We start from the raw sequence: 113,501 nt of genomic DNA on the forward strand, positions 1-113,501 counted from the left end.
ACCCGGCCACCCAGATCAAGTGGGGCCTGGACTACATGAACTCCCGCTACGGCAGCCCCGTCGGCGCCTGGGACTTCTGGCAGTCCCACCACTGGTACTGAGCCGCCAGTGGGCAGTAGACGCACACGCACGTGAACGCCCGGCCGGGATGACCCGCCGGGCGCTTTTGCGTATCCGGCCAGCTTCCCCCGGACCGGGATGCCCGCGGCGTCACAGCATGACGTGCTTGACCTGCGTGTAGTCCAGAAGGCCGGCCAGGGAGAGATCGCTGCCGTATCCCGAGTGCTTGACCCCGCCGTGGGGCATCTCGGAGACCGTCGTGCCGTGCGTGTTCACCCAGACGATGCCGGTGTGCAGGGCCCGGGTCGCGCGCATCGCACGGTCGTGGTCCGCGGTCCACACGCTGGCGGCGAGGCCGTAGCGGACGTCGTTGGCCAGGCGCAGGGCCTCCGCCTCGTCGGTGAAGGGCTGCACGGTCACCACGGGACCGAAGATCTCCTCCTGCACGATCTCGTCCTCCTGGAGCACTCCCGCGACGACGGTGGGCTCGTGGAAGAAGCCGGGCCGGGGGAGGCGGGCACCACCGGTGACGATCTCCGCGTGGTCCGGCAGCCGGTGGAGCAGGCCCTGGACCGACGCGAGCTGCGCGGCGCTGTTGAGGGGTCCGAAGTCGGCGTCCGGCTCGTCCGGGCCCCCGGTGCGGAGCTTGCCGGTCTCTGCCGCGAAGGCCGCGAGGAACGCGTCGTGGACGCGGTGGTGGACCAGGATCCGGGTGGGCGCCGTGCAGTCCTGGCCGGCGTTGTAGTAGGCGACCGCGGCGAGGGCTGCCGCGGTCGCCGCGACGTCCACGTCGTCGTGCACGAGGACCGGCGCGTTGCCGCCGAGCTCCAGGTGGACCCGCTTGAGGTCGGCCGCCGCGGCCGCCGCGATCTCGCGGCCGGCCCGGACGCTGCCGGTGACCGCGATGAGGGCGACGTCGCGGTGGGCAGTGAGCGCGCGGCCGGTGCCGCGGTCACCGCAGACCACGTTGAGCACGCCCGGCGGCAGGTGCGGGGCCGCGATGCGGGCCAGGAGCACGGCCGAGGAGGGGGTGGTGTCGGCGGGCTTGAGCACCGTCGTGTTCCCGGCGGCGATCGCCGGGGCGATCTTCCACACGGCCATCATCAGCGGGTAGTTCCACGGGGTGATCTGGGCGCAGACCCCGACCGGTTCGCGGCGCAGGAGGGAGGTGCGGCCTTCCGTGTACTCGCCGGCCGCGGCGCCCGGCAGGTTGCGGGCGGCCCCCGCGTAGAAGCGGACGCTGTCGACGATCGCGGGCAGCTCCTCGTCCCTGAACTGGCGGGGGGACTTGCCGGTGTCACCCGTCTCGGCGGCCACCAGGGCTTCCGCATGTTCCTCGATGGCGTCGGCGACGGCGAGCAGGGCCCGCTGCCGTGCGGCCGGAGTGGTGCCCGACCAGTGCGCGTACGCCGCCGCGGCCGCCTCGCAGGCGGCATCGGTGTCCGTCCGGCCGGAGCGCGGAGCCTGCCGGTGGACCCGGCCGGTGGCGGGGTCCACCAGCTCCATCGTCTCGCCCGAGGCGGCGGGCCGGTCCGTGCCCGCGACGTGGTTGTGCAGGGTGTCAGCCACGGCGCAGTACCTCCCCGGCCGCGTCGCGTCCGGTGCGCACGGCTCCTTCCATGTAGCCGGCGACCCACTGATCGGATCCGCAGACGTAGAACGGTGGTTCGTGGGTGCCGTGGAGGGGGCCGACCGCGGTGACGTCGCCGGGGGTCCACTGGGTGACGTACCCCTGGGTCCACGGGTCGGTGCCCCACATCCGCACGTAGGTGGCGAGCGGCCGGTGCGCCTCGTCGCCGTAGAGGCGGGCGACGTCGTCCAGCAGCTCGCGGGTGCGCAGGTGCGCGGGGGTGCCGAGGAGCACGGCGAACCTCTCGGGCGGCACGAGTGCGGAGAGGATGCCGTCGCTCTGCGGCCAGGTGCTGCCGAGGACCCCCTCGCATTCGGAGAGGCCGCTGCGGCCGTGGCCGCGCCAGAACGGCCGGTCGTACGCGGCGACGAACTTCGCCGCGAGGGCCTGGCGTTGGTGGTGCAGGGAGGCGAGGCGCTCCTCGGAGACGCCCGTGACGGCGACCGCGCGGAGCGGGCCGACGGGCAGGGCGCTGACGACGGCGTCCGCGGTGAGGGTCTCGCCTGCGGCCAGCCGTACGGAGCAGCCTCCGGTCCGGCGCACCGTGACGGCCTCGACGGGCGCGCCGGTGCGCACGCGTCCGCCGAGGGCGGCGGCCATGCGCAGGGCCACCGTTGCGGACCCCTCGGCCACCCGCAGACCTTCCCACGCCTCGTAGTCGTACTGCCCGGAGCCGGGTACGCGGGCGTGCTTGCGCAGGGCCGCGAGCAAGGAGGTGCGTTCGAAGGAGCCGTCGGCGAGGGCGAGTTGGCCGATCTCCCAGAGCCGCACGACGGCAGGGCTCGCGCCCTCGGCGCGCAGCCAGGCGCCGACGGAGAGCCGGTCGAGGGCCGTGGCGTCGGGGTGGGACCAGGGCGCGTCCGGATCGACCGTCGCGGCGAGGGCGCAGAAGGCGGCGGTGACCTTCCGGTGGCAGGCGTCGTCGCCGGGGCCGAACCAGTGGGGCGGGTCCGCGGCCGAGACGCCTTCGGGGGTGGCGCGGGTGAGGGCGCCGGGCTCGGCGACGTAGCTGGGGGTCAGGGTGAGGCCGAGTTCCGCGACGAGCGCCGTGTAGGCGGTGTGGGCGCGGCCGACGACCTCTCCGCCGAGCTGGACCAGCCGCCCGTCGGGGAGCGAGGCCTGCTCGACGCGGCCGCCGACCCGGTCCCGGGCCTCGACGACGAGGACGTCGGCTCCGCCCGCGGCGAGGTCGCGTGCGGCGGCGAGACCGGCCAGGCCCGCGCCGAGCACGATGACGTCGTGGTTCATGGGGTGTTCCTCCGGTCGGGCGTCTGTCGGGCTTCTTCAGTCCAGGACCAGGCAGTGCTCGGGCTTCCACCCGATCTCGACGCGTTCGCCACCGCTCCAGCGGTCCTCCCTGCGGGAGCGGACGGTGTTCTGTTCCAGGACCGACACCGTGACGCCGGGCGCCAGTTCGATGAGGTACGTGGTGGTGGGACCGCTGTAGACGGTCTCCTGCACGACCCCGCTGACACGGGCCATGTCCGGCTCCAGGTCGGACAGCCAGATCTTCTCGGGGCGGATCGACAGGTTGACGCGGCTGCCGTCCGCCACGGCCGGCCGGTGGCCGACGGGCAGCTCCGGGCCGTCGTCGAGAGCGACCCTGCCGCCCCGGTAGGTGCCCGGCACCAGGTTGGAAGTGCCCATGAAGGCAGCGGTGAAGCTGCTGGTGGGGCGCTCGTAGACGTCCTCCGGCGTGCCGCACTGCTCGACGCGGCCCTCGTTCATGACGGCGAGGCGGTCCGACATCGTCAGGGCCTCGTCCTGGTCGTGCGTGACGAAGACGAAGGTGATGCCGACCTCGCGCTGGATCTGCTTGAGCTCGACCTGCATGTGGCGTCGGAGTTTGAGGTCGAGGGCGGCCAGCGGCTCGTCCAGCAGCAGTACCTCGGGCCGGTTGACCAGGGCGCGGGCGAGGGCGACGCGCTGCTTCTGGCCGCCGGACAGGGTGGCCGGCCTGCGGCCCGCGAGGTGCCCGAGCTGGACGAGGTCGAGCATGTCGGCGACCCGTCGGCGGGTCTCGGCGCGGCCGACGCCCTTGCGCTTGAGGCCGAAGGCCACGTTGTCCGCGAGCGAGAGGTGGTCGAAGAGCGCGTAGCTCTGGAAGACCGTGTTCACGTTGCGCTTGTGGGGCGGCAGGCCGGTCACGTCCACGCCGTCGAGCAGGACGCTGCCCGCGGTGGGGTCGGCGAAGCCGCCGATCATCCGCAGCAGGGTGGTCTTGCCGCAGCCGGAGGGGCCCAGGAGGGAGAAGAACTCGCCCTCGGTGATGTCGAGTGCGACGTCGTGCACGGCGTAGGTGTCGTCGGAGCCGGGGTACTGCTTGCTCACGTGGTCGAGCCGGACGGCGGGGTTCGGGTGCACGGGGGCCGGGGGCAGGGGAGTCGGGGGCATGCGGTCACTTCCCGGAGAGCAGATCGAGGCCGCCGCGGCGCCCGAACAGGCGGGGGATGGCGAGGGCGAGGAGGACGAGGCCGACGGATCCGGCCAGCATCAGGGTGCCGACGGCGTTGATGGTGGGCTGCACGCCGAACCTGATCGCCGAGTAGATGCGTACGGACAGCGGCTGCGGGTCGACGCCGGTGGTGAAGTAGGCGAGGACGAAGTCGTCGAAGACGAGAGCGAAGATCAGCACCGCCGAGGCGAGGATGCTGGGGAGCAGCGCGGGCAGGGTGACCAGGCGCAACGCCTGCCGACGGGTGGCGCCGAGGTCCATCGCCGCTTCCTCGACCTCCGGGTTCAGGGCGGCGATGCGCGAGCGCAGGATGACCGTCACGTAGGAGATGGAGAAGGTGATCTCGGCGAGCATCACGGTGGCGGTGGACAGCGTGATGCCCAGACCCTTGAAGAGCAGCATCGCCGCGACGCCCGTGACGATCTCCGGGGTGATCAGCGGGACGAGCATGACCAGGCCGGCGAAGGAACCGAGGCGGCTGCGGCTGCGTACGAGGCCCAGGGCCAGGGCGACGCCCAGGAGCAGCGAACCGGCCATGGCGACCAGGGAGACCCGCAGGCTCATGCCGAGCGAGTCGAGGAGCACGTCGTCGCGCAGGAACGCCTCGTACCAGCGGAGGCTGAAGCCCTTGAAGACGGTGAGGGACTTCTGCGCGTTGAAGGAGAACAGGACGACGACGCCGACGGGGAGGTAGAGGAGGGCGAAGAAGGCGGCGGTGACCGCGATGGCGAAGCGGGGACGGCGCTCGGCTCCGCGCCTGCGCCGCTGCCGGGCGCTCATCGGACGGCCTCCGCCTCGTCCTTGCGGGTGCGTCGCAGGTAGCCGAGCATCCCGAGGAAGAGGACCGCCATCAGCAGCATGGTGAGGGCGGAGCCGAGCGGCCAGTTCTGGCCCTGGAAGAACTTGTCCTGGATCAGGTTGCCGATCATGATCTGGTCGGGCCCTCCCATGAGCTGGGCGCTGACGAAGTCGCCCATGGCGGGCAGGAAGACGAGGACGCAGCCCGCGGCTGCCCCTTGCCGGGTCGCGGGGACGGTGACGAAGAAGAAGGTGCGAAGAGGACCTCCGTAGAGGTCGCGGCCGGCCTCGATGAGCGAGGTGTCCATGCGCTCCATCGCCGCGTAGAGCGGGATGATCATGAAGACGACGAAGCCGTAGACCAGTCCGGCGATGACGCCCGCACCGGTCTGGAGGATCTTGGTGTCGCCGTCGGCGAGGCCGATCGCGCGCAGGCCCTTCAGCAGCGGTCCGTCGTCGGAGAGGACGACGGACCAGCCGTACATCCGCACCAGGTAGTTGGCGAAGAAGGGCACGACGATCGCGGCGATCAGCAGGTTCTTGAAGCGCCCGCCGCGCAGGGCGATGGCGTAGGCGACCGGATAGGCCACGGCCAGGCAGATCAGACAGGTGATCAGCGCGTAGCCGAGGGAGCGGAGCAGGACGGTGCTGTAGGCGGAGTCGGCCAGGGCCGTGAAGTTGCCGAAGTTGAGCCCGAAGCGCGGGTTGCCGAGCGGGTCGGTGGTGCCGAGCGCGAGGGCGGCCACGAGGAGGAGGGAGGCGAGGAGGAAGCCGGTCATCCAGAGGGTGCCGGGGAGCAGGAGCCAGGTCCACAGACGTGGCCTGGTCCGGGCGCGGGGCCCGGGGCGGGTCCGGACCCGGGTCCGGTCGTTGCCCTGTGGCATGTCAGCCGGCCTTCACATCGGTCCACGCCGCGTCACGGGCCTGTTCGGCCCGGGCGTCGCCGTTGCGGAAGAAGAGGTCGGCCTTGAGGTCGTCGGCCGTCACCAGGCACTGGGGGAAGGGCTCGACGAGCGAGGCGTAGGTGTCCTCGGTACCGAGCACCGGCATCGGGTAGCCGATGTACTCGATGTTCTTCTTCACGTTCTCCGGACGGAGCATGTAGTCGATGAAGAGCATGGCCGTGCCGGGGTGCTGGGCGTCGGTGGGGATGGCGTAGCAGTCGGAGTTGACGGGGGCGCCCTCGCGGGCGACTTCGAAGCCGAAGACGGACGGGTCCTCGGCCTGGGCGAGCATGGCGGCCATGTCGCCGCTCCAGGCCTGTGTCATGTCGGCGTTGCCGTTGAGCAGGTTGTTGTAGCTGTCGCTGGAGAAACCGCGTAGCCGGGGGCGGAGCGAGCGCAGGGCCTCGGTGACGCGGTCCAGGTCACTGCGGTCGCCCGTGGTGAGGCCGAGACCGAGCTTGAGCGCGCCCATGCCGAGGACTTCGTCGCGGTCGTCCAGGACGAAGACCTTGCCCCTGGCTCGCTCGTTCCACAGGTCGTCCCAGGAGCCGGTGAGGTCGCCGAGCCGGTCCCGGCGCCAGCCTATGCCGGTCTTGTACATGGTGAAGGGAACGGTGTGCGCGGAACGGGGGTCGTACCAGGGGTCGGCGAAGTAGCCGTAACCACCGAACACGGCTTCCGCGTTGCGCAGCTTGGAGTGGTCGATGGCGCGGAGCCGGCCGGCGGAGGCGAGGCGCTGCGCCCACTTCGCGGTGGGGAAGACGATGTCGTAGTGGTTCCCGGCGTTCAGCTTGGCGGCCATGCCCTCCATGGAGTCGTAGTTCGACTGGATGACCTTGACGCCGTACTCCTTCTCGAAGCCTTCGAAGACGGCGGGGTCGACGAAGTCGGCCCAGTTGAAGTAGACGAGGTTGCCGTCGACCTTGACGTCGACGGGAGCCTCCGCGCCGGTCTTGCCGTCCGGGGCGCTGTCGGAGGCGAAGCCGCAGCCGGCCGAGGTCAGGGCGAGGGCGGCGGCGGTACCGGCGCGGAGGAAGGAACGTCTGGTCGGGGGGAGTGCCTCGGGGGACATGGGGTCCTCTCCGTAGGGCCGCAGGGGGACGGCGGGAACGAGCGGTAGGTGGGGGGCTCGGTCGTGCGCGGGGGGTGCGGTGGTGAGGGTGGCCCGGGTGGCCCGGGTGGCGCGGGTCGTGAGGTGGTGCGGACGGGTGCGGCAGCGGCCTACGTTCCGGCGCGGTCGAGATCGGCGCGGATGCGGCCCGCGAACCACCCCACGGCCGACTCGCGCCGGGACAGCGGGCCGGGCTCGAAACCCGGGGTGGAGAGCCCCTTCTGCACGCGGGCGACGAGCTGGGCGTCCTCGTCGTTGGTGATCCAGCCGATGTGGATGTTCAGGCGCCGGGCGAGGCGGGTGCGCAGGCCGGTGCCGCGGCGGGTGTAGAACGCGCCGGGCACGGCGACCCGGTCCACGGCCGTGGGGATCGCGGTCCAGGCCAGTACGTGGTCGGGATAGAAGTCGATGAGGGTGTTCGGATAGATGACCGCGTAGCGCCACACCCGGCGGTCGGCTTCGCCGAGGCCGGGCATGGGGGCGGCGATGCGCTGGTAGAGGCGCTCTGCCCAGTTGGAGGAGGGCTTGTCGCGCAGCGGGGAGGCGAACAGCGCGTAGGACTCCTCGGTCTCGCAGGTGTAGCCCTGGTAGTCGAGCAGCCGCATCAGCCCGGGGTGGGCCACCGGGACGTGGTAGCCCTCCAGGTAGTTGTCGACCGCCACCTTCCAGTTGGCTTCCTGCACTTCGGCGCCGGCCACGTCGTGGATCCGGGCACGGCCCACGGGCACCAGGTCGGCGTCCGCATAGTGGCCGACCGCCTTCGCGAGGCCCGCGCAACTCTCCGCCAGCGGTACGGCGTCGAGGTCGAGGTTGACGAAGACGAAGCCGAGGAAGGACTCGACACGGGCCGGGAACAGTCCGAGGCTCGGCTTGTCGAGGCAGGGGATCTGCCGTGCCTCCGGTGCGCCGACCAGGGTTCCGTCGAGGCGGTACGTCCAGCCGTGGTAGGGGCAGCGGATCGCCTTGCCGACCGGTTCGGGAGCGGTGACCAGGCGGGTGCCGCGGTGCCGGCAGACATTGAGGTGAGCGGCGAGGCCGCCGTCCTCGGTGCGGACGACCAGGACCTCCCGGTCCGCGACGGTGGCGGCGAGGCGGGCTCCCGGACCGGGCAGGTCCGATTCGTGGCAGACGAGCTGCCACGACCTGCCGAAGACGTGGCGGGCTTCGGCGGAGGCGGTGGCGGGATCGGTGTAGTAGCGCGCCGGGAGCGCGGGGCCCGGAGCGTCGGGGGGAAGGGCGCCGGGCCCGGGGGAGCGGTCCGGCGGGTCCGGGCGGCCGGGGTGTCCGGGCGTGCCGGGGTGTTCGGTCCGGCCCGTACGGGAGGGCGGTGTTTCGGGGGCTCTGGACTGCATCGGTGACTCCTCCGTGCCGCCCTGCGGCGATCGGTGTCGGCGTTCGATGACGAGGCGACCCAGCTTCGGGCAGGCGGTCGGGGCGGGAGGCCGGGACTGGCTGACCGATTGGACAGCCAGATTGCTGGCTCATTTCCGCCGGGTCAAGACTTGTTCACTGACCGATCGGTCAGCTAGCGTGATTCTTGCCTGACCGATCGGTCAGCAAACGTGCTTTCGTGTCGCTTCCCGGCACTGCTCCCGTGTTCGTCCAGCTCACGACACGTATGCAGCCCGGGCGGCCCGCCCGGCCCGTCCGGGCCCCGCACCCCGATCCCCGCCACCACCGTGCGACGACAGCGCGACGACCGCGTGAGCCACCGGACCGCCCTGCGCGCCCGCAGCTCCCGCCCCGCCGCCGGTCCCACGGGGGCATCCCCACCTCCCGGAGGCACGCATGAGCGGTCATCGGCGTCTGGACTGGCTCGGACTCACCCCGGAGCCCGAGCGTGAACTCCCCGAGGCCGTGGCCGCCCTGCGCGCCTCGACGAAGGGCGCCACCGCGCCCGGACCGCAGGACCCGACAGAAGCAGAAGCAGAAGCAGAACCGGCTGCGGACGCCGACGCGGACGCCGACGCAGAGCGCCGCCGCCTGGAGCGCCTGGTCCTGCGCGGCAGCAGGCGCAGCTGGCTCCGCTACCTCTCGGAAGTCACCGACCTGGTGACCGCAGTGGCCGCCGGGACGCAGCCCGGCGACCCCGACGCGGCCCTGCTCGCCGCAGAGGTGGTCCTCGACCACCACCACATGCTCATCGGCCTCCCGGGACCGGACTACGGCCGCACCGCAGCCGACCGCGTCGCACTGGAAAGCGCCGTACGCACCCTGCGCGCCCTGCACGCCCCCACCCCGACAGGAAGCAGCCGATGACCACGATCCGACTCCCCACGGCGGCCAGGCCGTTCACCGTCCTCGGGATCGACCCCGGCGTCACGGAGAGCGCCGACGCGTACCGCGCCACCGGCGGCTACGCCGCGGCCACCGCCCCGGACGAACTGCTCGCCCACCTGGCCGCCTCGGGGCTGCGCGGCCGCGGCGGGGCCGGATTCCCGGCCGCCGTCAAACTGCGCTCCGTGCGCGACCGGGGCGGGGCCCCCGTCGTCGTCGCCAACGGAGAGGAGGGCGAACCGGGCTCGGCCAAGGACCGCTGGCTGCTCCGCGCCCGGCCCCACCTGGTCCTCGACGGCCTCGCCCGCGCCGCCGCGGTCACCGGCGCCGTACGCGGCTACGTCTACCTCTCCGACCCGGCCGCGGGCGACAGCGTGCGCCGGGCCCTCGCCGAACACCCGCAGGCGCTGCCCGTGGAGGTCGTCGAGACCGCCCGCACCTACGTCGCCGGCGAGGAGACGGCGGTGGTCCGCAGGATCGACGGCGGCCCCGCCCTGCCCGCGGCCAAGCCTCCCCGCCCGTACGAGAAGGGCGTCGGAGGTGCACCCACCCTGGTGGCCAACGTCGAGACGCTCGCCCGGATCGCCCTCACCGCGGCCCGCCCCGACCTGAGGCGCAGCATCGCCCACGACACCCTGGTGACCCTGTCGGGCGGCCCGGCCGCCGAACCGGTGCTCACCGAGGTCCCGTACGGCGTCCCGCTGCGCTCCCTGGCGGCCCGGCACGGTGTCCCCGACGCCACCGGAGCGCTGATGGGCGGCCTGTTCGGCGGACTCGTCGACGCGGACGCCCTCGACCTCCCCCTCGAACCCGGAGCCCTCGCCGCCGCGGGAACCGCCCTGGGCTGCGGAGCGATCCGCTTCCTCGCCCCCGGCGACTGCCCGGTGGCCGCCGCCGCCGACGCGGTGGGCCACCTCGCGGCCGAGAGCGCCCAACAGTGCGGGGTCTGCGTCTCCGGTACCGCAGCAGTCGGCAACGCCCTGTACGCGCTCGCCACCGGGACGGCCGGCCCGGACACCACCGACCGGCTCCACCGCTGGTCGCAGACCCTGCCCGGGCGCGGTGCCTGCGGGCTGCTCGACGCCGCCGCGGGCCTCGGCGGCAGCCTGCTCCGCGCCTTCCCCCGGCTCGTCCGCTCCCATCTCGCCGCGCCGTGCCCCGTGTGCGCGGCCACCCGGCCCGGGGACGGCCGCCACCGGCTCACCGTGGCCGTACCGGAGGTCGCCGCACCCTCCGTCCCGTCCTCGTCCTTCTCCCCGTCCCCGGCGCCCACACCCGTCCCGTCCCGGGCGTCCATGCCCGCCCCGTCCCCTTCCCCCGCGGAGCCCGAGCTGAAAGGAACGCCGTGAAACTCCTGCTGGACTCCACCCGCTGCCAGGGCTACGGCCTGTGCCAGGAACACGCCCCCGACCTGGTCGAACTCGACGAATGGGGCTACGCCGAGGTCATCGCCGCCGTCGTCCCCGAGGGAACCGAAGGCGCCGCCCGCGCGCGTGCCTGCGCCGAAGCGTGCCCCAACTCCGCACTCCGCGTGGAGGGATGACATGCGACGAGACCTCAGCACCCTCTTCGACCCCGCCTCCGTCGCCGTGGTCGGCGCCAGCGACGACCCGGCCAAGTACGGCCACGCGGTGGCCTCCCAGGCCCTGCGCGCCCCGGACCGGCGGCCCGTCCACCTCGTCAACCGGCGAGGCGGCACCGTCCTCGGCCGGGTGGCCGCGACCTCCCTCTCCGCGATCGGCGAACCCGTCGACCTGGTCGTGGTCTCCGTACCCGGCGCCGGATTCGAAGCCGCCGTCGACGACGCCCTGGCCTGCGGGGCGAAGGCGATCGTCGGCATCACCGCCGGCTTCGCCGAGGCAGGCCCTGCCGGTCTGGCCCGCCAGCGGGCCGTCGCCGCACGGGTACGGGCCGCCGGAGCCGCCCTCGTCGGACCCAACTGCCTGGGCATCGCCGACAACACCACCGAGCTCTACCTCGCCTCGGACCGCTTCGCCCCCGGCGGCGTGGCCCTCCTCAGCCAGAGCGGCAACCTCGCACTCGAACTCCAGCTCCGCTTCGCACCGCACGGCCTCGGCTTCTCCCGCTTCGTCTCCCTCGGCAACCAGGCCGACGTCACCCTCGTCGACCTCGTCGAAGACTGCGCCCGCCACGAGAGCACCTCCGCCATCGCCGTCTACGCCGAGGACTTCGGCGACGGCCGCGCCTTCGCCGAGGCCGCCGCCGCGGCGGGCAAGCCGGTCGTGCTGCTCACCGCGGGCCGGGGCGCCGCCTCCGCGCGCAGCGCCCAGTCGCACACCGGGGCCCTCACCACCTCGGCCGACGTGGTCGCCGCCGCCTGCCGCGACGCGGGCGTCCACCTCGTGCGCACCCCGCGGGAGATGACCGTCGTGCTGGCCGCGCTGAGCGCGGGTCCGCGTACGGCCGGCCGGCGCACCGCCGTCTTCACCGACGGCGGCGGTCACGGCGCGGTCGCCGCCGATGCCGCCGAGGACTCCGGTCTCGACGTCCCCGAACTGGGCGAGGAGACCCGGCACAGACTGCGGAGCGTGCTGTGGGAGCAGTCCTCCGTCGGCAACCCCGTCGACCTGGCGGGCATGGGCGAGCAGCGCCCCCTCTCGTACGCCGACACGATCGGGGAACTCCTCGCGGACGACAGCGTCGACTCCGTCCTGATGACCGGGTACTTCGGCGGCTACGCGGCCTCCGAGGGAGGCCTCGGCGGCGGCCCGGCCGGCGGCTCCGTGCTCGCGGCAGGGGAGACCCGGGCCGCGGAGGAGATCGTCGCGCACCTCGCGTCCGTCCCGAAACCGCTGGTCGTGCAGTCGATGTACCCGCAGTCACCGAGCTGCCGCGCGCTCGCCGGAGCCGGGATACCGGTGTTCGCCGCCACCGAGGACGCGGCCCGGGCCCTGGCGGCGATGACCGTCCGGACGCCGGCCGACGGCCTCGCCGTACCCCCGCTGCCTCCCACCGCCGCACCCCTGCGGGATCCGGGCTACCACGGGGTCCGGGCGCTGCTCGCAGGTGCCGGCGTACCCTTCCCGGCGGCACGCGAGATCACCGACGAGGACGAACTCCATGCCGCAGCCGGTGAGTTCGAGGGCCCCTACGTACTCAAGGCCCTGCACGTCCTGCACAAGTCCGACGCAGGCGGCGTGGCGCTGCGCCTCGCCGACCGGGCGGCGCTCCTCGCGGCGTACCGGGAGATGCGGGCCCGGCTCGGCGCGCCCGCCTACTCGGTCGAGGCGATGGCCGACCTCACGGACGGGATCGAGCTGATCGTGGGCGTGCACCGCGACCGGCGGTTCGGCCCGGTCGCCATGGTCGGCCTCGGCGGGACCCTCACCGAGACCCTCCGCGACGTCGCCTTCTCGCTCGCACCCCTGCCCGCCCGCCGGGCCGAGACGCTGCTGCGGGGCCTGCGCACCGCCGCACTGCTCGACGGCGTACGGGGCCGCCCGCCCGTCGACGTGGCCGCCGCGGCCGCCGCCATCGAACGCATCACCACCCTCGCCGCCGCGCACCCGGAGATCGCCGAACTGGAGGTCAACCCCCTGCTGGTGCGCCCGGACGGAGCCCTCGCCCTGGACGCCCGGGCGGTCCTGGACCAGCCCGGTCCCGCCGGCACACCCGCTGAACTGCACCGACCTGGGCTGCCCTGCACTGATCTGGGCTGACTGCCCAGCCCCCGTACCCGTCCGCACCACCCGTGCCCCGGAGGACAGATGGACTTCCGCTACACACCCGAGCAGGCCGCCCTCAAGACCCGCGCCGCCGCCTACACACGACTCCTGATGAGCTACGAGGACCAGTCCGAGGAAGCCGACGGCCCGCTGCCCGCCGACACGGTCCGCGAACTGACCCGCGCCGCGATCGACGCCGGCGTCTACGCGATCAACATGCCCGCCGAATGGGGCGGGGCCGGCCTGTCCCTCCTCGACCAGGTCATCGTCGAGGAGGAGTTCGGCAAGGTCACCAACTGCCTCTGGGACATTCCCTGGCGGCCCGCGAACGTCCTCGCCCACGGCACCGGGGCACAGCGCGAGAAGTACCTGCTCCCGGTCATCCGGGGCGAGCGGTTCGACGCGTTCGCGGTGACCGAGCCCGGTGCCGGATCCGACCCCGGCTCGGGCACCAGCACCGCGGCCCGGACGGACGGCGGCTGGCTGCTGAACGGCGAGAAATGGTTCGTGACCTGCGGAGACATCGCCGACTTCCTACTCGTGCAGGCCGACGCGGGACCCGACAGGCAAGCGACCTTGTTCTTCGTGGACAAGCAGGCGCCCGGCGTCGAGATGACAAGGGTCCCGCGGTTCATGCACTCCGCGGTCAACGGCCACCCCGAGTTCACGTTCACCGACGTCTTCGTCCCCGACGAGGACGTGCTCGGCGGCGTCGGCAACGGCTACGAGCTGACCAAGGAGTGGTTCACCGACGAGCGGCTGATGATCGCCGCCCGCACCGTCGGCGCCGCGGAGCGGGCCCTGGAGCTGGCCCGGGACTGGGCGGTCGGCCGCCGCCAGTTCGGCTCGCCCATCGCCGACTTCCAGCTGGTCCAGGGCATGCTCGCCGACTGCGCCGTCGACATCGCCGTGACCCGCGCCTACACCCACCAGGTCGCCTGGGAGGCCGACCGGCCGGAAACCGACCGCAAGACGCTCCACGCGAAGGCATCGACCGCGAAGCTCGCGGCGAGCGAGGCAGCGGGCCGCGTCATCGACCGGTGCGTGCAGATATTCGGCGGCCGCGGCTACGACCGCTCGTACCCGGTCGAGCGCATGTACCGCGAACTGCGCGTCGACCGGATCTGGGAAGGCACCTCCGAGATCCAGCGCCTGATCATCGCCAACGAACTGATCAAACGCGGCACCCGGGCCCTGGCCCTGCCCGGCGCCTGACGACCCAGGCCCACCCCGCCCCCACCACGACCAGAGGACAGAGGACACACAGACATGGACTTCCGCCTCACCCCGCGCCAGGAAGAGCTCCGCAGCGCGGCGCGCGAACTCACCGCGTTCATCACGAAGTACGAGCTCGACTGCGAGGAGAACAACGGACTGCCGCCGCAGGCACACACCGAGATCCGCGACGCCGTCCTCGACAGCGGTCTCCAGGCCGTCAACATGCCGCAGGAGTGGGGCGGCGCAGGCCTCACCATCCTGGAACAGGTCACCGTCCAGGCAGAGCTGGGACGGCTCACCGGCGCGCTGTGGGACATGGTGTGGCGTCCGGCCAACGCCTTGTCCCACTGCACGCCCGAGCAGCGCGAACGCTACCTCGTCCCCGTGATCCGGGGGCAGCGCCGGGACTGCTACGCGGTCTCCGAGCCCGAGGCCGGATCCGACCCGCAGAGCCTGCGCACCACGGCGACACGCACTGCGGACGGCTGGATCCTCAACGGCGAGAAGTGGTTCGTCACCGTCGGAGACCACGCCGACTTCATGATCGTGCTCGCAGCTGCCGGGGACGACCGCGCGCCGACCCTCTTCCTCGTCGACAAGGACACGCCGGGCATCGAGATGACCCGAGTGCCCCGCTGGATGCACACCTTCGTCTACGAGCACCCCGAGTTCACCTTCACCGAGGTGTTCGTCCCCGACACCGCCGTGCTCGGCGAGATCGGCCAGGGCTACGACATCACCCGCTCGTGGTTCACCGAAGAACGCCTCATGATCGCCGCCCGGACCATCGGCGCCGCGGAGCGGGCCCTGGAGCTGGCCCGGGACTGGGCGGTCGGCCGCCGCCAGTTCGGCTCGCCCATCGCCGACTTCCAGCTGATCCAGGGCATGCTCGCCGACTGCGCCGTCGACATCGCAGTCAACCGCGCCTACACCCACCAGGTCGCCTGGGAGGTCGACGAGGGCCTGACCGACCGCAAGACACTGCACGCCAAGGCGGCGATCGCCAAGCTGTCCGCGAGCGAGGCCTCCGGCCGGGTCATCGACCGCTGCCTGCAGATATTCGGCGGCCGCGGCTACGACCGCTCGTACCCCGTCGAACGCCTCTACCGCGAACTGCGCGTCGACCGGATCTGGGAGGGCACCTCCGAGATCCAGCGCGTGATCATCGCCAACGAGCTGATCAAACGCGGTACGGACGTCCTGCGGATGCCCTCCGCGCAGTGAGCCGCCCCGGTGGTCCGGGCGGCCCGCGGGACGCCCGGACCACCGCAGACCCGACGCACACCCGAGGAAGGGAGGAAGAGCCGATGACCGAAGCAGAACGGATCGGGATCGTGGGCTGCGGACTGATGGGATCCGGCATCGCCGAGGTCTGCGCCCGCGCCGGACGCGACGTCGTGGTGGTGGAGACGACCCGCACCGCCGCGGCCGCCGGCCTGGAGCGGATCACCCGCTCCCTGGTCCGAGCGGAGGCGGCCGGGAAACTGACCGCCACGGCACGGGACGACGCCCTCGGCCGGATCACCGTGACCGCGGACACGGACCGGCTGGCCGACCGGGACTTCGTCGTCGAGGCGGTGGCCGAGGACGAACGCGCGAAGCTGGAGGTCTTCGCCATGCTCGACCGGGTCGTGGAGCGGAGCGACGCCGTCCTGGCCACGAACACCTCCTCCCTCCCCGTCATCCGCCTGGCCGCCGCCACCTCCCGCCCCCAGCAGGTCGTCGGCCTCCACTTCTTCAACCCCGTGCCCGTCCTGCCCCTGATCGAGCTGGTGCCGTCGCTGCTCACGGCCGACGAGACGGTCCGACGGGCCCACGCCTTCGCCTCCGTGACACTGGGCAAGCAGGTCGTCCGCGCCCAGGACCGGGCGGGGTTCATCGTGAACGCCCTCCTCGTGCCCTACCTGCTCGCCGCCGTACGCATGGCCGAGTGCGCAACCGCGTCGGCCGAGGACATCGACCGCGGCATGACCCTCGGCTGCGCCCACCCGCTGGGGCCGCTGGCCCTGGCCGACCTCATCGGCCTGGACACGGTGCAGGCCATCGCACGGTCGATGTACGCGGAGTACCGGGAGCCCCTGTACGCACCGCCCCCGCTGCTGGCCCGGATGGTCGACGCCGGCCTCCTGGGCCGCAAGACGGGCAGGGGCTTCCACGCCTACGAGCGAACCGGGCACCCCATGAGCGAGGATGGTGGTGTGGTGGCCGCGGCAACCGGGCCCATCCGCCCGTCCGACGGGCGCCGACACGGGGAGCAGCCAACGTGACCAAGGCCGATCGCGCACTCGAGACGCGTGAGCGCATCCTCACGGCCGCCTGCGAGGTCATCGCCGACATCGGGTTCGAGAACGTCAGCATGCGCAAGGTCGCCGAGCACGCCGGCGTGTCGAAGGCACTGCTGCACTACCACTTCGACACCCGGGAGAAGCTCTTCGCCGAAGCCATGACCCACTCCTTCGCCCAGACCGGCACGGACACGGACACGGACCCCGACAGCGACGGCGCCCCGGCCCCGGCCGCCGTCGTACTGGCCCGGATCCTGCGGAGCATGCTGCCGACGGACGCGGAACTGCGCCAGGACTGGAAGCTGTGGCAGGAACTGTGGGTGCGCGCCCAACGGGACACGGCGGCCCGTCACCTCGCCGTCGACCTGTACGACCAACTGCACGCCTGGGTCGGCGGAGCCCTGGAACGGGGCATCGCCGACGGGGAGTTCACCGACTGCGACGTCGCCGCGCTCAGCACCCTGATCCTGGCCCTGTGCGACGGCCTCGGCATCCGCCTCATGCTCGACGACCCCCGGGTCGACCTGGCGACGGCCCGTTCGACGATCTGGCGCACCATCGCCCCGACCCTCGGCATCGACCCGGCGTTCCCGGAGCACTGACGGCGGACGGCGGCCGCGTGCAGACGACCACCGGGCCGCTCCTAGAGTGACCCACATGTCTTTGCCCGTACACGCCCTCACCCACCGGCCGTTGCGGGCCGCCGCCGTCTCAGAGCTCCGGGCACTCCCGACCGCGCCGCACGTCCCGGAGGAGTTCGACGCCCTCGACACGGAGGTGCGCCGGCGCGGCTGGAACTGGGAGCACGAGCTGATCGCCAACTCCTTCCGCACCGCGCACGGACACGTGGTGTGCACCGACGGCCCGAGCCCGTTCGGACGCCCGGATGCCCGGACCTTCCTCGTCTTCGGAGAGCTGTACCCCGTCGACCCCGACGACGGGGGCATGGACAACGCATCCTGGCTGTACGGCCTCATCGACGACTGGCAGGCGCAGCCGGGCTGGAGCGGTCGCAGGCCGTGCACGGACCAGCACTGCGAGGCCGTACTCGCGCGGGCCGCACTGGCGGTGACCGCTCACCTCGGGGCACCCCCTGAGCGCACGGTGCGCTCCTGCGCAGCCGTCGTCACCGGACCGGCGCTGACGCACCGCATCTGGCGCACCCCCACCCACGCCCTGGTCCTCGGACCGGCGGCGGACAACGGCCCCTACGGTCTGCTCACACACCTCCAGTTGTCCTGCACCCCGCTCACCTGTGGCCCCGACCTGCCTCCGGCAGGGGACGAGGACGCCCTGGCGCGATGGATCACCGCACACGTCGACTGGTGAGCGTGCCCCCCCAGCAGCGGGAATGTGTTTGCGACGGATCGAGCTCCCCGGTCATACTCCCGTGGCCCCACCCGCTTCGATCACTCCTCCCTTGGGGGCTCCAACCGTGGAATTCGCACGAGCCGTCGTCATCGGCCTCGCCATAGCCGTGGCGTTCTTCTACTACCGCCGCACCACCGGCGACGTCACGGGCGGGGGTTCCTCCGGCGCCGCCGAGAAGTCGGGGCTCCTTCCCCAGTCCAGGCAGAACACCGGCCGGGCGGCGCCCGACCCCGAGCTGGAGTCGGCGGCGGCCGCTGCCGCACGCGGCAACTGGGAGCCGGCCGCGCGGATGATGGCCGAGACCAGGGAGCGCCGCGACTGGGCCCGCCGCTCCTCCTGCGCCGCCACCTTCGGCTCGCACAAGGCCGCCCTCCCCGACAGTTGGCTGCACGCGTGGGAGGCCGCGGCCGGCCCCGACGACCCCGACGTCGCGCTGGTACGGGCGAAGGCGATGGTCAACCTGGCCTGGCACCAGCGCGGCGGCGGCTGGGCGAAGCACACCAGCTCCGAGCAGTTCGCCGGATTCCACGCCACCTTGGTCCGCGTACCGCAGGAGAACGCACGCGCGGCCGAGCTGAACCCGGACGACCCCACCCCCTACATCAACGAGATATGGGCGGCACTGGGTCTCGGTTATTCCGAAGAGTCCATGCACCGGATCTGGAAGGAGATCACCGCACGCGACCCGCACCACTACGGCGCGCACTTCGCGGCCCTCCAGTACTGGTGCGCGAAGTGGCGCGGCTCGGAAGAGCGCGCCACGGCCTTCGCCCGGGAGGCGGCGGCCGGAGCCCCGCTCGGCAGCCTGCTGACCGCCCTGCCCCTGATCGCCTGGTACGAGCACCGCGACAGCGACGCGAGCTCCGCCGACTTCCGCTCACCCCACCTGGTTTCCCTGGTCGACGCCGCCCTGGCCGACGTCGCTGCGGCCCCTGCGAGCAACCGGAACTCGGCCGAGGTGCGCCATCTCCTGGCCTACTTCCTCACCCGCCAGAAGCGGTACGACGAGGCGCTGGCGCAGTTCCGCCTGGTCGACGGCTATGTGGACGCCCTCCCGTGGAGGTACCGGACCGACTCTGCGGCGTTCTACTGCCGCTGGCGCGAACGCGCGGCCCGCGGAGCCCGCCGCTGAACCCGCCGCAGCAACCGCGCCCCGGCCCACGGACGGTGATGCGGACGGGGGAGGGGCCTCCGGTCACCTCTCCCCGTCCACCTGGACGGCAGGGTCGCCGGACTCCGCGAGGAGCAGGGCTTCGACGGCGTCGGCCACGTGGCTGACGCGGTCGTGCGTGTGCAGGCCGCGCGTGACGTAGGCGAGTGAGTAGCCGTGTACGGGGGAGTGCCAGGCGGAGCTTCCGCCGAGGCCTCCCATGCCGATCTCGCCGTTCTCCTCCAGCTGGAACCCGAGGGACCAGCGGACGTGATCGCGCAGGAAGCCGTCGGTGCCGGCCGCGGCGGTGTCGAACAGTTCGGACCAGAGTTCCCGGCCCAGGAGGCCTGCGACGTGCCCATCGGGCCGGGCGAGGTCGTCGTAGAGGCGCGCGAGCGATGCGGCGTCGGTGAAGAGACCGACCGCTCCGAAAGGAGCCACCTGCCACGAAGGACTGTGCAGCGTCCCGGTGTCGAGGAGGCCACCGGGGCGCAGCATGGAGGCGCGGCCGAGTTCGTGTCCCAGGTACGGGTCGGTCCACTCGGTGCCCATGGGTTCGAGCTCGGCGACCAGGGGCAGTTCGTGGGGGTCGACGCCGAACCTGAGGCGCACGCCGAGCATGCGGGACAGGTCCTCGGTGCTTTCGCGCACGGAGGGGGCACCGGCTGCGGTGAGGACGCCGTCGACGAGGTGGCCGTAGGTGGAAGCGTGTTCGGCGATGAACCGGCCCGGTACGGTCAGCGGTTCCATGGCTTCGAGGTCGCGCACGAGGGCTTCGTGATCGCGGGGATCGAGTCCGGCCGCGGCGGGGGAGAAGACGTGCTTGCCCGAACAGTGGCTGAGGATCATCCGTAGCGTCGTCGGATTCCCCGGTGCGTCACGGTAGGCGCCCCAGGGCGCGGTGACGGGCTCGTCGAGACCGACGTAGCCGTCAGCGACGGCCCGCAGCGCGGCAAGGGCGACCAGCGGCTTCCCCGTGGAGAAGACCTGCACGAGCGTGTCCTCGCTCCAGGCCGCCTTCCGTGCGACATCGGTGCTGCCGCCGTGCACGACGACGACGGGGGTCCCGTGCCGCCAGATCGCCAATGAGCCTCCGGGCTCGCGTTGTGTGTCGAGGAGTTCCCGGAAGGATGCGACGACCGGCTCCCAGCCGCGACTGCAGTGTTCGATACGGACGGCTGTGGGCATGGCGTGTACTTCCCAAGCGGAGGGGCGCAGCACGGGGCGAGACACCTGCGCGGCGGCCGCGGACGAACCCGGTGCACCCGGGGGATCGTCCTGCACGTTACCTGGCTCGCCCCCGCCGGCTCATGCGCTTTTCCGATCGGCGGGACGCCGCTCCTGCGGTGGACCGGCCGCCGGTCCTGGCGGGACGAGCAAGCCGGGCAACCAGGTTCAGCGCTGTCCCGCCCACCGAGGTACGCCTATCCTCCTTGTGGCTCTGTGCACGGCGACACGAAGGACGCGGGGATGAATCGAAGCGGGGGCGGCGGGGGCGGCAGCGAGGCGCCGTGGAATCCGTACGGAGCGGGGCGACCGCCCGTACCGCAGGCGGGCCCGGCGCGCCGGCTCACGTTCGGGCGTCTCTTCAACCCGATCGCCGTGGGACGTGCGGTGTTCACGCCGTCCCGGCCCGACCGTGTCCACGACCCGCTGGTGAAGCGGGCCCAGGTCGCCCGGACGGTCATCGGTCTGGTCGCCATCACGTGGGTGCTGATGTCCTACGGACTGGCGGCGGACGCCGATGCCGTGGTGGACGACCGCTTCGGCCAGATCCGCACCACCCTCATCGTGCTGGCGGTCACCTTCCCGGTCGCAGTCGCCGTCTTCATCGCGGCAGCCCGCCCGCCCAACCGGCGCCTGTTCCTGCGCCGCGTGGGCAAACCCGCCGGGGCGCTCCTCGCGCTGGTCGTCGCCCTGGCCGTACCGCGGCTGATCACCGGGCTCGGCTATGTGGACGAGGAGACGGACTGGACGGCTTCCGCGGGGCGGGTGGTCCTGCTGTTCGCCCTGGGCGCCTTCCTGCTGTGGCTCGCCCCCTTCGCCCTGTACGGCATCGCGCAGTCGCTCGTCCACGTCTTCCGCACCGCAGACCTCCACGAGACGGTCCCGCCCCTCCTCGCGACGCTCCTCGTGTGGGAAGTCGCCCTCTTCGACCTCTTCACGGACGCCTATGACAGCGTGCCGCTCGGTGTCCGGTTGCTTTTCCTGCTCGGGGCGCCGCTCTCCGTCACCGCCGTCGCGATCTGGGAACTACGGCGGCTGCGCACGCGACACGGCGTGACCCTGCGCGGAGCGCTGCTGCGCTGATCCCCCGCGCGGAAGTGCAAGTGCTGCGCCCGTCAGGGCCGCAAGCCGGCCCGCGCCAGCGCCACCGCGGACAGGTCGGCGATGACCTGCGCATCCCCGCGCCGCCACGCGTCGGCGAGACCGCCCGCAGGAGTGGGGACCGCGGTGAGGTCGCGCAGCGGTCCGGTCAGGGCGCGCAGGGCGAGCAGGTCGGCGCCACCGGGTGCGTCGAGAAGCTGCCGGAGGGTGATGCAGCGTCGGATCCAGCGCAGGCGTGCGGGAAGCCACAGCACCAGGACCAGGGCCACCGGGATGACGATCAGAGCCACCGTGGTCAGGTTGGCGAACTCGCCCACGGTGCGCTGGAGGGACTGTCCGGCGTCGGCGAATCCGGTACTGGCGTCGGCCGCGGACTGGAGCGGCTTCTTCAGGAGGCCGCCGATGAGCGGCACGTCCGAGGCGGCGTCGCCGGCGTTGCCGAGTTCGGAGGCGAGACCGTCGCCCGAACTCTCCATCTTCCGCCCCGGCTCGGCCAGCAGCATGATCGCATCGCGGACGGTGAGGGCGAACGCCACCGCGGCGGCGATCAGAACCACGGCGATCAGGTCCCCGAGCACCTGACGGTTCCGCCTTGCTGGGGTCTGGGCGTAGAGGCGCATCGGCAGGCTCCCGTTCGAGTCGTGGCGTCGAGAAGGGCCGGTTCCGCCCGATGAGGCTCGGCCGACCGGTCGACCGTACGTCGAACTCGACTCTTCCACCGGTGCCCGCGGGCAAACGTCCCTGACACGACGCCTGGACGGCGCACCGGGGCGTCACGGATCGCCGGACAAGCCGAAGGGTGGAGCTGCTCAGGAGGCTTTCGGCCAGTCGCCAGGAACGACGCCCCAGGTCCTCGTGCGGGCCGCGCCGTATCCGGCCGGGGGCGGGGAGGCTGATTTCCGCCGTCTGGGCGGTGGACTCGCCGGGGCTCGGGCCCGGGCTCGCGCCGGCGCCGGTGGTGGACCGGCCTGCCTCGGCGGACGCCGGGGCGGAAGGGGACCACCGCACCCGATACCGCATGAGCGGCGGCCGGTCCGGGCCACCGTCGGCCGACAGGCCTACTGGTCGACGTCGTCCCGTGCGGTGCCCATCTTGAGGCCGTTGACCCAGTGGACCGACTCGACGGCTGAAATGGTCGAGCCGTACGTCCCCCAGCGGGGCACGTTGCCCTTGAGGTCCCAGGTCCGTACGTCGTGCTTGTCGGCGACCAGCTGGCCGTTGACGTAGAGGGCGAAGGAACCACCCGTGGACGCCTGGGCGTTGATGCCCAGCTCGATCTTGTTCCAGGTGCCGGGGGTCCAGGGAACGCTCCCGGCGGAGACCCATTCCTCGCCCGGTGCGACGTACCAGATCTTCAGCCGGCTGTCCTCGACCTTCATGAGGACGGGGTAGTTCTGGTCCTGCTCCGCGTCGGTGCCCCACGACTTCCACTGGAAGACGGTCTGGGCGTTCCCCGTCTTCGTCATGGACTCCCAGCCGAACCAGTACGTCCTGCCGTCCGTGAGGTTCCGGCCGGCGATGCCGAGGCCTTCGCAACGCTCCGAGCCCACGGCTTTGGTGAACCCGAAGATCTTTCCGCGGCCGTCGTTCCAGTCCGGCTGGTGGACGTACGACGGGTCGTCGCAGACGACCGAGGCGAAGACGGCGGTGCCGCCGTTGTCCGCGTCGCCGTCCCACTCGACCGCGGCGTGCGCGGGTGATGCCGTCATCAGGACGAGGGCGGCCACGAGGGTGGTGGGGGTGAGGAGTCGGACGTCGCTTCGTTGCATGCTGTCCTCCTGGTGGGGTGGGGGATCGGATCGCTGCCTGGCTGCCTGGCTGCCTGGCTGCCTGTCTGCCCGGCCTGGCAACGTTGTCAGGGTGGTGACGGTGGCGCGGGGGGCCCGCCGGTGGCGGTGGCCCCCCGCTGCGCGGTTCAGCCGAGCCGGACGGTGATGCGCTGCGGCGCTCCGGCCTGAGCCGTCAGGTCGCCGAAGGTGAGGGTCAGCGCGTGGCCGCCGGTGGTGGCTGCGGTGACGGTGGACGGCTTGGAGAGCACCTTGGTGACGCGCCGGTTCCACCTGACTTCCAGCGAGGTGGCCTGGCGCGCGGGGTCCGACACGATGACGGTCGCCGTGCCGTTGCGGTGTTCCCGGATCAGGACGGAGGCGGGGGCACTGGCGGTGATCTTTTCCACGGTGCCCGGTGCCCAGAAGTTGACGGCGGTGAAGCCGAGCCTCGGGACGCGGATGCCCTGCTGGGCACCGGTGTTGGCGAGGATCTTCAACCACCCCTTGTCGCAGGCGCGATGGGACGTGGACCGGGCGCTGGCGCCCGGCATCAGGACGTACGCGTACTCCGCGCCGGCCGGGTCGGTGCCGTGGTCGGTGTACAGGGTCAGGTAGCGGCGGGTGACCGGGTCGGCGGAGCCGCCGGCATTGATGTCCTTCCAGGCGCCGGTGCGTTCCTCGCGTACGGCGCTGATCGTGGCCCCGGTGGGGAAGACGTAGCCGGCCTGCCCCGCGACGTGTGCCCAGCCGGCGTCTTCGAACGTGTCCGTCCAGCCCTGCACGGTCGGCTGCTCCTGTGCGTCGACGGTCAGGACCGGGGCTCCGGCGGTTCCGAGGTGGCGGTTGTCGACGGTCGTCTCGACGGCGTGTCCGTCGGTGGAGGTGATGCCTGCGCCGAGGCAGACGACGCAGTCGTCCAGCCAGAACCAGGACTTCTTGGCGTCCATCGTGCTGGACAGGCCCTTGAGGTGCTGGCCGGTGGCGCCGAACTCGCCGTCGGTGGTGCCGCCGACCCAGGCGGCGTCGGGCCGCGGTCCGCCCCAGTTGCCGCCTTCGCCGTCGGCGAGGGGTTTGCGCGATGCGGTGATGCCGGGCAGGCGGTAGGGGTCGACGGTGGGCCAGTACGCGTCGGAGTACTGTTCCAGGCCGAAGTCGCTGCCCCACCAGGAGAGCCAGCCGGCTCCAGTGTGGTAGCCGCGGGCGTGCTCGCCGTTGCCGAACTCGTAGTGGGCTATGCGCTTGGACGCCATGCTGACGGAGGCCGCCCAGTGGCGGCGCCGGTGGGTGACGCGGTCCATGTTGTGGAACAGCCGGTGCCCGACCGGCTCAGGGGCCGCCTCGACCGAGGTGTCGTCCTGGAGGCCTTGCAGCAGGGACGCGCGGATCAGGCTCAGGCCGGGGTTCTTGAGGGCGGGGTAGTGGTAGTCGCGCTGGAGCCAGCCCTTGACCATGGCGCGCCAGCGGATGTTCTCCTGCGGTGAGGCGCCCTGGCCGAGGAGCAGGAGGGTGGCGAGGAGGCCGTGGGCGCGCAGGTGGTCGTCGGTGCCCTGGCGGCTGATGCCGCGGGAGGAGACGTTGTCCATCATCACGCCGTTGTAGATGAACGGAGCGACGGCCTTTTCGACGGTGTCGAGGAAGAGCTGGGTGTTGGGGTCGTCGAGTTCCCAGGCGGATCCGCGCAGCAGGGCGAGGAGCCGGCCGACGCCGTCGTGCAGCACCGAGCCGTAGCCGCCGATGTACGGGACGCTGGTGTGCTGGATGAACGAGCCGTCGGCGTAGAAGCCGTCTCCGCCGGTGACGTAAGGGAAGACGGGGGTGAGGGCCCGCGCGGCGAGGGCGATCTTGTCCGGGTTCTCCCCGACGATGCCGCGCAGGATGATGCCGCGGCACAGGTCGACACGGTTGGCGCCGGTACTGGTGCCGGTGTAGGAGGCGACCGCCGAGTCCGGCAGGAAGTGGTCCACGGCCGCGCAGAACTTCGCCGTCTGGGCCTCCGTCAGGTGGTCGTGGAGCAGGACGCAGGTGTCCATGAGGGCCTGCGGAGCGCCGATCTGCCAGTTCCACCAGTTCCCGTACCGGGTGGTCGCCGGGTTGTACACCTCGGTGTGGACGTGTTCGAGTCCGGCGATGACCGCTTCGAGCAGCGCGGTGTCGCCGGTGAGCCCGGTACCCGGCTGGCAGAAGGCCTGAGCCATGACACTCAGCCTGCTGTAGCTGTCGTTCATGCGGGAGGAGAAGGTGTACGACTCCGCGTCGAGATCGGGATCAGGGTCGGTCCAGATCATTCCGGGCCACAGGGAACCACTGGCGGGAGCCATCGTGGACAGGTATCCGCGGGCGGTGGTGCCCAGGTTGGCGAGGAGGGTCTTGAACGGTTCGGCCGTCGGGCTGAAGCCGGTGCCCAGGAGGAGGCCCCGCCACTTCGCGCGCAGGGCGGCGAACTCCTCGTCCGTGGAGGCCGTTTCGGCCGACATGGCCGGGAGGGGCGTCCACCCCGTGAACCCCAGTGCGAGGGCGGTGCCTCCTGCCGTGTGCAGGAAGGCGCGACGGGGCCAGGGGGAAGCAGTCATGGAGGACCCAATCTTGTGCGGCGGAGTCTCGTGCGGTGGTTGGTCCCGCTGACTGGCCAGACTTGGATTCCGATGACCGGAAGTCAACGCTCCGATCTCATTCGGTCAAGAAACGGTCACCGGTGCTCGGCGGCTTCCGTGGCGGGAACGAGGACCCTTCTTCAGGAAGTGGTGATGTCGAGGCCGGTGAGGGCCGCTCTTCCGGTCACGCGGCAGCCGAGGGCGGAGCCGAGCACGCCTGCGCCCCGCGGAGGAAGGTTCCTGCCCGGCGTGCTGCGCCGAACAGCGCAACGTGTCGGGCCGGGCGGGCCGGCGGTCCGTAGCGTGACTGCGTGGCTGTATCCGAGAAACCTTCGCCCGCCGCCTACCGCAATCTGTTCGTGGCCACGGTCGGGTTCGTGCTCACCTTCTGGGCCTGGGACCTGATCGCGCCACTGGGCAGCGACTACCGGGACCGGCTCGGGCTGAGCTCGGTCCAGCAGTCCCTGCTGGTCGCGGTGCCCGTGATCGTCGGCTCCGTCGGCCGCGTCCCGGTGGGCGCGCTCACCGACCGCTACGGGGCGCGCCTGATGTTCCCGCTGGTCTCCGCGCTCACCATCGTGCCGGTGCTGCTGCTGATCCCGGCGCGCGATTCCTACGTCGCGACGCTGGCCGTCGGCTTCGTGCTGGGCCTGGCCGGGACGACCTTCGCGATCGGCGTCCCGCTGGTCAACTCCTGGTTCCCGCCCGCCCGGCGCGGCTTCGGCCTGGGGGTCTTCGGCATGGGCATGGGCGGTGTCGCGCTCTCGGGATACTTCACCCCACGGATGGCCCGGCACGCAGAGTCCCTGCCCTTCCTCGTGGTGGCGGCCGCACTCGCCGTGTACGCCGTGCTCGCGGCCCTCCTGATCAGGGACCGGCCCGACCGTCCGGTGCCGAGCGACTCGCTGACCGCCCGACTCGGCCGGGCCGGGCGGCTACGGGTGACCTGGGAACTGTCCGCCCTGTACGCGATCGGCTTCGGCGGGATCGTCGCCTTCGGGGTGTACCTGCCGACGTACCTGAAGACCTGGTACGGGCTGTCGCCGACCGACGCGGGTACCAAGGCGGCCGGATTCGCCCTCCTGACCGTGATCGCCCGCCCCTTCGGCGGCTGGCTGGCCGACCGCGTCCACCCGGCGCTGGTCACGTCAGCGGCCCTCGGCTTCGTCGCGCTCCTCGCCATCGTCCAGGCCTTCGATCCCGCACTGGACCCCGTCGGCACCATCTGCTTCCTGTGCATCGCCGTGGGACTCGGCACGGCGAGCGGCAGCGTTTTCGCCCTGGTGGCGCAGGTGACCCCGCAGGCCCAGGTGGGCAGCGTCACCGGCATCGTCGGCGCGGTGGGAGGCCTGGGCGGGTTCGTACCACCCCTGGTCATGGGCGCCGTGTACAGCGCCAAGGACTCCTACTCGATCGGCTTCATGCTGCTGTCGGATCTGGCTCTGGCGGGCTGTGTCTACGCGTACGGGCGGATGCGCACCGCACGACCGGACGCGGCCGGGGCGAGCGCCGGGTAGCGGCCCGGGTGGCGAAAACCTGCTGGGGGTCTGCCGTTCTCGCGTGAAACGATGCAGCCATGCGTTCAGATGTCACGCTCCAAGCCCTTGACCAGCCACTTCTTCAGCAACTGCTCCGTGCTGCTGTCGAGGACGCCGACCCGGAAGAGGTCATGCCGCCCGTAACGGGGCCTGCCGGGTGGACATCGGAGCGCAAGGCCGCCTTCCTGCGGTTCCACCGGTCACGAGCACTGGCCGCCAGGCCGGTGGAGACCACGTTCGCCGTCGTCGTGGGGGCAAGGGTCGTCGGGGCGGCTCGCCTGTGCCCCGTGAAGGACGCGGATCGGGCCGTCGAGGCCGGAGTGTGGATCGGACGCTCGCACCGAGGTGCCGGTGTGGGCGGCGCCGTGCTCGGCCACCTGCTGGACCGGGCCCGCGCGGACGGATCCGCGAAGTTGTTCATCAGCACGACGCCGGACAACGAGCCCGTGCTCTGATCGCGCGTCTGGGCGCCGACCTGGTCCACGACGGTGGCACGGTCACCGCTCGGGTGGACCTGGAGGCGCCGAGGTCAGCGGAATGAGCCGATGTTGTCGCACACCCAGTCGTCGTAGGTGCGCAATGGACGGCCCGTGATGTCCTGCACGGACGGCTGCTGGTCGGCTGTCCACTGAGCGAGTTCGGCGAAGCGGGCGCCGTACTCTTCAAGGGCGTACAGCGTCACGTCGATCGCACCGGCCGGCCAGCCGAGATGCTGCCAGATCCTCCGGCTCTCGTCCGGCGTCAGCTCGACGGTATCGATGTCGCGGCCGAGCGCGGCGCTGATGCTCCGTACGCGTGAACGCGTGCTCAGCGGCGGGCCCACCGCCTCGATGACCGTCCCGGCGTAGTCGTCGCCGATCAGGGCCGCAGCCGCCACGGCCGCGAGGTCCTCCTCGTGGATGAAGGGGTAGTGGCCCTGGTTGAGGAAGGCCTCACGGACCACCCCGTCGGCGCGGACGGTATCGGGCCAGTCCGACCCGGTTGCCGGATAGGTCCCCTCGATGACGGCGGCCATCACGGCCGACGGCCGGATGTGCGTCCAGGCGATGTCCGAGCGTTCCACCGCCTTCTCGATCGCCAGCCAGAACCAGGTCTCCGGCGGATTCGCCGCCTCGTACTCCGGTCCATGGGACGACAACAGGACGATCTTCCTCGCGGCGGCGTTCCGCGCCAGGGCCAGGGCGTCCTGGACCGTGGACGGATGGGCGCCGGCAAGGAACACGGCCTCGATGCCGTCGAAGGCCCGGGCGCACTCCAGCGGCCGGGTGACGGAGCCTTCGACCACTTCGACGGTGTCGGGCCAGCCGCCGCACTGGTCCGGCTCGGCGATCACCCGCACCTGTCGGCCCGAGGCGAGCAACTGTCGTGCCAGGCACCGGCCGACGATCCCGGTCGGACTGTTGCCTTCGTCCTTGCGCGGGCCGACGGCGGTCAGCAGGTAGAGGCCTTCGGCTTTCGGCACCGTCTCGTTCTGCCCGATCTCTTTCACAGCAAGACCTTTCGACGCGTGAGCGTGGATCTTGCACCTGGCCCGGGCGCGGACGGTCTCTGCCGTGCCGCATGGACGCAGAACCAAGGCTGCGGATCGAGATCAGCCAGCCTACCAGGAGCAGTGACAGGCCCGTAGGGGCCGGCTGCCCGCCCTGTGTGCGCAACCAGGGGTGTCCGAGGGCCCGTTCGACAGCCGTGCTCCGGCAGCCGGGTGCCGCAGATAAAGATCATCTAACGATGCAGGAACCGTGTCCGCTTTGGGGTGGAAGGGCGAAGAGCCCGCACAGGACACACATATTTTCGTCTCATCCACTCACAGAAGGATGAACGCTTTGATATCCCAAAGCAGTTATCTCTCGCCCCAGGGGGCGAGAGGCAACCGACCACGTGGCGCCACACGACTGCGCGTCACAGCGGCCGCCCTCGCCGTGCTGATGACCGGCTCCGCCATGGAAGCCGTCGCCGCGACACCCAAACCCTCCGAGGCGGCGAAGCCCGCGGTCACCGAGGCCGCCGACCTGCCCTCCGCGCAGGTCGCCGCCAAACTCGCCGGACGACGCGTCGAGGCGCTGTCGGAACGCGACGAGTCCACGACCACCTGGGCGAACCCCGACGGCACCGTCACGACCGAAGCCGCGGCCGGCCCGGTGCGCTTCCGCGACGCCGCGGGCAGCTGGAAGCCGATCGACATCGGCCTGACACGGCACGGCGACGGATCGGTCGGGGCGAAGGCCCATCCGCTCGGCCTCAAGCTGGCCGGCCGTACCGAGAGCAAGGCCCGCGCCGGCGCGGCGCCGGCGGACGGCCGTACCGCCGCCGCGGCGCCCGCCGCGGGCGCCCCGGACCCGGCCGCCACGGCCGTACCCCTGGTGTCGCTCGACGACCAGCAGGGCAAGACGATGGCCCTGTCCTGGCGCGGCGCGCTGCCGCAGCCGGTCCTCAAGGACACCGTCGCCCGCTATCCCGACGTCCTCGCCTCGACCGACCTGCTCATCGAGTCCACGCGTACCGGCTTCGAGCAGTACCTGGAGCTGAAGGACCGACAGGCGGTCGCCGCCACCGGGGCGGTCACCCTCACCCTGCAGGCCAAGGGCCTGGAGGTCCGGGCGAACAAGGACCGCTCGCTCACCTTCGTCGATCCCAAGACGGGCCGCGAGGCGGGCGGACTGCCCGCACCGGTCATGTGGGACGCCTCGGTCGACGAGCGTTCCGGGGAGCACACCCGGCGGGCGGACGTCGGCATCTCCGTCCTCCAGCGCGGCGACCAGGTCGACCTGACACTGACTCCGGACGCCGCCTTCCTCAAGGACCCGAAGACGAAGTTCCCGGTCACCGTCGACCCGGCCGTGAACCTCGGCGCGAGCTTCGACACCTTCGTCCAGCAGGGCTACGCGACCGACCAGTCGGCGGCCACCGAGCTCAAGCTCGGCAACAACGGCTCCGGCCAGGTGGCCCGTTCGTTCCTGAGCTTCCCCATGGCGAAGATCAGCGGCAAGCAGATCCTCTCCGCCAATCTGAGCCTGTGGAACTTCCACTCCTGGTCGTGCACGGCGAAGGGCTGGGAGGTCTGGGACACCGGTACGCCATCCACGGCCAGCCGCTGGACCGCCCAGCCGGGCTGGCACAAGAAGTGGGCCTCCCCGACCGCGACCAAGGGGCACTCCGCGGGCTGCGCCGACGGCTGGGTCAGCGCGGACATCAAGACCCTCGCCCAGGCGTGGGCGGGCAACGGCAACTCCGTCAACAGCCTCGGCATCCGCGCGGCCGATGAGGGCGACCCGTTCGGCTGGAAGAAGTTCAACTCCGGCAACGCGGCGACCAACACCCCGTACATGTCGGTGACGTACAACACCAAGCCGGGTCAGGCCGTCCCCATGTCACCGCTCACCGGCGCTGCCACCAACGACACCACCCCCACCCTGACCGGCAAGGCCACCGACGCCGACGGCAACACCGTCCAGCTCTCCTACGAGATATGGACCTCCGCCGGCACCGCCGCCCTACAGACCGGCAAGTCGGCCTTCACGGCCTCCGGCGCGGGCGCGCCGTGGACCCCGGCCACGGCCCTCGCACAGGGCGCGTACAAGTGGCGGGCCGCGGTGTACGACGGCACGACCTGGAACGGCACCTGGTCGGCGTGGCAGAACTTCACCGTGGACACCACCGCGCCCACCGCCCCCGGGATCAACTCGACCGACTTCCCGGCCGGCGTCTGGTCCGGAACCCCCGACGCGACGGGCAAGTTCTCCGGCACCTTCACCCTGACCCCGCCCGCCACCGGTGCCACCGGCGTCCAGTACCGCCTCGACAACGGCGGCTGGACCACCCTGGCCACCACCGGCTCGCCGGTCACCGCGAAGCTCACCTTCCCCGCGGGCGAGCACGCCCTCGCCGTCCGCTCCAGGGACGCTGCGGGCAACACCTCGGCCGAGGCCAAGTACGTCTTCAGCGCGGGCAGCGGCGGTTCGGCCCTGCTCGCCCCGGGCGACGGCGACCGGCCCGCACGCAGGCTGACCCTCTCCGCCGAGGGGCGCAGCACTTTCACCGGGGTGACCTACCAGTACCGGCGGGGTGAGACCGACACCTGGAAAAACGTTCCCGCAGGGGATGTCCGCACCTCGCTCGGCGCCACGCTGACGGCCTGGCCGGCCGCTGCACCGCAGGGCAAGCCGTCCCCGCTGACCTGGAACGTCGTCGACACCCTCGCCGAGGACGGCCCGATCGAGATCCGTGCCGGATTCACGTCGGGGCTGACCGCCTCCTACTCGCCCGGACGCACCGTCACGGTCGACCGCAACGCGGGCACCGCGCCGACCCAGCAGCTCGGCCCCGGCGTCCTCAACACGCTCACCGGCGACTACATCCTCTCCGCCACCGACGCCTCGGCCTTCGGCATGAGCGTCGCCCGCACCTCCACCTCGCGCGGCCGCAACGACGCGCCCTCCGGGACCGTCGCGATCTTCGGCCCCGGCTGGCGCTCGGACACCGTCCTCGACGAGAAGGACTCCTGGTCGCTGCTGAAGAAGACCTCCGACACCTCCGTCGCGCTGGTCGGCACCAACGGCCTGGAACTCGGCTTCACCGCCACCTCGGGCGGCGGCTGGCGGCCCGAGCCCGGCGCCGAGGAACTGAGGCTGACCGGTTCCACGACCGGATCCTTCACGCTCAAGGACACCGCGGGCAAGGTCACGACCTTCACGAAGGCCGACCCCGGCCTGCCCGCCTGGCAGGCGAGCAGAGTCCACCAGGAGGGCCTGACGGGCTCCACCCAGGTGGTCTCCGAGGCCGTGACCGTGGACGGGAAGAAGCTCGTCCGCCCGCAGCGCATCGTCGCCCCGACCTCGGCGGCCACCGCCGAGACCTGCGTGGCCGCCCCTGCCACCAAGGGCTGCCGGTCCCTGGAGTTCGTGTACGCCACGGCGACCACGGCCACCGGGCACAGCACCGCGGCCGAGTTCGGCGACTTCACCGGGCAGGTGAAGGAGATCCGCCAGTGGTCCACCGAGCCCGGCGCCGCGAACGCCACGTCCCGGCCCGTCGCCTCGTACCGCTACGACGCCGCCGGACGGCTGCGCCAGGTCTGGAACCCCAACCTGTCGCAGGGCAGCCAGAACCAGTACTCGTACGACAGCGCGGGCCGGGTCTTCTGGCTGCACGCGCAGAACGAGCCGGCCTGGACCTTCACCTACGGCAAGGCGGGCAACAGCTCCGCCGCGGGCGAGGGCATGCTCCTGAAGCTCTCCCGGCCCGGGCTGAAGCAGGGCACCAAGGACGTCGAGGAGGGCGCGTCCACCCAGTACGTGGTCTACGACGTGCCGCTGACCGGCGCGAAGGCCCCGTACGCCATGAGCGCGGCCGACGTCGCCGCCTGGGGACAGGCTGACGCCCCCACCGACGCCACGGCCGTGCTTCCGCCGGACACCCCGGTGCCCGCGCACGACGGAGCCGCCCTCACCAGCGCCTCCTACGGCCGCGCGTCCGTGGTCTACACCGACGCCTCCGGCCGCGAGGTCAACACCGCCGCGCCCGGCGGTCACCTCAACACCACCGAGTACGACGTCCGGGGCAACATCGTCCGCTCGCTGTCCGCGGCGAACCGGTCCCTCGCCCTGGGCCTCACCCCGGCGGACGTCACCGCGCAGAACGAGCTGGGCATCGCCAAGCTCGGGACCGCCGAGCGGGCCGAGGCGCTGTCCGCCCGGACCGTCTATGACGACGAGGGCCTCCTCGCCGTCGAGACGCTCGGTCCGCTGCGGCGCATCGCGCTGGCCGACGACCTGAAGTCGGGCAGCACGGTCCTCGTCGCGGCAGGCACCCTGGTCACGGCCCGCAACTGGACGAAGTCGGCCTACGACGAGGGCCGCCCCACCGACGGGACCGCCGTGGTGGAGAACCAGATCACCGGCACCGTGGAGGGCGCCCAACTGCCCGAGCACCCGACGCTGATGGCCGACGCGCGCAGCGCCAAGCAGGCGTACGACTGGAAGAAGGGCCTCCAGACCAAGGTCACCGAGGACGCCGACGGCGAGGCACTGACCTCGCTGATCGAGTACGACGACCAGGGGCGCGCCGTCAAGGAGACCCTGCCCGGGGCCACCGGGACCGACGCGACGACCCAGCTCACCCAGTACTGGTCCGCGGGCGGCACCGGACCGTGCTCGGGCCGCCCCGAGTGGGCCGACCTGCCCTGCTCGACCGGTCCGGCGGGTGACATCACCGGCGGCGGCTCCAACCCCTCGAAGCGGCCGACGGTCACCTCCGAGTACAACTGGTGGGGTCACGAGACCAAGGTCACCGAAGCCGTCGGAGCCCAGTCCCGGACCACCACCAGCAGCTACGACAATGCCGGGCGCGTCGAGTCCGTCAAGGTCACCGGGGGACTCGGCGAGGCCACCCCGGAGACCCGTACCGAGTACGACCCGGACACCGGCAACCCCGTCAAGACCGTGTCCTCCACCGCGGGCACCATCACCATGGAATACGACAAGCTCGGCCGCCTCATCGCGTACACGGACGCCGACGGCGGCGTGACGCGGACGGAGTACGACCTCCTCGACCGGCCCACCCGGATCAGCGACTCGGTGCCGTCCGCGGTGACGTACGCCTACGACCACGCCGCCGAGCCGCGGGGCATGGCCACGTCCGCCACCGACTCGGTCGCGGGCACCTTCGGCGTCACGTACGACGCCGACGGCCAGGTGGCCTCCGAGAAGCTGCCCGGCGGCTACACGCTCACCCAGCGGGACGACGCCGCGGGAGCGGTCGTCGCCAAGAGCTACACCCGGGACAGCGACGGCCTGTCCGTCATGACCGACACGGTCACCCGGTCCGTGCACGGCGAGATCACCCAGCACTCCGGCTGGTCGAGCCAGTCCTACGACTACGACGGCCTCGGCCGTCTGACGTCCGTCCGGGACCAGGCGGGCGACGTCTGCACGACGCGCACCTACACGCACGACAAGCGGGCCAACCGGACCTCGTCCACCGCCGCCGCCGGCGCCGTCGGCGCGGCCTGCCCGGCCACGGGCGGCACCGTCCGGACCCACACCTACGACAGCGCCGACCGGCTGACGGACGCGGGCACCGCGTACGACGCCTTCGGCCGGACCACCGCGCTGCCCGGCAGCACGCTCGAGTACTACACCAACGACCTGGTACGCCGTCAGAGCACGGCGGAACAGCGTCAGACCTGGGCGCTCGACCCCAACCACCGCATCCGGTCCTGGACGGTGGAGTCGAACAGCGAAGGAACCTGGAACCAGGTCGAGTCCAAGCTCAACCACTACGACGGTGAGGGGGACAGCCCGCGCTGGATCGTGGAGGACACCGCCACCGGCGAGCTCACCCGCGTCGTCGACTCCGTGACGGGCGAGTTCTCGGCCACCACCTCCGCGGCCGGGGACACGGTGCTCCAGCTGTCGAACATCCACGGTGACGTCGCCCTCCAGCTCCCCCTGGACCCGGAGCAGGCACCGCTGGTGCTCGACACCGACGAGTACGGCAACCCCCGCAGCGGCCAGCCCGCCGTCCGGTACGGCTGGCTCGGCGGCAAGCAGCGCTCGGGCGAGACCCTCTCGGGTCTGACCCTGCTCGGCGTGCGCCTCTACAACCCGGACACCGGCCGCTTCACGAGCACGGACCCGGACCCGACGGGCGGAGCCAACGCCTACGCCTACTGCTCGGCCGACCCGGTCAACTGCCGTGACACCACGGGAATGCTGGACTACACCTTCAAGTTCCAGCTGGGGATGGGCCGGGCCTACCTGTCGGACTTCTTCAACCACTTCATGAAGAACTTCGGCAAGATCTTCCCCTTGAAGGGCCGCGCCAAGTCCGTCACCCGGGTCGGCCAGACGATGGACCTCCGGGACTCCATCGCGGGCTTCGGCTCGATCAACTTCAACGTGCGGGTGGGCTTCATCGGCTCCACCAGCCTGCGGCTCGACGCGCGCAAGGGAAGCATCGTCTACGGCAAGAACTCGTACATCTCGTTCGAGCTCAACAAGCCGAAGTCGGACAGCAAGCGCTTCGGCCAGTTCTACCTGACCGTCCACGGCCACACGAACGGCAAGACGTGGGCCGACCGGTGGATCCCCGGATTCATGTACAAGAAGGGCGCCAACAACACCTGGAGCAAGCTGGCGAGCAACCTGCGCCGCCACGTCTGGTGACCACCTCGTAGAAGGCAAGGGGCGGCACGCGCGGTCACGCGCATGCCGCCCCTTGCACGTGTCGGGCCGCGCCGGCGGACAACCGTGATCTAGTCGGGCCGACAGCTCCTGGTAGCGATCGAGAAGGGTGGTGGTCCGGGCCGTGCCCACCAACGGCGCCTGGCGGATCCGACGCGCCGAACCGGACGAGGCCGGCGGGCTCGAAGGGCTCCAGCAGCGCTCGTCCGCGCACTGGGGCTATCCACCGGGCTACTTCGACTGGGCGGGTGACGCCCTGGCGATCCCGGACGCCTACGTCCGGAACAACCCGGTCTTCGTCCTGGAGGAGGACGGCAAGAGCCTTGGCTTCTACGCTTTCACCGAGTTCACCGAGCAGGAAGGCGACCTGCTCCTGGACAAGCTCTTCGTCGACGCCGATGAGATCGGCAAGGGCTACGGCAGGCATCTCTGGCAGCATGCGATCCGGACGGCGCACGAGCTCGGGCGGTCCGAGTTCATCATTGCCTCGGACCCGAACGCCGCTCCGTTCTACGCAGCCATGGGCGCCGTGCAGTATGCGACGAAACCGACCGCCGAGCCGACCTGGACCCTGCACCTGTTCCGGTACACCCTCGCGAACTAGCGTTCGCCTGATGGAGTGCGCAGACCAGATGGTGATCCCGTGGAGTCGGAGGTAGCCGACGGGGTCGATGTCGGTGCCGTAGCCAGGGCCAGTGCGGATCTCGAAGTGGAGATGCGGGCTGCGGATCTGGCCGCCCACCTCGCCACCCGTCACAACCGCGACCACACACAGGCCCGAGCCGAGTACGAACTCCACCTGATGGCCGCGCGGCGCCCCGCGCTGCGCCCCGCCGCGATCGACGGAATGCTGCTGTCATGGACCAGACCCTCCAGATCCCCACGAAGCCCTGATCACCCTTACGGACCCCGTTTGGGAGAAGGCCGACCGGTCATACGCGATCTCGAAAGACGTTTCCGTCGAACGAGGAGTGATCAGCTGTGTCTGGTGAGCAGAAGACCGAGGCAAAGGGCGAGCAGGCCAAGGGCAAGCTCAAGGAGACCGTCGGCCGCCTCACGGGCAACGAGCAGATGACCTCGGAGGGCCGCGCGGAGCAGGCCAAGGGCGATGTCCGCGAGGCCAAGGAGAAGGTCAAGGACGCCTTCAAGCACTGACTCGTTCCTCCGCTCTCGGCAACCGCGACCACACACAGGCCCGAGCCGAGTACGAACTCCACCTGATGGCCGCGCGGCGCCCCGCGCTGCGCCCCGCCGCGATCGACGGAATGCTGCTAGCCCGCGAGCCAGTCCGGCCCACCAAGCCGGCTCGTTCCGATTTCAAGCGCCGCAGCACAAACCGCGCGCCGCTTCACCGCGGTGCGGGACAGCGACCCACCCAAGGAAGTGAACCTCGTGCGCATCGCCTTTCTCACCGCCCCTGAAGGAGTCGAGCAGGTCGAACTCACGGAACCCTGGAAGGCGGCCGAGCAAGCCGGATGGAACCCCCGACTGGTTTCGACGGAGCCCGGACGGATCCGTGCCTACAACCACCTCGACAAGGCGGACACCTTCCCGGTCGACCACGTCCTGGGAGGCGACACGTCCGACGGCTTCGATGCCCTGGTGCTGCCCGGTGGCGTCGCCAATCCCGACGCGCTCCGCATGGACGACCGGGCCGTGGCCTTCACCCGTCACTTCTTCGAGACGGGCAAGCCCGTAGCTGCGATCTGCCATGCGCCCTGGATCCTGGTGGAGGCCGATGTCGTCCGAGGCAGGACGCTGACCTCGTGGCCGAGCCTGGCCACCGACATCCGGAATGCGGGCGGCAACTGGGTCGACGAAGAGGTACGCATCTGCCGCTCGGAGCCCTCCACCCTGATCACCAGCAGGAAGCCCGACGACCTCGAGGCGTTCTGCGCCGCCTTCGTCAAGGAATTCGCAGCCGCGCAGAGCTGATTCCCCCTGCCCGGCGGGCGTCAGTGCGGGATGCGGCGCGCCGGGCGCGTGACGACCTCGTCGCGGAACTCCGCGATCCGGGACTGGACCTGGCGCAACAGGTGGGTGTCCTCGATGTGTTCCAGGTAGAGGCAGCGCGCCGCCAGGCCCGGTAGGTCGAAGGCGAAGCACAGCGACATCAGCGGGTTGACGAACAACTCGCTGTCGCGGGTGCGGGTGGTGAACCGGACGTCCCCGAAGTCGCCCCGGACGGCCGCGGCTATCGAGCCGTTCACGATGCTCGGACGGCCGGGGGTGTGGTCCTGGGCGTGCTGGACGGCGTCGAGGTAGAGCGCCCCCTCACGGGTGGCCCGTGGCACGGAGAACGCCCCGAGGTACGCCCCCTCGCGTTCCAGTGCCGCGATGTTCTCGAGCACGAGGGCATGGCTGACCCCGTGGTACGCGTCCACGCCGAAGCCGACGGACACCACGAGCCGCTCGGGTACGTCGTCCAGCCCGGCCAGGGCGGCGACGCTGGTCAGATCCTCCTCAGGGGTCCCGAGCCCGGCTTCGTCACCCCGCATGAGGATGTCGGTGCCGCCGTCGACGAGGACCACCGCATCGATGTCGTGGAGGTCGACCAGCGCCCGGTAGGCGGCGCGCAGCGGCTGAACTCCGGTCTGCGGGAAGGCGTAGACCGTGGAGGGATAGCGGTGCAGCCGCAGCCACTGCGCCAGCGTCCGCTCCGGGAAGTAGGCCTGATGCGGTGCGGAGTCGGGCGTGACGACGGCGAGGTCGGGGGCCGCCCAGTCTTCGGGCGGCAGCCCGGCCAGGGAGCTGAACGAGAGGTTGGCCAGGTGGACCTGCTTGCCCTGGTGCATCAGGGACAGGGCGATGGGGAGGCCGGAATAGATGTCGAAGCCCCCGCCCGCGCCGGCGACCAGGATGCGTTCGGCGTCGGCGAGGCGGGTGAACAGGGGGTTGGTGTGCAGGGCCGTCATGCTGATCATTGTGCGGTGCGAAGTGGCCGTGCGATCCCTATTTTCGGAGCGGGAACGGCCCCGTGACCTCGGGGCACCGATGTCACGGGGCGTCCATGGGCCGGAAGTTGTCCGGTGGCCGTCCGGATGGCTTGCGACTACCGGATGAGCGACCTGAGCGCCGCCGCGTCGTACGGCTTCAGCTCGTCGAAGCGGTTGCCGAGGACCTTCGCCGCCCACTGCGGGTCCTGGAGCAGCGCCCGGCCGACGGCGACCATGTCGAACTCGTCGCGTTCCATGCGGTCCAGGAGGTTGTCGATGTCGCCGAGCGCCGCTCCCTCGCCGATGAAGGCGCGGAGGAAGTCGCCGTCGAGGCCGACCGAGCCGACGGTGATGGTGGGCCGGCCGGTGAGCTTCTTGGTCCAGCCCGCCAGGTTCAGGTCCGAGCCCTCGAACTCCGGGAGCCAGTAGCGCCGGGTGGAGGCGTGGAACACGTCGACGCCCGCCGCCGCCAGCGGGGCCAGGATCGTCTCCAGCTCCTCCGGCGTCTGCGCGAGACTGGCGTCGTACGCCTCCTGCTTCCACTGGGAGTAGCGGAAGATCACCGGGAAGTCGGCCGGTACGCGTTCGCGGACCGCGGCCACGATCTCCGCGGCGAACTTCGTGCGGGCCACCGCGTCGCCGCCGTAGGCGTCGGTGCGGCGGTTGGTCCGCTCCCACAGGAACTGGTCGAGCAGGTACCCGTGAGCGCCGTGCAGTTCGACGCCGTCGAAGCCGATCCGCTCGGCCTGTGCGGCGGCCTCGGCGAACGCGCCGATGACGTCGTCGAGGTCGGCGAGGGTCATCGCCTTGCCGGTCCCCTCGGTGCCGTCGACGCGGATGCCGGAGGGGCCGACGGCGGGCGCCTCGGCGTACGGTGCCTCGCCCTGCTTGCGCACCATGCCTATGTGCCACAGCTGGGGCACGATCGTGCCGCCCGCCTCGTGCACGGCCGCGGCGACCTTCGCCCACCCCGCCAGCTGGTCCTCGCCGTGGAAGCGCGGCACCCGGTCGCTCTGCCCGGCGGAATCGTGACCGACGTAGGTGCCCTCGGTGACGATCAGGCCCACACCCGCGGCGGCCCGGCTGGCGTAGTACGCCTGCACGTCCTCGCCGGGCACGCCGCCGGGGGAGAACATCCGCGTCATCGGCGCCATCGCGATGCGGTTGGGGACGGTCAAGCCGTTCAGCTTGACAGGCCGGGACAGGATCTCGGCCGCGCGGGAGGCGGTGGACGTGGTGACGGACATGCGGGTCCTCCGGATTGAGGCTGTGGCTCGTCGGGTGACAACGAGGAGTGCATACTACACACGATATGTATCATGCATATTGCGGGGGGCAGGGGGTCTCCGGACCCCGGGTTCACGGGTCCGCGATAATGGAACGCCGGTAGGAGCGGGAGGCGAAGTGCTGGAGAAACTGGAGCGGGAGCTGATGCTGCTCTCGCGGCACCAGGTGCTGGCCCGGCGCGAGCGCGACCCCGAACGCCTGGAGCGGTCGGCGTACCTGCTGCTCAGCCGGATCGACACCCAAGGCCCCATGTCCATCGGGCAGTTGGCGGAGGCCTTCGGGCTCGACACCTCGACCGTGAACCGTCAGACGGCCGCGCTGCTGCGCTGCGGACTGGCCGAGCGCGTCGCGGACCCGGACGGAGGCATGGCCCGCAAGCTGTGCATCACCGTCGAAGGCGGGCGCCGGCTCGCCGAAGACCGTGAGGTCAACCAGTCCTGCCTGGCCCGGGTCGTCGCAGGCTGGTCGCCTGAGGAGGTCCGGGAGCTGGAGGACGTCCTGGTCCGGCTCAACCGCAGCGCCGAGGCGCTCGAAGGACGCTACTGGCCGCGCACGGAGGAATACGACACCGGCGCCGCATGTCACCCGCCGGTCCCGGTTCCTGCTCCGCAGGCACCCGCCACTCCGGCACCGTAAGAACGCCCGCGGCCCGCCTCGTATCGCTTTCGGCGGATCACCGGACACACAGGGCCGGGTGCGGGCAGGCTGGCAGGAGCGGGCCGGCAACTGCACGGCCGGCCGAGGCTGGAGGGGGTGTCCGCAGTGGACGCGGTGCTGAAGGAGCTCGGGTCGGCGCACGAGGGAACCATCGGGGTGCTGCTGGCCGATGGCAGCGAGCCGGGCCCCGTGTACTTCGACGTGGGCAGCGGGCCCGACATCCCCTCCTCGACGGCCTGGCACGCCTACGACGGCCGACGCGGCCGGCCGAGGGCGGCTGCGCTGCGGGGAGCGTGCTCGTGCGGCTGGCGGGGCATGGCCACGTACACGCTGGACTGGACGCGCCTCAAGGACCGCCCGCTGTGGGAGGCCGGCATCGACCTCTCCGGACCGCTCGCAGACATAGGCGCCCACCTGAGCGTGGTCCGGGACAAGGCAGTGCCCCTGCCCGCACCGCTCACCGCCGTTCTGACCGACCTGGCGGCACAACTCTCCCAGGCCGCGGTACAGAGTCCGCTCGTGGCGCTGAAGGCCTTGGCGGACCTGAGGCACGTGATCGCCGGCGTCGGCCAGGACGCGGCCCGCGCCGTGGCCTTCGGACAGCTCTCCTGGGAGGAGGTGGCGGCGGCACTCGGCACGACCGAGAAGGCCGCCCGCCAGTACGTGACGAGCTACCTGCGGTCCTGAACCCGCCCTGACGGAGCCCGCTGAGGAGGCCGGCGCCCAGCCGACCGGGCCGGTCGCCGCCACCCTGACCCGCAGAACGACGCCGGTCAGGAGCGCGCCGCCAGGCGAAAGCCGGGCATACGGGCCCTTGCGGCCGGGTGCCCCCGCGCTATGCGGGGTGAAGGACGCAATCGATACGGGCCAGGCTTTCCCGCAGTTCGCGAGCCCCCCGGGCGAGGCCCGTGTCAGGATCCCGCGCCAGCTCCTCGCAGAGCCGCATCGCATCGTCGCGGTCGCCGGCGTAGATGGCGAATGCATCAAGGACCGCGGTGTGGATCCAATCCCCATGGTTCGCGTCGGCGACTGCCAGCGCGGACGCGACCACCATCAGTCCGGCCCTGTCCTGCCGTCGCAGCAAGGCTTCTGCGGTCACCCGTGTGATGAAGGTGTCTCCGCGGTCGAGCACCAGCTCCAGCAGCGGCCCGACAGCCTCCTCCATCTCGGCGAAGCAGGCCAGCCCGCGACCGGCGTCCGCCCGGTCCCCGGAATCGGTGCTCCGCCCGAGCTCGGCCAGCGCCACGACAGCCGCACGCCTCAGGGCACTGTTCACCGGCTTCCCCACCCCTCCCGCGTGAATTTCGGCCAAGGTAGCACCACGGGCCCCGGGGCCGACCTGGGCCTCCACGGAGACTGCCCACCACCCGGTCGGAGACGGCAACCCGGCTCACGGGAACGGTCTCCAACCGGCGCCGTACGGGCCTGACCGGATGCGGGTACGCGTAGCGCCCGCGGGTACGCGAAGCGCCCGCCTCCGGTATCGGGGCGGGCGCTCGGGTGTGGGCGGGACGTCCGGGGAGGAGTCCGGTCGCCCCGCTCACGCGTATCGCGTGGCGGGAAGGCCGTGAGGCTGCGCCGGGTGCGTCAGGGTCAGGCGTTGACGCAGGTGTTGCCGAAGGCCGGGTTGAGCAGGCCGATGACGTTGACGGTGTTGCCGCAGACGTTGACCGGGATGTGGACCGGAACCTGGATCAGGTTGCCCGAGAGGACACCCGGGGAGCCCGCGGCCACGCCGTGGGCTCCGGCGTCGGCGGCGGCGACGCCGGCGGCGCCGTGGGTTCTGCCCGGGGGGCAGAACGCGGGCCCTGTCCCCGGGCGGAGGTGCACGCCTCGCCGGGGGACATTGCCGTGTCCTGTGCAACGCGCGCCCCATCCCCGGGACACGGTTTCTCCCCCGGGTGGTGGAATCACCGCGACCGAAAGCGCACCGCGGGGCCTGGCGGTCGTGCCCGGCAGCCGCCGTCAGGTCCGCCGCCGCACCGGGCGCCGGTCACAGGAACCGGCGGATGGGGGCGACGGCGAGCTCGCGCAGCCGTTGCGCCGCGGAGCGCCGTTTCCACCGAGCCGGCTCCATCAGCTCGCTGAGCTGGACGTCCTCGTCGAAGTGACGGTCCAGGGTCGCGGTGAACTCCTCGTCCAGGACCGCGAGCATGATCTCTTCGTCGTGGTCCAGGGAGCGGCGGTTGAAATTGGTGGAGCCGATGAGTGCCGCGATCCCGTCGACGGTGATGACCTTGGCGTGCATCATCGTCGGCTGGTACTCGAATATCTTCACTCCGCAGGCCTGGAGGTCCGCGTAGTAGTTCTGGCCGGCCAGTTGGCAGACCCGCTTGTCGGTGTAGGGGCCGGGCAGGAGGATCTCGACTTCGACGTCCCGGCGAGCTGCTGCGCACAGCAGCTCGATGAAATGGGCGTCCGGGGCGAAGTAGGCGGTGGACAAACGGAACCGCTGCTGGGCGGATTCGATGGCAACCCGGATCAGAGTCTGCATGTCCTGCCAGCCGATGCTGGCCGATCCCCGGACCACCTGCACCACTGCCTGGCCCTGCGGAGTGTGGCTGGTGAAGCGGTCCCGGTCGTCGAAGAGGGTGTCGTGGCACTCGGCCCAATTCTGTGCGAAGGCGGCGGCAACGCCGTCCACGGCGGGGCCGCGCAGCCGGACGTGGGTGTCGCGCCACTCGCTCTCGTTGCGGGCGTTGCCGCACCACTCCTCGGCGATGCCGACTCCGCCGGTGAACGCCGTCTGTTCGTCGACGACGAGCACCTTGCGGTGGCAGCGGTGGTTCTGCTTCAGCGGGGAGAGGTAGAGGGGTTTGCGGAACCACGCCACCTCGGCCCCGGCGTCCTTCATGAGGTCCAGCAGGTCCTGCTCGATGAGGCGGCTGCCGAAGCCGTCCAGCAACAGCCGTACCCGGAGGCCCGCGCGGGCCCGGTCTGCCAGTGCCTGCGCGAACTGGCGGGCTATCTCGCCGCGCCAGTACACGAACGTCATCATGTCGACGGTGTGTTCGGCGCTGCGGATGCTGTCCAGCATCGCCGCGAAGATCTCGTCCCCGTTGCGCAGGGGGAGCAGCGCGTTCCCTTCGGTGGCGGCGATGCCGATCAGCCGCTCGAGGCGCCGTCGCATCCTCTCCTTGCGCTCGGCCACCGGCAGCATCGGGGCTACGCCGGCCGTCCCGCCGAGCAGGCTCGACCCACTGGTCTCCATCGTCATGACTCCACCTGACCGGTCGGGGAAGGTGCCCCCGCACGTCCGGCAACCGTCGGGGCGAGCCGACTGTACACAGCCGCGGACCGGGAATGTGCATGGGCCTCACTTCCTCCCGCCGGCGCCGGGCATTGCTCGCGGGCTGTCGAATATCTGTCACCGCGATGCAAGGATTTGGCGGCCCATGCGGAGAGGGTTTTTGGTGCGGCGGTCAGGGCAAATTGTTCTGCGTATGAATCGCTACGGCGTGCTATTGTTGATCTCCGTTGCAGTCGTGGTTCCCGGAACTTCGAGGGTCTCCAGCAGCCCTGTTGGGGTGGCAGTGAATTCGGACGGAATGTGGTCCGAATATTCACCTCATGTGGGTCAGGTTCTCTTTCGAATCCCATGTGGTCCGTTGTTCTGATTCCCTGCCGCACTTTTCCGATGCGGAAGTTTCCTGGCGCGTTCGGTGTCGAGGAAGGCCCGGCTGGCGCTTCAAGTCAATGACAGGATGACGGATGGATATCCTCCGCAGGAACAACGTGAAGGTCAGCGGAGCAGCCGGCAGCCCCGTGCTGATGCTGGCGCACGGGTTCGGCTGTGACCAGAACATGTGGGCCCTGGTGGCCCCGGCGCTGGCCGAGGAATTCCAGGTCGTGCTGTTCGACTACGTCGGATCGGGCGGCTCCGACGCGACTGCCTGGAGCGCCGATCGATACGCGTCGCTGGACGGATATGCCCGCGACGTGGTCGAGGTGTGCGAAGCCATGGACCTGAGGGACGTGGCTTTCGTCGGGCATTCCGTCAGCGCGATGATCGGGGTCCACGCGGCGGCCATGGCCCCTGAACGGTTCGCCTCCCTGGTCATGGTCGGTCCTTCCCCCTGCTACATCGACGACGGCGCCTACCGCGGCGGCTTCAGCGCCGAGGACATCGACGAACTGCTGGAGGCGCTCGAATCGAACTACCTCGGGTGGTCGGCCGCCATGGCGCCGGTGATCATGGCCAATCCTGAGCGTCCGGAACTGGGGGAGGAGCTGGCCAACAGCTTCTGCGCCACCGATCCCGCCATCGCCCGCGTCTTCGCCCGCACCACGTTCCTCTCCGACAGCCGCGACGACCTGGAGTCCGTGAGCGTGCCGACGCTGGTACTGGAATGCTCCCAGGACGTGATCGCGCCGCGCGGGGTCGGCAGCTACGTCCACGCGGCCGTTCCCGGGAGTCGCCTGGTCACCTTGGACGCAACGGGCCACTGCCCCCAGCTGAGTGCTCCCGAGGCCACCACGTCAGCCATCCGCGCGTTCCTGCGGGGGCTGCGGTGACGGGCCGCAGTGCCCGGAACTCCGAGCGGCCCGAAGACGAAGGGCCGGCCACCGACGCGGTGTTCTCCGCCATGCTGGAGGACACCGCCGAGGAACTCTACGAGTCGGCGCCCTGCGGCTACTTGTCCACCCTGATGGACGGCACGGTCGCCAGGATCAACGGAACGCTCCTGGGCTGGCTCGGCCTCACGCGCGAGGAAGTCGTGGGCCGCAAACGCTTCACCGAACTCCTCACGATCGGCGGCAAGCTCTACCACGAGACGCACTTCGCGCCGCTCCTGCGTATGCAGGGAAAGATCAGCGAGATAGCGCTGGAACTCAAGGCCGCGGACGGGGAGCGCCTCCCGGTCCTCGTCACCTCCAGGGTGAAGACGAGCGGCGACGGCGAGCCGATGCTGATCCGCACCACCGTCTTCGACGCCCGCCAGCGGCGCGCCTACGAAGGCGAACTGCTCCGCGAGCGCCAGGTGGCCGAGGAAGCCCGCCGGCAGGCCGACGGCGACCGCGAGCGGCTGCGCGAAGCACTCGCGGTGCTCCAGCAGAGCCTGCTGCCCGCCGCCCTGCCCGCGGTACCCGGAATGGAGGCGGCCTCCTCCTACCACACCGCCTCCGTCGACCGGCTCGGCGGAGACTTCTACGACCTGTTCCCCCTGGACGGCAAGCGGTGGGCGTTCTTCCTCGGTGACGTCTGCGGCAAAGGGCCCCAAGCCGCCGCCGTCACCTCCCTGACCCGCTACACCCTGCGCGCCGCCGCCCTCCACGACTGCGACCCCGTGGCGGCGCTCACCACCTTGAACACCGTGCTGCACGAGCGGTTCACCGGCGTGGACCCGCGCTACTGCACCGCGATCTTCGGTGTCCTGGAACCCGACACCACCGCCGGAACGGTCGCCGTGCACCTGGCGTCCGGCGGCCATCCCGCGGCACTCGTCGTACGTGCCGACGGCCGGGCCGACTATCTCCCCACGCCCGGCGGCTTCCTCGTCGGGATCCTGCCCGATCCCCACTTCACCTCGGCCGAGACCACGCTCGGCCCCGGCGACTGCCTCCTCCTCTACACCGACGGCCTCACCGAGGCACGCGTCGGCGCGAACCGCGAGCTCTACGGCGAAGACGCCCTGCGCACCTTCGTCGCAGGTCTCACCCGTGCCGGGGCGCCTGAGCTGATCACCGCTCTCACCGGTCTCCTGGAAGGCTTCGGCGCGGGCCTGGACGACGACACGGCGCTGCTCGCCCTCGGAGTGCCGAACCCACCCCCGTCCTCATCACCGCCCGCAACCACGCCGTAGTCGCACCGGCCCGTACGTACAGGGCGCAATCCGGGGTAGGCGCCACAGGGACACATCGGGCGCCGACGCGGCTCCACGGTGCCGAGCCGGCACCCCCACGTACGGAAAGTGACTTCTGATCATGAACTCCTTGCAGACCGTACGTCCCCCGCCCGGACCGGCGGAGCCGGGCAGCGACTTCGCCCGGCTCTCGAAGAAGGTCCAGGCCGCAGGCCTCATGCGGAGGCGCCCCGGCTACTACACCTTCCGCATCGCTGCCGTCACGGCCCTCTACGTCGTCGGCTGGACGGCCTTCGTGCTGATCGGCGACACCTGGTGGACGCTCCTGGCCGCCGGATTCCTCGCCGTCGTGTTCGGGCAGGTGGCCCTCCTCGCGCACGACATCGCGCACCGTCAGGTTTTCCGCCTCCGCAGGTCCAGCGAACTGGCCGGGCGCATCGCCGGGAATCTCGGCATCGGCATGGGATACGGCTGGTGGCAGGACAAGCACAGCCGGCACCACGCCAACCCCAACCACGAGGACCTCGACCCCGACCTCGATCCGGACATCCTCGTCTGGACCCAGGACCAGGCCCGGGTCGCCACGGGACTGCCGCGGCTCCTGGGCCGGCGCCAAGCGCTCCTGTTCTTCCCCCTGCTCACGCTCGAAGGCTTCAACCTGCACGTGTCAGGAGTGCGGTCGCTGGCCGACCGTTCCCTCAAGAACCGGGCGTGGGAAGGCATCCTCCTCCTCACGCATTTCTCGGCCTACCTCGGTGCCCTGCTCCTCGTGCTGTCGCCTGGCAGGGCGATCGCGTTCCTCGTCGTCCACCAATGCCTCTTCGGCGTCTACCTCGGCTCGATCTTCGCCCCCAACCACAAAGGCATGCCGGTCCTGAGGGGCACCGACCGCCCGGACTTCCTGCGCCGCCAGGTGCTGACCTCCCGGGACGTGCGGGGCGGCCGCATCACCGACGTCGTGCTCGGCGGCCTGAACTACCAGATCGAGCACCACCTCTTCCCGAGCATGCCGAGCCCGCACCTGCGCCTGGCCCGGACCATCGTTCGCAGCCACTGCCGGGAGCTGGGCGTCAGCTACCTGGAGACCAGCCTGATCGGCTCGTACCGGCAGACCCTCGCCAGCCTCCACGAAGCAGGCGCCCCGATCCGGCTGAGTCGGCGCCGGGCCGAAGGCGCGTAGGCGAGCGCGGTGTTCGCCCGCGCCGGAGTGCCGACGCGCGGCTGACCAGCGTCGGTCCGGCCTCATGGGTGAGGCCGGGCGTGAGCGGGGCGCCCCATAGGCTGCTCCCATGTCTGACACGCTGAGTTCCAGAAGGACCGCCTCCGCGCTGCGGGCGGCCGCGCGGGTTTCCGCTGAGTTGCTGCTGGTCCTTGTGATGGCCGCCGTGGCGTTGTGGCTCCTGGGCCGGATGTGGCCGATTCTCTGGCCGCTGATAGTGGCTCTGTTCCTCACCACCCTGACGTGGCCCCTGGCCGCCTTTCTACGCCGGTGCGGGTGGCCCCCCGCCCTGGCCGCGGCATCGGTGACCGTGCTGTTCCTCGCCGTCGCCTCGGGCATCGTGGCACTGATCGCCGTCCCGGTGGCGTCACAGTCCGGCGAACTGGGCGACGGCGTGGTCAAAGGCATCCAGCAACTGCGCGGGTGGGCTGCCGGTCCGCCGCTGAACATCGGCGACGCTCAGATCACCGAGGCGTTCGACGCCGCAGTCGCCCGGGCCCAGAAGAGCGTCGGCAGTGCCGTATCCACCGTCGTCACCGGCGTGAGCACCGTCTTCAGCGGCCTGGTCACCGCCGTCCTGGCGCTCTTCCTGATGTTCTTCTTCCTCAAGGACGGTCCGCGGTTCCTGCCGTGGCTCACTCGGCAGCTCCCGGGCCGGTTCGCCACCGACGTCCCGGTGGTCGCCGGGCGCGCCTGGGACACGCTCGGTTCCTTCGTGCGCTCCCAGGCCTTCGTCGGTCTCCTGGACGCCGTCTTCATCGGCCTGGGCCTGTGGATCGTCGGTGTTCCCCTGGTGCTGCCGCTGGCGGTGCTGACCTTCGTCTCCGCGTTCGTGCCGATCGTGGGTGCGCTGTTCGCGGGCTTTGTCGCGGTGCTCATCGCGCTGGTCTCCAACGGTCTGACGGATGCGCTGATCGTGCTGGCGATCATCATCGTGGTGCAGCAGTTGGAGGGGAACGTGTTCCAGCCGATGATCCAAAGCCGCGGCCTCGGCCTCCATGCGGCGGTGATCCTGCTGGCGGTGACGCTGGGCGGCAGCCTGGCCGGAGTGGTCGGCAGCCTGCTGGCCGTACCGGTGGCCGCGCTGATTGCGGTGGTCTGGAACTATCTGCGCGAGCAGCTCATCGAGCCCTCGTCCGGCACGGAGACCGGCCAGTTGCCCACCGACGCCACCCCCGCATAGCGATCAGGACAGCCGGGGAGCCTGCGGCTGCGCCGCAGGCCCGGACGCCGGCGCAGGCGGCGCCGGCGTCCATGAGTGGCTGGTGTGTGCCTAGTCGAAGGAGCTGTTGTTCTTCTTCCCGTCTGCACGGGTGTTGGCGTTCCTGACCTCGCTGGTGGTCGGGTCGCTGTTGAGGTTCGAGTTCAGGGCCGAGATGTGGTCGAGGACGTCGAGGTTGTTGCCGGTGCCGTCCGTGATTCCGGCGTGTGCCGGTCCCGTGACGGCCAGGGCCGCGCCGACGAGAGCGAGGGCAGCGAGTGCGCGCTTGGTGTTGTGCATGATCCGTGAACGATCTCTGACCAGCCAGGTCACGAATGCCCCGGGAGCCGGACGGGAGTTGCGGGCGGCGACGGGCCCCGTGCCCGGCTTCGGCCCGGGCCGAGAACATCGCGGCGTCGGTCGACGCCGACCGGGCGAAGAATGAATTGAACGCGTTCAGCCGGGCTGGCAGACTGGACCCACGCCGCCGACCGGGCGGACGCGTTCGTTCTGCCGTGCCACGAGGGGGGCGGCCGTGCATCAGAAACGGTCGTACGGTCGGATTCTGCTGGTCTCGGCGCTGGTGGGCTGCCTGGAGGTCGCGCTCACCATCGTGGTGATCTTCCTGTACGTCCGGACACAGCCGCCGCCTGACACCCCGGTCGACCATGCCGCCCTGGCAGCAGGCCTGTTGAACTTCGGCATGCTCGTCAGCGTGATCGCCCTCCTGCTGTCCCTGGTCTTCGTGCTGCCGGCGGTGGCATTGGCCGACCTGCTCGGCCGCCGGATCGGTGGCCGCGAGGCGTGGTGGTGGGTGCCGTTGGTGGTTGCGGCCCTGGTGGCACCACCGATCGCGGCCTACGCGGCGTACAACGACAGCGTGGAGACACGGTCCGTGCTCGTCGTCTGGGCGGTGGCAACGGCCGCGCTCTCGGTCGGAGGGCTGGTGGCCAGGCCCCGGTACACGGGACTGGGCCGGCGAGTGGCGCTGTGGGGCACGGCCGTGGTGGCGGGGACGGGCCTGTTCGGCGCACTCGGGCTCACCGTCGGCCTCCTGCCCGCGTACGAGCCGCCGGAGATCGGTCCGGCGACCATGACCGGCACCTGGGTCGACCGCACGAGCGGGAGTCTGGTCTTCCTGCCGGACGGCCGGGTCACGGCCCTCGGAGTCGGCGAGCATGCCCCGGAGGACCACCCCAGCAGCCCGTCACGGCGGTGTTCTGGCTCCGGCACCTGGTCGTACGCATCCGGGCGGGATGCCCGGACCCAGCAAGTCCGCATCCGGGTCCCGGGGTGTCACTGGTCGGCATGGAGCGTCAGCGGCACCGACCGGGAGCCCTGGATCTACCAGCACGTCGGCCCTCCGGATGCCGGGAAGCGGTACCGGCTGCGGAAGGCCGCCGACGGTCCATGAAGCCGGAACGCCGCTTGCAAAACCGGGGGCGTCCAGCGGCGTCCGAAGCCTACGATCGACCGCTGGGGGTGGTGCACGATGTGGCCGTGGCACAGGAGGAGGGACCGGGCAACTGCCGAGACGGAGCCCGACGCCGTACGGTCACGCCCGCAGGCGCAGGCGCAGGAAGTCGACCCGTGGCAGGACTGGCTGAGCCGTTCGCCCGAGGCGCTCGCGGTCCGGCAGTGGTGGGCGGACGCGGCCGAGCAGAGCGTGCAGCTCGGCGAGGACGGATACCGCGAACGCTTGGGCGAACTGCTCTCGCGGCTGTCGCCCCGCGACTTCGCCGCGCTGGGCTTCGGCTGCACCCGCCGGATCGACCGCTCCTGCCGGGAGCCGCAGACCTGCTCACAGGACCCCGCCCCGCAGCCCGCAACTGACGGGCGGACGCGGCGCGAAGGCCCGGTGGCCGGTGCCTGCAACGGCTTCTGGGACTGTTCCAGCCGGTACGGGATCCGGGCCGCCTTCACCGCCGACGACCGCCACCTGGCGGTGACCGTCCACGGCAGCTGGTCCCAGGTGATGCTGTGGGTGGACGGGATCCGGGTGGAGACGCCGAACCCCCTCGAAGAAATCGGCTACTGGGTCGGCGACCGCTTCTACGTCACGGAGACGGCCGCCCCGGACGACCATCCCCTCCAGGGGCACGTCGGCATGGGGGCGATCGCGATCCTCTCGGTGGTGATCCGCGACGTCACCACCGCCACGACCCACATCATGGACCCCGAACCGCACGAGGACTGGTCCTGCCCGGTCGCGGTGCTCCGCGACGGACGGTGGCGCCTCTACCCGACCCTGGAGGCCCGCGACACCGACCGCCCCGACCGCACGCTCACCCTCCCGTCGTAGCCCGGTACGGGAGGGGGCGGCACGGGCACGCCCGCAGCGGTACCCGAGGGCTCGGCGAACTGGCCTGCAGGGGGAGGCGTGCGTAAGGTCGGCACGGGCCGCGGGCACCATGCTCCTGGTGGTGACCTGTTGGAGGGACACGTGGAAAAGGCTGAGCCCCTGGGGCGGTCGCACTCCGATGCCGGAGATCCGGGTCGGGTCGTGGACGCTCTGCGCGAGCGCGGGTTCGCCCGCTACGGTGCCGAGCAACTCGGCATCACCCCGGCCGACTCCGCCGCGCAGGACCTGGCCAGGATCCGGGAGGTCTCCGCGGACCTTCCGCCCGACCCGTACGCCCCGGGGACGAACCGGTTCCGCCGGTACTCCCATGCCGTGTACCTGCCGTGGAAGGACGAACTGTCCTGGATTCCCGGAACCCCTGACCCCCTGCACGGTACGGTCACCGACTTCTCCCAGGGCGAGGACGCGTACCCGCGCCCGCGGCGCGCGCTCCCCGACATCCCCGAGGCGCTGCGCGGCAACGCTCTGCTGCTGCGACTCCTGCGCTGGGACATCGAGCAGGTCCTGTCCCTGAAGGACCTGGGGCGACGGCCGCTGTGGGCCGGTGTCCACCTGATCAGGCTCGGCGTCGACCGTCCCGGCCAGGACGCCGTTTCTTCCCCCGACTGCCTGCACCAGGACGGGGGCTCGGCCCACACGTTCACCTTCGCCCACCTGATCAGCCGTACCAACGTCACCGGCGGGCGGAACGTCATCGCCACTCCGGCCAGCGCGGGCCTCCAGCCCGAGGACCTGTGGGCGGACATCCACGCCGACTTCACCCTCACCGAGCCACTGGACGGCTACGCCGTCCACGACCACAGGGTCAGCCATTACGTCGGCCCTGTCCGCGCGGGCTCCGAGCCAGGGCCGGGCGAACGGTCCATCCTCATCGTCGGCGTCGCCCCGTACGTCCCCCAGCTGTGACACGTACCGGCACCCGGGGCCGTGGCATGCGGAGCCCCGGTTCGGATGCTGCAATGAGCTGAGCAGGAGTGTGGCCGGCCGACCTGCGCCGTAGTGGGCAGTTCCCGGAGCGCAGCCGGGCCCGGCCGCGACCCGGGGGAATTCCTGCCCGCAGCGGACGTGCAGTACCGAGACGGACGGAAATCAGCCCATGACGGCTTCGGATCCGCATCCTTCGGGCCCCGGCGGGGGGACGCAGCCCGAGGAGGCAGACCGGCTGGGTGAACTGCTCCGCAGCCCCGGCTATCTCAAAGCGCTCGTGTTCTGCGCCCTCATCGGTGTGCCGGTGTCCCTCGTGGCCTTCTGGTTCCTGGTCGCACTCCACGAGTTCGAACACGTGATGTGGGACACCCTGCCCCAGGCACTGGGCTGGGATCTCCCGCCATGGTGGTGGCCACTGCCGCTGCTCCTGGTGGCCGGTACGGCCGTGGGGTTCCTCGTCCCCCGCGTGCCCGGCGGCGGCGGTCACGTCCCCGCCGGGGGTCTGCACATGGGCGGGGTCTCGCCCAGGGCCCTGCCGGGCGTGATCCTCGCCGCCGTACTCAGCCTGCCCCTCGGCGCCACCCTCGGCCCGGAGGCCCCGCTGATTGCCCTCGGCACAGGCCTGGCCCTGCTCTTCAGGAATCTGGCCCGAGCACCGGCCACAGCCCAGAGCACGGCGCTCCTGGGCGCGGCGGGTGCGGCCGCCGCCGTCGCGGTCATCTTCGGGAATCCGCTGATCGCGGCGGTGATGCTCATCGAAGTGGCTGGTGTGGGCGGCCCGCAGCTGTTCGCGGTCATGCTTCCGGCGCTCCTGTCGAGCGGGGTCGGTGCCCTGGTGTTCACCGGCTTCGGCCGCTGGACCGGGTTCACTGCCAACAGCCTTTCGGTGAGGATCGGCGTGAGCTCGCCGCGGCTCGACGCCGGCGACGTCCTCTGGTCGGTCCTCATCGCGGTGGCCCTCGGCCTCCTCATGCACGCGATCTTGCGCGGCGGCCGGGTGGCCGCCCGCTTCGTGGCCCAGCGGCCGGTCGTCCACACGGCTCTGTGCGCCGTGGCCGCCGGTGTCTGCGCCTGTGTGTACGCGCTCGTCACCGGCCGGTCGCCCGCGGACGTGGCGTCCTCCGGCCAGCAGACACTGAGCCGCCTGGCTGCGGATCCCCACGCCTGGGGAGTCGGAGCGCTGATCGCCGTCGTGCTCTGCCTGAGCGTCGCCTACACCCTGTGTCTGGGCAGTCTGCGCGGCGGCCCTGTGTTCCCGGCCCTCTTCCTCGGCGCTGCGGTGGGTGTGCTGCTCGCGCCCCTGCCCGGCCTGGGCGTCGTACCGGGCATGGCTGCGGGGATGGCGGCTTCGACGACCAGCGCCCTGCGCCTGCCGGTCAGCAGCATCGTGCTGGTCGTGCTGGTCCTCGGCAGCGTTTCCATGGTCCCCGTGGTGATCCTGGCGGCCGTCGTCGCCTTCGTGACGACGCAGCTCCTGCCGCCCGGGAAGCCCGTCCCGCCCATGGGCAGGCCGCTGGAACCGGCGGCCGGGCCCCCTGCGGCCCCCGGCTCGTCCGGGACGGCATGAGGCCGCTGCGGCACCCCTCGCGCGGCGCCGAAGTGCACGGTGCGCCGCGCGCGCCAACAGTGGAAGGACCGGACGCTGATCGGGCGGGCCGGACCAGCGGCGCGAAGGAGGCCGTACCGTGGGCCACCACACCGGGGGAGCCATGCGGGGGGAGCCGGACGCAACCCCGCCGGGCCGGGAGGATCCGGCAGCCCTCCGCCCGACGGAGCCCGTGACCGTGCTGATCGTGACGGGCGTGGCGGGATCGGGGAAGTCCACCGTGGCCGCGCTGCTCGCCGACCGGCTCGGCTGGGCGTACCAGGACGCCGACGACTTCCACACCGCGGCGAACCGCGCCAGGATGGCAGCAGGCCATCCCCTGACCGACGAGGACAGGAACCCCTGGCTGGCCGAGGTCGCCGCATGGATCGACCGGCGGATCGCAGCACCGGACCCCGCCGTCGTCGCATGCTCCGCACTCAAACGCTCCTACCGCGACCGACTGGCCGCCTCACGCCCCGGCGTACGGCTCGTGTACCTGCACGGCTCACCGGAACTCATCCGCTCCCGGCTGCTCGCGCGACACGATCACTTCTTTCCCGCGCTGCTGCTCGACAGCCAGTTCGCCGACCTCCAGGAACCCGGACCTGACGAGCACGCCTGGGTGGTGGACGCCGGCCGGCCCCCGGGGGCCGTGGTCTCGGCCGTCATCGCCCGCCTCGCCGCAGAAGCACCCGCACCCACCGGTAAGCAGTACATCCCCTCCGGCGAGCAGTGGCTGCTGCGCCACGGCGCCCAGACAGCGGTCGTCGTCGAACTCGGCGGCGCACTGCGCCTCTACGAGCTGGACGGACGGCCGCTGCTCGACGGATTCGCCCCCGACGAGCCGATCACCGGCGGACGGGGCCAGCTCCTGGTTCCCTGGCCGAACCGGGTGGCAGACGGCCGCTACCGCTTCCACGGCGAGGAACGGCAACTCCCGCTGACCGAGCCGGAGAACAACAACGCCATCCACGGACTGCTGCGCTGGGTGCCGTGGCGGCTGCTCGCCCGCAGGGAGGACGCCCTCACGGTGGGCACCACCCTCTTCCCGCAGCCCGGATACCCCCACCGGCTGGATGTCACCGCCGTCTACCGGCTCGGCGAGGACGGCCTCGAAACCACCGTCACCGCCACCAACACGGGGGACACGGCAGCCCCTTACGGCGTGGGCCAGCATCCCTACCTGACCGTCGGAACCGACCGGGTGGACACCGCTGTGCTGACCGTGCCGGCCCGCTCCTGCCTGCGTACCGACGAACGCGGCCTGCCGGCCGGGCAGGAGCCGGTCGCGGGAACGGCCCACGACTTCCGCACCGCCAGACCCATCGGCGGCCGGCGCCTGGACACCGCGTACACCGACCTCGACCGGGACGACGCCGGCTGCAGCGTGGTCCGGTTGGCTCACCCGTCGGGACGGCACGGCCTCGACGTGCGCCTCGCCGAAGGCGTCCGGTACGTGCAGATCTACACCGGGGACACCCTGGGGGAGCCCGGCCGACGCCGCCGCGGGGTCGCCGTCGAGCCGATGTCCTGCCCGGCCGACGCCTTCCGCAGCGGCACCGCGCTCACCGTCCTGGAACCGGGCGCACGGCACGTCCTGCGGTGGGGCCTGGCGCCCTGGGGCACCTGGTGAGCGCGGACAGCACGCCTGCGGCGCCAGGGCCCATGACCGCCGCCGCCTTCCGCGCGCTGTACGAGGAACTGCGCGAACTCAGCCCGCGATCCCCCGACGACCGGCGAGGCACACTCGGCCACCTGACACCCGAACGCGTGGTCGCCGCCGCCGCCGAGGTCCGCTCCGGAGTCACCGTCTCGCTCGCCGCACCCATCGAGACGGTGCCCGGCCCGGACAACCCCGACCCGGCCCACCACCGGATGACCGGCCCCGCAGCCGGCGAGAACACCGCCGAGGGCCTGCATTTCGCGCGGGACCGCTACGCCATGAACATCCACGGCGACGCCGACAGCCACCTCGACGCCCTGTGCCACGTACTCTTCGACGGCGAGCTCTACAACGGCGTACCGGCGAGCAGCGTGACACCCGACGGCGCCCGCGCCCTGTCCGTCGAAGCCGTCCACGACGGCATCGTCGGCCGCGGTGTACTCCTGGATGTGCCACGCCTGAAGGGCCTGCCGTGGCTGGAGCCCGGCACCCACGTCAGCGCCGCCGACCTCGTTGCCGCAGAGACGGCCCAAGGAGTCCGGGTCAGGCCGGGGGACATGCTCCTCGTACGGGTGGGGCACCGCCCACGGCGCGAGCGGCTCGGGCCGTGGGACGCGGCTCGGGCCCGCGCCGGCCTGCACCCCACAGCCGTACGGTTCCTGGCCGAGCGGCAGGTGGCCCTGCTGGGCGGGGACGGCAACAACGACACCGCCCCCAGCGCAGTGGCCGGCATCGGCTTCCCCGTCCACGTGCTGACGATGCACGCCATGGGGCTGCCCCTCATGGACTATCTGCAGTTCGAGGAGCTGACCCGGGCCTGCGCCCGCGCAGGTCGGTGGTCCTTCCTGTGCACGGTGGCACCGCTCCGGCTCCCGTCCGCCACCGGCTCACCGGTGAACCCCATCGCCGTCCTGTGACGGCCGTCAACCGGGGCCGCCCCGGTCGCCGCCCTGAGGAAGGAGGGATACGTTCGAAGAGGCGGGACGGCTGCCGCGACCCGGGGGCGCGCAGCAAGAGCGAGAGCCCGGCCGCAAGGGCGCGGCCCACGAGCGCAAGGACGGTGGTCGCCGTGGGCGACTTTCCGCACTACGACGTCGTCATCATCGGTTCCGGAGCGGGCGGCGGCACACTCGCCCACCGGCTCGCCCCGTCCGGCAAGCGGGTCCTCATCCTCGAACGCGGCGGCTACCTCCCCCGCGAGCGGGACAACTGGGACTCCACCGCCGTGTTCGTGAAGGGCAAGTACCGGGCCCCGGAGTTCTGGCTGGACCGGCACGGCAACGCATTCCCTCCCGAGGTCAACTACTACGTCGGCGGGAACACCAAGTTCTACGGCGCGGCCCTGTTCCGGCTGCGGCCCGAGGACTTCGGCGAACTCCGCCACCACGACGGCCTCTCCCCGGCCTGGCCCATCCGTTACGAGGACCTGGAGCCCTACTACACCCAGGCCGAACACCTCTACAAGGTGCACGGCCACCACGGTGAAGACCCGTGGGAGGGGGCGTACAGCGCGCAGTACGCCCACCCGCCGGTCGCACACGAGCCCCGGATCCAACAGCTCAGCGACGACTTGGCCAAGCGGGGCCTGCACCCCTTCCACCTGCCCATCGGCGTCGACCTGATCCAGGACGAGCACGGGAGGGCGACCAGCTCCAGCGTCTGCATCCGCTGCGACCGCGTGGACGGCTTCCCCTGCCTGGTGCGCGGCAAATCGGATGCCCAGGTGATCTGCGTGGAACCGGCCCTGCAGTACCCGAACGTCGAAATGATCACCGACGCCCATGTGGTCAGGCTGGAGACCGACCCCACCGGACGCAGCGTCAGCAAGATCCTGACCCGCAGCGAGGACGGGACCCTGACCGCCTACAGCGCCGACATCGTGGTCGTGGCCTGCGGAGCGGTCAATTCTGCGGCCCTCCTCCTGACCTCGGCCAACGACCGCCACCCCCGCGGCCTGGCGAACAGCTCCGATGTGGTCGGACGCCATTACATGCGCCACAACAACCTCGCGTTGATGGCCGTCTCGAAGGAACCCAACGACACCAGGTTCCAGAAGACCCTGGCCCTGCACGACTGGTACCTCGGAGCCGACGACTGGGACTACCCCCTGGGCGGCATCCAGATGCTCGGCAAGTCCGACGCCGAGCAGATCCACGGTGAAGCGCCGCGCTGGGCGGGCGCGGTGACCCCCGACATGCCCTTCGCCGTCCTCGCCCACCACGCGGTCGACTTCTGGCTCTGCGGCGAAGACCTTCCCCTGCCCGACAACCGTGTCACCGTCGACAGCGAGGGCACCATCCACCTCGCACTCGACGAGAACAACAACACCGGCGGGCTCAAGCGGCTGCGGCACAAGCTCCAGGGCATGCTCGGCCACCTGGGCATGCACGAGCACCAGCTCCTGTCGCACAGCATCTACCTGCACAAGGGCATGCCCATCGGAGCCACGGCACACCAGGCCGGCACGGTCCGGTTCGGCGACGACCCGGCAACCTCCGCCCTGGACGTGAACTGCAAGGCACACGACCTGGACAACCTGTACGTGGTGGACACGAGCTTCTTCCCGAGCATCGGCGCGGTCAACCCGTCCCTCACCGCGATGGCCAACGCCCTCCGGGTGGGCGACCACCTCGTGGAGCGGCTCGGCTGACCCGCGTGCTGCTCCGTCCGGGCGTTGCTGTTCCGCCGTGTGGCCCAAGGGCGCCGCGGGCGGGCCGCCGATCGCCGCCGAGAGTGCTTCCGTGACGTCCGGACCCTGTCGGGCCGCGGTCCGGCGGACCGGATCGGGCAGTCGAGGAGGCAGTCGACCGTGATTTCCACCGAGGGCGCACCGCAGGGAGTGATCCCCGCCAGCCTGCTCAAGGGCCAGAAGGCACTGGTCACCGGTGCCAACAGCGGAATCGGCAAGGCCACGGCCATCGGCCTCGGCCGGGCCGGCGCCGATGTGGTCGTGAACTATGTGAGCGGCGCGGACGCCGCGCAGGAGGTGGTCGAGGAGATCGCCTCGTTCGGCGTGCGCGCCGCCGCGTACGAGGCGGACGTGTCCCAGGAGGACCAGGTCGTGGCGATGATGGACCGGATGGTCCAGGAGTTCGGCACGATCGACATCCTCGTGGCCAACGCCGGTCTCCAGCGCGACGCGGCGTTCGAGGACATGACGCTCGCCCAGTGGCAGAAGGTACTGGACGTCAACCTCACGGGTCAGTTCCTCTGCGCGCGCGAGGCAACGAAGGAGTTCCTGCGGCGCGGCGTCGTCCCGGAGGTGTCCCGCGCGGCCGGAAAGATCATTTGCATGAGTTCCGTCCACCAGATCATTCCCTGGGCGGGGCACGCGAACTACGCCTCCTCCAAGGGAGGCGTGCAGATGCTGATGGCGACCCTGGCCCAGGAACTCGCACCCAAGAAGATCCGCGTGAACGCGATCGCTCCGGGAGCCATCAAGACACCGATCAACCAGAGCGCCTGGGAGACCCCGGAAGCGCGGAAGGACCTGCTCAGGCTCATCCCCTACGAGCGCATCGGCGAGCCCGAGGACATTGCCCACGCAGCCGTCGCGCTGGCCTCCGACCTCATGGACTACGTCGTGGGCACGACGCTCTACGTGGACGGCGGAATGACCCTCTTCCCCGGGTTCGCCACCGGCGGCTGAGCCCTGTCCGACGTCATCTCGAGCGACAAAGGAACGTATGGACACCGCGGTCCATCTGCTGGCAGCAGACGCACCCTCCCAACTGCTCCCGGCCAGGGAACTCATGGCGTTCACCCTCGCCTCCCACATCATCCTGGTGCCGATGGGAGTGGCGCTGCCGCTCATCACCCTCGTGATGCACTACCTCGGCCTGCGCCGCAACGATGCCACGGCCCTGCTGCTCGCACGGCGCTGGTCGGCCGTGATGGCCGTGCAGTTCGCCATCGGGGTCGTCACCGGCACCGTGCTCTCGTTCGAATTCGGCCTGCTGTGGCCGGGGCTGATGGGCCGATGGGGCGACGTCTTCGGCATCGGCTTCGGCATCGAGGCATGGGCGTTCTTCCTCGAAGCGGTACTCATCGCCATCTACCTCTACGGCTGGCGCCGACTCAAGCCGCGCACCCACTTCCTCCTCGGCTTGCCCCTGCCGGCCGTCGCACTGCTCGGGACGTTCGGCATCCTGGCCGCCAACTCGTGGATGAACACCCCCCGCGGGTTCACGCTCGACGCGCAGGGCAACCCGGTCGACGTGAACGTCTGGAAGGCCCTCTTCACCCCGATGCTCGGGCCCCAGTACTGGCACTTCGTGGTGGCGATGCTGATGACCGCGGGCTTCGTCGTGGCCGGCGTCTACGCCGTCGGATGGCTGCGCGGCCGCCGGGACCGCTACCACCGGCTCGGCTTCACGGTCCCCTTCACCCTCGCCGCCGTGGCCACCCCCGTGCAGCTCGTGCTCGGCGACTCGATCGCCCGGTCGGTCTTCCAGAAGCAGCCGGTGAAGTTCGCGGCCATCGAGATCGTCTGGGAGACCGACAGCCACGTCCCGGAGTACCTGTTCGGCCGGCTCCACCCGGACGGATCGGTGTCCGGCGGCATCAAGATCCCCCAGCTCGACTCCATCCTGGCCGGGTTCAGCCCGGACACCGTGGTGACGGGACTGTCCTCCGTGCCCGCGAGCGACCGGCCCAACGCCACGCAGGCCACGATCGCCCACTGGGCCTTCGACATCATGGTCGGCATCGGGAGCGTACTGATCCTGCTCGTCCTGTGGTACGGCGTCGTCTGGCTGCGCCACCGGCGGCTGCCCCGCTCCCCATGGTTCTACCGCAGCGCCGCATGCGCCGGCGTCGGCTCCGTCATCGCCGTGGAGTGCGGCTGGATCACCACCGAGGTGAGCCGCCAGCCGTGGATCGTCTACCAGAACATGCGCGTCGCCGAGGCCGTGACGTCGACGCGCTCCAGCACGCTGTGGATCATGTTCGCCCTGGTGATCGTCGTGTACGTCTGCGTCTTCGGGGCGTTCCTCATGGTCCTGCTGAGGATGCGTGACCGCTGGCGCGAGACCGACGGCTCGGCGGCCGAAGGGCCGGGCGAGGCACCGGAGGCCGTCACGCCTTACGGCCCGCGCCCGCCCGTACCGGCCGGCGACCCCCGCCCCCCGCACGACGGCGGGCCCTCCTCGACCGGGACCGGTGGCACCTGATGGCCGGCCTCATCGCCTTCGTACTGCTCCTGGCCGTGGCCGCCTACGCCTGCGCCGGCGGAACCGACTACGGGGCGGGCTTCTGGGACCTGACCGCCGGCGGAGCCGAGCGCGGCAGACGCCCCAGATGGCTGATCGACCACGCCATGGCCCCCGTCTGGGAGGTCAACAACGTCTGGCTGATCTTCGTCCTCATCCTGATGTGGACCGGATTCCCCGTGCTGTTCCAGACGGTGTTCACCGCGCTGTGGCTCCCGCTCGCCCTGGCCACCCTCGGCATGGTCCTGCGCGGTGCGGGCTTCGCCCTGCGCAAACCCAGCCGCCGGCTGGCCCGACGCCGCCTGTACGGCGCCGTGTTCGCCATCGCCTCCCTGCTCACCCCGTTCTTCCTCGGGGCGGCCGTCGGAGCGATCGCCTCGGGCAGGATCGCACCCGGCACCCAGGCGTCGGCCGACGCCTGGGCCGGTGCCGCCCCGCTCACGTTCGGGCTCCTCACCGTCGCCACGACCGCACTGCTGGGCGCCGTGTTCCTGACCGCCGACGCCGTCCGCTTCGATGCACCCGACCTCGTCGGATACTTCCGGCTCCGATCCCTCGCCGCTCTCCTCGCCGTGGCCCTGACGGCAGCAGGCGTACTCCTCGTCGCCCGCGGAGAAGCACCCCATGTCTGGCACGGACTCACCCACGGCGCGGGCCTCGCCCTCGCCGTCGTCTGCGGGGTGCTCTTCGCCGCCACAGCACTGCTCGTCCTGCGGGGAAGAGCACACTGGGCCCGCTTCACGTGTGCGGGCACGGTCGGCGCGGCGGTCCTTGCCTGGGGACTCGCCCAGCGCCCGTACCTCATCCCCACGTCCCTGACCCTCGAACAAGCCGCAGGAGACCCCCAGACCCTGGTGTGGCTGGCGGTGGTCAGCCTCGTCGCCCTGCTCCTCGTCGCACCGGCCGTCTTCCTCCTCTACTGGCTGGACACCCACGGCGAGCTGGAACCCCTCACCGACTCCGACCTGCGGCACACCGGTCCCACGCCCCCCGACCCGGCTGACACCCCCTAGGCCGACCTAGCGGGCCGCCCGCCGCCCCGGCGCCGGCCCCACGGCCCCGCCCGTCACCCCGACGAGCCACCCACCGCGCCCACCGGGCGAGGAAGGACACGGAACAGTTGTGAGCGAGGACGACATCCTCCTGGGCATCGCCCTGATCGTTGCCCTGGCAACCATCTGTCAGATCCTCGCCGGCAAGCTCCGCGTCCCCGCGCTGATCCTCCTCCTGCCGGTCGGCTTCGCGGCGGGGGCCCTCACCGACATCATCCATCCCGACCAGCTGATCGGGGAGGAATTCTCCGCCCTGGTCTCCCTGTCCGTGGCGGTGATCCTCTACGACGCCGGACTCGGCCTGGACCTGCGCAACCTCACCGGCGACACCCGAGCCATCGTGGGCAGACTGCTGCTCTTCGGCGTGGCCTTCACCTTCCTGGCCGTCTGCGCCATCGGCCCGGCCCTGTTCAGCATGTCGCTCAGGGTCGCCGCGATGGTGGGCATGATCCTCGTCGTCTCCGGGCCCACGGTCGTGGGGCCCCTGCTCCAGTACGTACGGCCCACGGACAAGGTCAGGCGCCTGCTGATCTGGGAAGGAACGCTGACCGACCCGATCGGCGCCATCCTCGGTGCACTCGTCTTCCACGCCATCGCCACCACCCACCAGATCGACATCGGCCGCGGCTACCAGCTGGGCCAGTTCATCATCAGCCTGGCGGTCGGCCTCGCCGGCGGAGCCGTCGGAGTCGCTCTCCTGTGGCTGACCCTGCACGTGCTGCGGCTCGGCGAGGCACTCGGAACGCTCGCCCAACTCGCCACGGTCATCGCCGTCTCCGCCGTGTGCGACATCGTCCGCGACGACACCGGACTCATCGCAGCCATCGTCACCGGTATGGCTGCCGCCAACATCCGGGGCTTCGACATGCCCGCGCGCAGGCCCTTCTTCGAGACGCTGGTCCAACTGATCATCGGACTGCTGTTCATCTCCATCTCCTCCAGCGTCGCACCGGCCTCACTGACTCCCGTCCTCCTCCCCACCCTCGTCCTCGTCGCCGTCCTCGTCCTCGTCGTACGGCCCCTCGTGGCCTTCGTCGCCACCATCGGCAAGGACATGACCAGGGGGGAACGCGCCTTCGCGGGATGGATGGCCCCCCGCGGCATCGTCGCCGCCTCGACCGCGGCAGCCTTCGCCGCACCCCTCGTCCAGCTGGGACTCCCCGGAGCGTCCAAGATCCTCCCCATCACCTTCCTGGTGATCGTCTCCACGGTCGTGCTCTACGCCCTGACCGCCGGCCCCGTCGCGCGCCTGCTCCGCGTCGCCCGGCCCAACCGCACCCAGCCCCTCCTGGTGGGCGGCGCACCCTGGACCATCGCACTCGGCAGGGCCCTGCGGTCGGCGGGACTAGAGGTACAGATGTGGGCAGGGCAGAAAGAAGAACGCGCACACATCGAGGAGGCCGGCATCAAGCTGGCCAGAGGAGACCTGCTGGCGACGGCCACCAACCCCCGAGCGCGGATCGAAGGGGTCAACGCCGTCTTCCTCCTCACCGACGACGACGACTTCAATGCACTCGCCTCGGTCCTCGTCGAGGACAACGTCGAAGGGCCCGTCTACCGGGTGGGACCGCCGCACGAGAGCCACGGCGCCGTAGCCCCCTACACCGGAGGCGCCGTGCTGTTCGGCGGCGCACTCCTGCGCCACGTTCTGGCGGACCGCTACGCACAGGGCGCCCGCTTCGTGGTCCAGCCCGCCTCCGACCCCCTGCCGGCGGGACACGAAACACTGTTCGTGGTCCGCGTCGACGGCCGCCTCGAACCCGTCGACGCGACTCAGCCCGTCATCCCGCAGCCGGGCGACCTCGTCGTACTGCTGTCCTCCGCCCCCGGCTAGATGGCCCCCTGCTGGATCCGGTTCAAGGTGTCGTCCAGGGTGATGGCCGCATCGATGAGCGCCAGATGGGTGAACGCCTGCGGGAAGTTGCCCAGCTGGCGCCCGGTCAGAGCGATCTCCTCGGAGAACAGGCCGAGGTGATTGGCGTACGTCATCATCTTCTCCAGCACGAGCCTGGCCTGATCGGCCCGCCCGGCCCGCGCCAACGCGTCGACGTACATGAAGGTGCACAAGGAGAACGTTCCCTCCGAACCCCGCAGCCCGTCCGGGGAAGCCTCCGGGTTGTAGCGGTAGACCAGGCTGTCCGTGACCAGCTCGCGGTCCATCGCGTCCAGGGTCGACCTCCACATGGGGTCGTCCGGCGTGATGAACCCGACCGTCGGCATCCGCAGCAGCGACGAGTCGAGCACACCGCTCCCGTAGTGCTGGACGAACGCCCCACGTTCCGGTTCCCACCCCTTGGCCAGGATCTGCTCGTAGATCCGGTCACGCTCGGCGGTCCAGCGCCCGCTCTGCGCCGGCCGGCCGTGGGCGACCGCCAGCCGCAGCGCGCGGTCGAACGCGACCCACGACATCACGCGGCCGTAGGTGAAGTCCTGACGCCCCCCACGGGTCTCCCACAGGCCCTCGTCCGGCTGGTCCCAGTGGTCCACGAGCCAGTCGAGCTGTGTGCACAGCGACGACCAGCCCTGCACACCCAGGTGGATGCCGTGCTGATGGGCGAACGAGACGCTGTCCAGCGCCTCTCCGTAGATGTCCAACTGCAGCTGCGTAGCGGCCCCGTTGCCGATCCGAACCGGCGCGGACCCCTGGTACCCCTCCCAGTGCTCCAGTACCTCCTCGTACAGGTCGGAGGAACCGTCCACCCGGTACATGATGTTCAGCGGACCCGTGTCGGTGTTCTCCCCGGCCTTCTCCGTCACCCGGTCGCCCAGCCAGTTGATGAACGCCCTCGCCTCCTCCTTGAACCCGAGCCCCAGCAAGGCGTACACGGAGAAGGACGCGTCACGGATCCAGGTGAAGCGGTAGTCCCAGTTCCGCTCCCCGCCCACCTGCTCCGGCAGGCCGGCCGTGGGCGCCGCCACCAGGGCACCGGTGGGTGCGTACGTCATCAACTTCAGCGTGATGGCGGACCGCTCGACCATCTCCCGCCACCGACCCGTGTACCGGGACTGCCGCAGCCACGACCGCCAGTAGTCCCGGGTCTGGTCGAACAGCTGCTGAAATTCCGCCACGCGGATCTCGCGCGGCGGCTCCCCGGCGGCCGACGTGAGCACCAGACCCCGCTGCTGCCCCGCCTTGAGAGCGACCTCCACCCGCAGGTCGTGGTCACCGGTCAGCGTGTGCACCAGCCGTTCGTCCTCAGGCTCGCGCACCACGCTCAACGCCAGTTCCAGGCCGTCCGAGGAGAACACGGCGCCGTGCTCCGTGGTCCGCAAAGTGTGGGGCTTGCGCCCGTAGTCGAATCGCGGGGCGATCCCGATCTGGAACGTCATGCTGCCGCGGACACAACGAAGCATGCGGACCAGGCTGTGCCGGTCCGTGGCCGTCCCCCCGGTGACCGGCATGAAGTCCACGACCTCACCGGCACCGGACTCCGTCATGAAACGCGTCACCAGAACTGCCGTGTCAGGCAGGTACAACTGCTTCGTGGTGTACGTGTCCGCCGAAGGCCGGACCGAGAAGTGCCCACCCTTCTCCCAGTCGAGGAGAGCGCCGAACACGCTCGGGGAATCGAAACGAGGACAGCAGAACCAGTCGATCGTCCCATCCGTGGTCACCAGTGCCGCAGTCTGCAGATCACCGATCAGACCGTGGTTCTCGATCAGCGGATATTCAGCCATGGAAGACCCCTTCCGACCCCACCCGATCAGCGTAAGCGCGGGACTCCCAGCGGGCCTGCCGAGCAGTGCGGCGCTGCGGGCACCGGCAAGCGGATCTAGCATGAAAAGGCAACGAACTGGACGGCCAGGCCGCTGCCCACGCACCGCCGAATCCGGGGAGCCGATGATGATGTCCTGGTCGGCGCGCTTTCGGCTGCGGCAGTACGCCAAAGCAAGCCTGTGGATCGTTCCCCTGGTCGGACTGCTGCTGGGCGCTGCGTGCGCCGAATGGGCCGCCGCCGTGGACGGAGCAGGCTTCCTGCCGGGGGACTGGCGCTACTCCGCGACCACGGCCAGCAACGTGCTCAGCTCCGTCGTCGGCGCCATGGTCGCGCTTCTGGGCTTCGTCGTGACCATCGGGGTACTCGTCATCCAGCAGGCCACGGGCACGCTGTCGCCCCGCTACATGCGCCTGTGGTACCGCGACCGGCTGCAGAAGGCCGTCCTGGCCACCTTCACGGGCACCTTCGCCTACGCCTTCTCCCTGCTGCGCAGGATCGAGGCGGACTCCGTCCCCGATCTGGGGGTGACCCTGTCCGGCGTGGCCGTGGCGGTCAGCCTCCTGCTCCTGCTCATCTACCTCAACCGATTCACCCACAACCTGCGCCCCGTGGCCATCGCCGACATCGTGGGACGCCTGGGCGAAAAGGTGATGCTCCACGGAACGGAACACATCCGCCGCGCCGCGGCCCCCGACGGGGCCCCGGTGCCGCCCGCCGGACCGGCGGACGGCATCCGCACCGAACGGGGCGGAGTCCTCCAAGCCTTCGACGCGGCAGGACTGGTCAAGGCCGCCGTCCGCCACGACTGTGTCCTCGTCCTGGCTCACCACGTCGGGGACTTCGTACCCCCCGGCACCACGCTCGTGGAGGTGCACGGCGCCCAACAGGGCCCAGACCCCCGCCGAACGGGGGGACTCATTGCCCTGGGAGCCGAGCGCACCATCGAACAGGACCCGGCCTTCGCCCTGCGCATCCTCGTCGACATCGCCATCCGGGCCCTCTCACCGGCCGTCAACGACCCCACCACCGCCGTACAGGTGCTCAACCACATCGACACCTTCCTGCACGCGATCGGCCGGGTCCCGCTCCGCAGCCGGTACGTGCTCGCCGACCGCCACGGCCGCCCCCGCCTGGTGGTGCCCGGCCGCGGCTGGGACGACTACCTCCAGCTCGCGGTCACCGAGATCCGCGAGTACGGAGCGACCTCCCTCCAGGTGTGCAGACGGCTGCGCGCCCTGCTGGAGGACCTGCTCCGAACCCAGTCCGCCGAGCGGCTGCCGGCCATCCGCGCAGAGCTCACCCTCCTCGACGAAGCCGTCCGGCGAACCTTCACGGATCCTCTGCGCCGTGCCGACGCCCTGACGCCCGACCGCCAGGGCATCGGCAGCGGGCGCCGCCCCCAGGCTTGACCTCCGAGGGTCGTGTCAGCCGGGCTCACCTGGGGTTTTGTGGTGGGGAGATGCGGGTGGGTGCGAGGGGACGGACAATCGGCGGGGGTGGGGATCCGGCGGCGGCGCGTCCGCCGCTTCTGCTCGAAGAGGAAGGTGATTCCATGGCTTCCCGATCAGCCCGAATACGGCGTGGGTGCACCGTGGCGTGCGCTTCGTCTCTGCTGGTGTTCACGGGCGCCGTCGGCGCCGCAACGGCCGGTGCCGCCCCCGCGACGGCGGGCACGCGCGCGGTGCTTCCGCTCCAGACCGACCCTGGCAACGTCCTCCAACTCGTCAACGAGGCCCGTACGGCGGCCGGCTGCCAGCCGCTGACGGTCGACCCGAAGCTGACTGCGGCGGCCCAGGAGTACGCCAACGACACGACCACCTCCCACACGGGCAGCGACGGGTCGAGCGTCGAGGACCGGCTGAAGAAGGCCGGGGCGACGTTCAGCGCGTCCGCCGAGAACATCGCCTGGGGCTCCGGCGACGCGAAGGTGCACGTCGACGGCTGGCTGGAAAGCACCGGCCACGCCGGCAACATCAAGAACTGCAACTTCACCAAGACCGGCGTTGCCGTGGCCGGTGACCGCATCGTCCAGGTCTTCACCAACTGACGTCCGCACCCCAACCCGGACCGGCCCCGGCACTCGGGGCCGGTCCGGGTCGTGCCAGGACGCTGCCCGGCCCGGAGTCAGGGCGCGGGCAGCGCTGTCGACGGTCCGGACGACCGAGCTGCGGTGGGTAGGCCCTCGCGGGTTTGCAGACTGCCAGACATGTCGATGTCGATAGTTGCGAAAAATTGCAACTCTTGGACGTGAAAGAAGGGGCTGTCGTCAGACTTCGAGATCGGCTTCGATACGGCGGAGCTGGTGACGGGCCATGGCCAGGTTGGCATTGCCCTTGTCGAGGACGAGGTAGAGGAACAGGGCGTTCTTTCCGTGCCCGGTGCACAAGAGGATCAGGTGGTACTGGCTGCCCAGGGTGATCAGGACGTCCTCGATGGTGTCCTGGAGTCCGAGGTGTTCCATGGTGCGGACCTTGGCACGGATGACGTCCGTGTTGCCTGCCGCGGCGACGGAGAGGTCGAGGTCCCGTCCGCCACCGGTGGATCCGAGGGCCATTCCGCTGCTGTAGTCGACCACTGCGGCTCCGAGGGCGCCCTCGATGCTGGTCATGATCTCCTTGAGGGCGGTTTCCACGTTGGCCATGATGACGCCTTCCGGTGCGTTGGATGAGGGCGCACCACGTGGTGCGCGCTGTCACCGCGACGCTACCCACTGCCCGGGGCGCCCGTGGAGGATTCGGCAACTCCGGGCAGGAGCTGGCGTGATCCGGGGGCGGAGACCGCCTGACCTCTCACGTGAGGCGGGCGCGAGTCATCGGGGACGGCGGGCGGTCAGATCGGCCAGCAGATTGGCCTGGCCCTGCAGGACGCCGGTCAGGATGCTGCGGGCCACACGCAGGAGTTCGGCGACTTCGTCGCTGGCGAGGCGGTAGTGGACGCTGACGCCTTCGCGCCGCGTGTGGACGAGGTTCGCCTTGCGGAGCACGGCCAGTTGCTGGGACAGGGCTGCGGCTTCCACACCGACTTCGGCGAGCAGTTCGGAGACGGCGTGCTCGCGCTGGCTGAGGAGTTCCAGGACGCGGATGCGCACCGGGTGGCCGAGGGTTTTGAAGAACTCCGCTTTCAGCTGGTAGAGGGGAGTGCTGACCTCGGGGGTCTCTTGGTTGTCCTTCGCATTGCTGGCACGTCCTGGCACGGCGTCGTCGGCCCCATCTGGCGTCGGGCGGCTTTCGGGCATCTGCCGCGCTGACCGCCACAATTGCAGATTGCCGCAAGTTGCGGACGGCGGGTGGGATATCCGGTCATCAGGCCGGGGGCCGTCGGACCGGACGCGGCGGGCCGGAAGGCTGACGGTCCTCAGGCGCCGTTGGAGTCGTACGGGCGCAGGCTGCGGTAGGCGGCGCGCGCGGCGGCGAGGCGACCGATGGCGGTTCCGGTGACCGCTGCCACCAGGAGGCAGCCGAACCGGCCCAGGTCGTAGCCCGCCGCCCAAGTCAGCTCACCCATGGGCGGCGTGGCGAATCCGTTGAGGATCAGCCAGCAGACCAGGGCGGTCCCCGGCGCCGCGACGAGACGCGCCCCCGTGCTCAGCACGGCGGCCAGGCCGGCCAGCACCAGCAGATCGACCGTGGGGTCGCCCTGGCCGTTGAGGTAGTTCAGGGCCGTGACCAGGACGAGTGCCGACACGCCCGCGACGGCCCAGACCGAAGGGGCAGCAGCAGGCTGCGGTACGGGACTGGCACCGGAACTCAGCGGCCGCCACTGCACCATGAGAAGCCCTCCTGCCTCCTGTCCCCTCCGCCGGAGACCCAGCCATGATGCCCCACGCGGGCAGAGCGCCGCAGCCCGCCCTTACGGCGCCTTGCGGGCATGCAGTACGTGGGCCTCCAAGGGCAGGGCAGAGCAGTCGAGGAGCTCCAGTCCGGCGTCGGCCAGGAGCCGGGCGTAGTGCTCGGCACGGCGCTCGCGGCCGCCGACGTTGCACATCATGTGGAGGTCCCAGGCCGTGGCGAGCGAGCGGGAACCGTCGGTGGGGAGGAGCCGTTCGACGATCAGCAGGTCCGCGTGGGCAGGCATCGCACGGGCGCAGTGGCGCAGGATCTCGGTGCACCGGTCGTCGTCCCAGTCGTGCAGCACCCGGGAAAGGATGTAGACGTCGCCGCCGTGGGGCAGGTCGGCGAAGTCACCACTGCGGTAGTCGCAGCGGGGGCCGCAGCCCATGGCGTCGAGCGATCGGCGGGCGGCCTCCACGGCGTGGGGGCGCTCCAGGAGCGTGCCGCGCAGCTGCGGGTGGGCGGTGAGGATCCGCCCGAGCAGCTCTCCGTTCCCGCCGGCCACGTCGACCACGGTCCTGGGGGCGGGTGCCCCGGCCGCCGCGGTGATCACCGGGTGTGCGGGGAGCGGCTGGAACATGCGGGAGCTCGCCGCCATGGACCGGTCGAAGAGGTCGGCGAGGTCGGGGTCGCGCGCGAAGTGGTCGAAGTGGTTCTCGCCGAAGAGGTGGTCGAAGGCCGGCTGCCCGGTCCGTACGGTGTGGTCGAGGGCGGCGAAGGAGCCGTAGAAGGGGCCCCCGTACATCAGGGCCAGCGGGCGCATGGTGTCCGCGGTGTCCGCGCGGAGCAGACGGCCGAGGGGCGTGAGCCTGAAGAGGTCCTGCTCCTGGTCGTCCTCGGCCACGACGCCGAGCATCACGAGGTAGCGCAGGAGGGTGGCGAGGCTGCCGGGGTGGGTGGCGGTGCGTCGGGCGAGTTCCCCGATGCCGGTGCCGTTCGTGTCCATGGACTCGGGCAGGCGCAGCCGGGCGAACGCGGCGAGGGCCTGTGTGGTCCACGCTCCGGTGAGGAGGTGGAGGAGCGTTTCGGCGGGTCGCCTCGTGCCGGGATCCTCGCCGGGGCCCTCGCCGAGGTGGTCGGCCAGGGCGTCGCGGTGGTCGCCGTGGGCGTAGAGCTCCAGCCGCCGGTAGCCGCAGGTCGCGTCCGCGGGGGCGGTGAAGTACAGGACGGTGCCGTCCTCGTGCGGGTTGTACCCGCCGCCGTCGGGGCGGGCGCCATGGCGGGCGAGCACCGCGCACAGGCCGCGCAGCACCAGAGGGTCGGGGTGCTGCAGCTCGAAGGCCAGATGGGCCTCGTGGCCGCGGGCACGTTCGTGCGCGGCGACCGGTCCCAGGTCCGAAAGGGCGGGCACGGCGAGGGCGAACACCTCGACCGCGCGGCGCTCCCCGTCCACGCCGTGGACGTGGGGGCGCAGGATCCGTACGTCGAGATCGGCCGCGTCGCGGCGGTGGCGCCGGGCGAGCCGTTGCCGTACGACGACGCTGGGGTGGGAGGGGGTGTCGGGGGCCAGCCCACAGTCGGCGAGCTGGCTGCGCAGGTGCTGCGGATCTTCCGGGAACAGCAGCAGACCGGCGTGGGCGAACCGGCAGTGCGCGGCCAGCGACTGCAGTTCCGGCCCGCGCAGGCCGGGCAGCAGCAGGGGCAGCAGGGAGGCGCTGTCGTGTCCCCGTACGAAGGCCGCTGCGGCGCGCAGGCGGGCCGTGTCGTCGAGAAGCATCGTTTCGCCGGGAAGCGCAGTGGCGGGAAGAGCAGTGGCGGGGAGGGGCGGTCCGTCGGGGAGGGTCGTCGTCATCGCAGGGGTGTCCTCACGGAGCAGGGCAGGGGTGAGCCGGGACGGAGCTGGGAGGGGGTGTCACCGGGGGAGCAGGAGTTGTTTCACACGCCGACGTAGTTCTCGGCGAACCAGTCCTGGTGCGCGCGGGACGTGCGCAGGGAGTCGAGGCGCGCACGCCGGAGAGAGGCGTGAAAGAACGATCCGCCCGAGGGGTCCTGGCCGGGAATCGCGTGCAGCAGCCCGGTCATCCACTGGGTGAACTCCTGCGCACGCCAGATGTGTGCCAGGCACTGCTCCGAGTAGCGGTCGAGGGCTGCCTCGTCGCCCCGGGCGAGGGCCTCGGCCAGGGCCTTGGCCAGCGCCTCCGCCTCCAGGACGGCGAGGTTCGCTCCCTTCGCGGCGGCCGGGGCGGTCAGGCTCGCGGCGTCACCGGCGAGCAGGAGCGATCCGTGGCGCAGCGGTTCGACCACGTCGCACGCCAGGTCGACGACGCCGCGCTCGACGATCGGCCCCCTGCGCAGCGGGCCGTGCTCGACGGCCCCCATCCGCAGGTCCAGCTCGTCCCAGATGCGCTCCTCGGACCAGGCGTCGGCCGCGAAACCGCGCGAGCACTGGAGGTAGTAGCGCGTGACCTGCGGGCTACGGGCCATGTGGCCGGCGAAGCCGCGCTCGTGGACGGCGTAGCCGACGGCGTCGAGGCTGGGCGGGGCTTCGGCCAGCAGGCCGAGCCAGCTCACACCGTGGTCGTGGTGGTGGCGTACCGCGGAGGGCGGCAGGGAGCGCCGGGCCGCGCCCTGCCGGCCGTCGCATCCCGCGACGTACCGGGCGTCCCAACGGGTGGGACGGCCGTCCGGCTCGCGGGTGGTGACGTACGGCCTGGCGCCGTCGGTGTCGTGGACGGCCAGCGCCTCCATGCTGAAGAGGATCCGCCCGCCGGCGTCGAGGTAGTGCGTCAGGAGGTCGGTCACCAGGTTCTGCTGCGGGTAGACGGTGTGCTGCTCGCCCCGGCCGAGGGCGCCGTAGTCGAGGCGGAAACGGCCGTCCCCCGTGCGGAACTCGCACGTGCCGTGGGCCCGTCCGCCGCGGTGCAGCCCGTCGGCAAGGCCATGGCGCTCCAGGACCCGTACGGTGTTCGGCGCGAGGAAACCGGCCCGGGCCCGGGTCTGGACGTGGGAACGGGTGGCGCGTTCGAGGACGACGCAGTCGATCCCGGCGGCCACCAGGAGGTTGCCGAGCACCAGGCCGGCCGGACCGGCGCCGAGAACGACCACATCAGCTGATTCACGTAACGATCGGGAATTCTGGTCTTTTGTCATAGCGCGGGAATCATAAGCACGGAAAAACTCGCGGACGATCATGAGTAATCCGAATGCGCTAATAGAACGAAAATCACCGCACCACCCGGAAGTCCCTTGCCCCTTGCGTGAATTGACGGCGGCGGAGTTCCTGTGGAGGATTCCCTTCCGCCATGATCGACGCCCGGAGGACAGCAAGCACTTCCGGAGCCGAGTCCCGCCCGCGGGGGCCGATCCCAGCCCATACGGCCGTGCCACTGTCGGTCGCCCGGCCTACCCTGGGCGACGCCGGTGGTCTGGGTACAGCATTCCGACGGCGACCTCGAACGGGACAGCGAGCCCTGGCAGTACGTGCCGGAGTTGGCTCGTCAGGACTCGGAGCCCCTCGTCCACAAGACCTACGGCGACTCCTTCGAGGACACGGAGTTGGAGGCGCTGCTCGCCGAGCAGAGGTGACGTTCACGGCGGAAACGGGCCGAGCCGTCCCCGTCCGGAGCACGGACGCCCCGTGACCTCGGAGGACCGAGGCCACGGGGCGTCGTGGGGACCTACGCGGCCCACTGGTGGGAGGGCCGTGAGGCTGCGCCGGGTGTGTCAGGTCAGGCGTTGACGCAGGTGTTGCCGAAGGCCGGGTTGAGCAGGCCGATGACGTTGACGGTGTTGCCGCAGACGTTGACCGGGACGTGGACCGGAACCTGGATCAGGTTGCCCGAGAGGACACCCGGGGAGCCCGCGGCCACGCCGTGGGCTCCGGCGTCGGCGGCGGCGACGCCGGCGGCGCCGGACATGATGTGTTGCGCTCCTCGAACTGCGGTGGGGATGGAGGTGGTTCTGCCCTGCGGGCAGAACGCGGGCCCTGTCCCCGGGCGGAGGTGCACGCCTCGCCGGGGGACATTGCCGTGCCCTGTGCAACGCGCGCATCGGCTCCGGGACACGGTTCCTGCCCCGGGCGGCCGAACCACCGCCACCGGAAAGCGGTGAAGCGTGCCTGGCCGTCGTCGGAGCCGACGGCGGGCGCATGGAACCGGTGGCGTTGGACAGACGAAACCCAACTGGCCTGAACGCAGCAACAGTCGGGCCGCTACCGTGCCCCTGCGTACTGAGGAAGTGAGACGTCATGCCGCTGACATTCCGCAAGAGCTTCAGGATCCTGCCCGGCGTCCGGCTCAACATCAACCGCAAGTCGTGGTCGATCACCACCGGCGGCGGGAAGTACGGGCCCCGACGCACCCACAGCAGCACCGGACGACGCACCACCTCGATGGACCTGCCCGGCCCCTTCGGCTGGCGCAAGACCCGCCGCGGCTGATCCGGACGGCCTGCAGACGGCCGTCGTTGCGCTGTTCCTCCCGCGCGGCGGGCCCGGCACCGAGCCTGGGGGACACCCCTCCCCGTACCTGGTTGAAGAGCGGGGCAAGTGATTGCCCCTCTGTTGCATACAGGTGCAGATCCCGGTCAGGTGGGTGGAGAAGCATCCGGCGACTCGAATGGAGGCACGACATGGACTGGCGTCACGAGGCTGCTTGCCGGTGGGAAGACCCGGACCTGTTCTTCCCCATCGGCACCGGTGGCCCCGCCCTGCTGCAGGCCGAGGAGGCGAAGGCGGTGTGCCGCCGTTGCCCGGTCCTGGACGCCTGTCTGGCATGGGCCCTGGACGGTGGCCAGGACATGGGCGTGTGCGGTGGCCTGACCGAAGAGGAACGGCGTGCCGTCAAGCGCCGGACAGCCAGGACGAATCGAGCCCGGCTGCGGGACTGACCAAGGAGCTCGGGCTCGGCCGAGTCGCGAACCGCCATCCCGGAAGGGTCCACGGCTCGGTGTCGGGCCACGCAGGTGGCCTGCCCGGCCGTGGACCCTGGCGGAGGGCCAGGGCGTCCCCTTGCCCGGTGGGGGGTCAGGTCCTGCTGGTGGCCGTGAGGATGGTGCCGCCGTGGAAGCGCCCGTAGACGGGAGTGCCTCCGGGCCACCTCGGATGGCGGCCGAACGGAACCCCCGTAGGCCCGGTGGCCCCGCGAAGGTCGGCCAGGAGCGCACCCTCGGGCAGCCGGGTGCCGAGGTCTGCGAGCGCCGGATCACCTGAGGCACGCGCTTCCTCGACGGTGATGGGCCTCGCGCTCGCGGGCCCGGCAGCGCGCGCCACAGCCTCCGGCGAGTCTTCGGGGAACTCGTCGCCGGCGTCGGCGAAGTCTCCGGTGAACCAGTTGAGGAACGCGGTGGAGAAGCCGCCGAAGTGTTCGGCGTCCCTCGCGGCGTACGTCACCAGCCCGGCCACGGTCACAAGCCAGTGCTGGAGCGACGGCGCGACCAGCTCGGCACCGTGGTTCTCCCAGAACTTGAACACCGGACCCCAAGCGCCCGTCGCGGGATCGACGTCCACGTAGTAGGTCTCCGCGCATGCGTTGGTGTGGACGATGCGGAACGAGCCCGGCTCGCCGCACCGCCAGGCGACCCCACCCGTGACGGCCTGGGAGCGGTACGGGGCCCCGAACTCACCGTGGTCGCCCACGTGCAGCGCTCCGACCAGGCGGCAGATCGCCCGGATCGGCTCGGGCACCGGAACACCCCAGCCGTCCATCTCCTCGTCGTTCACCCCTGAACCCAGGCATACGCTCTCCTCGGTGCCCGAGGCCTCCCGCAATGCCTCTACTACGTCCTGCCACGAGGGGGTTCCGCTGCTCCACGTCATGCACGGAGCTTCACATACGGCTTCGACGCTCACGGCACCGCGGTCTCAACGGGGTTCCCCACTACGCACGGCCCTGGATCCCGGCGAGGAGCGGACGGGCTCCCCGGACGGTCCGCTGGGGCACAAGGGGACGAGAGCCGCGGACGGGCGGCTTCTGCCCGCGAGGAGGGTCGGATGCTCGGCCGACGTGCCTCGGATCTCGCTGCTCAGCCCTTGCGGGACAGCGGCTGCCCGGCGAAGGTCACCCCTTCAAGGCCATGGGCGACGAGGTTGCGAATGTTGCCGTGATCGGTGTCGTTCGGCGTCGCCAGCACCTTGCGATAGTGCTCACCGAATGCCAGGAGTGCCTCCTGGTCGCTCAGTCCTTCGAGCAGGGCCAGTCCCAGCGTCTTGCAGGAACCCTCGTTCTCACCTGCGGCATTTTCGAGTTCTCCGTTGCGGAACGCCTGCGGCTGGTACTCGTAATGCGCGGTGACGAAGGCCAAGGTGTCGGCGAACTCGTGCTCACCTGATGCAAGGCTTGCCCGCAGCGAGTTCAGATCAGTCATGTCGGTTCCCCTGGGTTGAACAGACGATCCCATTGCCGTCTGTGACCGGACGACGATACCCCTTGTGGCCAGTCGGCAAGAATCGCGCCACTCGTCCGGCACCAGCGGCATCTCCGCAGGTCACGATGTGCGACTGTGCGGCCGGCCGAGCCGGTTCCGGTGCGGGCGATCGGCCACGAGGGCGGTGCTGATCAGCGGGCCGTTGCCGTTCCCGCCCTCTGCCCCAGGACGGGACGTTTTCGTGCACCTCTTGATGATCCGGCCGCGCCGCGGCAGGACCTGGAGCCGCTGTCGGGCCCCTGGTGCGCCGGTGACGGCCGGGCAGGCTAGGTTGCTGGGATGAGTCTCCTTGATGATGTGGCCGAGCGCGACGGCTGGCGCTGCTGGGTGTGTGACGAACCGGTCGACCCCGACGAGTCGGTGAACGACCCGCGGGGGCCCAGTGTCGACAGCCGCACCACCGACCGGAAGGCCAAGGTGGCCGAGCGGCTCGCGCACCGCGGGTGCAATACCCGCAAGGGCGCGGTCAAGGTGGTCATCGCCTGGCCGGAGCACCTGTACGTAGTCGAACCCGCGCCGCTGATCGCCGTTGCCGACAGGCTGGAGCGCAAGGGCGGCCGCGAGATGGTGGGCCGCTGTCCGACCAGGAAAGACGCCCAAGAGGCAGCGGATTGGCTGGTGGACCGGTTCTCCCGCCTGGTACCGGGGCTGCCGGTGACCGCTGACATCCAGGCCGGTGGCGGCCAGTTCCTCGTCATCCTCGCCACTGGCCGCCGCTGATCGGGGCTCACCCGCGCACACCCACGTCGTCGAGACGCCCGGCGGAGGGAACTCCGGGGGCCTCGTCGGCCAGAACGGAACGCCCCGTCACCGAGGGTGGAGGGGAGCTTCAGCTGGCCGGCGGTCCTGCTCAGGTGTGAGCGCAATATCCGCGAGACTCCGACACCGAGACTGTGGCAGTCTCCGAGCATGCCGTGGGAGCTGCGAGAACATGCGGGCCGTCACTACGCCGTCCTGTTCCACTACGCCTTGCCTGACGATGCCTGGTCTGTGGAGCTGAGCGAGGCCGTGCCTGCGTCGGCCAGGGGGGCCCAGAACCCCGACGCCGCGGTGACCCACTTCCCCGGCCCTGCAGTCTTGAGGGCGCTCGTCCCGGACGAGGACCCGAATCTGGAACCGACCGTCCACATCCACAGCCACGATGAGTACGTCGTGCCGTACGAGATCATGCGGTGGTTCATGGAGCAGGTGACCGACCAGGTTGAACGCTGCCGCACCGCGTTCGAGCACGCAGGACCTGAAGCAGGCGAACTGCTGTGATCGCAGCGTCGGAGCCCTCCTGGACGGCCCCGTTCAACGGACGGAGCACCGACAGGCACGACGCCTGGCGTACCGCCACCCCCCAGCGTCCTCGCAGCAGTGCGCAGCTTGCCCCCGGGCGGTGGGAGGCGAGGACGTCCGCACTGGCCGACCGGCGGCGACTGTGAAAATCGCTGTCCGATCATCGGAGCACGGTGATAGACATCCGGCGTGGAAAAGAATCTTGAGTTCCCTGACCTGTTGCGACTGATCGATGAACGGTCGACCGCCTTCCGCGCCGTGGTCGCCGCCGCGCCCGGTCTCGACGCGCAGGTGCCGACCTGCCCCGGGTGGACGCTGTCCGATCTGGTGAAGCACCTGGGTGGGGGAGACCGTTTCTGGGCCGCCATCGTCGACGCGGGGTCTGCCGACGCTCCCCCCGCCGAGGCCGTCGCCGCGCGCGCCGCGCTGGAAGTGCCGCAGGAGCGTGAGGCCCTGCTGGCCTGGCTGGACGCGTCGACGCAGCTTCTGCTGGGCGCCCTGCGCGCGGCGGGGCCGGAGAGCGGTTGCTGGACGTGGTGGCCCGCGTCGCAGTCACCGCAGACCGCCGGCGGTGTCGCCCGGCACCGGGTCCAGGAGACCGCGGTGCACACCTACGACGCCCAGCTCGCCTGGGGCGCCCCGACGCCGCTGCCGGTCGAGCTGGCACTCGACGGTGTGGAGGAGTTCCTGTTCACCGTCTGCGCAACGCCGAGTGCCTGGCCGCACAAGCCCACGGCCTTCGACTTCCACGCCACCGAGGGCCTCTCCTGGCGCCTCACCGTCGACGGCGACGGCGCACGCATCACCCGCATCCCCGCGCCCACCGCCGCGACCGGCGAGGAGTCGGACGCAGCCGGCGCCTCCGTCCACGGCACGGCCAGTGAGCTGGTCCTCTACCTGTACGACCGCATCCAGGCCGAGTCCTTGCGCGTGGACGGCGACGCAGGGCTGCTCGACCTGCTCCGCGCCTGGGAGCCGGAGGAGAAGTAGGACGTGGCGGGGGCGGTTGGCCCGGGGGCAGTACCTCGCCGACGCGTGAGCGGGCGATGACCCACTCGTTCCGCTCCCGCTCAGCCATGGCCAGCTCCGCCTGGAGGCGGTCGGCCTCCTCCCGTAGATCGTCGACACGTCGGCGAGCGGTGAGCTCACGCTGTTCCAGCAGTCCCACGACCGACGGCATCCTCGACCTCCAGCACGCGGTGTGACGGAGCTCGCCAGAGCGCTGATCTAGCGTCAACCGGGCTGCTCCAACTTGGTTCCTCGGCATGAAGATCGGCGAGTTGGTGGGGGCCGGTCGGACAGCGGATGTGTTCGCGCTGGACGACGGGCGGGTGCTACGGCGCTATCGGGGTGGTGATGACACCACGGTCGAGGTCGCCGTAATGGCGTACCTGGCGGAGCACGGGTTCCCGGTTCCTGCTGTCTGGCCGGGGACGGCCGCAGGCGAGCTGGTGATGCAGCGGCTGTCCGGAACGACGATGGTGGACGCCCTGATCAACGGCGCGATCACCGCCGAGCAGGCGGGGGAGATGCTGGCGGAGCTGCTGCGTCGTCTGCACGAGATCCCGGCACGCATCTCCGCTGACCCGGGGCATCGGGTCCTGCACCTGGACTTCCATCCCGAGAACGTGATGTTGACACCACAGGGACCGATGGTGATCGACTGGGCCACGGCAGCGGAGGGTCCACCCGGTCTGGACTCGGCGATGGCCGCGCTGATCCTGGCGGAGACTGCCCTCGCCATGCCTGCCGCAACCGGTCTGCTCTCCTCGCTGCTACGGCATCTCGGCGGCATCGAAGAGATACGGATGCACCTTGCGGAGGCCAGGAGGCGGCGGGCCGCAAATCCGACGCTCAGCCCAGAGGAGGCCGGCAAGCTCGACGAGGCGGTGGCCCTGATCACCGAGACAGCTGGTTCCTGAGACACCTCTGGTGCGGCCAAGGGAGCAGGAGCGTGGGGACGTTCGACGGCGTGAGCCACGTCATCGGGCACTCGATTCGTCTCGTCTTCGGCGCGTTGTATAGTGGATCTTGAGCTCGTCGCCGTGATCTGCGGTTGCCGGGTCTCGCGTTGGTGGTCCAAGGAAAGACACCCCACTTCCTGTGGGGGGATGCAGGTGCAAGGCCTGCCCAGCGCTCGATCAAGGCCCCGCCTCCTTCACGGAGGCCGGGGCCTTTCTCGTTGAGCGCGGATGCCTCGACTGAGATGCGTCCTGGGGACCGCTCTTCCCTCCCGGCCGGCTTCAACTGCGGTCGCACCACTGGATGTCGTCGGCGGGCGAGGAACGGGGCAATGGGGGTGCGTGGGGGAGAGCGAACAGCGAGGCCGTATTCTGCAGACGGCGAGACCAGTTGCTGTTGATACGGCGTAGCCGTCCGTTGCAGGTGGGCGGCCCGGTTCGTATCAGGTGCTGACGAATGACCAGGAGGTTGCCCGGTGATCACTCTGAGCGCAGTCGCGGGGGTGGCGCTGGTCGAACTGGGCATGGCCCTGACTCCGGGACCGAACATGATTCACCTCGCCTCTCGCGCGATCACCCAAGGCCGTAGGGCGGGCCTGATCAGCCTCAGTGGGACCGCCGTCGGGTTCGTGTGCTATCTGCTGGCTGCGGCTGCCGGCCTGTCGGCGCTGTTCGCTGCCGTGCCGTTGGCGTTCACGGTGGTCAAGCTCGCCGGGGCCGCCTATCTGGCCTACCTCGCATGGGGCATGCTCAAGCCCGGCGGCCGTTCGCCCTTCGCCCCTGCGCATGACCTGCCTCCCGTGTCTGACGCCCGCCTCTTCTCGATGGGGCTGCTGACGAACCTGCTCAACCCGAAAATCGCCCTCATGTATGCCGCCCTCCTGCCCCAGTTCCTGGACCCGGAGGCAGGTCCGTCCTGGGGGCAACTGCTCCAGCTCGGTGGGGTGCAGATCATCGTGGGGCTCTCGGTGAACGCTCTGATCATGTTGGGCGCAGCGCGGGTGTCAGGGTTCCTGACCGCCCGTCCTCGTGCGATGAGCATCCAGCGGTTCACGGCAGGTGGCCTGCTCGGAGCCTTCGCGCTGCGCACCGCACTGTCCCCTACTCCTGTCTCGGCCTGAAGCAGGACCGCATCACTGTGACGCCGGACTTGGGGCTGGGGCCCGTCACCCGGTCCTCGGCACCGGCGGGGGCGGCAGCACCCACTACAAGAGCTGCGACGCCGCCAAGGCGGCCGGTGCGGCGCTCATCCGGGGTTCTGGCTCAGTAGAACCACGCCATCAGCAGAAGCCATGTGAGCAGCGCGATGGCAGCGGCAAAGAGGGCGCAGGAACCGCCGATGAGCTTCACCGCCCCGATCTCCTCCCGCGGAGGCGGGGGCAGGGGGATGGTGTATCCGGGCGGTGGCGGCGGGCCGGGCGGCGGAACCTGGACGGACATGAAACCCCTCGAAGGCAGGCGCGGATCCCATAACAGCCGACGTGGCCCAGCCTTGCACACGAACTGAACATGTTCAACAGGTCGTCTGAGGCGCAGGCCGCATCGACGGGCTGTTTGAGATTCGTTGACGGCCCCGGCCCACCGCGTCGGCCCGCGGGCGCCCGATCGATCTTGCTAGTGCGCGGGGGGCCGCTTGCTCTTGGGCTCCAGCCGGTAGTCGGGGCAGTGCGGGTTTTGGCACGGGCTCGGACCCCAGACGGGAACGAATACGCCCAGGGTCTTGTGGCGGCCGATTCTGGCCGGAACGGACTGTTCGCAGGTCTGGCACGTGTACGTGTCGACCGCGCGCTTCAATTTGACCATTTCTTTACGATATGCCCGTTCTGGCGGGTTCGGAAGGGTTCAGCACCTCTTCGTCGGAGAAATCTGCTCAGCCACGATCAGGCGGGTCAGCTGGGGTGCTCAGGGCCGTCCGCGGCGGGCGGCTCGCCGGGAGCTTCGGTTTGCCGTGAGCCGGTGGGAGCGGGCCGCCTGAGGCTGAGCGCGACGGATCCGGCCAGGACGACGACGATGACGGCCAGGCTCACGGGCGAGGGGATTTCCGGGATGTCGGGGCTGATGAGCTTGTGGGATGCCTGGAGGATGAGTTTGACGCCGATGAAGGCGAGGATGATCGCCAGGCCCCTGTTCAGGTAGTGGAAGCGGTCGAGAAGCCCTGCGAGCAGGAAGTACAGGGCTCGCAGGCCGAGGATGGCGAACGCGTTGCTCGTGTAGACGACGAAGGCGTCGTCGCTGACCGCGAGGACGGCGGGGACGCTGTCGACGGCGAAGATCAGGTCGGCGGCCTCGATCGCGGCGACCACGGCGAGCAGGGGCGTCGCCACCCGTTTGCCGGCTTCCTTCACGAAGAACTTGGCTCCGGCGTACTCGTCCCGGACCGGGATGACCTTGCGGAGCAGTCGCACGGCGAAGCTCTTGCCGGGGTCGAAGCTGTCTTGGTCGTCCTTGAGGAGTTTGTAGGTGCTGTAGAAGAGGACGGCCGCGAAGACGAAGAGCACGGCGGTGAAGCGGCTGACGACGGCGACGCCGAGGGAGAGGAAGATCCCGCGGAAGACGAGGGCGCCGATGACACCGAAGAACAGCACGCGGTGCTGATAGGCGCGGGGGACCTTGAAGTAGGCGAAGATCACTGCGAAGACGAACAGGTTGTCGACCGACAGGCTCTTCTCCAGCAGCCACGCCGTCGTGTACTCGGTGCCGGCGGTCGTTCCGAGAACGAGGAACACGACCCCGCCGAAGAGCAGGGCAAGGCTCACCCACAGGGCGCTCCAAGAGGCCGCTTCCTTGAAGCCGATGACGTGTACGTCGCGGTGGGCCAGCAGATCCACCGCCAGCGACACCACCACCGTCGCGGCGAACGCCCCCCACAACCAGAGTGGGACCTCATACACGCCGAACACCCTCACCAGGGCCTGCGCGAGATGCGCTGACTCCTATACCAAAGTGTCCGGCACGGAGCCTCGGCGAGCACATCGGCCTGACCGTGCGGCTCTCGGGCGGGCGTTTCACCGTCCTCTCGGCCGCCGCGGCCTCCGGCGCCGCTTCTCGTACGCCTCCCGGATTCCGCCGGCCAGCCCCAGGAGCACCGCCGCCCCGACCGTCACCTCGGCTGCGGTGCGCAGGCCCCGGCCGTGGACGTCCCCGGCAGCCCGCGGGGAGACCTTGCCCTGCGGGTCGTGCACCACCGCCAGCAACTCGCCCTCCTTCGCGAGCCGCGAGGGCATGTCCAGGTGCTCCGGTCCGCCAGGGGGGCAGTCCAGGCGGTGGTCGTAGGAGGTCCGGGTCGTGGAGGTCCAGTGGCCGTCGGCGTCCATGGAGGATTCCGTCCTGGTGTGCTCGGTGACCTTCAGCACGATGCAGCTGATCTCGACGCCCCGGTCCTCCAGCGCGCTGTGCCCCACGGACACGAGTGCCAGGACGGCGCCGAGGCCGGCAGGGAGGGCGGACAGCGCGATGAGAGAGGCTCCGCGCCGCGCGGCCACGGCGGCGTGCCAGCCGAGCAGGACCAGCGGGAGCAGCAGCCCGCCGAGGAAGAATCCCGAGCGGCCCAGCGACCCGTACGCCGACGCCCAGGCCACCCCGAACGCCAGCGCCGCGGTCAGTGGCGGTACGGCCAGCGCCACTGCGGTCCGCCAGAGCCCGCGTGCCCATCCCCCCTGCCAGCCCGCCATGCCCGCCCCCCCCGTGGCTCGCACTTGTGCCCTCCAGGTAACCGCGACGGCACGGGCACGTAAAGGGCTCGGCTGTGGGCGCGCGTCCGGCGTACTCATGCTCGGCTAGGTAGCCGCACCCAGGCGGAACCCGGGGTCCGCCGCCTAGCCTTCGGATCATGAGTTCCGTGCACCAGATCGATCCGTTCGCAGAAGAGGCTCTCCCGCAGCTGACGGGAACCTGGTCCCTCATGCTGGGCACCGCCGCTGTCGCGGCCGTCGGCTGCCCCCTGCTTCCGGAATTCGTTCCGAACCTGCTCCGCTACGTCCCCGTCTACTTCATCCTGCCCCTGGGGATCTGGGCAGTCATCTCAGGAGGCATCGCCCTGCGGCGGGTGCGCGGCGTCGAAGGAGCCAGTCGCATCCGGGCGCGGGCCGGGATCGTCCTTGGCACGCTGGCCGTGGTCACGGCGGTGGCGGCCATCGTCTGGGCGTGCTGGGCGCTGAGCCACATCTGAGAGTGACCGGCCGACCGGCCGGTGCAGGGTCCTCGCCATACGGGCGGTGCCTCGCACAGGCCCGGGGGGTACTGGTGCCGGGGCGGCCCGGCCCGGGGAGGAGAAGGAAATGGCCTAGTCCTGGTTCAGGTCGGTGTGGAGCAAGTGGTGGTCCGAGTGCGGGCTGGGGCGGACGCGGTGCGTGCGCGCGGTGATGCCGCGCAGGAACACGTAGTCGAACTTGCTGTCCCAATCGGTGGTCGTCGTGCAGGCGTCGGTACCGGCGGTCGAAGCGCGGCAGCCGGGGTCCGTGTCCGCGGCCAGGGGCCACATCGGGCCGAGTTCGGGCGCCCGCGGTACGGCGTTGAAGTCGCCGAGGACGATCGCCCGGTGGTGACGGGCGACTTCCGCGGCGAGCACCTCGACCTGGCCAGCCCGCACCTCTTCCTGTCGGCGCTGGGCGAGGTGGGTGTTGAAGACGCGGACGGGCCGGCCGCCCACCAGCGTGGTGACGGCCAGGTATCCGCGGTCCTCGGAGCCGCCGTCGGGGTATTCGACGCTCACCCGGTCCGTCATCGGCGCCGCCGAGAGGATCGCCTGGCCGAAGCCGCCCGGCCGCCACGGCAGGCCCCCGCAGCGGTTCCAGTTACGCAGCACCACCCCGTACTCGACCCGGTAGACCAGCCCGTAGACCTCCTCCAGGTACGTGCGGATCTGCTCGACGTCGCGTTCGCAGGCTTCCTGCAGGCCGATCACCTGCGGCGCGTACGTGGCGATCTCCGTCGCCCGGCCGAAGTTGTGCCTGCTCCCGCCGCACGGATTGCAGATGTTCCACGTGCCCACCCGGTCGGGTACGACTGCCTTGGCGGCGTCGAACGGCAGCCTGGCGGCGGGCGCGTCACCGCTCGGTGCGCTGGGGCCCAGGAGCAGCACGATACAGACCGCGGTCATCGCGCCCGCGGCCCACCGCGCGCCTCTTCTCAGCACCATCGCCTCCCCGGACTGGACGCATATCATCACACGCCGCCGTGGTGTCCCAGAATGCCCTTCGTCGTGTCGTCGAGACCGCCATTGCCGAAGGCGCAGCGGGCCTGCCGGTGCCAAGGGGCCTACCGCCCTGTGCCGTTGTCGGTGGTGCCCCCTACGCTCCTCCTATGTCGGTCAACATTGATCTCGCCTTCACCGTCACCGGTGTCAGGGATGAGCCGCAGGCCTGGGAAATCGTCCGTGCCCTGGAGGAGCTGCTGCGCGAAGAGTCCCTCGCCCTCCAGGTGTCCCTGGGGGTGGCCGTGGACGACGAGGGCGCGTTCTTCGTGTCCGGCGAATCCGACTTCCCGCTCGGGATCAGCCGCTTCTACCTGTGGCGGCCGCACTTCGAAGGGCTGTTCGCGGCGGCCGTCGCCACGGTGGCCGCCGGCGCGAGTGCGAAGGTCCAGTGGGGCTACCCGGACGAGGAGTACTGACCGGGGCGGCCGGTCGCGGCCGATGCCTCGGTCGATGCCCCGGTCGATGACATCGGCCGGTCGGAGTCCGGCTGGCGAAGACGGCGAAGACGGCGAAGACGGCGGAGACGACGGAGACGTCGAAGCAGGTGTCGCGCTACGCGGACCGCGTCAGGGCGCATGGGACCCGAAGCCCGGGGCACAGGGTGGTAAGGACGGCTCTTCGCTCAGGAGGTGGTGGCGGTGCGCGGTACGAAGGTGCTGGACTCCTTTCCCGCCGGTGACCCGTACGGGAGTTGGCCCGCCGAGGAGTACGCGGCCCGGTGCCGGGAGCGGGGCCAGCGGGCGACCGTCGTGATGGACCTGGACCGGGACGCCTTCCTCGTCGTGGCGCCCGACACGGACGTGGTGCGACAGGCCGCGTAGCGGCGCTCCGCGCCGTCAGGTCGGCCAGTTCACCCGCCCGAGATGGATCAGGCGGAGCTGTGCACGGGCCGTGCAGGTGGCGGCCGACCAGTCCTCCCCGCGGAGCGAGGCGGCCAGGAACGCCGAGGCCGTCATGAACATGTGGTCCACCTGCAGCCGGGAGAGCATCGTCACGTCCTCGGCGTCCCAGCCCGCGCTGACGGGGTCGGCAGCGAGCGCAACGCCCGTCTCCTCGGCGAGGACGTCGAGTTGCCCGGCGATGGCGTCGCGCACCGCCGGCACGCCGCCGTGGCGCTCGCGAACCAGGAACCGGACGTGCGCGGGTCGGCTGCGCACCAGTTCGGCGACGAGCTCCACCGCCGCGTCGCCGCGCCGGGCGGCGTCTCCGGTTGCCGCGAGGATGTCCCGCACCGTCTTCTGCAGACTGGCCAGCGCCTCCTCGACCAGTGCGGTCCCCAACTCGTCCATGCCCCGGAAGTGCCGGTAGAAGGCGGTGGGGGTGACTCCGGCGGCCCGAGTCACCTCCCTGAGGCCGAGGCTGCCGAGGCTGCGCTCCTCCAACTGCGCCAAGGCCGCGTCGAGAAGGGCACGTCGGGTACGGCGGCGCTGGGCCTCACGAAAGCCGGGCTGCGAAGTCATGGCGCAAAGTCAACCGCGTCACACTTGTCCTCCGCCAGCATGAGGCAAACTGAACCGGGTAGTCAGTGAACAACTGTTACCTGAATGGAAGGACGCATCATGCTCTTCCTCGTAGGTGCGTTGCTGGTGCTCGGCGTCGTCCTCGGCGCCGTGGCCCACGTCCCCGTACCCGTCAGTTTGGTCGCCGGTCTCGTCATCGCCCTCTGGCTTGCCCTCTTCGCCGCACGCGAGCGCTTCTCGGGCCTCCGCCGGGCCGCACGTCTCGACCACGAACGGGGAGGTCTGCGATGACCCCCCTCACCGATTCCCGCAACCCGGCCCACACCCCGGCCCGTACCGGAGCCAGGGCCGGGGCCCAGGCTCAGGACCCGGCACCGGCCCAGGATCAGGCTCAGGCCCCGGCCCGTACCCGTGACGCCGACGCGATGGCCGTCACCGCATTCGTGCTCGGCCTGGTGGGGCTGCTCGTGATGAACCTCTTCCTCGGCCCGATCGCCCTCGTCCTCGGCGCGCTCGCCCTGCGACGGCACACGACCAGGCCCGGCCGGGCCCGCTTGGGCATGGCCCTGGGCCTTGCCGACCTGGTGGTCCTCGCCTGCCTCGTCACCGCAGACGGGACATGGTCGTGGAGCCTGACCTGACGCCCCGGACCCGCCCGCGGCATCAATGACGGTGTGCGGGCGTGGACACGTATGCCGAACCAGCCGTTCCGGTGGCTGTCAGGGCCGATGCCGTAGGCCGCGATGCCGTCCGTGAACCGGGGCGGCAGCGGCGGGGTGGGCGGACTGCGTCGGCAACGGTCGGCGTGTCATCCCGATGGGGCGAGGTGCGGGGCGGTAGATCAGGCAAGACTCTCGCCAAGCCCCATTTCGCCCCGGAGGTCCCATGTCGAAAAGCGATGCGCCTCGCATCGACGTTCCGCCTGAGGCCCCGGCTCGGGCGTCGCTCGTCCTGGCGTCCCTGATCATCGTTGCCGCGGTGGCCAACTTGAACCTGTCGGTGGCCAACGTGGCGCTGCCCGCGATCGGGAAGGCCTTCGACTCCTCCCAGAGCGCGCTGAACATGATCGCCGTGGGGTACTCCCTCGGCCTGGCCGCATCGGTGCTCTATCTGGGCGCGGTCGGCGACCGTCACGGGCGCAAGCTGCTGCTGCTCCTCGGTACCGCCCTGTCCGTCCCCGCCTGCCTGCTCGCCGCGTTCGCGCCGAGCGACACCGTCCTCGTGTTGGCCCGGATCCTCGGCGGGCTCTCGGCCGGCATGGCCTACCCGACCACCCTGGCACTGATCACCGCCCTGTGGGCGGGGCCGGGGCGGACGAAGGCCATCGCACTGTGGTCGGCCCTGGGCGGCGGCATCTCCATGCTCGGGCCGGTGATCGCGGGCGCGCTGCTCGAACGCTTCTACTGGGGGTCGGTGTTCCTGGTCACCCTGCCCCTCGCCGTGGTCGCCCTCGTCATGGCCCTGCTGTTCGTCCCCGCGCACGCCAACGAGTCGGCCGAACCGCTGGACAACCTCGGCGGCGTCCTGTCGGTCCTCCTGGTCGCGGGACTGGTGCTGGCGATCAACTTCGCCGCCGTCCCCGGCCAGGGGGCACTGGTCGTCGGCCTCGCGGTGATCGCCGTGGCCGGTGGCGCGGCGTTCTTCTGGCGTCAGCGCCGTGCTCCCAACCCGTTGTACGACCTCCACATCGCCGGTCGGCGCACGTTCTGGGTCGCCGCATGCGCGGGAATCATCGTGTACGGCGCCATGATGGGGTCGGCGTTCATCAGCCAGCAGTACCTGCAGAACGTGCTCGAGTACAACCCCGTCGAAGCCGGCGCCGCCATCCTCCCCCTCGTCGTCATGATCGTGCTCGTGGCCCCACGATCCGCCAAGCTGGTCGAGACGCGCGGTGCCCGCACGACCCTGCTGATCGGTTACGCGTTCCTCTTCCTCGCCTTCGCCTGGATGCTGCTGTTCTGGGGCGAGGACAGCAGCTACTGGCAGATCGGCCTCGCCTACGTGCTCATCGGCATCGGCTCCGGATTCGCCGGGACGCCCGCATCCCACTCGCTGACCGCATCGGTGCCCGTGCGCCGGGCCGGCATGGCCTCCGGCACCGCCGACCTGCAACGGGACCTCGGCGGGGCCGTCATGCAGTCCATCATGGGCGTTCTCCTCACCGCCGGCTACGCCTCGGCCTTCAGCGCGGCGATCGCCGCATCCCCCGAGAGCAAGGACGTGTCGGACCAGGTCCAGAGCGAGCTGACGAAGTCGTTCGCCTCCGCCGGGCAGGTCGCCCAGCAGCATCCCCAGTACGCCGACCAGATCGTCGCGGCAGCACGCGAGTCGTTCCTCCACGGCGATGACTGGGCGTACACCGTCGGCCTGGCCGCGATCGGCCTGGGTGCGCTGCTGATCTTCTTCATGTTCCCGCACCGGGACGCCGAGCGGGAACTCCTACGGCGCTACTACACCGAGGACTCCGCCTCCACCGCCACCGAGAGGCCGAGCGGACCGGGAGCCTGAGAGGCCGGCCGGATCCGGGCCGCGGGTGCCGGGGCGAGGCGCGGACAAGGTGAGCACCCCGCTGAGAAGAAGGGGCTCTGGTCCACTTCTTGTGGTCGTGTACGCAGCGTGACCGTTGCTCGTCGTCAATGGCTGTTGAGATCGCCCGAAAATCGCCCCGGCCAGGTCGTACTGGCGAACTGCCCTGAACTGGACGCACTCGCCGGGCACGTCCGTTCCTTCGCCGGCATGCTCATTCAGTTACAAGGCCACCAACTTCCGGCATGGATCGAGGCAGCGACCACCGCCGACCTGCCCAGCCTCCAGCGATTCGCCCTGCACCTGGAACGCGATCTGGATGCTGTCACTGCCGGACTCTCGCTGCCGTGGAACTCCGGAGTCGTCGAAGGCCATGTCAATCGGATCAAGATGCTGAACCGCGAGATGTTCGGGCGCGCAGGCTTCGAGCTCCTCCGCAAGCGCGTCCTGCTCCATACGTGACACCCGCGTACAACTTTGACTCGTCAACGCATTAGCCTCAGCAAGTGACCGACAGCAGCAGCCAGAACGAGCAGCCTCACCCCGCCACGCTGCCTCCCTTTCGAACACTGCTGGACAGTACGAACTGGGCGTCGCTCGCGACTGCCTGCGGGACGGGCGAGGGTGTGCCAGCGGCACTGACACTCCTCACCGACGCTGACCCGGTCATCAGGGAAGCCGCTCTGCACGATGCGCTTGGGCCCGTGACTCACCAGAACAGCATCTACGAGGCCACTGTCCCAGTGGCGCTCTGCGTCGCGGCGCTCCTCAATGATCCGGCCATCACATCGGGCGAGGCCAACCCCGGCCCCGAGGCACCGAACCGCCCGACTCTCGTGCAGCTGCTCGACTGGCTCGGCGACACCGCCTACGACGCCAACGACGAGTGCGTTGCCATTGACGAACACCACTACGGTGAGGGAATTCACGATGAGCAGATGCGGGCGTTCCGGGACGCACGCCCGGCGATCTTCTCGGCAGTTCATCGCGTTCTCGGTCATGACGACGCCGACGTGCGCCACAGCGCCCTGGTCACCGCCATCCCCCTCATCGAGCACCCCCTCCTCACCCGACACCGATCCGATCTGGCCGACCACGCCCGACGCCTACTGGCCACCAGCACCGACCGACACCACCGAGACCGCGTCCTCGACGCGCTGAAAGCCTGGGGTCACGACACCAGCGCACTGGAGAACGCGTCCGACATCGCGGCCCGCGAGCACTACGCCCGCCTCAGAGCCGCCCGCGCTTCCTGGGACAGCAACTGGACAGGCGGTAGCTACAGCGACGCCCCGCCGTTCTGACGCAAGGTCCATGACCCCTCAACCGCCATGGCCACCCTGCGTGGCCGCACCACAAGAAATGGACCAGAGCCGCAGAAAGGGAAACGACCCGACCTCGGCGACAGGCCAGAGGCCGAAGTCGTCAGGTGCGTATATCTCCAAGACGGGCTGCATCACGATCGCCCTCATCTCGGGCAGGGGAGCTGAGCACAGCGGATAGGGGTGTACGCCGCCACCAGGTCTCACGATTCAGAACGCAGTCCAAGAACACTGTGCTGCACCACACCCGAGGGAAGATCGCTCTTGCCTGAAGCCCGAGCCGTGAGATCCACGAGTCCGGGCCGGAGGTCGGTGGCCGGCTCACCAAGGACGATGGCACTGATGATCAGCTCGATCATCAGGCGGTCGTACTCGTCGCCCATGCTCCGATAGCGCTCTCCATCGGACTCCACCACGGCAGAGGAGATCCTCCTGCCACCATCAGCCACGGGGGCGAAGGACGCCGCATAGATGCCGAGACCGGTCCAACTCCGGTGCATGAAGACGACATCGCCTTCGACGAAGACGTTCCACTTCTGATCCATGTCCCGGGCTGCACATCCGCGCCGGATCCGGTCCCAGTCCTCGTCAGTCCACACACGATCGGGCAGCAGAGGCACAGGCTTGGGCGTGGTGATCGGCTGGAGGCGACGGAACGACTTTCGGGTGAGCGGGTCATCGGCAGTCATGGGGTGATCCTACGGATGCACCACTCGGACAGGACAGCGGATTACCTCAAGGAACAAGCACCCTGGGCAGGGGCCACACCACCGCAGCCTTCTTCTCGGGCGCCTGCGAAGGGGCGGACGAGGTGGCCGGCGGCTTCGCCTGGCTGTCGCTGTCGCTGGTGCTGCCGCCGGTCGCGCCGACGACACCTACGGGCTGTCCCGGAATGCAGCGCCGGGCTGTCACACCACTACGCCCGCGCGGGCGGTGTCAGCCGGCGACCTTGGCACTTGCGCTCGACGGCCACTCCGGGAAGAGTCTCATCCGGCGGACGCTCACAGGGGCGATGCTGTGTGAGCCGGGGGCAGTGGGATGTGCGTAGTGGATGCGGCGGCCAGAGAGGCTGCTGTCGCTCGGTTCCTCCGCGAGTATCCGCAGGCAGGGCAAGCCGAAGGCGATCACCCCGCGCTTGTGGGCTGCGCCGATGCCGACTGGTCGCAGATTCCCGGTTGTCCTGCTGGGATCCCGGTCCTGCTCCGCGGGCTCCTCGATCAGGCCGCCGGCCCCGAGGCCCTGCGCGTGCTGGGCAACGTCTTGATGAACAGCATTCTTCACCTGAGCGCGGCCATGCCGACTGCCTTGCCCTTCCTGATCCGCCTGGCAGCCGTCCCTGACATCGGGGTGCGCCCCGGGCTGGTCGAACTCTTGGCCTACGTCGCGGAGCTGTCTCGACCCGTCGACGAAGGCCAGGCGGGGCTCTTCGGCAACGAGTGCGATCACCCAGAACGGGAATGGTGCAGGGCCGCGTTCGCCACACACGCCTCTGAGCTGCGCGCGTTGCTGGAGGACGAGAGTCTTCGGGACGGACTACTCAGCGTGGACGACCGCGAGTGCCTGCTCAAGGCTGTGGAACCACAGCGAGCCCTCTCCTGAATCTCGCAGGCCGGCACTTGTGGGGACCGTGTAACCATCTCGCAGTGGCTGGTGTGATCACGGCGTCGGAGCCGTCCTGGATAGTCCCCTTCACCGGGCTGAGCTCGCGTCAGTTCAGCAGGCTCATCGCCGCGCTGCGGCGCGAAGGTGCGGACCCAGTGCGCAAGGGCCGGCCCTGGAGCCTGCCACTGGAGGATCGTGTGCTGCTGGTCGCCGCCTGTTGGCGCACGAACCTGATCCTGCGCCAGCTGGCGCCGCTGTTCGGGGTTTCCAAGTCCGCGGTCGGCCGCATCATTGACCACCTCGGGCCGATTCTCGCGCTCCAGCCCCGAGTCGAAGAACTACAGGTACTCCACGAACCACCAGGTCGTCATCGACGCCGAAAGCCGACTCGTGGTCATGGTCGGCCGGCCCTTGCCCGGAAACCGCAACGACTGCAAGGCGTGGGAGGAATCCGGCGCCAAAGCTGCCGTCGGCAGGACCACCACGATCGCTGACGGCGGCTGTCCCGGCACCGGACTCGTCATGCCCCGCCGCCGCCGCAAAGGCGAAGACCCTCCCGACTGGAAGGAAGCACACAACACATCCCACAAGCAGGTCCGGGCCCGCGTGGAGCACGTCTTCGCGTGTATGGGGACTTCCGGGGCGGGGGCGGTATCCGTACCCGGGCGGAGGCTGCTGCCTCGTATCATCATCGTCCTGCAGCAGATGTGGATCAGGGACCTGCGGGAGGTGCTCGGGTCAACCGTCTACGACACCCCTTAGGCTGTGCGTCGGTCGGCCCCAGGCGCGGGTCCCAGGGGGCGGGGAACAGGATGTCCGTAGAACGTCACATAGCAGGGATGCTCCAGCAGATCGCCCGTCAGCAGGACACCGTCGAGGTCACCCCACAGGGCTCCACGCTGAAGGCAGCCGCCCTGGCGCACGTGGCGGAGCAGTACGGCTACACCTACGGCATGGCGTACAGGACCGGGTTCAAGAACTCGCTCGTCCAGGTCCGGATGTACCGGGACCCACAGCCGGACGCGCGCGTCCGCGAGGCGGCCACCATCACCGCGCACCCGCAGGCGGGCAACGGCGGGACCGTGCCGGGGCTGGAGCAGGGCTCGCTGAAGCCGCTGCCCGAAGCGGTCGGTGCCGTGGCCGTGCTGAAGGACCTCATCACCTTCGACGTCATGGCCCTGTACGTCGCCGACCGGGGCCAGAAGGTGAAGGTCTACCTCGCCTGCGCGGTTCTGACCCTCCTCCTGCTCATCGACAAGTCGCCGGTCGAAGCGGTCGCCTCCGGCGGGGCGGTCGCGCTGCTCAGCACCGTGGCGTTCGAGGTGGGCGCGATCCGCCGCAGGAAGATCGCACAGCGGCTGACGGAAGCCGGGTTCCTCGCGGTGCGCGACGAACAGGGAGGGCAGCGGTTCCTGCGCCCTGGGCAGCAGTTGCCCGGCCACACCAACCCGTTCGCCGCCTGAGGGCCTGGCCTGCGGCGCAGGCAGGACGGGCTACGGGCGAAGGCCCGAGACCGCCCCAGCGCGTGCGGCATCCCATCGCGGGCTCAACCTGAAGGAGCGCCCGTACGATGTGCCGTCCCCCTGTTCAGCGGGGTCAATCGACACGGTGAGGAATCATGTCCTGCATAGTGTGTGGGCCGGCGGCCAGCACAGGTGATACGAGCTGCGAACGGTGCGGAGCGGTTCTGCGTTCTCCTGCACCGGTGCCCGGTGCAGAACCGCTCGTGGTCCTGGCTCACACCACGTCCAGGCCCCCGGGAAGGGCGCATGGGGTTCTCTCTGTGAAGCGGCGCGCTGCTGCTTCCGGCACCGTACTGATGGACCTGCTCGTCCTCGCGGTGTCCTTGTTCCAGCCCTACTCCTACTCAGGACCGGCTGCTGCGCCCCGGCAACTGGCGGACGCCTCCGGCCCGGTGGCGTACACGGCGACCTTGGCCGCGGGCTTCGCTACGGGGGCGCTGCTTCTGCTTCGCGGGCGCACCACTCGTCCGGGTGCGGGCGTGATCGCCGGCACAGCCATGGTGTTCACCGCACAGCTGATCTCCACGACGGGCGACTTCCTGCGCAGTCCAGAATCGGGAAGTGACCTCTTCTACGGGCCGGGTCCCGGCTACTGGCTCAACCTCGTCAGCGGGGCACTCCTCGTCGCCGCAGCGGCCGTGACCACCACCGGCGTGGCCAAGGCGGGCGCCCTGCGGTTCCGTGAGTTCCGACTGGGCAGACCGTGGATGGTGACCGGGCTGCTTCTGACCGCACTCTGGGCTGCCGGAGTCTGGATGTCCTGGCTGCGCACCACCGTCACACAGGAAGCGGACGGCCGCACCAGTACCCAGACACTGACCGAGTGCTGCAGCCTGTCGACAGCCCCGGGCCAGACCGTGGCACAAGAGGCTGCATGCGCAGCGGTCATGATGCTGCTCGTTGTCGTCAGCAGTCGACTGAGCAGCGCATCTGTCGCCTTCGGCATGCTTTTCGGGATGGCCGTCGGGCTGGCGGGTCCGGTTGCTTCCGTGCTCTTCGCCACCCCTCCGACGCTGGAAGAGCTTGCCGTGTGGTGGGGTGTGAACGTGCAGGATCTGGTGCGGGACCAGACGGTCCTGACGGCTGAGCCGCAGCTCGGCATGTGGCTGACGGCCGCGGCCGTTGCCGGCTTCGCCTGCCTTGCCGGGGCCCGAGTCCGGTCTGCGGCCCGTACACCCTGATACGGGGAGGCCCCGGCCGCTCCTGGGTGACAGGTGCGGTTGATGTCGTTCCTGATGTTTCGGGCAAGTACTGCGGCCAGTCGCGTCGTCGTTCGGACGGGCTTCAGAAGTAGAGGACTTCCGCGCCCGCGGCGCAGGTGCCCACATAGATGCTGCCGTCTCCTCCGCGGTGCAACAGGCATTCTTTGAGTTCGATACGACGCACGTTCCCTGCGAAGGTGTACTCGCCGATGCTCACGACCGCTTGGTTGCCGCGCGTGTTCCAGACCTCTACGTCGCGCATGCCGCCGTCCGCGTACACGGCGTGGATCTTGAGCGCTGCGCCCTTGCCGTCGCTCGCCGTGTCCTTCAGCTCGCCGCTCAGGTGGACCCGGCCGTCGACCGCCTTCCCGTAGTATCCGTGCGCCCAGGCGCCGCCGATGTCACCGCCGGTGCCGGTGACATCGAAACCGGAGCCGGCAGACGCCGGTCCCGCGAGCAGCAACAGCGCCGCCGGGACGGCGGTAAGGGTCAGGGCGGCCTTCGTCGTGAGCTTCATCGTTCCTCCGTCGTCTGGTCCACGTCGCACGGGACGGCGGAAATGTAGCCCGGACGGCGGAGCCATCTCGCCCCACCCGGGGTTGATCTTCGGGCCCACCACGGGGGTAGCCGGCCTACCCCCTGTGGTGTACCGGCCCGGCCCATGGGATGACCCGTTCTCCTTCCAGCTCCACTCGACGGGTGGATGCTGGTGACCGCCGTCCCAGGCCGCGTTGCGATGCGACAGCGGCCGCTTGCCGAGTACGTCGTGCGCACGCCTCGCGACCTCACCTGACGGGCGAGGTCAACGCCCCTGGAGGGACTTGACGTTGTCGCCGAAGGTCCAACCCTTAGACCCGTCCCAGTTGACCGACCACGTCATGAGCCCCTTCAGCGAACCACTGAAGGAGTTCCACGCCTGGCTGACCACGTTCGGAGCCATGTGACCGCCACCGGCGCCGGGCTGTGCGGGCAGGCCGGGCACCTGCTTGTCGTAGGGCACCTTGATGGTGGTGCCCTGGATGGTCAGCCCGTTGTTCAGACACGTCGTCTGCGCCGTGAAGCCCTGCACCGTACCGGCCTGGTAGGAGTCGCCGGAGCAGCCGTACATGCTGCCGTTGTAGTACTGCATGTTCAGCCACCACAGCCGGCCGTTGTCGGCGTACTTCTTGATGATCGGCAGGTAGGAGCCCCAGATCGACCCGTAGGTGACGCTCCCTCCGGTGCCGTACGCGGTCTCGGGCGCCATCGTGAGACCGAACCCCGCGGGCATCTGGGCCAGCACTCCGTCGATGATGCGCACCAGGTTGGCCTGGGAGGCGGACAGGGTGTTGATGTTGCCGCTGCCCGTGAGGCCCGTCTCGATGTCGATGTCGATTCCGTCGAAGTTGTACCTCTTCAGGATCGGGACGACGGTCGCCACGAAACGATCGGCGACGGTACTCGAACTCAGGTCGATTCCCGCGGTGGCCCCGCCGATCGACATCAGGATCGTCGCTCCTGCCGCCTTGGCCTGACACATCTCGGCCGGGGTCGCGACCTTGACGCCGGTGTCCATGCCGTCCTGCCACAGAACGGTGCCGTCCGAGAGGATCACGGGGAAGGCGGCGTTGATCACGTTGTAGCCGTGTGCGGCGATCCGGCTGTCGGTGATGGGGACCCAGCCCAGGCCGGGGTGCACGCCGTTCGCGGCGCCGTCCCAGTTCTCCCAGTACCCCTGCAGGACCTTGCCCGACGGCTTGGGCTTGGTGGGGCAGGTCTCGCCGGGCGGCGGGGTCGTGGGCGGTGCAGTCGTGGGCGGTGCGGTCGTCGTGGGCGGCGTGGTCGGGGGCGTGCCGGTCGGCGTAGGGGTGCTGGTCGGCGTGGGGGTGCTGCCGCCGGGGCCGGCGAGCGATACGTCGTCCGCGTGGTACGAGGGCTGCCCGTACCAGCCGTGCAGGTAGACGGTCACCGAGGTGGTGTCCGGACCGGTGCTGAAACCGACGCTCAGCCGGCTGTACGACGGGCTGCTCGGCGTCCAGGTGGACTGGGCACCGGAGATGCCGGTACCGGTGGCGCCCAGGTAGACGTAACTGCCCTGGACGTACGCGCTCAGCGTGTACGAGGAGTTGGGCTGCACGCTCACGGTCTGGCTGCACCGGGCGTTGTCGGAGCCGGCCGGCGTGGCCTTGAGGGCGCCGACGCCGGAGTGGACCGGGCTGCCGACGGCGGCGCCCGAGGCGCCGGAACACGTCCAGCCGGAAAGCCCGTTCTCGAATCCGGAGTTGGCCACCGCCGCGGCGGTGACGGCCCCGGCCTGTGCGGTGCCGGACGCGGCGATGCCGACAGCGATGACGGCGCCGGCGCTCACCCCGGCCAGCGCACGCACGAGGGCGGACCCGACGCGCCCGGTCCGCCCGGCATGGTGCGCCCGGCCGCCGTCTCCGCGGCCGGGGTCCTGAAGCGGGTTGACATCGCGGGAGAGGCCTGGAGTACGCGACCGCCGATGGAACATGCCGTGCTCCCTTCCCGCCGGACGTCATGGATGTGACTGACGCGTGGGGGCGCGACGCCCGGCTCCGGGTGAGGTGGGGACAGGTGGGGCTGTGCCGGTCCGGATCGTACGAGGGGAGGAGAGGGCGGTCAATAGGTATGGACCAATAGCGGGGAGCGTGGCTCAGCGACCGCCTTCTCTCCGGGGTGGTGCCGGAGCTCGTTCTCGTGCCCTTGGGCCCGGCGCATCGTGACGGGTACCGGGCATGCGCTTGCAGACGCAGGGAAGGAGAGTGCCCGCCTCCGCCTCGACCTGCGCTCAGTCCGCGTCGGGCGCCGCGGGGGAGAGGCCCAGGCTGTGACGGCGACAACTCGCTCGCCCGGTCCTGGGAGGCCTGCTACAGGCCGAGCTCCTCGCATGCGGGCCTGAGTGCATGCGTGCAGATCTCGTCGGTGGTGTAGACGCCGTCGAGGACAACGGTGGCTCTGAGATTGGCTCTCGTCACCGAGATGCCAGGGAGCAGGATGGACGGCACGTTCTCGGTGGTCGGGCTGTCGACGAGCTGGTTGATGAGCTCGTCGATCCTGGCACCCTCGGCCAGGGCGATGGCCAGCTCGGCGGCGGCGTTGGCCTCGGGACCGTACGGCTTGTAGACGGTCATGAACTGTTCGCCCGTCACGATCCGCTGAACTCCGGCGAGTTCGGCGTCCTGGCCGGTGACCGGGGGCAGTGGGGAGACGCCGGCCGCCTTGAGAGCGGCGATGATGCCGCCCGCCATGCCGTCGTTGGCGGAGTACACGCCGACGACCTTGTCCTTGCCGATCGCCGAGAGAGCGGCCGTCATGTTGGTGTTGGCGTTCTGCGGCTTCCATTCGACGGTGTCGTACTCCTTGCCGATGTTCACCTTGCCATCGAGGACGGAGTGCGCACCGGACTTGAAGAGGGCCGCGTTCGGATCGGTCACGGATCCGTTCATCATGATGATGCGGCCGTCCTTGGCGGTCTTGTTGCCCACGGCCTCGAGCAGTGCATTGCCCTGGATCTTGCCGACGTCCTCGTTGTCGAAGGAGGTGTAGGCGTCGATCGGGCCCTCGGCCAGGCGGTCGTAGGCGACGACGGGGATGCCTGCGTCCTTCGCCCGCTTGACCGCGCCGGCGATGGCCTTGGAGTCCACCGCGCCGATGATCAGGGCGTCGACCTTGCCGGAGATCATCGTGTCGACTTGGGCGTTCTGCGTCGCGGCGTTCTGTTTGGCGTTTGCGTATACGACCTCGGCCTTCCCGAAGGTGAGACGGGCGATCTCCTTCTCGATGAGAGGCCGGTCGAACTTCTCGTACCGCGCTGCCTGGTCCTCCGGCAGCAGCAGCCCGATCCTGAGCTTCTCCGGCTCGCTCCTGCCGCCTTCGCTGCCGCCGCAGGAGGTGAGGGAAAGGGCCATCGCTGACGTTGCGGTGACTGCTACGGCTGCGCGGCCCAGATGTGTGTTCACGATGCATGCCTTCGTGACGGGCCGTGTCGTCCGGCCGAGGTCCAGGCAGTCAACGTGGGGTGAAGGCACCCGTCAACAAGCGAGATCCCAATGAGATCGGAACACGGAGAAACGTTCCCGAAACGATTCCAAGGCGGCACCGTCGTGCTCTGTCCGGGGCGTGCGGCACCTGATACGCCGCCCCACAGGGGCGACCGGCCTGGTTCCGACCAGTGCATGTCTATCCCTGCGGATGCGTGGCCGCCTGCCGGTGGAACATGTCGGGGCGGAACGAGGGCTGGGGTGCCTGGTGCCGACAGGCGGCCAGCCGGGCGGCAAGCCTCGAACGCTGCGGGGCGGGGACCGCGGCGGCGGTGGCGGCCGGTGCGTCGAGTTCGCCCCAGCCCACCGCGAGGGCGGCCGCGCGCAGTACGTGGTGGCGGGCCGCGGCGACCGCAGCCGCTGCGGGATCAAGATCCCCACTGGCCTGCTGGAGGCCTGCGCAGGCCCACAGTGCGGTGGCGTGCAGGAAGGCGACCTCTGCGGTCGAAGCCGCAGTGTGCGGTCGATGCGGAGCCGAGGCTTTGCGGGTACCGGCGTGTGCGACGGCGGCGGGGTCGTGACGGTGGCTCCGGTCGCGGTCGCGGTCGTGGCCGGTGCCGCCGCAGGCCGGGAGCCGGGGGAGGTTGGTGCTCAGGTAGCGGGTCGTTCCCTCGGACAGGGTGGACGGGGTGGTGGTGACGACGATCAGGCGGGTCGGCTGCGCGGTGGCGCGCTCCCCGGGCAGGGTGGTCTCTGCGGCCCAGCGGCCCTCGGTTCTCCCGTCGCGTCCGGTCCAGGTGACGGGGGTCCACTCCACGTCGCCGCCGGGGGCACCTTGGGTCCGGTCCAGCACTGCCTGCCGGAGTCTCCGGCTCGCGCCCCCGCGCTGCCGTTCGTCTCGCGGCAGCAGATTCAGTATGTAGGGCAGGTTTGCCGAGTCGAGATGACGTTGCAGGGAGTGGTGTACGCCGTAGAAGCAGTCGGCGGAGACGACCCGGAAGGGCACGCGGGCGGCGACGGCACGGGCCGTGAGGTCCAGGACGGCCTGGGGCAGGTTCTCCGGTTCGGGCTTCCCGTCAGGTCTGTGCTCGTCGTGGACACGGTCGGGGCTGATGTGGTGCAAGGGATGGAAGGTCTCGTTGTCGCACCAAAGGGAAGCCATGCCGGTGCTGCCCGTCCGGCTGCCAGGTGCGGCTGTGCGGCCGGTGCCGACAGCGAGTACGCCTGCGGCGTGCGGTCTGCGTGAGGTGTGCGAGAGCAGCAGCGCGAGGCGCCGCTCATCGACCGTTTCCCATTCCCAGGCCGTGCGCGCGTGGGGGCGTGCATCACGCGGGCGGCCGGGCGCGAGCAGGTGCGCCGACAGGTGGTGGGCGAACGCATTCCACTGCTGCGTCGTCAGCAGGTCGTCGAAGCCGGCCGCGTAGGTCCGGACCGGGTCGGGCAGGGACCTGGCCGGCTCCGGAACCGCGCCTGCTTCGCCGTTCTCGGCGCGCCGCCGCGCGGCGTCCCAGATGGCCGGCACGATCTGCGCGGCGGGCAGCCGGACGGTCCACCCGGTCCGTGGAGGGTGGCCCGTGGCGGGGCGGGGACCGTTCTGGATGACGAACTCCGCCATGGTGGAGTCGAACCAGATGGCGGGAGGGTCCTCCGCCTCCGGGCCGGGTGCGGGGCCGATGAACCAGAGGGGCATGGCGGCTCCAGAAGGGGTCTGCGGACGGAGGACCGTCCGGGAGGGATGCGGGCGACGACGGCCGCCGCGGAGGCCGTGCCCCGGGTGTGGGGGATGCCTCCACCGGCCCGGAGGCCGGCGCTGGTCGAGCCCGTTCCTCTGTGCGGGGAGCTGTGCGAGCCTGCCGCCATAAGTAGAAGTCAGCTCGCTGCGCGCCGAGACTATGTCTTCATCAAATGAATGGCATAGCCAATCAAACATGGACCATCGACAGGCCACGCGGCGGGCGTAATGATCGAGGCGGGCGGCATGCGCTGGCCTCCCTGAGGTTCGCATACCGCGTGAAGTCGTCATTTCATGAACGCAATGGGAGCGGTTAGGCCGACTGTCCGTCTGCGATTGCGGTGCCCGGACCCGCGGGGCAGCGTGGGGACACCGTCCACCTTGCGAACCCCGTCGAGGCCAGCCGATGCCCCACCACTCTCTTGAGGCTCCGACGGACCCTGCCGCTGCCGCGCCGAGGCCCGAGGTCAGTCGAGGTCGGCGACGGGAACTGCTCTGGCTGGCACCCGTAGCGGGCGCGTACGCCCTGGTGCAGTTGCTCCTGGCCGTTCCGGGCACGGGGCTCGGCTGGGACGAGGCCGTCTACGTCAGCCAGGTTTCGCGGGACGTGCCTGCCGCCTTCTTCAGTGCTCCGCGGGCCCGCGGCATCACCTACCTCGTTGCTCCCGTCGTCGCGCTCACCTCGTCCACGACAGCGCTGCGCGTCTTCCTGGCCCTGCTGTCGGCGGCAGCGCTGCTGCTGTGCCTGTGGGTGTGGCGCAAGCTCATCCCCGTACCGGTGCTCGCCCTCGCGGGAGGCCTGTTCTCCGGTCTGTGGGTGTCCCTCTTCTACGGCCCACAGGCCATGCCGAACCTTTGGGTCGCCTTCGGCGCGCTCCTGGCCGTCGGCTGCTTCCTGCGAGCCGCGCGCGACCGGAGCGACCGCCGGGCGCTGGCGGTCCTCACCGCCTCTGTGGCGCTGGCCGCGCTCATGCGGCCGATGGACGCTGCCTGGCTCATCCTGCCCCTGCTCTGCGCCGTGCTCGTCGTTCCTGCCTGGCGGCGGCCGGCCCTGCTCATGGCTCTGGGACTCGGAGCCGTACTCGGCGGCCTCGAATGGGTCATCGAGGCCGAGCTCCGCTACGGCGGCCTGCTCACCCGGCTGGAGCGGGCGAGCGAGATCCAGGGCGGCCTGCGCTGGAACGTCGCCGTCGGCGACCAGCTGCATGCCCTCGACGGGCGCACCCTGTGCCGCCCGTGCAACGGGCCCTGGCAGCCGGTGGCCGGCCTGTGGTGGCTCGCGGTGCCGCCCCTGACCGCAGGCGCACTGATCGGCGGTCACCGCAGAGGCCGTCTGGCAGAGGTCCTGCTCCCCACCGTCGTGGGCTTGTCCCTCGCGATGCCTTACCTGTTCCTGATCGGATACGGGGCTGCCCGCTTCCTGCTCCCCGCCTACGCGTTGCTCTCTCTTCCCGTCGCGGCATGCCTGGCCCGGCTGGTCGCAGCCGGCCGTACGCGCTCGCGCGCCCTCGCCGCCCTCTGCCTCACCCTGGCCGGGTGCCATCTGGCCGTGCAGCTCCTGATCACGGTCCGTGCGGCCGAGCGCAGCCGGGCCAACCAGAAGGCGTTCACGGCGGTTGCCGCCGAGCTGCGGGGGCAAGGCCTTCGACCCCCATGCGTGATCAGCGGCAGTGAGGCCGTCCGGGCCGCCTACTACACCGGCTGCGCTTCGCGACAGACCTACGGCGGCCACGACGGCAGCATCAGCGCCGAAGAGCTCGCGGCCCTGGGGCGTACCCGCCCGGTGGCCGTTCTGGTCCAGGGGGACCTACCTCCGCCGTGGGCGGCCCGCTGGCGCCCGTACCCGCTACCGGACCTCCAGGGAGGGCGCGAGTACCAGGCCTACCTCTCCCCATCGGCAAGACCCGGAACCGCCCTCCCGTAGAGCCGCGGGGTGGACCCCAGGAACGGAGCACCCGAAACGGGCGCCCCTGCGGCGCCCACCCTGCTGCACAGAGCCGTGGCTGCGCGGTTCCGGCTGGATGTCCCGGCGGTTTCGAGAGTTCGGACTGCGTACGTGAACCCGACAACTCGTCGCGTCTGCAAGGCGATTGCCGGACTGCATGCCGATTGTGGCGTGGGTCACGCGGGGAGAGAGTGGGCGCCCTCACCAGGGAAGAGGGCTCATGAGCGAAGACATCACCGGCGGATCGACCTCCGCCTCCGCCGCGCCGCCCGTCCAGCGGCTGAAGGCGAACTCCGTCGGTCTGGTCGGCGTCGTGTTCATGGCGGTGGCCACAGCCGCACCGATCACGGCCATGACGGGGAACCTGCCCATCGCCGTAGGTTTCGGAAACGGTACCGGAGCGCCGGCCGGCTATCTCTTCGCCACGCTCGTCCTGACCGTGTTCGCGGTCGGCTACGTGGCCATGGCCAAGCGGATCACCGCAGCAGGAGCCTTCTACGGATACATCTCCCACGGCCTCGGCCGCATCGCAGGCATGGCCTCGGGCATGCTGGCCGTCCTCGCCTACATCGTCTTCGAGGCCTCGATCGTCGGCGTCTTCTCCTACTTCGCCAAGACCACCGTCCACGACCAGCTCGGCATCGACCTGCCCTGGATTCTCTACGCGGCCGCGATGCTCGCCGTCACCTCCGTCCTCGCGCACTTCGACATCAACCTCACCGCCAAGGCGCTGGGCGTCATGCTGGTCGGCGAGATCGCCGTCCTGTTCGCCGTCGCCACCGCCGTGCTGCTCGCGGGCGGCGGCCCCGACGGCATACCCCTGGAACCGGTCAACCCGAAGAACGCCTTCACCGGCACCTCTGCCGGCCTCGGCCTCTTCTTCGCCTTCTGGTCCTGGGTCGGCTTCGAGTCCACCGCCATGTACGGCGAAGAATCCCGCGACCCCAAGCGCGTCATCCCCAAGGCCACCCTCATCTCCGTCGTCGGCGTAGGCCTCTTCTACATCTACGTCTCCTGGATGACCATCTCCGGCAACGGCCTCACCACATCCGTCGAGCTGTCCGCCTCCGCCAGCCCCCTGGACCTCTTCTTCGCCCCCACACAGACCTTCATAGGGCCCTGGGCCGTCGACGCATTCCAGTGGCTGCTGCTCACCGGCTCCTTCGCCTGCGGCATGGCCTTCCACCAGTGCGCCGCCCGCTACCTCTACGCCATCGGCCGGGAAGGCTTCCTGTCCCCGAAGCTCGGCCACACCCATCCCCGCCACGGATCCCCCTACCTCGCATCCGTCGTGCAGACCGCCGTAGCCACCGCCCTCGTCGCCGGATTCTGGCTCACCGGCCAGGACCCCTACCTGCACCTGTACACCCTCCTCGCGATCCTCGGCACGATGGCCATCCTCATCGTCCAGACCTTGTGCTCATTCGCCGTCATCGGCTACTTCCGCAAGAACCACCCCGAAGACCGGCACTGGTTCAAGACGTTCACCGCGCCACTCCTCGGCGGGATCGGCATGACTGCGGTCGTGGTCCTGCTGGTCCTGAACATGGAGACCGCCGCCGGCACCGCGGCCGGCTCCGTCGTCTTCGAGCTGATCCCCTGGATCGTCGGCGCGGTCTTCCTCGGTGGCCTCGGCCTCGGCTTCTACCTCAAGGCCAGGGCTCCCGAACGCTACGAGATCATCGGCCGGATCGTCCTGGAGGACGCCACCGAACGCACCGACCCCGACGGCACCCAGCCCCGCTCCACGTCCCCGTCATCGCCCGCCGCGAACGTCTAGGAGCCCCGCCATGGCCCGTACACCGTTGATGCACACGCTGCGCCGCCTCGCCGCCGACCACGCTGCCGCCGACCGCCTGCAGATGCCGGCCGCGGAGGTCCGCGGCTCCAGCCGCCGCGACCTCCTCACCCGGGCCGCCGCCCTCGGCCTCGGAACCGCCCTCGCCGCCTCCGCGGCGGCCGGGCCCGCGCACGCGGTCGAGACCGTCCCGGACAAGAAGCCCGTGACACCCGCCCGCGTCGCCGTGATCGGCGCCGGCATCTCCGGCCTCACCGCAGCGCTCACCCTGACAGACGCCGGCATCCCCTTCACCCTTTACGAAGCCAACCCCGCGCGGGTCGGCGGACGGATGTGGACCCAGCGCACCCACTGGGCCTACGGGCAGACCTCCGAGATCGGCGGCGAGCTCATCGACACCAGCCACAAGAAGATCCTGGAACTGTGCCGCCGCTTCGACCTGCCCGTAGAGGACTTCCTCGGAGGCGGCCCCAACGGCGCAGAGGAAGTCCTGTGGTTCAACGGCGAGTACTACCCGCGAAGCCAGGCCGACGAGGACTTCAAGGCCGTCTACCAGGCCCTGCGCCGAGACCTCCAGGATTCCGGCGAGGTCAGCTGGAACAGCACCACCCCCACCGGCACGGCCCTGGACAACACGAGCCTGTACGAGTGGATCGAAACCCGGGTTCCCGGCGGTCACAGCTCGCAGCTCGGCCGCTTCATCGACGTCGCCTACAACGTCGAGTACGGCGCCGACACCACCGCCCAGTCCGCTCTCGCGCTGGTCCTCCTGATGGGCTACCAGCCCAACCCCGGCCACTTCAACGTCTGGGGCCTTTCCAACGAGCGCTACCACATCACGGGCGGCAACGACCGCCTCCCCAACGCGATCGCCTCCGCCCTGCCCACCGGATCGATCGTCATGGGCCGCGAACTCCTCGCCGTGAGAGCCAACGCTGACGGCACTCAGACCCTCACCTTCAACGACTCAGGCGCCACCCGCACCGCCACCGCCGACCACACCGTCCTCTGCCTCCCCCTGCCGGTCCTGCAGCGCATCGACACCACCGCTGCCGGCTTCGACCCCCTCATGCGCAACCTCCTCCGTGACGCGCGCATGGGCCACTGCACCAAACTCAACATGCAGTTCACCAGCCGCCCCTGGCGCGGCACCGGCCCCTGGCCCGGCGTCTCCGCAGGAGACTGCTTCACCGACTCACCCGTCCAGCAGACCTGGGACACCACCAAACTGCAGCCGGGCAACGGCGGCATCCTCCTCCAGTACGGCGGCGGCAGCCTCGCCCGATCCCTCACGCCCGCGACCCCCTTCGCCACCGAGAGCGACCCCTACGTACGCGACCTCGCCACCCGCATGCTCACCGGCATCGACGCCTTCTACCCCCACACGAGGTCCGCGTGGACCGGACGCGCCCAGCTCTCCGCCTGGCACCGCAATCCCCATTCCCTCGGCGCCTACTCCTACTGGCCCACCGGCTACCTCCACCGCTACGCCAAGTACGAGGGCACCGCCCAGGGCCGCATCCACATCGGCGGCGAACACTGCAGCTACGACTTCCAGGGATTCATGGAGGGTGGCGCCACCGAAGGTGAACGCGCCGCCCGAGAAGTGATCACCGCCCTTACGTAGCCTGCTGCCCTCGCGGTCCCGTCTCGACCGCGGACCCTGCCACGGCTGCTACCACCCTGGACACCACCGGCGCCCGCGCCGTCGGCATTCCCGCCGACCCCACCCGCGAACACTCACTGCCCTCGCCCATGAGCTGTACGAACCCCGCTCCACGACCGGCCGCATCACCGAACTCCTGCGCACCTGGAGCTGACTGGACGCCGGCCAGGACATGGCGGGTCTCCGGGAGGACCCTGGGCAGGGCGAGGCGTGAACCGAGGCGGAAGCGCATCCCTCCGCGCCCCGGCCGTGCCGCTGATGCGGCTCTCGGAGGCGGCCCAGCAGCGCGCGGGCTCGCGAGGCGAACGCCGGGCAGCCTGACCGGAAAGGCATCGGCAGCCTTTGGACTCTCCGGCTGCAACACCGCGGGTGACGGCCGCTGGGGTGCTGCGGAAGGCAACATCGGTGTGTCGGCCCAGGAGGCATCCCGACGCCCCAGGGTGGCGTGGGCGTCGACCCGTGGCTGAGCACCTGAGAGGTCGTCTCAAGGTCCTCCAGCAACGCTCCGTCACCCTGGAACGGGCTGCCGCTGGACAATCCGCGTGCACTGGTCGATCAGGGTGGGGAACACTGTCCTGATGAGCTCTGCAGCCTCCCGGACAGCGCAGGCACGGGCCCTTCGGCACGTTGCGGAACGGGCGTCGGGCCCCCCGCTGGACCCGGCATTGCGGGTGACCCTCAACTTCCACCCGGACCGTCTGCTGCACGGCAAGCCGATCTTGGACTGCATGTCCGAGGGTGGCGTCTACCACTCGCAGTTCGTCACCGGGACCAGCAACGGCGGCCTGACCGCGCATCCAGGCGGCGACCGGTGGCGCTGGGAGAGCCGGATCTTCGACGGGGCGTACGACGAAGCGACCGCTCATGAGCGGCCCGTCTACGGGGCGTTGAACTTCCGTCGCAAGCCGGTCGGCGGGGCGCCGCGGTTCGGCTCGGCCCACTTCCGGCTGACGGCCCGGACGCTGACGCGGACCACGTTCTGTTACCCGGACAGCGTCCTCGAACCGTCGGATTTCGGCGTCGCGGCACGCGTGGGGCTCATCGAGGTCGCCCTCGCCGATTTCCAGGACGAGCTGGACGATTACATCGAGGCGCAAGTGCACGGGCCGGTCCAACTGCAATTCCATGTGGAGGCGCTGGTCCTGGACCCCTGCTACCGAGGCACGGGCGTCGAGGCCTCGGCTCTGGTCCTTGGCTGCCCGGTGGAGTGGCACCCCGGCTTCCGGCTTGAGGTCGAAGAACTCCGTCGTCACCCCGGCTACCGAGGCCAGGCGTACGTCGACTTGGGCACGCAGATCGCGGTCGAGGGCGTACTCGATCCTCGGATCGTCGGAGACGCGGCACGGGCCGGCCTCCACGACCCCCAGGCCGTCAAGAAGGTGTGGCACTACCTGGCACGATTCGGGGCCCCGCGAAGACCACAGACAGACCGGTGACTCCGGCACCGACGGAGGAACCCTGCTTTCTACCGGGAGATGAACCGGGAGAACGATCCCGGGCTCCGCGAACTCATCGGGGAGGGACTGCGGCCGGTGCGGCGATCACGGCCCGCCGGCCAGCGACGTGACGGGCGGCAGCTCCTGGGCGATGCGGGTGATGAAGGAGCGGGTGGCCTCCGGGTCAAGGGCCTGCGCCTGAAGGTGCTCGAACAGGGCGCTGTAGTGCCGCACTTCGGATCGTTTCTCCATGTAGAGGTCGCTGGTGAAGCGCTCGAGATATACCGTCCCCGTGGCAGTGTCCGGAAAGTCGAGGATGGAGAACTGTCCCGAGATGCCCGGATGGGCTCCCGCGGTGTGCGGGAGGACCTGCACGGTGATGTGCGGCTGTTCACCGAGGCGGTTCAGGTGCTCGAGCTGTTCGCGCATGATCCTGGGGCTGCCGACCGTGCGGCGCAGTGCTGATTCGTCCAGCACGGCCCACAGGCGGACAGGCCGGGCCGGGTGGTGGACACGGGACTGACGACGTAACCGCACCTCAAGGCGCACGGCGGTTTGTTCCTTGTCGGCGCGAGGGATCGTTTCCTCGATGACCGCTGCCGCGTAGGCGGGTGTCTGCAGCAGGCCTGGGATCACCAGGGGTTCGTAGGAGCGGACACAAGCGGCTGCCGTCTCCAGGCCGATGTAGACGGCGTACGGGATCTCCCCGCAGGCGACCCACCAACCCCGCTGGTTCGACTCTCGGGCCATGTCCATCAATGCGTCGATGACCTGCTGGTCTGTCACTCGGTAGAGGTCGCACAGGTCCCGCACATCGCGCGGGCTGATGGCGCGGCGGCCGTTCTCCAAGTGGCTGACCTTGGGCTGGGAGACCAACAGGTGCTCGGCCACCTGCGTACTGGTCAGGCCACGGGCCAGCCGGAGCCGGCGCAGCTCCGCGCCCAGCCGGCGTCGCCTGATGGTCGGGTTTCCGTTCGCCGCCACGGGCGGTCTACCTCCGGCTCGGGACTGTCTGTCAGCCGCAGAAGGTGCCGCGGCCGGGCCCGGGCGAACGCCGGCGCCGCCCAATGATGATCAATGGGCCCCGCCATCGAGTGTCACGTCGCGCGAATGCAGCCGCGTGCACAGCCCGAGCAGAGTTCACCCGAACGCTACGGCCGTCCACTCATCTGCCGGATATGCATGCTTATCTGCTGAGTCCTGTGCGTCGGAATGTCGCCAGGAGGAACCCGACAGCCGTCCACCCGCGGGAGGGCAGGCGGAGACGTCCATCCGGCACCGGCCTCCGCAGGGCAGCCCAGAGGCTCGGGGCGCCCCCCCGTTCGCCTCGGGTCATGCGAATTGCAGGACTCGGCGCGCCGTCCTGCAGGAAATTTTTGAGGCCACCCGCCTGGCCGCAAATTCTCACATATGGCGGGTTTTGAATTCATTGTCAGATGAATGAATTTGCCTCATGCGGGTTAGTCCCGCCTCGTTCTGCGGAGGAATATCGGATGATATATGCGGTGCATCTTGGTATTTTCATCGCGCTTCGTGGGGCTGGATGTGTTTGTCATCATCCCTGCTTCTCTTGGTCCATCTCCGGCGCGTGAATGTTGCTGCGTAATATGCGGCGACAACGACAAGGCTTCCCGGGCGATCGGCTAGGAGCCCGGTATGCCACGGCCCCCATAGGAAGTGGCCCACCTCGATGAAGCTGAAAATCCACGCGGCTCCGCGCCGCACCCTTTCCGGCTGGCTGGCCTCGGCCGTCGCCGCAACGGTTGCCGGTGTCATGGTCGCCGGATTGCCGACGCAGGCACTGGCCATCGCGACCCCCGTGCCTCTGGGCACCACCGCCAGCTACTCCGTTCTGGCAGGTCAGGGAGTCACCAATACAGGCCCCACGGTGGTCGACCACGACCTCGGTACGCACCCGAACCCGTCCATCACAGGATTCCCGCCCGGCCGAGTGCTCGGTGCCGTGCACCCGGCGGATGCTCAGGCCCTCCAGGCCAAGAGCGATCTGATCGTGGCGTACAACAATGCGGCCGGCCAGGCCGAGGACTTCGACCTTCCGGCGGCGATCGGCTCGGGAACGTCCGGCCCGACGGAGCTGATTCCGGGCGTCTACACGCGAGACCCCGCCGGCAGTGTCGGCCTCACCGGCGACCTGGTCCTGAACGCCGGGGGAAATCCCGCCGCGGTCTGGGTGTTCCAGATTCCCGCGGCCCTGACGACGGCAACCTCCAGCCGGATCCTTCTCACGAACGGCGCTTCGCCGTGCAACGTGTTCTGGCAGATCGGGAGTTCGGCGGAGCTCAACACCAACACCACGTTCGTCGGCACCATCATGGCTCTGACCTCGATCTTCCTTCGAACGGGGACGAACATCGAGGGCCGGGCGCTGGCGCGTAACGGTGAGGTGACCATGGACAACAACCGGATCTTCCTCGGCGGGTGCGCCACCGGTGGTACGACGACCGGCACGACCGGCGGAACGCCGACCGCCGGCACGACCACCGGAGCAACCGCGGGAACGCCGACCGCCGGATCGACGACCGGTACGACCGTGGGTCTGATCGGTGGCGGCCTCCTGGGCGGACCGATCGTCGACCTCGTCTCCGGTGGCACCTCGGGGAACATCGCCGGGAACACCTCGGGGAACACCTCGGGCAACACGGCCGGCAACAGCACCGGCGGCAATACGACCGGCGGCAACACGACCGGCGGGACCATCACCGGAGGCAACGTCACCGGTGGGCACGGCGGTCAGCCCGGCGGCCCGGACCACGGCGGGCCGGACAACGGCGGCCCGGGCCACGGAGGCCTGGAGCACCACGGGCCGGATCACGGCGGCCCGGGCCACGGGCATGACGAGGGTCCCGGTAAGCCGGGCCATGACCACGACGGGAAGCCCGGCGGCCACTTCGGCTACGGCAACAAGCCCGCGGGCCACGAGGGTCACGAAGGCCGCGAGGGCTAGGCAGCAGGCCGTACGGAGCCCGTTCATCGGATGACGGCGCGCGGCGGGATCCTCATCGAATCCGCCGCGTGCCGTCAGTGAGAGCCGCAGAAGCCTCAGGCGAACAGCAGACATGAGAAAGACCGGGTGGGCGGTGTCGAGCGGAATTGAACCTGCGGGCGTGAAGGAACTTCATCAGTCCGATTCCGGTCCAGTCTCCCAGCAGTGTGATGACGAACAGGCCGGACCGGATACGTCACTCACGGGCGGCGTTCGTACGCTGAAAGCGATGCTCCGCATCGCCGTGGCCCTGTGCCTGGTGACTGCTCTGGTCCATGTCGTCCTGGTGTTCCTTCATGTGGCGCCCTCCAACCCTGTGTCGAAGCGGTACAACTCACAGGTGAACGGATGGGTGTACCCGCTCTTCGAACAGAATTGGCGACTCTTCGCCCCGGACCCCGACTCCTTCAACCGGCAGATCCTGGCGAGAACCGCTCACGCTGACTCCAAAGGATCGGTTCGGGTAACCCCCTGGCTCGACCTGGCCGCCGTGGACCATTCCGCGGTCGACCACAACGTATTTCCGAGCCATACGTCCCAGAACCTTCTGCGCCGCGCCTGGACCTCCTATGTCGAGACGCACGGAGGAAGCGACACGGCACGCTCGGAACGGGCCGTGATGTTGCAGCAGTACCTGCGCAACATTGCCGCGGACCGTGTCACCGCCCGCAACGACGGCGGAACCTTCGAATTCATCCAGCTTCGGGTCGTCACACTGCCCGTCGCCGCGCCCGGCGCAGCAGCCGGGAACCGTCCGCCGGCACCCACCGAGGACCGGCTCCTGCCCTGGTGGAAGGTGACCCCTCATGGGAAATGACCAGATCCCCCAGCTCCCCTCCACGGCAGCAACGCCGCACCGGTCCGCGGCCCAGGAGACTTCGATCGGCGCCCCGGTCCACCGATGGCTCCTCGACCGGATCGGTGCTCTGTGGGCGCTTCTCACCGACCGGCCGATCTCCCTGTACGCCGCGTCGGTCCTGCGCATCGGCTACGGGCTGCTCTATCTGGTCTTCCTGCTGCGCGAATTCCCGCACCGCGACGAAATCTGGGGCCCCGGCTCCCCCTGGACACCAGCACTGGCACAACAGCTTTTCGACCAGACGGGCTGGAACAGCATCCTGATCCTGTCCGACAGCCGTGCCTACTTCGAACTCTGCTACGTGATGGCCCTCTTCACGTCCGCGCTGTTCATGCTGGGCTGGCGGACTCGGGCCATGTCCGTCCTCTTCGCCCTGGTGGTGGCCTCGTTCCATGCCAGATCGATCTTCATGACGGACGGGGGCGACAACCTGATCCTGCTGATGGCTCTCTACCTCGTCCTCACGGCATGCGGTCGGCGCTGGTCCCTGGATGCACGCCGGGATCGGCTCAAGACAGCTCGCGCACGTGACGTGCCGGCTCCGGTGGGGAGCTTCTCCGCACAGCAACTCCGCGAGGCCCGTGCCACCTTGACCACCGTGGTGCACAACTGCGGCATGTTCGTCATCGCGGCACAGGTCTGCTTCCTCTACGGATCAGCCGGCCTTTACAAGATCCAGGGCCTCACCTGGGGCGGCGGCACCGCTCTCCATTACGCGCTGAACCTCGAACTCTTCCAGCCCTGGCCCGCGTTCTCCCACCTCGTGGACGAGTTCCCGATGGTGATCGCGATCGCCGGCTACGTGACGGTGCTCGTGCAGGTCGCCTTCCCGTTCGTGCTCTTCGGCAGGCTCAAATATCCGGTTCTGGCCGTGCTGCTGGGCATGCACATCGGCATCGCAGTGCTCCTGGGGCTTCCCCTCTTCTCCGGGGCGATGATCGTTGCGGATGCCGTGTTCCTTCCCGACCGCTTCTACGCCTTCCTGCCTCGTCTGTGGCGGCGCGCAGCACAGCGCACAGGGATGTGCCGGCCGGCACCCGGCCGGGCGGCGGGATCCGTATCCGCATCTCCGCAAGGCAAGCCAGGCGGACCGGGCTCCACGCATCGGGCAATTCCTGCACAGAAGGACACCGCACAGGCCACCGGGTTCGCATCAGAGCAGAGCTGAGATGCCGTCTTGACGTCTTCCTCGGCGGGACGCGCCTTGCCCTCGGCCTCGTCGGCGCGGCCTGGGCATCCTCACGAGCGGCTGTGTTGAACGTGTTCAGAAAATCTGACAGCATGGTGTTCCGGGAGGGCCGGTCAGGCCGGGAGGACGTGAATCCGTCTGCCTTCGGCACGAGTTGGCCATGAGATCCGGAGGTCGGTACGACATGATCATCACCTTGCTCGTCTTCTTGTTCCTGGGCCTGATGGTGGCCGCCGTGCCAGGCCTGCTCGTCGGGTATGCCTTCGTCGCGGTGAGCGGCAGGATGTCGCTCACCGCGAGGCTCTCGTCGCTGGTGGCCCTGGCGACGAGCACGGCGGCGCTGTGGCTGGGCCTGGGGGAACCCGCCAGCGTCCTGCTGCTGCTGGCCATGGCGGTGACGTTCCTCGCGACCCTCGCCTCGGGAGTCACGTTCCTCGGGCTCGAAGCCCGCAAGCGACACGCACCCCGCCACCCCGCCCCGGCGTGGCAGAGCTGGTAGCGGGCGGCCCCGCGGGGGCCGTCCTCCCGGCAACGTGTGGATTCACCCGCCCGTGGAGATGAGCAGGGCCCCTGTTATCGTGCGCCGATGTCAACGATCAAGCAGTTCCAAGTGACCTTCGACTGCGCGGAACCTGCGCGCCTCGCCGCCTTCTGGTGCGAGGTGCTGGGGTACGTCGTACCGGCAGTCCCGGAGGGTTTTGCCACGTGGGAGGAGTACCACCACTCGCTGCCGCCTGAGGACGAGGTCTACTTCGCGTGCGCTGATCCCTCGGGTGTGGGCCCGCGCCTGCTCTTCCAGCGAGTTCCCGAAGGCAAGGTCGTCAAGAACCGGGTGCACCTTGATGTGCGGGTCTGCGCAGGGCTCGTGGGTGACGAGCGCCTGGCCACGCTCGAGGCCGAATGCGCACGGCTGATGGCACTCGGCGCGAAACACGTGCTGACGCAGCGCGCCGATGGCGTCAACGAGTCGTGCATCACGATGCAGGACATCGAGGGCAACGAGTTCTGCCTCGACTGATTCCCCTCCGGGTCCGCGAGGTTGTGCAGCCGGACGATGCCGAGCACGGCGTGTCCGACCCCGTCGCCCGTGAGCAGGCAACCGCGGTCGCTCGGGGTGCCTGCGACCAGTGCGTGGTCGTGTTCGTGGCCGTGGCTGTAGCTCAAGTGTTCCTCTGAGATGGGCGGGATGGGGGTTGGCCGCCGCGCTGGCCGGTGACACTGCCGACAGGCGAAGCGGGCCGAAGCGGGGGAGGGCCAGGTATGGGGTGGGTGTTCCGGTGGATCGTAAGGGGCTCGGGCGAGACGCGGACTCTGGATGTGTATGACGTCGCGTTCCTGGCGGGCGGTGCCCGGCGGGTGGTGGACAGCGCGGTCATCGCACTGAACCGGCGCGGGCTGCTCGTGGTGCACGCCTCGCAGGTGCGCACTGTGGACGGGGAGCAACCCCTGCATGCGGTCGAGCGCGCTGTGGTCGCCTTCTGCGGGCATACCAAGAGCATCGACACTGTACGCGCTGGCCTGCAACGCTCGCCGGAGGTCGAAGAGATCGCCCGTGGGCTGGCCGTATGGGGCCTGGTGACGGGCGCGGACCGTCAGGTGACCCGTGCGGGCCGACGGCACCTCCAGCAGGCCGAGTGCGACCCGAACGTGCCGGCGTTCGTCTTCGTCGAAAGCACCCTGCTCCGGGAAGGGGCCGTGCGACGCCCGGTTGGGCGCGCGCAGGCAGCTCCAGTCCGTCACGGCCGGCCTCCGAGGCGCACGGGCAATCGCCTGTACGGAGACTCCGGCCCTGGCCCGGATACGGGCACACACTCCGGCGGCGGTCACAGTTGCGGCGGAGGAGACGGAGGCGGGGGCGGAGGTGGGGGAGGAGGCGGGGGCGAGTGAGGTACCAGAAGCACCAGAGGCCGCGGTGGGGCGGCCACGACGTCATGGCCCGCACCAGCGGCTACGATGCGCCCGACGGTCTGGGGGGCCTCTTCCACAAGGACCGTGCACCTGCACGAGGGGCTGCTGACATGAGGATGCTGCCATGAGCACGGGAAGATGGCTGTGGGCCTGTCTGCAGCGCTACGTCCTGACCGTCGTTCCCGGCTGGGTGGCCGCGGCCCTGGTGCTGCCCGTCCTGGGCGACGATCCCTTCTGGGGGGCGTTCGGCGCGGGGCTGGTGGCGGGGCTGATCGCGGGGACCCTCCTGACGCTCGTGACCATGTTCGTCCTCATCCTGCTGGCCGGCCGGCGGTTCGAGCCGCCGACCGGCGGTCCCTCGCGGATCCGGGGCGGCTGGCTGATCGTGCTGCCCCTGCTCCTGCTGCTGCCCGCGGGCCTGCTCGTGCCACTGCAGTACCTGATCGTGCTCGGCGCGCAGCTCGTGTACCTGGTGTGGGTGCTGCCCTGCCAGGACGCCCGTGACACGGCGGACGCGCTGCGCTCGCTCGCCGACCCGGCCGTCCCCGCGGAGCAGCGGGCCCGGACGGCACGGGCGGTCGCGGGACTGCAGGGCAGGCCGGTCGTCGAAGCCCTGGTGCAGACCTCGGCCGACGCGGACCCGCAGGTCGCCGAAGCGGGTCTGGAGACCCTCTGCACCATCTGGCGGCGCGACGGGGTCGTCG

The 113,501-nt window shown here is 70.4% G+C and carries 103 protein-coding genes and 3 pseudogenes (1 of these 106 running past the window's edge); 68 read left to right on the top strand and 38 right to left on the bottom strand.

What is annotated here, in order from left to right; all coding sequences use genetic code 11:
• The coding region (locus IO30_RS46900; RefSeq protein ID WP_483414663.1) for an aggregation-promoting factor C-terminal-like domain-containing protein at positions 1 to 101 on the top strand (101 nt) is incomplete at its 5' end.
• A gap of 109 nt (positions 102 to 210) precedes the next feature.
• Here IO30_RS46900 and IO30_RS0113225 read toward each other — a convergent pair.
• The 7 genes from IO30_RS0113225 to IO30_RS0113255 form a co-directional block, all read right to left on the bottom strand.
• Positions 211 to 1,629 carry an aminobutyraldehyde dehydrogenase gene (locus IO30_RS0113225; protein ID WP_031142559.1) on the bottom strand — a complete coding sequence of 473 codons (1,419 nt, stop codon included), beginning with the start codon at positions 1,627 to 1,629 and terminating at the stop codon, positions 211 to 213.
• Positions 1,622 to 2,938, bottom strand: a complete 1,317-nt coding sequence (locus tag IO30_RS0113230; RefSeq protein ID WP_031142562.1) for a flavin monoamine oxidase family protein — start codon at positions 2,936 to 2,938, stop codon at positions 1,622 to 1,624. Before IO30_RS0113230 ends, IO30_RS0113225 begins: the two co-directional genes overlap by 8 nt.
• 36 nt (positions 2,939 to 2,974) lie before the next feature.
• Positions 2,975 to 4,084, bottom strand: coding sequence for an ABC transporter ATP-binding protein (locus IO30_RS0113235; RefSeq protein WP_051859214.1), 1,110 nt, complete (start codon positions 4,082 to 4,084; stop codon positions 2,975 to 2,977).
• Positions 4,085 to 4,088: 4 nt separating this feature from the next.
• Entirely contained in the window at positions 4,089 to 4,925 is an 837-nt protein-coding gene (locus IO30_RS0113240; protein ID WP_063768444.1) for an ABC transporter permease, read from the bottom strand.
• On the bottom strand, positions 4,922 to 5,827 hold the full coding sequence (locus IO30_RS0113245) for an ABC transporter permease (RefSeq protein WP_031142566.1): 906 nt from the start codon (positions 5,825 to 5,827) through the stop codon (positions 4,922 to 4,924). The genes IO30_RS0113240 and IO30_RS0113245 overlap by 4 nt, the downstream gene beginning before the upstream one ends.
• 1 nt (position 5,828) lies before the next feature.
• Positions 5,829 to 6,959 carry a polyamine ABC transporter substrate-binding protein gene (locus IO30_RS0113250; protein ID WP_031142567.1) on the bottom strand — a complete coding sequence of 377 codons (1,131 nt, stop codon included), beginning with the start codon at positions 6,957 to 6,959 and terminating at the stop codon, positions 5,829 to 5,831.
• Between the two features lie 149 nt (positions 6,960 to 7,108).
• Positions 7,109 to 8,350 (bottom strand): aromatic ring-hydroxylating oxygenase subunit alpha, encoded by a 1,242-nt coding sequence (locus IO30_RS0113255; RefSeq protein ID WP_078904665.1) that lies wholly within the window; start codon positions 8,348 to 8,350, stop codon positions 7,109 to 7,111.
• A 436-nt stretch (positions 8,351 to 8,786) separates the two neighbouring features.
• Here IO30_RS0113255 and IO30_RS0113260 point away from each other — a divergent pair, with 436 nt between their 5' ends.
• From IO30_RS0113260 to IO30_RS0113305, 10 genes are all read left to right on the top strand, one after another.
• Positions 8,787 to 9,257 (top strand): hypothetical protein, encoded by a 471-nt coding sequence (locus tag IO30_RS0113260; protein WP_031142572.1) that lies wholly within the window; start codon positions 8,787 to 8,789, stop codon positions 9,255 to 9,257.
• The gene (locus tag IO30_RS0113265) at positions 9,254 to 10,624 is read left to right on the top strand and encodes an NADH-ubiquinone oxidoreductase-F iron-sulfur binding region domain-containing protein (RefSeq protein WP_063768445.1); all 1,371 of its coding nucleotides are present in this window, start codon (positions 9,254 to 9,256) and stop codon (positions 10,622 to 10,624) included. Before IO30_RS0113260 ends, IO30_RS0113265 begins: the two co-directional genes overlap by 4 nt.
• Complete coding sequence (locus IO30_RS0113270) at positions 10,621 to 10,818, top strand: ferredoxin (RefSeq protein ID WP_031142576.1); 198 nt, start codon at positions 10,621 to 10,623, stop codon at positions 10,816 to 10,818. The genes IO30_RS0113265 and IO30_RS0113270 overlap by 4 nt, the downstream gene beginning before the upstream one ends.
• Position 10,819: 1 nt before the next feature.
• Entirely contained in the window at positions 10,820 to 12,955 is a 2,136-nt protein-coding gene (locus tag IO30_RS0113275; protein WP_051902207.1) for an acetate--CoA ligase family protein, read from the top strand.
• A gap of 48 nt (positions 12,956 to 13,003) precedes the next feature.
• Positions 13,004 to 14,176, top strand: coding sequence for an acyl-CoA dehydrogenase family protein (locus IO30_RS0113280; protein WP_031142580.1), 1,173 nt, complete (start codon positions 13,004 to 13,006; stop codon positions 14,174 to 14,176).
• 54 nt (positions 14,177 to 14,230) lie between these two features.
• Complete coding sequence (locus IO30_RS0113285) at positions 14,231 to 15,403, top strand: acyl-CoA dehydrogenase family protein (RefSeq protein ID WP_031142582.1); 1,173 nt, start codon at positions 14,231 to 14,233, stop codon at positions 15,401 to 15,403.
• A gap of 83 nt (positions 15,404 to 15,486) precedes the next feature.
• The gene (locus tag IO30_RS0113290) at positions 15,487 to 16,446 is read left to right on the top strand and encodes a 3-hydroxybutyryl-CoA dehydrogenase (protein WP_078903943.1); all 960 of its coding nucleotides are present in this window, start codon (positions 15,487 to 15,489) and stop codon (positions 16,444 to 16,446) included.
• A complete protein-coding gene (locus IO30_RS0113295) occupies positions 16,443 to 17,066 on the top strand; it encodes a TetR/AcrR family transcriptional regulator (protein ID WP_031142586.1) in 624 nt (207 codons plus the stop codon). Before IO30_RS0113290 ends, IO30_RS0113295 begins: the two co-directional genes overlap by 4 nt.
• A gap of 55 nt (positions 17,067 to 17,121) precedes the next feature.
• On the top strand, positions 17,122 to 17,793 hold the full coding sequence (locus tag IO30_RS46905; protein WP_237403272.1) for a hypothetical protein: 672 nt from the start codon (positions 17,122 to 17,124) through the stop codon (positions 17,791 to 17,793).
• 106 nt (positions 17,794 to 17,899) lie between these two features.
• Positions 17,900 to 18,967, top strand: coding sequence for a hypothetical protein (locus tag IO30_RS0113305; protein ID WP_157853225.1), 1,068 nt, complete (start codon positions 17,900 to 17,902; stop codon positions 18,965 to 18,967).
• A gap of 63 nt (positions 18,968 to 19,030) precedes the next feature.
• On the opposite strand, the gene IO30_RS0113310 is transcribed toward IO30_RS0113305, so the two are convergent.
• Complete coding sequence (locus IO30_RS0113310; RefSeq protein WP_063768446.1) at positions 19,031 to 20,173, bottom strand: serine hydrolase domain-containing protein; 1,143 nt, start codon at positions 20,171 to 20,173, stop codon at positions 19,031 to 19,033.
• Between the two features lie 282 nt (positions 20,174 to 20,455).
• Here IO30_RS0113310 and IO30_RS0113315 point away from each other — a divergent pair, with 282 nt between their 5' ends.
• The gene (locus tag IO30_RS0113315; RefSeq protein WP_051859218.1) at positions 20,456 to 21,295 is read left to right on the top strand and encodes a hypothetical protein; all 840 of its coding nucleotides are present in this window, start codon (positions 20,456 to 20,458) and stop codon (positions 21,293 to 21,295) included.
• A 32-nt stretch (positions 21,296 to 21,327) separates the two neighbouring features.
• Here the strand turns inward: IO30_RS0113315 and IO30_RS0113320 are convergent, their stop codons facing one another.
• The 3 genes from IO30_RS0113320 to IO30_RS0113330 all read right to left on the bottom strand — a co-directional run bounded on the left by IO30_RS0113320 (position 21,328) and on the right by IO30_RS0113330 (position 25,652).
• Positions 21,328 to 21,933: a hypothetical protein gene (locus tag IO30_RS0113320; RefSeq protein ID WP_031142596.1), complete on the bottom strand. Its 606-nt coding sequence runs from the start codon at positions 21,931 to 21,933 to the stop codon at positions 21,328 to 21,330.
• Between the two features lie 438 nt (positions 21,934 to 22,371).
• Positions 22,372 to 23,082, bottom strand: coding sequence for a heparin lyase I family protein (locus tag IO30_RS0113325; protein WP_031142598.1), 711 nt, complete (start codon positions 23,080 to 23,082; stop codon positions 22,372 to 22,374).
• Between the two features lie 146 nt (positions 23,083 to 23,228).
• Complete coding sequence (locus tag IO30_RS0113330; RefSeq protein WP_031142600.1) at positions 23,229 to 25,652, bottom strand: polysaccharide lyase 8 family protein; 2,424 nt, start codon at positions 25,650 to 25,652, stop codon at positions 23,229 to 23,231.
• A gap of 332 nt (positions 25,653 to 25,984) precedes the next feature.
• Between IO30_RS0113330 and IO30_RS0113335 the strand changes: the two genes are divergently transcribed.
• Positions 25,985 to 27,190: an MFS transporter gene (locus IO30_RS0113335; protein WP_031142603.1), complete on the top strand. Its 1,206-nt coding sequence runs from the start codon at positions 25,985 to 25,987 to the stop codon at positions 27,188 to 27,190.
• A 59-nt stretch (positions 27,191 to 27,249) separates the two neighbouring features.
• On the top strand, positions 27,250 to 27,666 hold the full coding sequence (locus IO30_RS40405) for a GNAT family N-acetyltransferase (RefSeq protein WP_202205018.1): 417 nt from the start codon (positions 27,250 to 27,252) through the stop codon (positions 27,664 to 27,666).
• 74 nt (positions 27,667 to 27,740) lie between these two features.
• On the opposite strand, the gene IO30_RS0113345 is transcribed toward IO30_RS40405, so the two are convergent.
• Positions 27,741 to 28,700 carry an SDR family oxidoreductase gene (locus IO30_RS0113345; protein ID WP_237403271.1) on the bottom strand — a complete coding sequence of 320 codons (960 nt, stop codon included), beginning with the start codon at positions 28,698 to 28,700 and terminating at the stop codon, positions 27,741 to 27,743.
• 436 nt (positions 28,701 to 29,136) lie between these two features.
• Between IO30_RS0113345 and IO30_RS47605 the strand changes: the two genes are divergently transcribed.
• The 4 genes from IO30_RS47605 (at position 29,137) to IO30_RS0113365 (ending at position 37,326) form a co-directional block, all read left to right on the top strand.
• Positions 29,137 to 35,373, top strand: coding sequence for a DNRLRE domain-containing protein (locus tag IO30_RS47605; RefSeq protein ID WP_272933179.1), 6,237 nt, complete (start codon positions 29,137 to 29,139; stop codon positions 35,371 to 35,373).
• 142 nt (positions 35,374 to 35,515) lie between these two features.
• Positions 35,516 to 35,995 carry a GNAT family N-acetyltransferase gene (locus IO30_RS0113355; protein WP_157853227.1) on the top strand — a complete coding sequence of 160 codons (480 nt, stop codon included), beginning with the start codon at positions 35,516 to 35,518 and terminating at the stop codon, positions 35,993 to 35,995.
• 377 nt (positions 35,996 to 36,372) lie between these two features.
• On the top strand, positions 36,373 to 36,546 hold the full coding sequence (locus IO30_RS43365) for a CsbD family protein (RefSeq protein WP_078904666.1): 174 nt from the start codon (positions 36,373 to 36,375) through the stop codon (positions 36,544 to 36,546).
• A 237-nt stretch (positions 36,547 to 36,783) separates the two neighbouring features.
• Positions 36,784 to 37,326, top strand: coding sequence for a type 1 glutamine amidotransferase domain-containing protein (locus tag IO30_RS0113365; protein ID WP_031142610.1), 543 nt, complete (start codon positions 36,784 to 36,786; stop codon positions 37,324 to 37,326).
• Positions 37,327 to 37,346: 20 nt separating this feature from the next.
• Here the strand turns inward: IO30_RS0113365 and IO30_RS0113370 are convergent, their stop codons facing one another.
• Both IO30_RS0113370 and IO30_RS0113375 read right to left on the bottom strand, forming a co-directional pair.
• On the bottom strand, positions 37,347 to 38,306 hold the full coding sequence (locus tag IO30_RS0113370) for a DUF1152 domain-containing protein (protein WP_031142612.1): 960 nt from the start codon (positions 38,304 to 38,306) through the stop codon (positions 37,347 to 37,349).
• Between the two features lie 137 nt (positions 38,307 to 38,443).
• Complete coding sequence (locus IO30_RS0113375) at positions 38,444 to 39,574, bottom strand: NADH:flavin oxidoreductase (protein ID WP_031142613.1); 1,131 nt, start codon at positions 39,572 to 39,574, stop codon at positions 38,444 to 38,446.
• Positions 39,575 to 39,758: 184 nt separating this feature from the next.
• Here IO30_RS0113375 and IO30_RS0113380 point away from each other — a divergent pair, with 184 nt between their 5' ends.
• Both IO30_RS0113380 and IO30_RS0113385 read left to right on the top strand, forming a co-directional pair.
• The gene (locus IO30_RS0113380; protein WP_078903977.1) at positions 39,759 to 40,250 is read left to right on the top strand and encodes a MarR family winged helix-turn-helix transcriptional regulator; all 492 of its coding nucleotides are present in this window, start codon (positions 39,759 to 39,761) and stop codon (positions 40,248 to 40,250) included.
• A 117-nt stretch (positions 40,251 to 40,367) separates the two neighbouring features.
• Positions 40,368 to 40,958 (top strand): hypothetical protein, encoded by a 591-nt coding sequence (locus IO30_RS0113385; protein ID WP_031142616.1) that lies wholly within the window; start codon positions 40,368 to 40,370, stop codon positions 40,956 to 40,958.
• A 148-nt stretch (positions 40,959 to 41,106) separates the two neighbouring features.
• On the opposite strand, the gene IO30_RS0113390 is transcribed toward IO30_RS0113385, so the two are convergent.
• The 3 genes from IO30_RS0113390 to IO30_RS0113400 form a co-directional block, all read right to left on the bottom strand.
• Entirely contained in the window at positions 41,107 to 41,517 is a 411-nt protein-coding gene (locus tag IO30_RS0113390; protein ID WP_078904667.1) for a hypothetical protein, read from the bottom strand.
• 347 nt (positions 41,518 to 41,864) lie between these two features.
• The gene (locus IO30_RS0113395; protein ID WP_051902212.1) at positions 41,865 to 42,101 is read right to left on the bottom strand and encodes a chaplin; all 237 of its coding nucleotides are present in this window, start codon (positions 42,099 to 42,101) and stop codon (positions 41,865 to 41,867) included.
• Positions 42,102 to 42,264: 163 nt separating this feature from the next.
• Complete coding sequence (locus tag IO30_RS0113400; protein WP_234321689.1) at positions 42,265 to 43,431, bottom strand: phospholipase D-like domain-containing protein; 1,167 nt, start codon at positions 43,429 to 43,431, stop codon at positions 42,265 to 42,267.
• Between the two features lie 551 nt (positions 43,432 to 43,982).
• Between IO30_RS0113400 and IO30_RS0113405 the strand changes: the two genes are divergently transcribed.
• From IO30_RS0113405 to IO30_RS0113420, 4 genes are all read left to right on the top strand, one after another.
• On the top strand, positions 43,983 to 44,786 hold the full coding sequence (locus IO30_RS0113405) for an alpha/beta fold hydrolase (RefSeq protein WP_031142622.1): 804 nt from the start codon (positions 43,983 to 43,985) through the stop codon (positions 44,784 to 44,786).
• A complete protein-coding gene (locus tag IO30_RS0113410) occupies positions 44,783 to 46,075 on the top strand; it encodes a PP2C family protein-serine/threonine phosphatase (RefSeq protein ID WP_031142624.1) in 1,293 nt (430 codons plus the stop codon). Before IO30_RS0113405 ends, IO30_RS0113410 begins: the two co-directional genes overlap by 4 nt.
• Before the next feature lie 121 nt (positions 46,076 to 46,196).
• Complete coding sequence (locus IO30_RS0113415; RefSeq protein WP_031142626.1) at positions 46,197 to 47,255, top strand: fatty acid desaturase family protein; 1,059 nt, start codon at positions 46,197 to 46,199, stop codon at positions 47,253 to 47,255.
• A 109-nt stretch (positions 47,256 to 47,364) separates the two neighbouring features.
• Positions 47,365 to 48,477, top strand: a complete 1,113-nt coding sequence (locus IO30_RS0113420; protein WP_051859221.1) for an AI-2E family transporter — start codon at positions 47,365 to 47,367, stop codon at positions 48,475 to 48,477.
• A 90-nt stretch (positions 48,478 to 48,567) separates the two neighbouring features.
• Here the strand turns inward: IO30_RS0113420 and IO30_RS0113425 are convergent, their stop codons facing one another.
• The gene (locus IO30_RS0113425) at positions 48,568 to 48,795 is read right to left on the bottom strand and encodes a hypothetical protein (protein ID WP_031142629.1); all 228 of its coding nucleotides are present in this window, start codon (positions 48,793 to 48,795) and stop codon (positions 48,568 to 48,570) included.
• 235 nt (positions 48,796 to 49,030) lie between these two features.
• Between IO30_RS0113425 and IO30_RS0113430 the strand changes: the two genes are divergently transcribed.
• The 11 genes from IO30_RS0113430 (at position 49,031) to IO30_RS0113480 (ending at position 63,131) form a co-directional block, all read left to right on the top strand.
• Positions 49,031 to 49,909 carry a hypothetical protein gene (locus tag IO30_RS0113430; protein WP_031142631.1) on the top strand — a complete coding sequence of 293 codons (879 nt, stop codon included), beginning with the start codon at positions 49,031 to 49,033 and terminating at the stop codon, positions 49,907 to 49,909.
• Positions 49,910 to 49,987: 78 nt separating this feature from the next.
• Positions 49,988 to 50,797, top strand: a complete 810-nt coding sequence (locus IO30_RS0113435) for a hypothetical protein (RefSeq protein WP_051902214.1) — start codon at positions 49,988 to 49,990, stop codon at positions 50,795 to 50,797.
• A 201-nt stretch (positions 50,798 to 50,998) separates the two neighbouring features.
• Positions 50,999 to 51,763, top strand: coding sequence for a 2OG-Fe dioxygenase family protein (locus IO30_RS0113440; RefSeq protein WP_031142634.1), 765 nt, complete (start codon positions 50,999 to 51,001; stop codon positions 51,761 to 51,763).
• 190 nt (positions 51,764 to 51,953) lie between these two features.
• Complete coding sequence (locus IO30_RS0113445) at positions 51,954 to 53,351, top strand: chloride channel protein (RefSeq protein ID WP_051859223.1); 1,398 nt, start codon at positions 51,954 to 51,956, stop codon at positions 53,349 to 53,351.
• A 118-nt stretch (positions 53,352 to 53,469) separates the two neighbouring features.
• Positions 53,470 to 55,005 (top strand): gluconokinase, GntK/IdnK-type, encoded by a 1,536-nt coding sequence (locus IO30_RS46365; RefSeq protein ID WP_157853229.1) that lies wholly within the window; start codon positions 53,470 to 53,472, stop codon positions 55,003 to 55,005.
• 32 nt (positions 55,006 to 55,037) lie between these two features.
• The gene (locus IO30_RS0113455; protein ID WP_031142639.1) at positions 55,038 to 55,952 is read left to right on the top strand and encodes a cyclase family protein; all 915 of its coding nucleotides are present in this window, start codon (positions 55,038 to 55,040) and stop codon (positions 55,950 to 55,952) included.
• A gap of 152 nt (positions 55,953 to 56,104) precedes the next feature.
• Positions 56,105 to 57,685: a GMC oxidoreductase gene (locus IO30_RS0113460; protein WP_031142640.1), complete on the top strand. Its 1,581-nt coding sequence runs from the start codon at positions 56,105 to 56,107 to the stop codon at positions 57,683 to 57,685.
• 204 nt (positions 57,686 to 57,889) lie between these two features.
• Positions 57,890 to 58,684, top strand: a complete 795-nt coding sequence (locus IO30_RS0113465; protein WP_051859264.1) for an SDR family oxidoreductase — start codon at positions 57,890 to 57,892, stop codon at positions 58,682 to 58,684.
• Between the two features lie 37 nt (positions 58,685 to 58,721).
• Complete coding sequence (locus IO30_RS0113470) at positions 58,722 to 60,206, top strand: cytochrome ubiquinol oxidase subunit I (RefSeq protein ID WP_031142642.1); 1,485 nt, start codon at positions 58,722 to 58,724, stop codon at positions 60,204 to 60,206.
• Entirely contained in the window at positions 60,206 to 61,258 is a 1,053-nt protein-coding gene (locus IO30_RS0113475) for a cytochrome d ubiquinol oxidase subunit II (protein ID WP_051902216.1), read from the top strand. The genes IO30_RS0113470 and IO30_RS0113475 overlap by 1 nt, the downstream gene beginning before the upstream one ends.
• Before the next feature lie 109 nt (positions 61,259 to 61,367).
• Positions 61,368 to 63,131, top strand: coding sequence for a cation:proton antiporter (locus tag IO30_RS0113480; protein WP_031142645.1), 1,764 nt, complete (start codon positions 61,368 to 61,370; stop codon positions 63,129 to 63,131).
• On the opposite strand, the gene IO30_RS0113485 is transcribed toward IO30_RS0113480, so the two are convergent.
• Entirely contained in the window at positions 63,128 to 64,975 is a 1,848-nt protein-coding gene (locus tag IO30_RS0113485; protein WP_031142647.1) for a glycoside hydrolase family 15 protein, read from the bottom strand. The genes IO30_RS0113480 and IO30_RS0113485 overlap by 4 nt on opposite strands.
• A 166-nt stretch (positions 64,976 to 65,141) precedes the next feature.
• On the opposite strand from IO30_RS0113485, the gene IO30_RS0113490 reads away from it, so the two are divergent.
• Both IO30_RS0113490 and IO30_RS40410 read left to right on the top strand, forming a co-directional pair.
• Entirely contained in the window at positions 65,142 to 66,425 is a 1,284-nt protein-coding gene (locus IO30_RS0113490) for a DUF2254 domain-containing protein (RefSeq protein WP_031142649.1), read from the top strand.
• Between the two features lie 206 nt (positions 66,426 to 66,631).
• Positions 66,632 to 67,063, top strand: coding sequence for a CAP domain-containing protein (locus IO30_RS40410; protein WP_051859225.1), 432 nt, complete (start codon positions 66,632 to 66,634; stop codon positions 67,061 to 67,063).
• A 219-nt stretch (positions 67,064 to 67,282) separates the two neighbouring features.
• Here IO30_RS40410 and IO30_RS0113500 read toward each other — a convergent pair whose 3' ends face one another.
• The 5 genes from IO30_RS0113500 to IO30_RS0113520 form a co-directional block, all read right to left on the bottom strand.
• Positions 67,283 to 67,657 (bottom strand): roadblock/LC7 domain-containing protein, encoded by a 375-nt coding sequence (locus tag IO30_RS0113500; protein ID WP_031142653.1) that lies wholly within the window; start codon positions 67,655 to 67,657, stop codon positions 67,283 to 67,285.
• Between the two features lie 168 nt (positions 67,658 to 67,825).
• Positions 67,826 to 68,209 (bottom strand): ArsR/SmtB family transcription factor, encoded by a 384-nt coding sequence (locus tag IO30_RS0113505; RefSeq protein WP_037893968.1) that lies wholly within the window; start codon positions 68,207 to 68,209, stop codon positions 67,826 to 67,828.
• 161 nt (positions 68,210 to 68,370) lie between these two features.
• Entirely contained in the window at positions 68,371 to 68,784 is a 414-nt protein-coding gene (locus tag IO30_RS0113510) for a hypothetical protein (RefSeq protein WP_031142656.1), read from the bottom strand.
• 81 nt (positions 68,785 to 68,865) lie between these two features.
• Positions 68,866 to 70,638: a methyltransferase gene (locus tag IO30_RS0113515; protein WP_078904670.1), complete on the bottom strand. Its 1,773-nt coding sequence runs from the start codon at positions 70,636 to 70,638 to the stop codon at positions 68,866 to 68,868.
• Positions 70,639 to 70,721: 83 nt separating this feature from the next.
• A complete protein-coding gene (locus IO30_RS0113520) occupies positions 70,722 to 71,891 on the bottom strand; it encodes a 4-hydroxybenzoate 3-monooxygenase (protein ID WP_031142660.1) in 1,170 nt (389 codons plus the stop codon).
• Positions 71,892 to 72,203: 312 nt separating this feature from the next.
• On the opposite strand from IO30_RS0113520, the pseudogene IO30_RS43375 reads away from it, so the two are divergent.
• Positions 72,204 to 72,365 (top strand): annotated as a pseudogene (locus IO30_RS43375) (isochorismatase family protein); the annotation flags it as partial.
• Positions 72,366 to 72,514: 149 nt separating this feature from the next.
• Here the strand turns inward: IO30_RS43375 and IO30_RS0113530 are convergent.
• On the bottom strand, positions 72,515 to 72,703 hold the full coding sequence (locus IO30_RS0113530) for a chaplin (protein ID WP_051902218.1): 189 nt from the start codon (positions 72,701 to 72,703) through the stop codon (positions 72,515 to 72,517).
• Positions 72,704 to 73,032: 329 nt separating this feature from the next.
• Here IO30_RS0113530 and IO30_RS0113535 point away from each other — a divergent pair, with 329 nt between their 5' ends.
• Entirely contained in the window at positions 73,033 to 73,224 is a 192-nt protein-coding gene (locus IO30_RS0113535) for a DUF4236 domain-containing protein (protein ID WP_031142664.1), read from the top strand.
• 191 nt (positions 73,225 to 73,415) lie between these two features.
• Positions 73,416 to 73,673: a WhiB family transcriptional regulator gene (locus IO30_RS0113540; protein ID WP_031142666.1), complete on the top strand. Its 258-nt coding sequence runs from the start codon at positions 73,416 to 73,418 to the stop codon at positions 73,671 to 73,673.
• Positions 73,674 to 73,809: 136 nt separating this feature from the next.
• On the opposite strand, the gene IO30_RS0113545 is transcribed toward IO30_RS0113540, so the two are convergent.
• Together IO30_RS0113545 and IO30_RS0113550 are read right to left on the bottom strand one after the other, a co-directional pair.
• The gene (locus IO30_RS0113545) at positions 73,810 to 74,601 is read right to left on the bottom strand and encodes a hypothetical protein (protein ID WP_157853231.1); all 792 of its coding nucleotides are present in this window, start codon (positions 74,599 to 74,601) and stop codon (positions 73,810 to 73,812) included.
• Between the two features lie 206 nt (positions 74,602 to 74,807).
• The gene (locus tag IO30_RS0113550) at positions 74,808 to 75,149 is read right to left on the bottom strand and encodes a HopJ type III effector protein (RefSeq protein ID WP_031142670.1); all 342 of its coding nucleotides are present in this window, start codon (positions 75,147 to 75,149) and stop codon (positions 74,808 to 74,810) included.
• Positions 75,150 to 75,488: 339 nt separating this feature from the next.
• Between IO30_RS0113550 and IO30_RS0113555 the strand changes: the two genes are divergently transcribed.
• The 5 genes from IO30_RS0113555 (at position 75,489) to IO30_RS0113575 (ending at position 79,572) form a co-directional block, all read left to right on the top strand.
• Complete coding sequence (locus tag IO30_RS0113555) at positions 75,489 to 75,929, top strand: hypothetical protein (RefSeq protein WP_031142672.1); 441 nt, start codon at positions 75,489 to 75,491, stop codon at positions 75,927 to 75,929.
• A 189-nt stretch (positions 75,930 to 76,118) separates the two neighbouring features.
• Positions 76,119 to 76,469: a hypothetical protein gene (locus tag IO30_RS0113560; RefSeq protein WP_031142674.1), complete on the top strand. Its 351-nt coding sequence runs from the start codon at positions 76,119 to 76,121 to the stop codon at positions 76,467 to 76,469.
• Positions 76,470 to 76,679: 210 nt separating this feature from the next.
• Complete coding sequence (locus IO30_RS0113565) at positions 76,680 to 77,480, top strand: maleylpyruvate isomerase family mycothiol-dependent enzyme (RefSeq protein WP_031142676.1); 801 nt, start codon at positions 76,680 to 76,682, stop codon at positions 77,478 to 77,480.
• Between the two features lie 275 nt (positions 77,481 to 77,755).
• On the top strand, positions 77,756 to 78,412 hold the full coding sequence (locus IO30_RS0113570; RefSeq protein ID WP_031142678.1) for an aminoglycoside phosphotransferase family protein: 657 nt from the start codon (positions 77,756 to 77,758) through the stop codon (positions 78,410 to 78,412).
• A gap of 515 nt (positions 78,413 to 78,927) precedes the next feature.
• Complete coding sequence (locus IO30_RS0113575; RefSeq protein ID WP_031142680.1) at positions 78,928 to 79,572, top strand: LysE family translocator; 645 nt, start codon at positions 78,928 to 78,930, stop codon at positions 79,570 to 79,572.
• Positions 79,573 to 79,714: 142 nt separating this feature from the next.
• On the opposite strand, the gene IO30_RS45365 is transcribed toward IO30_RS0113575, so the two are convergent.
• The 3 genes from IO30_RS45365 to IO30_RS41890 all read right to left on the bottom strand — a co-directional run bounded on the left by IO30_RS45365 (position 79,715) and on the right by IO30_RS41890 (position 82,146).
• Positions 79,715 to 79,891, bottom strand: coding sequence for a hypothetical protein (locus IO30_RS45365; protein WP_157853233.1), 177 nt, complete (start codon positions 79,889 to 79,891; stop codon positions 79,715 to 79,717).
• Positions 79,892 to 80,340: 449 nt separating this feature from the next.
• Entirely contained in the window at positions 80,341 to 81,342 is a 1,002-nt protein-coding gene (locus IO30_RS0113585) for a TerC family protein (RefSeq protein WP_031142682.1), read from the bottom strand.
• A gap of 114 nt (positions 81,343 to 81,456) precedes the next feature.
• Positions 81,457 to 82,146: a hypothetical protein gene (locus IO30_RS41890; protein WP_157853235.1), complete on the bottom strand. Its 690-nt coding sequence runs from the start codon at positions 82,144 to 82,146 to the stop codon at positions 81,457 to 81,459.
• A 134-nt stretch (positions 82,147 to 82,280) separates the two neighbouring features.
• On the opposite strand from IO30_RS41890, the gene IO30_RS0113595 reads away from it, so the two are divergent.
• Positions 82,281 to 82,619: a hypothetical protein gene (locus IO30_RS0113595; RefSeq protein ID WP_237403270.1), complete on the top strand. Its 339-nt coding sequence runs from the start codon at positions 82,281 to 82,283 to the stop codon at positions 82,617 to 82,619.
• A gap of 114 nt (positions 82,620 to 82,733) precedes the next feature.
• Here IO30_RS0113595 and IO30_RS0113600 read toward each other — a convergent pair whose 3' ends face one another.
• Positions 82,734 to 83,588 carry an endonuclease/exonuclease/phosphatase family protein gene (locus IO30_RS0113600; protein WP_051859227.1) on the bottom strand — a complete coding sequence of 285 codons (855 nt, stop codon included), beginning with the start codon at positions 83,586 to 83,588 and terminating at the stop codon, positions 82,734 to 82,736.
• A 164-nt stretch (positions 83,589 to 83,752) separates the two neighbouring features.
• On the opposite strand from IO30_RS0113600, the gene IO30_RS0113605 reads away from it, so the two are divergent.
• Together IO30_RS0113605 and IO30_RS0113610 are read left to right on the top strand one after the other, a co-directional pair.
• Positions 83,753 to 84,061, top strand: coding sequence for a hypothetical protein (locus IO30_RS0113605; RefSeq protein ID WP_031142689.1), 309 nt, complete (start codon positions 83,753 to 83,755; stop codon positions 84,059 to 84,061).
• 222 nt (positions 84,062 to 84,283) lie between these two features.
• Positions 84,284 to 84,466, top strand: a complete 183-nt coding sequence (locus tag IO30_RS0113610) for a hypothetical protein (RefSeq protein ID WP_051859265.1) — start codon at positions 84,284 to 84,286, stop codon at positions 84,464 to 84,466.
• A gap of 15 nt (positions 84,467 to 84,481) precedes the next feature.
• Here the strand turns inward: IO30_RS0113610 and IO30_RS0113615 are convergent, their stop codons facing one another.
• Positions 84,482 to 85,105: a TetR family transcriptional regulator gene (locus IO30_RS0113615; protein WP_031142693.1), complete on the bottom strand. Its 624-nt coding sequence runs from the start codon at positions 85,103 to 85,105 to the stop codon at positions 84,482 to 84,484.
• Positions 85,106 to 85,204: 99 nt separating this feature from the next.
• Here IO30_RS0113615 and IO30_RS0113620 point away from each other — a divergent pair, with 99 nt between their 5' ends.
• The 5 genes and pseudogenes from IO30_RS0113620 to IO30_RS0113640 all read left to right on the top strand — a co-directional run bounded on the left by IO30_RS0113620 (position 85,205) and on the right by IO30_RS0113640 (position 88,935).
• Positions 85,205 to 85,396 (top strand): hypothetical protein, encoded by a 192-nt coding sequence (locus IO30_RS0113620; protein WP_031142695.1) that lies wholly within the window; start codon positions 85,205 to 85,207, stop codon positions 85,394 to 85,396.
• Positions 85,393 to 85,746, top strand: coding sequence for a DUF4190 domain-containing protein (locus tag IO30_RS46930; RefSeq protein ID WP_031142697.1), 354 nt, complete (start codon positions 85,393 to 85,395; stop codon positions 85,744 to 85,746). The genes IO30_RS0113620 and IO30_RS46930 overlap by 4 nt, the downstream gene beginning before the upstream one ends.
• A gap of 244 nt (positions 85,747 to 85,990) precedes the next feature.
• Complete coding sequence (locus tag IO30_RS0113630) at positions 85,991 to 87,613, top strand: MFS transporter (protein ID WP_031142699.1); 1,623 nt, start codon at positions 85,991 to 85,993, stop codon at positions 87,611 to 87,613.
• A 135-nt stretch (positions 87,614 to 87,748) separates the two neighbouring features.
• Positions 87,749 to 88,093, top strand: a pseudogene (locus IO30_RS47610) (transposase); the annotation flags it as partial.
• 44 nt (positions 88,094 to 88,137) lie between these two features.
• Positions 88,138 to 88,935: a hypothetical protein gene (locus tag IO30_RS0113640; RefSeq protein ID WP_031142702.1), complete on the top strand. Its 798-nt coding sequence runs from the start codon at positions 88,138 to 88,140 to the stop codon at positions 88,933 to 88,935.
• A gap of 221 nt (positions 88,936 to 89,156) precedes the next feature.
• Here the strand turns inward: IO30_RS0113640 and IO30_RS0113645 are convergent, their stop codons facing one another.
• Entirely contained in the window at positions 89,157 to 89,642 is a 486-nt protein-coding gene (locus IO30_RS0113645; RefSeq protein WP_031142704.1) for a hypothetical protein, read from the bottom strand.
• Positions 89,643 to 90,000: 358 nt separating this feature from the next.
• Between IO30_RS0113645 and IO30_RS0113650 the strand changes: the two genes are divergently transcribed.
• The 4 genes and pseudogenes from IO30_RS0113650 to IO30_RS0113670 all read left to right on the top strand — a co-directional run bounded on the left by IO30_RS0113650 (position 90,001) and on the right by IO30_RS0113670 (position 93,259).
• Positions 90,001 to 90,552 carry a hypothetical protein gene (locus IO30_RS0113650; protein WP_051859228.1) on the top strand — a complete coding sequence of 184 codons (552 nt, stop codon included), beginning with the start codon at positions 90,001 to 90,003 and terminating at the stop codon, positions 90,550 to 90,552.
• A gap of 44 nt (positions 90,553 to 90,596) precedes the next feature.
• Positions 90,597 to 91,191, top strand: a pseudogene (locus tag IO30_RS43385) (transposase family protein); the annotation flags it as partial.
• A 176-nt stretch (positions 91,192 to 91,367) separates the two neighbouring features.
• A complete protein-coding gene (locus IO30_RS0113665; RefSeq protein WP_157853239.1) occupies positions 91,368 to 92,018 on the top strand; it encodes a hypothetical protein in 651 nt (216 codons plus the stop codon).
• Between the two features lie 356 nt (positions 92,019 to 92,374).
• The gene (locus IO30_RS0113670) at positions 92,375 to 93,259 is read left to right on the top strand and encodes a hypothetical protein (protein WP_031142710.1); all 885 of its coding nucleotides are present in this window, start codon (positions 92,375 to 92,377) and stop codon (positions 93,257 to 93,259) included.
• A 103-nt stretch (positions 93,260 to 93,362) separates the two neighbouring features.
• Here the strand turns inward: IO30_RS0113670 and IO30_RS0113675 are convergent, their stop codons facing one another.
• The 4 genes from IO30_RS0113675 to IO30_RS0113690 form a co-directional block, all read right to left on the bottom strand.
• A complete protein-coding gene (locus tag IO30_RS0113675) occupies positions 93,363 to 93,797 on the bottom strand; it encodes a hypothetical protein (protein WP_031142712.1) in 435 nt (144 codons plus the stop codon).
• Between the two features lie 285 nt (positions 93,798 to 94,082).
• Positions 94,083 to 95,771: a carbohydrate binding domain-containing protein gene (locus IO30_RS0113680; RefSeq protein ID WP_078904671.1), complete on the bottom strand. Its 1,689-nt coding sequence runs from the start codon at positions 95,769 to 95,771 to the stop codon at positions 94,083 to 94,085.
• Between the two features lie 376 nt (positions 95,772 to 96,147).
• Positions 96,148 to 97,188 carry a substrate-binding domain-containing protein gene (locus tag IO30_RS0113685; RefSeq protein WP_051902221.1) on the bottom strand — a complete coding sequence of 347 codons (1,041 nt, stop codon included), beginning with the start codon at positions 97,186 to 97,188 and terminating at the stop codon, positions 96,148 to 96,150.
• Positions 97,189 to 97,459: 271 nt separating this feature from the next.
• Positions 97,460 to 98,950, bottom strand: coding sequence for a transposase (locus tag IO30_RS0113690; RefSeq protein WP_031142719.1), 1,491 nt, complete (start codon positions 98,948 to 98,950; stop codon positions 97,460 to 97,462).
• 448 nt (positions 98,951 to 99,398) lie between these two features.
• Between IO30_RS0113690 and IO30_RS0113695 the strand changes: the two genes are divergently transcribed.
• The 4 genes from IO30_RS0113695 (at position 99,399) to IO30_RS0113710 (ending at position 105,837) form a co-directional block, all read left to right on the top strand.
• Positions 99,399 to 100,916 (top strand): hypothetical protein, encoded by a 1,518-nt coding sequence (locus IO30_RS0113695; RefSeq protein ID WP_237403267.1) that lies wholly within the window; start codon positions 99,399 to 99,401, stop codon positions 100,914 to 100,916.
• A 241-nt stretch (positions 100,917 to 101,157) separates the two neighbouring features.
• Entirely contained in the window at positions 101,158 to 102,717 is a 1,560-nt protein-coding gene (locus tag IO30_RS0113700) for an APC family permease (protein ID WP_037893973.1), read from the top strand.
• A gap of 10 nt (positions 102,718 to 102,727) precedes the next feature.
• Positions 102,728 to 104,362, top strand: coding sequence for a flavin monoamine oxidase family protein (locus IO30_RS0113705; protein ID WP_031142725.1), 1,635 nt, complete (start codon positions 102,728 to 102,730; stop codon positions 104,360 to 104,362).
• A 617-nt stretch (positions 104,363 to 104,979) separates the two neighbouring features.
• Entirely contained in the window at positions 104,980 to 105,837 is an 858-nt protein-coding gene (locus IO30_RS0113710) for a DUF3626 domain-containing protein (RefSeq protein WP_031142727.1), read from the top strand.
• A gap of 105 nt (positions 105,838 to 105,942) precedes the next feature.
• On the opposite strand, the gene IO30_RS0113715 is transcribed toward IO30_RS0113710, so the two are convergent.
• Positions 105,943 to 106,821, bottom strand: coding sequence for a helix-turn-helix domain-containing protein (locus tag IO30_RS0113715; protein WP_031142729.1), 879 nt, complete (start codon positions 106,819 to 106,821; stop codon positions 105,943 to 105,945).
• Between the two features lie 706 nt (positions 106,822 to 107,527).
• Between IO30_RS0113715 and IO30_RS0113720 the strand changes: the two genes are divergently transcribed.
• The 7 genes from IO30_RS0113720 to IO30_RS0113760 all read left to right on the top strand — a co-directional run.
• Positions 107,528 to 108,802: an ice-binding family protein gene (locus tag IO30_RS0113720; protein WP_031142731.1), complete on the top strand. Its 1,275-nt coding sequence runs from the start codon at positions 107,528 to 107,530 to the stop codon at positions 108,800 to 108,802.
• A gap of 112 nt (positions 108,803 to 108,914) precedes the next feature.
• Complete coding sequence (locus IO30_RS0113725) at positions 108,915 to 109,658, top strand: DUF5819 family protein (RefSeq protein ID WP_031142733.1); 744 nt, start codon at positions 108,915 to 108,917, stop codon at positions 109,656 to 109,658.
• On the top strand, positions 109,648 to 110,868 hold the full coding sequence (locus tag IO30_RS0113730; protein WP_031142735.1) for an HTTM domain-containing protein: 1,221 nt from the start codon (positions 109,648 to 109,650) through the stop codon (positions 110,866 to 110,868). Before IO30_RS0113725 ends, IO30_RS0113730 begins: the two co-directional genes overlap by 11 nt.
• Before the next feature lie 205 nt (positions 110,869 to 111,073).
• On the top strand, positions 111,074 to 111,388 hold the full coding sequence (locus IO30_RS0113735) for a hypothetical protein (RefSeq protein WP_031142737.1): 315 nt from the start codon (positions 111,074 to 111,076) through the stop codon (positions 111,386 to 111,388).
• A gap of 87 nt (positions 111,389 to 111,475) precedes the next feature.
• The gene (locus tag IO30_RS0113740; RefSeq protein ID WP_031142739.1) at positions 111,476 to 111,907 is read left to right on the top strand and encodes a VOC family protein; all 432 of its coding nucleotides are present in this window, start codon (positions 111,476 to 111,478) and stop codon (positions 111,905 to 111,907) included.
• 242 nt (positions 111,908 to 112,149) lie between these two features.
• A complete protein-coding gene (locus IO30_RS0113750; RefSeq protein WP_031142741.1) occupies positions 112,150 to 112,776 on the top strand; it encodes a TIGR04222 domain-containing membrane protein in 627 nt (208 codons plus the stop codon).
• A gap of 145 nt (positions 112,777 to 112,921) precedes the next feature.
• Positions 112,922 to 113,501, top strand: partial view of a hypothetical protein gene (locus IO30_RS0113760; RefSeq protein WP_031142742.1) — the 5' portion only. It continues 83 nt past the right edge of the window; 580 of the gene's 663 nt are visible here — the first part of the coding sequence; its start codon is at positions 112,922 to 112,924; its stop codon lies beyond the right edge, outside the window.

It is taken from the genome of Streptomyces xanthophaeus (genome assembly GCF_000725805.1).
Taxonomy (GTDB): Bacteria; Actinomycetota; Actinomycetes; order Streptomycetales; family Streptomycetaceae; genus Streptomyces; species Streptomyces xanthophaeus.

Coding starts and splice junctions, on each gene's coding strand:
- IO30_RS0113230 (WP_031142562.1), bottom strand. CDS start 2,938: ATGAACCACGACGTCATCGTGCTCGGCGCGGGCCTGGCCGGTCTCGCC.
- IO30_RS0113235 (WP_051859214.1), bottom strand. CDS start 4,084: ATGCCCCCGACTCCCCTGCCCCCGGCCCCCGTGCACCCGAACCCCGCC.
- IO30_RS0113240 (WP_063768444.1), bottom strand. CDS start 4,925: ATGAGCGCCCGGCAGCGGCGCAGGCGCGGAGCCGAGCGCCGTCCCCGC.
- IO30_RS0113245 (WP_031142566.1), bottom strand. CDS start 5,827: ATGCCACAGGGCAACGACCGGACCCGGGTCCGGACCCGCCCCGGGCCC.
- IO30_RS0113250 (WP_031142567.1), bottom strand. CDS start 6,959: ATGTCCCCCGAGGCACTCCCCCCGACCAGACGTTCCTTCCTCCGCGCC.
- IO30_RS0113255 (WP_078904665.1), bottom strand. CDS start 8,350: ATGCAGTCCAGAGCCCCCGAAACACCGCCCTCCCGTACGGGCCGGACC.
- IO30_RS0113260 (WP_031142572.1), top strand. CDS start 8,787: ATGAGCGGTCATCGGCGTCTGGACTGGCTCGGACTCACCCCGGAGCCC.
- IO30_RS0113265 (WP_063768445.1), top strand. CDS start 9,254: ATGACCACGATCCGACTCCCCACGGCGGCCAGGCCGTTCACCGTCCTC.
- IO30_RS0113275 (WP_051902207.1), top strand. CDS start 10,820: ATGCGACGAGACCTCAGCACCCTCTTCGACCCCGCCTCCGTCGCCGTG.
- IO30_RS0113280 (WP_031142580.1), top strand. CDS start 13,004: ATGGACTTCCGCTACACACCCGAGCAGGCCGCCCTCAAGACCCGCGCC.
- IO30_RS0113285 (WP_031142582.1), top strand. CDS start 14,231: ATGGACTTCCGCCTCACCCCGCGCCAGGAAGAGCTCCGCAGCGCGGCG.
- IO30_RS0113290 (WP_078903943.1), top strand. CDS start 15,487: ATGACCGAAGCAGAACGGATCGGGATCGTGGGCTGCGGACTGATGGGA.
- IO30_RS46905 (WP_237403272.1), top strand. CDS start 17,122: ATGTCTTTGCCCGTACACGCCCTCACCCACCGGCCGTTGCGGGCCGCC.
- IO30_RS0113310 (WP_063768446.1), bottom strand. CDS start 20,173: ATGCCCACAGCCGTCCGTATCGAACACTGCAGTCGCGGCTGGGAGCCG.
- IO30_RS0113315 (WP_051859218.1), top strand. CDS start 20,456: ATGAATCGAAGCGGGGGCGGCGGGGGCGGCAGCGAGGCGCCGTGGAAT.
- IO30_RS0113320 (WP_031142596.1), bottom strand. CDS start 21,933: ATGCGCCTCTACGCCCAGACCCCAGCAAGGCGGAACCGTCAGGTGCTC.
- IO30_RS0113325 (WP_031142598.1), bottom strand. CDS start 23,082: ATGCAACGAAGCGACGTCCGACTCCTCACCCCCACCACCCTCGTGGCC.
- IO30_RS0113330 (WP_031142600.1), bottom strand. CDS start 25,652: ATGACTGCTTCCCCCTGGCCCCGTCGCGCCTTCCTGCACACGGCAGGA.
- IO30_RS40405 (WP_202205018.1), top strand. CDS start 27,250: ATGCGTTCAGATGTCACGCTCCAAGCCCTTGACCAGCCACTTCTTCAG.
- IO30_RS47605 (WP_272933179.1), top strand. CDS start 29,137: ATGACCGGCTCCGCCATGGAAGCCGTCGCCGCGACACCCAAACCCTCC.
- IO30_RS0113370 (WP_031142612.1), bottom strand. CDS start 38,306: ATGACGGCCCTGCACACCAACCCCCTGTTCACCCGCCTCGCCGACGCC.
- IO30_RS0113375 (WP_031142613.1), bottom strand. CDS start 39,574: ATGTCCGTCACCACGTCCACCGCCTCCCGCGCGGCCGAGATCCTGTCC.
- IO30_RS0113380 (WP_078903977.1), top strand. CDS start 39,759: ATGCTGCTCTCGCGGCACCAGGTGCTGGCCCGGCGCGAGCGCGACCCC.
- IO30_RS0113400 (WP_234321689.1), bottom strand. CDS start 43,431: ATGCTGCCGGTGGCCGAGCGCAAGGAGAGGATGCGACGGCGCCTCGAG.
- IO30_RS0113405 (WP_031142622.1), top strand. CDS start 43,983: ATGGATATCCTCCGCAGGAACAACGTGAAGGTCAGCGGAGCAGCCGGC.
- IO30_RS0113415 (WP_031142626.1), top strand. CDS start 46,197: ATGAACTCCTTGCAGACCGTACGTCCCCCGCCCGGACCGGCGGAGCCG.
- IO30_RS0113420 (WP_051859221.1), top strand. CDS start 47,365: ATGTCTGACACGCTGAGTTCCAGAAGGACCGCCTCCGCGCTGCGGGCG.
- IO30_RS0113425 (WP_031142629.1), bottom strand. CDS start 48,795: ATGCACAACACCAAGCGCGCACTCGCTGCCCTCGCTCTCGTCGGCGCG.
- IO30_RS0113435 (WP_051902214.1), top strand. CDS start 49,988: ATGTGGCCGTGGCACAGGAGGAGGGACCGGGCAACTGCCGAGACGGAG.
- IO30_RS0113445 (WP_051859223.1), top strand. CDS start 51,954: ATGACGGCTTCGGATCCGCATCCTTCGGGCCCCGGCGGGGGGACGCAG.
- IO30_RS0113455 (WP_031142639.1), top strand. CDS start 55,038: ATGACCGCCGCCGCCTTCCGCGCGCTGTACGAGGAACTGCGCGAACTC.
- IO30_RS0113470 (WP_031142642.1), top strand. CDS start 58,722: ATGGACACCGCGGTCCATCTGCTGGCAGCAGACGCACCCTCCCAACTG.
- IO30_RS0113475 (WP_051902216.1), top strand. CDS start 60,206: ATGGCCGGCCTCATCGCCTTCGTACTGCTCCTGGCCGTGGCCGCCTAC.
- IO30_RS0113485 (WP_031142647.1), bottom strand. CDS start 64,975: ATGGCTGAATATCCGCTGATCGAGAACCACGGTCTGATCGGTGATCTG.
- IO30_RS0113490 (WP_031142649.1), top strand. CDS start 65,142: ATGATGTCCTGGTCGGCGCGCTTTCGGCTGCGGCAGTACGCCAAAGCA.
- IO30_RS0113500 (WP_031142653.1), bottom strand. CDS start 67,657: ATGGCCAACGTGGAAACCGCCCTCAAGGAGATCATGACCAGCATCGAG.
- IO30_RS0113510 (WP_031142656.1), bottom strand. CDS start 68,784: ATGGTGCAGTGGCGGCCGCTGAGTTCCGGTGCCAGTCCCGTACCGCAG.
- IO30_RS0113515 (WP_078904670.1), bottom strand. CDS start 70,638: ATGACGACGACCCTCCCCGACGGACCGCCCCTCCCCGCCACTGCTCTT.
- IO30_RS0113530 (WP_051902218.1), bottom strand. CDS start 72,703: ATGTCCGGCGCCGCCGGCGTCGCCGCCGCCGACGCCGGAGCCCACGGC.
- IO30_RS0113535 (WP_031142664.1), top strand. CDS start 73,033: ATGCCGCTGACATTCCGCAAGAGCTTCAGGATCCTGCCCGGCGTCCGG.
- IO30_RS0113540 (WP_031142666.1), top strand. CDS start 73,416: ATGGACTGGCGTCACGAGGCTGCTTGCCGGTGGGAAGACCCGGACCTG.
- IO30_RS0113545 (WP_157853231.1), bottom strand. CDS start 74,601: ATGACGTGGAGCAGCGGAACCCCCTCGTGGCAGGACGTAGTAGAGGCA.
- IO30_RS0113550 (WP_031142670.1), bottom strand. CDS start 75,149: ATGACTGATCTGAACTCGCTGCGGGCAAGCCTTGCATCAGGTGAGCAC.
- IO30_RS0113555 (WP_031142672.1), top strand. CDS start 75,489: ATGAGTCTCCTTGATGATGTGGCCGAGCGCGACGGCTGGCGCTGCTGG.
- IO30_RS0113560 (WP_031142674.1), top strand. CDS start 76,119: ATGCCGTGGGAGCTGCGAGAACATGCGGGCCGTCACTACGCCGTCCTG.
- IO30_RS0113570 (WP_031142678.1), top strand. CDS start 77,756: ATGAAGATCGGCGAGTTGGTGGGGGCCGGTCGGACAGCGGATGTGTTC.
- IO30_RS45365 (WP_157853233.1), bottom strand. CDS start 79,891: ATGTCCGTCCAGGTTCCGCCGCCCGGCCCGCCGCCACCGCCCGGATAC.
- IO30_RS0113595 (WP_237403270.1), top strand. CDS start 82,281: ATGAGTTCCGTGCACCAGATCGATCCGTTCGCAGAAGAGGCTCTCCCG.
- IO30_RS0113600 (WP_051859227.1), bottom strand. CDS start 83,588: ATGGTGCTGAGAAGAGGCGCGCGGTGGGCCGCGGGCGCGATGACCGCG.
- IO30_RS0113605 (WP_031142689.1), top strand. CDS start 83,753: ATGTCGGTCAACATTGATCTCGCCTTCACCGTCACCGGTGTCAGGGAT.
- IO30_RS0113615 (WP_031142693.1), bottom strand. CDS start 85,105: ATGACTTCGCAGCCCGGCTTTCGTGAGGCCCAGCGCCGCCGTACCCGA.
- IO30_RS0113620 (WP_031142695.1), top strand. CDS start 85,205: ATGCTCTTCCTCGTAGGTGCGTTGCTGGTGCTCGGCGTCGTCCTCGGC.
- IO30_RS46930 (WP_031142697.1), top strand. CDS start 85,393: ATGACCCCCCTCACCGATTCCCGCAACCCGGCCCACACCCCGGCCCGT.
- IO30_RS0113630 (WP_031142699.1), top strand. CDS start 85,991: ATGTCGAAAAGCGATGCGCCTCGCATCGACGTTCCGCCTGAGGCCCCG.
- IO30_RS0113645 (WP_031142704.1), bottom strand. CDS start 89,642: ATGACTGCCGATGACCCGCTCACCCGAAAGTCGTTCCGTCGCCTCCAG.
- IO30_RS0113665 (WP_157853239.1), top strand. CDS start 91,368: ATGTCCGTAGAACGTCACATAGCAGGGATGCTCCAGCAGATCGCCCGT.
- IO30_RS0113670 (WP_031142710.1), top strand. CDS start 92,375: ATGGACCTGCTCGTCCTCGCGGTGTCCTTGTTCCAGCCCTACTCCTAC.
- IO30_RS0113675 (WP_031142712.1), bottom strand. CDS start 93,797: ATGAAGCTCACGACGAAGGCCGCCCTGACCCTTACCGCCGTCCCGGCG.
- IO30_RS0113680 (WP_078904671.1), bottom strand. CDS start 95,771: ATGTTCCATCGGCGGTCGCGTACTCCAGGCCTCTCCCGCGATGTCAAC.
- IO30_RS0113685 (WP_051902221.1), bottom strand. CDS start 97,188: ATGGCCCTTTCCCTCACCTCCTGCGGCGGCAGCGAAGGCGGCAGGAGC.
- IO30_RS0113690 (WP_031142719.1), bottom strand. CDS start 98,950: ATGCCCCTCTGGTTCATCGGCCCCGCACCCGGCCCGGAGGCGGAGGAC.
- IO30_RS0113695 (WP_237403267.1), top strand. CDS start 99,399: ATGCCCCACCACTCTCTTGAGGCTCCGACGGACCCTGCCGCTGCCGCG.
- IO30_RS0113700 (WP_037893973.1), top strand. CDS start 101,158: ATGAGCGAAGACATCACCGGCGGATCGACCTCCGCCTCCGCCGCGCCG.
- IO30_RS0113705 (WP_031142725.1), top strand. CDS start 102,728: ATGGCCCGTACACCGTTGATGCACACGCTGCGCCGCCTCGCCGCCGAC.
- IO30_RS0113710 (WP_031142727.1), top strand. CDS start 104,980: ATGAGCTCTGCAGCCTCCCGGACAGCGCAGGCACGGGCCCTTCGGCAC.
- IO30_RS0113720 (WP_031142731.1), top strand. CDS start 107,528: ATGAAGCTGAAAATCCACGCGGCTCCGCGCCGCACCCTTTCCGGCTGG.
- IO30_RS0113725 (WP_031142733.1), top strand. CDS start 108,915: ATGAGAAAGACCGGGTGGGCGGTGTCGAGCGGAATTGAACCTGCGGGC.
- IO30_RS0113730 (WP_031142735.1), top strand. CDS start 109,648: ATGGGAAATGACCAGATCCCCCAGCTCCCCTCCACGGCAGCAACGCCG.
- IO30_RS0113735 (WP_031142737.1), top strand. CDS start 111,074: ATGATCATCACCTTGCTCGTCTTCTTGTTCCTGGGCCTGATGGTGGCC.
- IO30_RS0113740 (WP_031142739.1), top strand. CDS start 111,476: ATGTCAACGATCAAGCAGTTCCAAGTGACCTTCGACTGCGCGGAACCT.
- IO30_RS0113750 (WP_031142741.1), top strand. CDS start 112,150: ATGGGGTGGGTGTTCCGGTGGATCGTAAGGGGCTCGGGCGAGACGCGG.